This window comes from Janthinobacterium sp. HH104, from assembly GCF_001758715.1.
GTDB lineage: Bacteria > Pseudomonadota > Gammaproteobacteria > Burkholderiales > Burkholderiaceae_D > Janthinobacterium > Janthinobacterium aestuarii.
The window spans coordinates 56,496-170,047 of the sequence record NZ_LRIB01000033.1; the positions used below are offsets into that span (position 1 = coordinate 56,496).

The following is a 113,552-nucleotide window of genomic DNA, read 5'->3' on the forward strand; positions in this document are numbered from 1 at the left end:
GCGCACATGCCGCATCTGTTCAAGCCGCAGCGCCGCATCCTCGACGCCGACATGCCCGACAGCGCCACCAAGCTGGCCATGCTGGGCCTGTGCATCGCGCGCCTGACGGCCGCCGGCTACGTCTACATCGGCATGGACCATTTCGCCAAGCCAACGGACGACCTGGCCGTGGCGCAGCGCCAGGGCCGCTTGCACCGCAACTTCCAGGGCTATTCCACGCGCGCGGAAGCGGACCTGATCGCCTGCGGCGTGTCGGCCATCAGCTCCGTCGGCGCCGTCTACAGCCAGAATGAAAAGACGCTCGACGCGTACTATGAAAAGCTCGACGAAGGCGTGCTGCCGATCGCGCGCGGCATCAAGCTCGACACGGACGATTTGTTGCGCCGTATCATCATCCAGATGCTGATGTGCAATTTCGAATTGTCGATCGCCAGCATCGAGCAGGCACACCCCGTGCAATTTCGCAGCTACTTTGCCAGCGAGCTGGACAAGCTGCGCGAACTGGCGCGCGACGGCTTGCTCGTCATCGAGGAAGACTGGCTGACGGTGACGCCGAAAGGGCGCTTGTTGATCCGCAATATCTGCATGGTCTTCGACCGCTACCTGACCATGGCGCGCGCCAATACGGCACCGGACGCGGTGCAGCCGCTGCGCTACTCGAAAACGGTGTAGCGCCACGCGATGAACGCCCTCAGCCTCGTGCCCATGTTCCTCGTCGGCCTGGCCGGCAGCGTGCACTGCATCGGCATGTGCGGCGGCATCGTGGGCGCGTTGTCGCTGGGCGGCGGCGCACCGGCCCCAACACGTCCCGTGATCGCCATCGCCGTGGCACGGCCGGCATTGCAGACAACCTTGCAATCGAACGTGCTGCGCGTGCTGGCCTACAACGGCGGGCGCATCGGCAGTTACATATTGGCCGGCGCCCTGGCCGGCAGCCTGGCGGGCGCGGGCATGCTGCACCTGGCGTCACTACAAGTGGCCGGCTACTGGCTGGCCAACCTGATGCTCGTCGCTTTGGGCCTGTACCTGATGGATGCCTGGCGCGGCCTGGCCCATCTGGAAGCGGCCGGCAACGTCGTCTGGCGCCGCGTGCGGCCCCTGCTGAAACCGCTGATGCCGATGGATACGCCGTTCAAGGCGCTGGCTGTGGGCGGGCTGTGGGGATGGCTGCCGTGCGGCATGGTCTACAGCGCGCTGCTGACGGCCATGATGCAGGGCTCGGCCCTGAACGGCGCGGCCACGATGGCCGCCTTCGGCCTGGGCACCCTGCCCACTTTGCTGGGCATGGGTTTGCTGGGCACGCGCTTGCGCACGCAGATGCAGCGCCGTCCCGTGCGCATCGCCAGCGGCTTGCTGGTGCTGGGCTTTGGCTTGCTGGGCCTGCTGCGCGCCGCGAATGGCGTCTCGCTGGGCTGGCTCGACGCCCTGTGCGTCACGGGCCATCCATGAAAAGACGCTTGAAAACAAACCTATGAATGCTGTTTTACAACCCTCCGCCTGCTTCCATTGCGGCTTGCCCGTGCCCGCAGGCTCCAGCTGGAACGTCACCATCGACGACGTGCCGCGCGCCATGTGCTGCCCCGGCTGCGAAGCCGTGGCGCAAACCATCGTCGACATCGGCCAGAGCGCGTACTACCGCGACCGCGACGAATATGCCGTCAATGCGGCCGATGCGAACATGGTGCCGCCCGAACTGCGCCTGTACAGCAATGACGACGCGCAATTCGCGCGCGACGCCAGCAGCTGCGAAGCGACCCTGTCCGTCGAAGGCATCCGCTGCGCCGCCTGCGTCTGGCTGATCGAGCGCCAGCTGACGCGCCTGCCAGGCGTGCAGGCGGCCAGCCTGAACGTCGCCACGGAGCGCCTGTACGTGCGCTGGAGCCGCGCCCAGTGCGAACCGGGCGACATCCTGCAAGCCGTGCGGCAAGTCGGCTACACGGCCTATCCGTATGACGCCGTGCGCCATGGCGAACGCCTGCAAAAAGCCAGCAAGACCCTGGGCCGCCAGCTGTTCGTGGCCGGCCTGTCGATGATGCAGGTGATGATGTACGTGGCGCCCGCCTACCTGGCCGAGGATGGCACCTTGGACGACAATATGGCCAGCCTGATGCGCTGGGCCAGTCTGCTGCTGACCCTGCCCGCCATCTGTTACTCCGCCATGCCATTCTTCCAGGGCGCCTGGGCCAGCTTGCGCGCGCGCACCCTGGGCATGGACGTGCCCGTCGCGCTGGGCATCCTGGCGGCCTTCTTCGGCAGCGTGGTGGCGACCTTTACGGGCCGCGGCGAGGTGTATTACGACTCGGCCACGATGTTCATCTTCCTGCTGCTGTGCAGCCGCTATTTCGAGCTGCAGGCACGCCGCAAGGCCGCTTCCGCGCTCGAGCGCCTGCAGCACGCCTTGCCTGCCTCTGCCTCGCTGATGGCGGGCTTTCCCGACAACCGCGCCACCACCCTGGTGCCGGCCGGTAGCCTGGCCGTGGGCGACATCCTCCTGGTCAAGCCGGGCGAAGCGATCGCCGCCGACAGCGTCATCATCGAGGGGAGCAGTGCGCTGGACCTGTCGCTGCTGACGGGCGAAAGCGCGGCCCAGCGACGCAAGACAGGTGAACAGGTGCCGGGCGGGGCGATCAACGCCAGCGCGGCGCTGATCCTGCGCGTGCTGAAACCGGCACGCGAAAGCACCCTTTCCGATTTATTGAAACTGATCGAGCGGGCCGGCAGCGGCAAGCCGCAGATCGCGCAGTGGGCCGACAAGGTCGCCGCCTGGTTCGTCCTGGGCCTGCTGCTGTTCGCCGTCGCCGTGTTCGCCTTCTGGAGCTGGCATGACCCGGCACAGGCCTGGCCCGTGGCGATTGCCGTGCTGGTCGTGTCTTGCCCGTGCGCGCTGTCGCTGGCCACGCCGACGGCGCTGGCGGCCGCCACCGACAGCCTGCTGCGGCGCGGCGTGCTGATCGTCCAGCCCCACGTCCTGGAAACCCTGCACCGCGCCACCCACATCGTCTTCGACAAGACGGGCACCTTGACCCTGGGCCGGCCCGTGCTGCGGCAAATCGAGGGACTCGGCAGCCTGAGCGAGGACGATTGCCTGCAGGTGGCCGCCGCGCTGGAAGCGGGCAGCGCCCATCCGCTGGCGCAGGCGATCCTGGCAGCAGCGGATGAGTTGCCAGGACAGCAACTTCGCATGCATGCGCAACAGTTGCAGGAAGTGCAAGGCCAGGGCCTGGAAGGCATCGTCGACGGCGTGCGCTACCGCCTGGGCAATGCGGCCTTTGTCGCCGCCATCGCCGGGCCGCCGCTGGGCGACACGGCCATCGGCATGCAGGGCATGACGCCGCTGTATCTGGGCACGCAGGGCCGCTGGCTCACGCGTTTCCTACTCAGCGACGCGCTGCGCCCGGAAGCGCGCGACGTGGTCGCGTATTTCCACCGGCGCGGCAAGCAGGTCGTACTGCTCAGCGGCGACCAGGAAGCGCTGACGCAAAGCGTAGCGACGGAACTGGGCATCAACACGGCATGCGGCGAATGCCTGCCCGATGAAAAGCTCGATTTCGTGCAGCAACTGCAGGCAACGGGCGCCGTCGTGGCGATGGTGGGCGATGGCATCAACGACGCGGCCGTGCTGAGCGGCGCCGACGTGTCCTTCGCCATGGGTTCCGGCGCCGCGCTGGCGCAGGCGCATGCGGACACGGTGCTGCTGTCGAGCCAACTGGTGTCCGTGCTCGACACGGCGAAGACGGCCGCGCGCAGCATGCGCATCATCCGCGAGAACCTGGGCTGGGCCACCCTGTACAATCTGACGGCCATCCCGGCCGCCGCGCTGGGTTTCTTGAACCCCTGGCTGTCCGGCGTCGGCATGGCTGCCAGTTCGGCCGTCGTCATCGCCAACGCCCTGCGCCTGCGGAAAGCCTGAACATGGAAGCACTGTATCTCCTCATCCCCTTGAGCGTCGTGGTCGTCTTCATCGCCCTGTGGGTGTATTTCACGGCCTCGGACGGCGGCCAGTTCGACGATCTCGTCGGACCTGGCCTGCGCGTGCTGCAGGACGACGACACGCCGCCCCAGCCGGCGCCCGGCGAACCGCATCCCTGACCGCACCATCCCGGCCGGCGCGTCTGCCCCCAATCCGCCCGGATTGCAGGGATCTTGTATGGCTTTTTTGAGCGGAATTTGACCGAAATACCGCTTTATTTCGATGCCAGTTCGCTACGCTTATTTCATCCGGGGAATTTTGATCCACATCAAAGTTTTTTCACGGTCAAACACTTACTCTCTGGCCACCATCATAAATAGTAATTCCAGGGAGAGTCTTTGTGGATCAATCGCTGAACTATAACTACAAGATCGTGAAGCAATTCGCGGTCGCTACTGTGGTATGGGGCATCATAGGCATGCTGGTTGGCGTTATCATCGCCGCTCAGCTGGCCTGGCCTGCCCTGAACCTCGACATACCATGGCTGACATACGGACGCCTGCGTCCGCTGCACACGAATGCGGTGATTTTCGCCTTCGGCATCTGCGGCCTGTTCGCTACCTCGTACTACGTCGTGCAACGCACCTGCCAGGTGCGCCTGTTTTCCGACAAGCTGGCCGCCTTCACCTTCTGGGGCTGGCAAGCCGTGATCCTGTGCGCCGTCGTTACCCTGCCCATGGGCATGACACGCGGCAAGGAATACGCGGAACTGGAATGGCCTATCGCCATCCTCATCGCCATCGTCTGGATCGCCTACGCCATCGTGTTCTTCGGCACGCTGATCAAGCGCAAGGTCAAGCACATCTACGTGGCCAACTGGTTCTTCGGCGCCTACATCCTGGCCGTGACGATTTTGCACGTGGTCAATGGCGCCGTCATGCCAGCCTCGTTCACGAAATCGTATTCCGCCTATGCGGGCGTGCAGGACGCCATGATCCAGTGGTGGTACGGCCATAACGCGGTGGGTTTCATCCTGACCGCCGGCTACCTGGGCATGGTCTACTACTTCATCCCGAAACAGGCCGAGCGCCCCGTGTACTCGTACCGTCTGTCGATCGTCCACTTCTGGGCACTGATCTTCACCTACATGTGGGCGGGCCCGCATCACCTGCACTACACGGCATTGCCTGACTGGACGCAATCGATCGGCATGGTCTTCTCGCTGGTCCTGCTGGCGCCAAGCTGGGGCGGCATGATCAACGGCATCATGACCCTGTCGGGCGCCTGGCACAAGCTGCGCACCGACCCGATCCTGAAATTCATGATCGTCTCGCTGTCGTTCTACGGCATCGCCACCTTCGAAGGTCCGATGATGTCGATCAAGACCATCAACTCGCTGTCGCACTACACCGACTGGACCGTTGCCCACGTGCATGCGGGCGCTCTGGGTTGGGTGGGCTTCATCACCATGGGTTCGATCTACTACCTGCTGCCGCGCCTGGCTGGCCGCACGCAGATGCACAGCACGCGCCTGGTCGACGTGCACTTCTGGGTGGCCACCATCGGCATCGTGCTGTACATCGCCGCCATGTGGATCGCCGGCGTGATGCAGGGCCTGATGTGGCGCGCGGTCAATCCGGACGGCACCCTGACCTACACCTTTGTCGAGAGCGTGAAAGCGACGTATCCGTACTACGTGGTGCGCGTGGCCGGTGGCCTGCTGTACCTGTCGGGTATGTGCATCATGGGCTACAACACCTGGATGACCCTGCGCGGCAGCAAACTCCCCGTCGCCCGCATTCCGGAACTGAACGCGGCGCACGCCTGATAGGAGCGAAAGCAAATGAAATTTTCACATGCATGGATTGAGAAAAACCCCTGGCTGCTGATCGCCCTGGTCACGGTGGTGATCAGCATCGGCGGCGCCGTCGAGATCGTCCCCCTGTTCTTCCAGAAGAGCACGACGGAACCGGTCGCCGGCCTGAAACCGTATTCGCCGCTGCGCCTGGCGGGCCGCGACATTTACGTGCGCGAAGGCTGCTACAACTGCCACTCGCAGATGGTGCGTCCGCTGCGCGCGGAAACGGAACGCTATGGCCACTATTCGGTCGCCGGCGAGTTCGTCTATGACCGTCCGTTCCAGTGGGGTTCCAAGCGCACGGGGCCCGACCTGGCCCGCGTGGGCGCCCGCTACAGCGACGAATGGCACCGCACGCACTTGAACAACCCGCGCGACGTGGTGCCCGAGTCGAACATGCCGTCCTACCCCTGGCTGGCGAAGACCAAGCTGGTGCCTGACGAAATCGTGCCGAAGATGCGCGCCCTGAAACGCCTGGGCCAGCCGTACAGCGAGGAAGAAATCGCCGCCGGCCCCGCGCAGCTGCAGGACAAGACGGAAGAAGACGCCCTGGTCGCCTATCTGCAAGGCCTCGGTACATTAATCAAAACAAGGAATTAGCATGGCAATCGAAAACCTGTTTGACAGCGCCAGCAGCGTCATGACGGTGGTTTCCTTTACGACGTTCGTGGGCATCCTGTGGTGGACGTTCAGCCGCAGCAACAGCGACTTCGACGCGGCGGCACGCCTGCCGTTCGCCGACGACGCGCTCGACTATCCGGCCGAGGCCGAGATGAACCTGGCGAAGGAGCATAACCATGGCTGACTTTACCAATGGCTTCTGGAATATCTACATCATCGTGCTGTCCCTGCTGGGCATCATCGGCTGCGGCGTGCTGCTGTACTCGCAGTCGAAAGTGAAAGTGGTCGCCGGCGCCCCCGCCGACGGCACCACGGGCCACGTCTGGGACGAGGACTTGAAGGAACTCAATACGCCGATGCCGCGCTGGTGGATGTGGCTGTTCTACATCACCATCGTCTTCGCGCTGGCCTACCTGTTCCTGTATCCGGGCCTGGGCAACTATGCCGGCAGCCTGGGCTGGAAATCGACGGGCCAGTACGAGGAAGAGCTGAAGAAGGCGGAAGCCGACTACGGCCCCCTGTTCAACAAGTACCTGAGCCAGGACTTGAAGACGGTGGCCGCCGACCCGCAGGCGCAAGCCATCGGCCAGCGCCTGTTCCTGACCTACTGCGCGCAATGCCACGGTTCGGATGCGCGCGGCAACAAGGGCTTCCCCAACCTGACGGACAAGGACTGGCTGTATGGCGGCGAACCCGACATCATCAAGACCACCATCCTGCACGGCCGCAATGGACAGATGCCACCGATGGGCGCCGCCCTCGGTTCCGAAAAGGATGTCGAGAACGTGGCCCATTATGTGCTCAGCCTGTCCGGTTCGACCTCGGATCCCGTCAAGTCCGTGCTGGGCAAAGCCAAGTTTGGCGCCTGCATGGCCTGTCATGGCGCCGATGCGAAGGGCAACCAGATGCTGGGTGCGCCGAATCTGACGGACAAGGTCTGGCTGTACGGCGGCAGCGCCGATACCATCATGGAAACCGTACGCAAGGGACGCAGCAACACCATGCCGGCCTTCAGCGATTTCCTCGGCGAGTCCAAGGTACACGTGCTGTCGGCGTATGTCTGGAGCCTGTCGAATCCTCAGACGCCCGTGAAATGATGTAATGGAACCTCAAGTCATCAAGATGTATGCGGCCCGCGAGCAGATCTACCCTCGCGAGGCCAAAGGACGCTACGCTACCTGGCGATGGGTATGCGTATGGCTTACCCAGCTCGCGTTCTACGGCTTGCCGTGGTTGACCTGGAATGGCAGGCAAGCCCTGCTGTTCGACTTGACCACGCGCAAGTTCTACATTTTCGGCGTCGTGCTGTGGCCCCAGGATTTCATCTATCTGGCGGCCCTGCTGATCATCTGTGCGTATTTGTTGTTCCTCGTCACGGCCATTGCCGGGCGGGTGTGGTGCGGGTTCTCTTGCCCGCAAACGGTATACACGGAAATCTTCCTGTGGGTCGAACGCCGCATCGAGGGCACGCGCAGCGCGCGCATGGCCCTCGACAAGCAGGGCCCGTCCGTGCGCAAGGCATTCAAGAAGACGGCCAAGCATGTGGTATGGGGCGCCATCGCCCTGTGGACGGGCTTTACCTTTGTCGGCTACTTCACGCCGATCAAGGAACTGGCGCGCGAGGTGACCACCCTCAATTTCGGTCCCTGGGAATGGTTCTGGGTCTTGTTCTACAGCCTGGCAACCTACGGCAACGCGGGCTGGCTGCGCGAGCAGGTGTGCAAATACATGTGCCCCTACGCGCGCTTCCAGAGCGCCATGTTCGACCAGGACACCCTGATCATCACCTACGATGCCAAGCGCGGCGAACCACGCGGCGCCATGAGCAAGAAGGCCGGCAACAACGACAAGCTGGGCGATTGCATCGACTGCACCCTGTGCGTGCAGGTGTGTCCGACCGGCATCGATATCCGCAACGGCCTGCAGTATGAATGCATCGGCTGCGCCGCCTGCGTCGATGCCTGCAACAGCGTGATGGACAAGGTCGAGCGGCCGCGTGGCCTGATACGCTACAGCACCGACCATGCGATGGAAAACAACTTCAATTCGAAGCAGATACGCCAGCGCGCCATGCGCCCGCGCGTCCTGATCTACACTTCCATCCTGGCCCTGATCATCATCGCCGTATGTACCTCGCTGGCCCTGCGCACGCCCCTGAAAATGGACGTGATCCGCGACCGCGGTTCGATGGGACGCGAAGTGGAAGACGGCATGATCGAAAACGTCTACCGCCTGCAGATCATGAACACGTCCGAGCAAAGCCAGCATTTTAAAATCAGCGCTTCCGGCTTGCCGGGCCTGACCTTGCTGACGCGCGAAGAAGTGACCTTGCAGCCGACGGAAACGCTGGGCTGGCCGATCCGCCTGCGCGTGCCGCACGGCGTGGGCGAGAAGGGCTCGAACAAGATTGCGATCGAATTGCAATCGCTGGACGACCCGTCGCTGCATGTGCGTGAAAGCGCGGTCTTCATCGTGCCGCGTTAATGCAGGAAGGCCGGTCCCCGCATGGGGGCTGGCCGTTTACACAGGAGAAATACCATGTCCGACAGTCTGAAACTGCAGCCTCCCGTTGCACCGTGGTACAAGCACCGCTGGCCATGGCTGCTGATGATCGGTCCCGGCCTGTCCGTGGTCGTCGGCAGCTTCATGGGCTATATCGCGTTTACGCAGCCCGACGCGCTGGTGGTGGGCGATTATTACAAGCAGGGCAAGGCGATCAACCAGGATTTGAAGCGCGACACGATCGCCAGCGACCTGGCGATGGATACGAGCCTGGCGTACGACGTGGCGTCAGCGCGCCTGACCGGTTCCGTGCACAGCTTCGGCAAGGCCTATCAGGGGCCGTTGCAGCTGCACCTGGCGCATGCGACTTTGCCGGAAAAGGATATCAAGCTGCTGGTGCAGCCCGATGCGGCCGGCAATTTCTCGGTCGCGCTGCCGATGCTCGAGCGCAGCCGCTGGCAGGTGCTGGTGGAAAACGACAAGCGCGAGTGGCGCCTGTCCGGCATCTGGACCTGGCCCGTGCAGCGCAGCATCGCGCTGCATGCGGACGAAGAGTTATAAGCCTTACTTGCAGACGTCGGTACCGGCCGTAATGGCTTTCAGCTTGGCTGGTTGCAGGATCTCGATCTCGCGGTTCGAGACGCGCAGCCAGCCTTCCTTCTTGAATTTCGACAATAAACGGCTGACGCTCTCGATGGTCAGGCCCAGGTAGTTGCCGATTTCCTCGCGCGACATGCGCAGCTGGAATTTGCTGCTCGAATAGCCGCGCGCTTCGTAGCGCGACGCCAGGTTGACGATGAAGGCGGCAAAACGCTGCGTCGCCTGCATATTGCCCAGCAACAGCATCACGCTTTGCTCGCGCGTGATTTCCTGGCTCATCATGCGGTGGAAATGCCGCAGCAGGGTCGGCATATTGCCCAGCAATTGTTCCAGGCTGGAAAACGGGATTTCACACACTTCGCTGTCTTCCAGCGCCACCGCATTACAGTGGTGGCGGTCGGCGCTGATGGCGTCCATGCCCAGCAGTTCGCCGGCCATCTGGAAACCCGTCACCTGCTCCTCGCCGCCCGGATTGATCTGGTACGTCTTGAAGTGCCCCAGCCGGATCGCGTACAGGTTCTGGAACGAGTCGCCGATGCGGAACAGCGAGGCGCCGCGCACGATCTTGCGGCGGCGGCCGATGATCTGGTCCAGCCTGTCCATGTCGCCCATATCGAGGCCCATCGGCAGGCACAATTGATGCATGCTGCAGGTCGAGCATCGCGCACGCAACGCTTCCACGGTCACTGTGGGCAAGGTTGGAGTGAGTAGCGCTTCAGTCATGTCGGTACCTTTTAGAAAATGCAACAACAAGTTTACTGCATACAGGGTTGCCGTGTGCCAATTTCACCGCAATTTCGGCGAATAAACGACGTTCCGACTTTAATTATATGGCAACATCGTCAAAAGCCCATGCGGGGAGGGCCATTTGCGCGGCGCCGCTTGCCAACTTGATGTATTGATAGGAAAATTCCTAACAGCATTATCTGCCGCCTGTGCCGCCCGGTACTGAAAAGGAAATCATGAAGCCTCTCGGCATCAAAGCAAAAGTCGCGCTGGCCACCAGCCTGACCTCGATCGCCATGATCGCGCTGGTCACCATGATCCAGGTGCAGCATATGCGCGACGACTTCACGCGAGTACTGCTGAGCCAGCAGTCGTCCCTGATCAGCCGCACCGCTGCCGAGCTCGACGACAAGCTGGGCATGCTGCTGCAGATCGTCACCCTGACGGCCAGGCAGCAGCCGCCGGAATTGATGGCCCAGCCGGCCCAATTGCGCGAATACTATTCGCGCCGCTCGATGCTGGTGCTGTTCGACGACGTGCTGGTGCTCGATGCACATGGCGCCGTCGTGGCCGACATGCCGGAAGTGGCGGGGCGCGCCGGCATCAACGTTGCCGAGCGCGAGTATTTCCAGACCGTGCTGCGCACGCGCCAGCCCATGATCACCGAGCCGATGCTCGGCAAGTCGAGCGGCATGCCCATCGTGCAGATGGTGGCGCCCGTGCTGGCCGCCGATGGCCAGGTGGCCGGCGTGGTGATCGGCGTGCTGCGCCTGTACAAGGACAACCTGCTGGGGCGTCTGCGCTCGGAAAAGATCGGCAAGAGCGGCTATTACTTCATCCTCACGCGCGGCGCCGTGCCGCGCTACGTGCTGCATCCCGATACCAGCCGCTTGCTGCAGCCGCGCCAGCCGAACGCCAACCTGACGACGACCCAGCTGCTGAAGGAAGATGGCGAAGGCAGCATGGTCAGCACGAACAGCCGCGGCATCACGGCCGTCAACAGCTTCAAGCGTTTGAAATCGGTGAACTGGCTGCTGGCTACCTCGCTGCCCGTCGCGGACGCCTTCGAACCGTTCGATGGCGTGCTGTACCGGCTGGTGCTGTGGAGCATCCTCGCTTCGCTGCTAGCCGCATTTGTTCTGGGCTGGGTCACCGTGCGCCTGCTGTCGCCGCTGGTGCGCCTGCGCGACACCCTGCTGGCCCTGCGTACCAGCGGCAGCCGTTTCACCCCCGTGCCGGTGCAGCAGCGCGACGAGATCGGCGAACTGACGGAGGCGTTCAACGGCCTGATGAGCGAGCGCGACCGCCTGCAGCAGGAACTCGAATCGCGCGCGGCGGAACTGGAGCAGGAACGCGACCGGGCCGAGGCCGCCAACCGCGCGAAGAGCGATTTCGTGGCCAACATGAGCCATGAAATCCGCACGCCCCTCAATGCCGTGCTGGGCATGGTGTATTTGCTGGGCAATACCAAGCTCGATACGGAACAGCGCAAGTATCTGACCATGGTGCGCGTGGCGGGCCAGTCGCTGCTGGGCATCCTCAACGACGTGCTCGATTATTCGAAGATCGAGGCGCGCCGCATGGAACTGTCGCCCGTCGAATTCGACCTCGACGAAGTCATGAATACCCTGGCCACGACGATGACGATGAATGCGGGCGAAAAGGAGCTGGAACTGGCCATCGCCGTCGAGCCCGACGTGCCGCGGCGCCTCGTGGGCGACGCCCAGCGCCTGCAGCAAATCCTCGTCAACCTGGCCGGCAACGCCATCAAGTTCACGGAGAACGGCGAAGTGGTGGTGGCCGTCAGCCTGGCCGAGAGCAGGAGCGAGAGCGGCCGCGCCTGGCTGCGCTTCGAAGTGCGCGACACGGGCATCGGCATGACGGAACTGCAGCAACAGCAGCTGTTTGCCGCGTTTTCGCAGGGCGACCAGAGCATCACGCGCCGCTTCGGCGGCACGGGCCTGGGCCTGGCCATCAGCAAGCAGCTGATCCACATGATGGGCGGCGACATCGCTGTCGCCAGCAGCGAAGGCAAGGGCAGCCGCTTCTGGTTCAGCGTGCCGTTCGAGATGCTGGCGCAGCCGGCCGAAACGCGGCGCACGCCGGCCCTGGGCCAGCTGCGCCTGCTGGTGGCCGACGATAACCGCACCACGCGCGAACTGATCGTCAAGCTGATCGAGGCATGGGGCTGGCTGGCCGACGAAGTCGATTCCGGCTTTGCCGCCATCGAACTGTACCGCGAGCGCCTGGCGCAGCAGCAACCGTACGACGTGGTGCTGGCCGACTGGCACATGCCCGTCATGGACGGCCTGGCCACGGCCAAGGCCATCCGCCAGGCGGCCAGCGGCCAGCGCCAGCCCATCGTGGTGATGGTCAACGCCTTCGCCCGCAACCACCTCGAGGAAATCTCCAGCGCGGCCGAGGCCGACGTCGTGCTGATGAAGCCGATCACGGGATCGAGCCTGTTCGATGCCCTGCATCAGGCCCTGATCACGAAGAACGACGGCGGCGAGCAGCGCATCCTGCACCAGCCGCTGGGCACGGAACTGGCCGGCGTGCATTTCCTGCTGGTGGAAGACAATCATTTGAACCAGGCCGTGGCGCGCGGCATCCTCGAACACATGGGCGCCACCCTCGACGTGGTAGGCGACGGCTTGCAGGCCGTGGAACGGCTGCGCACGGAAGCGCTGCGCTACGACATCGTGCTGATGGACATGCAGATGCCCGTCATGGACGGTTTCAGCGCCACCCACATCATCCGTACGGAACTGCGCCTGAGCCTGCCCGTGATCGCCATGACGGCCGGCGTGCTGGCGTCCGAGCGCGAGCGCTGCATGACGGCCGGCATCAGCGACTTCATCGCCAAGCCCGTGGTGGTGGAAGAGATGATGGAAGTCATCCTGCGCCACCTGCCCAAGCGCCCGCAAGTGCAGACGGCCGAGCCCGTACGCGTCGCCGATGAAGAAGTGTTTTCCATGGCGCCGCTGATGCGCGTGATGGGACGCGACGCGAAGGGGCGCGGCGTGCTGCGGCGCATGGTCGAAGACGCGCTGAACAAGGGCATGACGCCCGTGCGCGACGCGGAAACAGCATTGCAGGCGGGCCGCCACAGCGACGTGGCGCGCATCCTGCACAGCGTGCGCGGCTCCGTCGGCACCCTGGGCACGAAACGCCTGATCCGCGCCGCGTTCGCCACAGAGGAAGCCATCGACGCTGGCCGCCTGGACGAAGTCCCAAGCCTGCTGGCGCACACGGCGCAGGAGCTGGAACTGGCGCTGGCGGCGGCGGCGGATTGGTTGTCGCGGTTGAAAGATTAGGCCTGCAACGTAAAGCTGGGGTCAGACCCGCCGGGTCTGACCCCGGAACTTTGCTCAGCGCCGCCGTTTACGCCGGTACACCGAGGATCACACTAGATGCTTTAAACATCGCCGTCACGCTGCTGCCGATGGCGATGCCCAGGTCCGTGCTGCTCTGATTGGTAATGATGGCGGCGATCGTGCCGCCGCGCGGCAAGTCCAGCACCACTTCCGTGTTGACGGCGCCCGTCTGCACACGCGTGACCGTGCCGGCCAGCTGGTTGCGGGCGGAAAAGCGTGCGCCTTCGCTGTCGGCCACGAGGATGATGGACGAAGCCTTGATCAGCGCAAACGCTTCCGCGCCCGGCACCAGGCCCAGGCTTGCGCTGCTGCCCTGCGTGACGATGGCAACGATGTGCTGGCCGCCGGGCAATTCCAGGGTGACTTCGTCGTTGACGGCGCCCTGTTTCAGTTCGGCCACCTTGCCCAGGAATTGATTACGTGCCGTCGTTTTCATGGCCATTCTCCGTATGAGTAAAAGATCGTCGGCGATGCCTTCGGCCTGGCTGCCCAGCTGGCGCAGGTAGCGCGCATGCTCGCGCTCGATGATGCGGAAATTGTCGACCAGCTGGCGCCCCCGTTGCGTCAGCCGCGTGCCGCCGCCGCCCTTGCCGCCCGTCAGGCGCTCGACCAGCGGTTCGCCGGCCAGATTGTTCATCGCGTCGATGGCGTCCCAGGCCGCCTTGTAGCTCATCTTGACGAGCTTGGCCGCCTGCGTGATAGAACCGCATTCGGCGATGGCGCCCAGCAATTCCACCCTGCCGGCGCCGCCCAGGTTTTCTCCGCCCACCGTCATCCATAGCGAGCCTTGCAAGCCGATTTTATCCAATGCGTTCACCCAATGCCATGTGGTCTTCCCTGTTATCGATCTGTCCGTCGCGCAAGTACAGCACGTGCTCGCCCAGGATGCGCGCATCTTCCGGATCGTGCGTGATCAGGATCATGGGCACGTCCAGGCGCTGTTGCCACTGGCTCAGTTCCAGGCGCATTTTGACACGCAGGGCCGGGTCGAGGGCGGCAAACGGCTCGTCGAGCAGCAGCGCGGACGGCTCGGCCACGAGCGCCCTCGCCAGCGCCACCCGTTGGCGCTGGCCTCCGGACAACTCGTCGGGGAACTGGTGCGCCAGTTCCTGCAAGTGGAAGGCGTCGAGCCAATGCTCGACCTTGGCCAACTTTTCGCGCGCGCGCGGATTGAACCAGCCGCGGCTCAGGCCAAAGCCCACGTTCTGGCGCACCGTCAGGTGCGGGAACAGCGCGTAATCCTGGAACAGGTAGGCGACATTGCGCTGCTGCGGCGGCAAATTGATGCCGGCGGCCGAGTCGAACAAGGTGCGCCCGTTCAGGCGGATATGGCCTTCGTCCGGCGTGAAGAGTCCGGCAATGGCTTTCAGGGTCATGCTCTTGCCGGCGCCGGACGGGCCATACATGGCGATGCGCTGGCTGCCGGACGTACATTGCACCTGCAGGTAGAAGCGGCGTTTGCCGGAGCGCAAGGTGGCGCGGATGTCGAGGTCGAGTTGCATGGGCGTCATCCTCAGCGTCCTTTGTGCGCGACGCGCCCGGGCGCCAGGCGGCCAGCCAACAGCAGCACCACGATGCAGACCACCGAGATGATCACGACCAGCGTATTGGCCACGTCGTCCTGGCCCGCCTGCACGGCTTCATACACGGCCACCGACAGGGTCTGTGTCTTGCCGGGAATGCTGCCGGCCACCATCAGGGTGGCGCCAAACTCGCCCAGCGCGCGCACGAATCCCAGCAGCACGCCGGCGAGGATGCCGCGCCAGGCCAGCGGTAACGTGACGCGAAAGAAAATCGCCATTTCCGAAATGCCCAGCACGCGGGCCGCCTGCTCGAGCTGGCCGTCGACGGCCTCGAAGGCGGCGCGCGTCGGCTTGAAGACGAGAGGGAAAGCGACCACGGTGGAAGCGATCACCGCGCCCTGCCACGTAAAAATCAGGTTGATGCCGAAGTTGTCCTGCAGCCAGATGCCCAAGGTACCGCGCCGGCCCAGCAATACCAGCAGGTAGTAGCCGAGTACGGTCGGCGGCATCACCATCGGCAGGGTCAACAGGGCGTCGAGCAGCTCGCGCCCGGGAAAACGCGTGCGCGCCAGCAGATAGCCCGTGCCGATGCCGAGCAACAAATTGAGCGCCGTGGCCCACGCCGCCACTTTGAGCGACAGGGCCAGCGCGGTCCAGCCGATATCCATGCGCGTTCGTTTGCTTTATGGCTTTTTAAAGCCGTACTTGGCCAGGATGGCTTGCGCCGGCGTCGTCTGCAAATAGCTGACGAAGCGCTTCGCTTCGGCCGCATTGCCGCTGCCCTTGATGGTGGCGATCGGGTACAGCACGGGCGCGTCCAGCGGCACCTCCATCGCCACGTTGACCTTGTCCTTCATGATGGCCGCGTCGGTGGCGTAGACAAAGCCCGCGTCGACTTCGCCGCGCGCCACGTAGTCGAGCGACTGGCGCACGTTCTGCGTGCCGATGGCTTTAGATTGCACGGCGTCCCACAGCTTCGCCTTCTTCAGTGCGCCTTCGGAATAACGGCCGACGGGCACGCTGGCCGGATTGGCGATGGCCACGCGGGTCACGCCCTTGTGCGTCAGGTCAGCCAGTCTCTTGATGCCCAGCTTGCTATCGTGCGGCACGATCAGCACCAGGCTGTTGCCGACGAAGTCCATGCGCTCGGCCGGCAAGACGAGGCCCTGCTTTTGCGCCGCATCCATGGTTTCCTGGTCGGCCGAGGCAAACACGTCCACGGGTGCGCCCTTGACGATCTGCTGCAGCAGCACGCCCGAAGCGGCGAAGTTCAGGGATACCTTGCTGCCCGGATACTGCGCCTCGTAGCTTTGCGCCGCCTCCTTGAATGCATTCGTCAGGCTGGCCGCGGCCGACACGACCACTTCACCGGCAAGGGCGGACGAGGCGGCGGTGGCGAAGAGGGCGGCGCCGAGCAGTGTGGCGAGGGAGGTGAGGCGCATGATCGTATCCTTGATGAGAAGAGAACCAGGTCCGTAATATACACCGATATATAGCGATCTGCCATCGCACAGGTCAAGCCAGCGCAAGCTGCATTCCCTGATATACTGTATATAAACACAGTATATTGAGGTGAGCCATGGAATTGACGGACAAGCTGGAAATCCTGGCCGACGCGGCCAAGTACGACGCGTCCTGCGCCAGCAGCGGCGCGCCCAAGCGCGATTCCATCGGCAAGGATGGCTTTGGTGCCACCTCGGGCATGGGCATTTGCCACAGCTACACGCCGGACGGGCGCTGCGTCTCGCTGCTGAAAGTGCTGCTGACGAATTACTGCCTGTACGACTGCCAGTACTGCGTCAACCGCCGCACGTCGAACGTGCCGCGCGCGCGCTTTACCGTGGCCGAAGTGGTGAAACTGACGAGCGACTTTTACCTGCGCAACTACATTGACGGCCTGTTCCTCAGTTCCGGCATCATCCAGTCGGCCGACTACACGATGGAGCAGCTGGTGCAGGTGGCGCGCGAGCTGCGCGAGGTGCACCAGTTCCGCGGCTACATCCATCTGAAAACCATTCCCGACGCCGATCCGGCCCTGATCGCGCAGGCGGGCCGCTATGCCGACCGGCTCAGCGTCAACATCGAACTGCCGACACAGGACAGCGTGCAAAAGCTGGCGCCGGAAAAGAGCGTGCATACGATCAAGCTGGCGATGGGGTCGATACGCCGCAAGCTCGACGAGAAAGCGGAAGAACCGCGCGCCCCCCGTTTCGCGCCGGCCGGGCAAAGCACGCAGATGATCGTCGGCGCCGATGCCAGCGACGACCAGCAGATCCTCTCCACGGCCGAGACCCTGTACGGCAGTTATAAACTCAAGCGCGTGTACTACTCGGCCTTCAGCCCGATCCCCGACAGTCCGAAAAGCGTGCCGCTGGCGCCGCCGCCGATGCTGCGCGAACACAGGTTGTACCAGGCCGATTTCCTGCTGCGCAGCTATGGTTTCCAGGCCAGCGAATTGCTGCCCGCCACGGGCGGCAACCTGGCGCTCGATATCGATCCGAAACTGGCGTGGGCGCTGGCGCACCGCGAACATTTTCCGCTGGACTTGAACCGCGCGGCGCAGCACATGATCGCCCGCGTGCCCGGCATCGGCCTGCGCAATGCCCAGCGCATCGTCGACCTGCGAAGGCTGCGGCAGGTGCGCTACGCCGATCTGTCGCGCCTGCGCTGCAGCATGAAGAAAATCGCTCCCTTCATCATCACGGCCGACTACTTTCCCGCGCGCGACACCACCGCCTCGGAACACCTGCGGCGTGCCATGGCGGAGGCGCCGCAGCAAATGAATCTGTGGCCGGAGCTGCAGGCCGCATGAGTACGGTGGTGCGGCTGGCGCAGTCGTTCGACGAGTGGCGCGCGGCGGCACGCGAACTGATCGCGCGTGGCGTGCCACCTGCCGACGTTGCCTGGCAGTGTCAACACGGTGAGGGCGACCTGTTTTCCGCCGCGCCGGATGCGACGGATACCAGTGCGCCACGGCTGCGCCTGCCCCGTCCCCTGGTGGAGCTGCTGCAGGCCGCCGCCTGCTTCAATGTGCCTGACCGTTGGGCCTTTTTGTACCAGGTGCTGTGGTGCTGGCAGCAGGGCCAGCACGACGTGATGTCGCCGGCCGACGCGGACGGCGCGCGCCTGCACGCCATGGTCAAGGCCGTGCACCGCGAGGAGCACGACATGCATGCGTATGTGCGCTTCCGCGAGCGGCCAGAATGCGAGGGCGCGCCCCGTTTTGTTGCCTGGTTCGAACCCGTGCACGAGGTGCTGCCGCAGGTGGCGCGCCACTTTGCCCGCCGCATGGGAGCTACCAGCTGGATGATCGCCACGCCCGCCGCCAGCATGCTGTGGGATGGCACGACCTTGCACGCGGGCCCCGCACTGATGCAAGGCGCGGCCGACATCGACGATGCGGGCGAAGCGCTATGGCTGACCTACTACCGCAGCATCTTCAATCCCGCGCGCGTGAATGCGGATTTGCTGCACAGCCATATCCCCTCGCGTTTCTGGAAAAACCTGCCGGAAGGCGCCATCGTGCCCGCCATGCTCAGCGGCGCCGCCAACGGCGAACGCCGCACGGGCCAGACGGCCAGCGTGGGCCAGCGCAGCGGCGCGGCCATGATCCCGATTGCCGCCGAGCGCGCCCAGCCGGCGCGCGAGGTAGCGACAAGCCTGGACCAGTGCCGCCGCTGCGAACTGTGGAAAAGCGCCACGCAAGCCGTGCCCGGCATTGGCCCGGCACAGGCGCGCATCATGCTTGTGGGCGAGCAGCCGGGCGACCAGGAAGACCTGGCGGGACTGCCGTTCGTGGGCCCGGCCGGCGCGCTGCTCGAGCAAGCCATGCAGGAAGCGGGCATGGCGCGTGACAGCATCTACCTGACCAATGCCGTCAAACATTTCAAGTGGGAACCACGCGGCAAGCGCCGCCTGCACAAGACCCCAGCCCAACGCGAGATCCTCGCCTGTCATGGCTGGCTGGAAGAAGAGATTGAGCGTGTCCAGCCACAGGTGATCGTGGCGCTGGGCAGCACGGCATTAAAATCCGTGCTGCAAGATGGCGCGGCGAGCATGACACCGCTGATCGGCACGCTGATCGAGCATGCGGGACGCTCGGTGATTACCGTATATCACCCGGCGTATGTGCTGCGCGCACCCGATGCGGCCAGCAGGCAACAGGCTTACGCGGTCATAGTGGCGGGGCTGCGGCAGGCGCTGCGGCTAGAGCAGGATAACCATCACAGCGTTGTCGCCGGCACATCCTGCCCCTCATCGCGCCGCGCATAACGCTGCGCGATCACGGCACAGATCATCAGCTGAATCTGGTGAAACAGCATCAACGGCAGGATCACCATGCCCAGCGAACGCGTGGAAAACAGCACCTTGGCCATCGGTACGCCGCTGGCCAGGCTTTTCTTCGAGGCGCAAAAGACGATGGCGATTTCGTCTTCCTTGTTGAAGCCCAGACGGCGGCTGACGAAGGTCGAGATGCCCAGCACCAGCGCCAGCAGCAAGGTGCTGATCAGGCCCAGGGCGACCAGGGTTTCCACGGAAATCGTATGCCACAAGCCTTCGCTGACGGCTTCACTGAAGGCTGTGTAGACCACCAGCAAGATCGAACCCTGGTCGACGTATTTCAAGGTGGCTTTATGGCGGTCGACCCAGCGGCCGATCCAGCGGCGCAGGAACTGGCCGGCCAAAAACGGCAGCAGCAGCTGCATGACGATGGACAGCACGGCGTCCACGGACGACTTGCTTTCCGCGCCCTTGGCCACCAGCAAGCCGACGAGGATAGGGGCGAGGAAGATGCCGATGAAGTTCGAGGCCGAGGCGCTGCAGATGGCGGCCGGCACGTTGCCGCGCGCCATGGCCGTCATGGCGATCGAGGATTGCACGGTGGACGGCAGCGCGCACAGGAACAAGATGCCCATGTACAGGTCGGGCGTGAGAAAGGTCAGCGCCAGCGGGCGCAGGGCCAGGCCCAAGAGCGGAAACAGGACAAAGGTGCTGGCCAGCACCAGCAAGTGCAAACGCCAGTGCATGGCGCCGGCCACCACGGCTTCGCGCGACAGCTTGGCGCCATGCAGGAAGAACAGGGCGCCGATGGCGACGGTGGTGATGTTGCCGAAGACCACGGCCGTCTGGCCCGTGCAGGGCAGGAAGGTGGCCAGCGCCACGGTGACGAGCAGGGCGATGGTGAAATTATCGGGTTTCAGATTGCGCAGCAGGGCAGCGGGAGAAAAAGAAGACATGCGGTAGCCTGGTAACGGCGCAGCCTTGCACGCTGTGCCGGGGATGACAAACGGCGCCGGAAGCGGCGCCAGTGCCAGCCATTCTACCTGCTTCCAGGCGGCTTGCCCGGAAGCAGCAATGCGCCAACTCGCTACCGCGCCTTATACGATGCCGCTGCTGCTGGCGCCCGCCTTGGGTGGGCGCGCCACGCCGCGCTGCTCCCGGTAGCCGCTGCCGCGGTAGCAGGCCACAGGGTCGATGGCGGCGCCCGAGCGCTGGCGTGCCATCGCCAGGATGGCGCTGACATCGGTGCGGAACGCCTGTTTCAGTGCTTGCGCCGAGGCGTGCACGTCGTTGGCTTCCTGGTAGTGGCGCAGGGCGGCGCGGTCGACCAGCGCGGACTGGATGAAGGCGCGCTGCACTTCGACGGCACTGCTCATCAGGCTTTCGATAGGGTCCGTCACATTGTGCGACTGGTCCAGCATGTAGGCGGGTTTGAAGGCGGCGCCCTCGCGCTCGGCGGCGTCAGCCAGTTCGTTGAACACGAGGAACAGCTGGAAAGGGTTGATGCTGCCCGAATCGAGGTCGTCGTCGCCGTACTTGCTGTCATTGAAATGGAAGCCGCCCAGTTTGCCGAACTGCGCCAGGCGCGCGACGATCATTTCGATATTCGTGTTCGGCGCATGGTGGCCCAGGTCGACCAGGCATTTGGCCTTCGGTCCCAGCGCGCTGGCGCAGGCGAAGCTGGTACCCCAGTCGGCGATCGTGGTGGCGTAGAAGGCCGGCTCGAACAGCTTGTGTTCGATAAATAACTGCCAGTCGGCGGGCAGGGCGCCGTAGATGTCGCGCATGCTGTCGAGGTAGCGCTCGAGCGCGCCGCGCAGATTGTGCTGGCCCGGAAAATTCGCGCCATCGCCCACCCACACCGTCAGCGCTGTCGAGCCCAGCGCACGCCCCAGTTCGATGCAGTCGATATTGTGCTCGACGGCCTGCGCGCGCACGGCCGCGCTGTGCGACGTCAGGCTGCCGTATTTGTACGACTGCGCCTGTCCGGCCTGGTCCTGGAAGGTATTCGAATTGACGGCGTCAAAGCCCAGGCCGTAAGCCTGGGCGGTCTCGCGCAGGGCGGCCGTGTCGCTGACCTTGTCCCATGGAAAATGCAGCGAGACGGCGGGCGTCGCTTGCGTCAGCTGGTTGATGACGGCGCAATCTTCGAGCTTTTCAAACACGTTGCGCGGTTCGCCCAGGCCCGGGAAACGGGCAAAGCGCGTGCCGCCCGTGCCGGTGCCCCAGCTGGGTACGGCCACGGCAAAGGTTTGCGCCAGCGCCGTCAGTTTTTCAATGTCCTGGCCGCGGCGGGCAAGCACGCCGCCCAGGGCCGCATAGTCGGCTTCCAGGTTCGCTTGCAGCTTGGCATTGTGGTCGGCCACCAGGCCGCTATCGATCATGGTATGCATCTTGTCTCCTTGCGCGCAGCGGCGCCATGGCCGGCTGCGTCGTTTTTTTAGATTAACGTGTAAATGCAGCCGCGTTGCCCGCGTCGACATTGATGATATTGCCCGTGCTCTTGGCGGCCTTGTCGCTGGAGAGGAAATACACGGCTTCGGCAATATCTTCCGGCAGCACGCTACGCTTGAGCATGCTGCGCTGGCGATAGAATTCCTCGATGTCGCCCGTCTCGATCTTGTTCGAGGCGGCCCGCTCTTCCTTCCACTTGCCATCCCAGATACGCGAACCGCGAATGACGGCATCGGGGTTGACCACGTTGACGCGGATGCCGTGCGGCGCCCCTTCGAGCGCGATGCAGCGGGCCAGATGGATTTCCGCCGCCTTGGCGGTGCAATAGGCCGAGGCGCCGGCCGATGCCACCAGGCCGTTCTTGCTGGCGACAAACACCATGCTGCCACCGAGCTTCTGCTGCTGCATGATGCGGAAAGCGGCGCGGCTGACGAGAAAGTAGCCGGTCACCAAAATCGACTGGTTGCGTTCCCACATCTCCAGGGTCGTTTCTTCCAGCGGCGCCGAGGAGGCGATGCCGGCGTTCGACACCAGCAGGTCGATGCCGCCAAAGCGCAGCGCGGCCGCGTTCAGGATGGCCTCGACGTCGTTTTCGGCCGTGATATTCGCCCGCACCGTGGCGATATTGTCGCGTCCCGCCACCTTCAGCAGGCTCTGCTCGGCCTCTTCCAGCGCGGCGCCGTCGATATCGGTCAGCATCACGCAAGCGCCTTCCTGCAGCAGCTGGCGCGCCACGGCCTGGCCGATGCCGCCGCCGCCGCCCGTCACCAGCGCAATGCGTCCGGCCAGGCTTTTGGGTTTGGGCATGCGCTGCAGCTTGGCTTCTTCCAGCAGCCAGTATTCGATGTCGAACGCTTCCTGTTCCGGCAAGCCCACATAGGTGTCGACGCCATTGGCGCCGCGCATCACATTGATGGCATTGACATAGAACTCGCCGGCGATGCGCGCCGTGGCCTTGTCCTTGGCGAACGACAACATGCCCACGCCGGGGATCAGATAAATGATGGGGTTGGCGTCGCGCACGGCGGGGCTGTTGTCGTGCTTGCAGCGCGTGTAATAGGCGAGGTAGTCGGCGCGGTAGGCGGCCAGCGCCTCGTCCAGGCCGGCGACCAAACGGTCAAAATCAGGATAGGCCGGATCGAAGTCGATGACGAAGGGGCGGATCTTGGTGCGCAGGAAGTGGTCGGGGCACGAGGTACCGAGCGCGGCCAGCGGCAGCAGGTCGGCGCTGCAAACGAATTCGAGCACGTTGGCGCTGTCGTCGAAGTGGCCCAGCTTGTACTCGTCCTGGCTGATCTTGCCGCGCAGCACAGGCATCAAACGCTGCGCCAGGGCCGCGCGCTCGTGCGCCGGCAAGGGTGCGGACTTGGCGCCGCCGAACGCCGGCTGCTTGGTGTTGGCGGCCAGCCAGTCTTCCGCGCGCTTGATGATGGCCAAGGTGGTTTCGTAGCAGGACTTGGCCGTGTCGCCCCAGGTAAACAGGCCATGGCCTTCGAGGATGATGCCTTTCAAATGCGGCTGCGACTGCGACAGCGCTTCGAGTTTGAGGCCCAGGTCGTAGCCGGGACGCTGCCACGGCAGCCAGCCCAGTTCGCCTTCGAAAATCTTGTGCGTCAATGCCTGGCTATTGGCGCAGGCGGCAATCGCGATCACGGCGTCCGGGTGCATATGGTCGACATGCTTGCGCGCGATATACGCATGCAGGGGCGTGTCGATGCTGGCCGCGCGCGGGTTCAGATTGAAAGTGCAATGGGGCAGGTAGGCAACCATTTCATCTTCCAGCGCCAGGCCACGGTAGCGGCCCTTCAGCGCGCGCAGCTTGTCCATGTACAGGGTGGAAAAGCCATCGAGCTTGATGCTGCCCAGGTCGCCGCCGGAGCCTTTCACCCACAGCACCTCGACCTCGTCGCCGGTCAGGTGATCCGTCATGCGGATCTTGGCCGAGGTATTGCCGCCGCCGAAATTGGTGATGCGCATGTCGGAACCGAGCAGGTTGGAACGGTACAGCAAAAGCTCCGGTTCGCTCAAGGTCGCGGCGTGCGCATCGTCCCATAGCGAGGCCATGGGCGCAGGTGGTGTGGTATCCATCGTGGCGGTCATACAGTGTCTCCATTCTTGGTTATGCGTGCGGATCGCCATGGCCGCATCTGTGTGCGGGACGCCATGACGGCAGCACTCAGTAGAAGCCAGCGTGCCAATCATGTCAATCAACAAGCAATCAAAAACGTGAGGGAAACGCAAATAATCACCAGGTTGATTGGAACTCCGATCACGCATTTGCGCGCTATCCAAATAATCACGATGTTGATTGATTGATTGTTGACATGCACTGCTCAACTGCTTAGGCTGGCTCACCGATAAAGAAGTCGTCCCCGGGCAGCTGGTACGGGAGAGGACTCAAAAAGGAGACAACGTGGTTAATCACAAACGCCGCAAAGGCTTGCTGAAACTACTCGCCGAGCATAGCGTGGCGAGCGTCGACCAATTGGTCGGCTGGCTCAATTCCTCGCCGGCGACGGTGCGGCGCGATATCGCCTGGCTGGCCGAGCGCAATTTGCTGACCCGCACCCGCGGCGGCGCCGAGAGCCTGCCGCAAAAAAAACAGCGCACGTTTGCGCTGTCGGGCGAAACCTTTCAAAACAACCTGGACCGCTGCGCCGCGCAAAAGCGCGCCATCGCCCGCCACGCCTGCGGCCTGTGCGCCGATGGCGACACCATCATCATCAATGGCGGCACCACCACCTATCGCATGGTCGAGTTCCTGGTCGACAAGCGGCTGAAAATCCTCACCAATTCATTCCTGATGGCCGAGCGCCTGCTGATGTCCAGCGAGAATGAAATCATCCTGCCCGGCGGCAAGGTGTATCGCGAGCAAAACGTCATCCTGAGTCCCTTCGACAACGACATCAGCCAGCATCATTACGCGGGAAAAATGTTCATGGGCGTGTACGGCCTGTCGATGCTGGGCTTGATGGAAGCGGATCCCTTGCTGATCCAGGCCGAGAAACGCCTGATCAGCCAGGCCGAGGAGTTGATTGTCCTGGCCGACAGTTCCAAGTTTGCCAGGAAGGCAGGCCTGATCCTGTGCGGCCTGAACCGCGTGTCCTGCGTCATCACGGACACGGGCGCTTCGGACGCGGCCGTGCAGATGCTGGAGCAGTCGGGCGTCAAGGTACTGGCTGTCGCCCCCGAGGCGATGACGGCGCCGCTGTCGCCGGCGGAGCAGGCATGGCAAGAGCAATAGGCAATACCTAGTCAGTGGAAAAAACAGAGGGCTGGAGACATGGTGTCTACCGCCCCGGCAGCAACAATAAAAAGGAGACGCGGCATGAAATTGAACAAAATGATGGTGACGGCATTGAGCATGTGCATGATCGGCTGCCTGGCCGCCAGTGCCCAGGCGGCGGAAAAAATCAAGATCGCCATGGTCGTCAAGAGCCTGGGCAACGGCTTCTTCGACGCCGCCCACGAAGGGGCGAACGAGGCGGCCAAGCAGCTGGGCGACGTGGAAGTCATTTACACGGGCCCCACCACGGCGACGGCGGAAGGGCAGATCGAGATCATCAGCTCGCTGATCAGCCAGAAGGTCAGCGCCATCGTCATTTCCGCCAACGACGCCAATGCGCTCGTGCCGATCACCAGGAAAGCCATGCAGCGCGGCATCAAGGTCATTTCCTTCGACAGCGGCCTGGCCAAGGAGGGGCGTTTGATGCAGCTGAATCCATCCAGCCCCGCGCTGATCGGCCAGAAGCAGATTGAAATGGCGGCCGACGCCATCGGCGGCACGGGCGACATCGCCATCCTGTCGGCCACGGCGCAGGCGACGAATCAGAACATCTGGATCGGCGAAATGAAAAAGACCCTGGCCCAGCCCGCGTATGCGAAGATCAAGCTGGTGGCCACCGTGTATGGCGACGACCAGTCCGACAAGAGCTACCGCGAAGCCATCGGCTTGTTGCGCAGCAACCCGAACCTGAAAGCCATCATCGCGCCAACCACGGTGGGCATCAATGCGGCCGGCAAGGCCGTGGTCGACGAGAAACTCGTGGGCAAGGTGTATGTGACGGGCCTGGGCTTGCCGTCGGAAATGGCCGGCCACGTGAAGAGCGGCGCCGTGAAAAGCTTTGCCATCTGGAACCCGATCGACCTCGGCTACGCCGCCACGTATGCCGCCCATCAATTCGTCACCGGCAAGGCCAGTGGCAAGCCGGGCGAAAGCATCGCCGTCGGCCGCATGGGCAAGCTGACTTTGGATGCCAGCGGCGAAGCGGCGCTGGCGCCGCCGTTCACCTACAACAAGGATAACGTCGACAAGTTCTCGAAGATATTCTGATTTGTTTGTGTACCGACGGCCGTAGGTCGGATCAGGCGCGAAGCGCCGTAATCCGACATCACCGGTAAAGCCAACAATGTTGTCGGGTTACGCGCTGCGCGCTAACCCGACGTGCGAATATCTCTCAAGTGTGAATGGCTATGTCACAGAATCCCCCTATTGCGCAGAACGCGGCGCCGGTGTTGCGCCTGCACGGCATCTGCAAGCACTTCCATGGCGTCACCGCGCTGAAAGACGTGGCGCTGACCGTACGCGCCGGTGAAGTCATGGCGCTGATCGGCGAAAACGGCGCCGGCAAGTCGACCCTGGTCAAGACCCTGACGGGCATTTATCAACCGGATGCGGGCAGCTTGGAACTGGGCGGCAAGGCTGTGCTGTTTTCCAACCCGCAAGATGCGATGGATGCCGGCATTACCGCCGTGCACCAGGAAACCATGATGTTCGACGAACTGACGGTGGCCGAAAACATCTATATCGGGCGCCAGCCGCAAACGGGTTTCCCGCCGCGCATAGACTGGCCACGCATGGCGGCCGAGGCCGAGCAGATCTTCGCGCGCCTGGAAGTGCAGCTGCCCGTGCTGGCCAAGGTGAAGGAACTGAGCGTGGCGCAACGCCACTTCGTGGAAATCGCGCGCGCCCTGTCGCAAGAGGCGCGCGTGGTGATCATGGACGAGCCCACCGCCTCGCTGTCGCAGCGCGAAATCCATGAGCTGTACCGCATCATCGCCCAGCTGCGCGCGGCAGGCACGGCGGTGATTTTCATTTCGCACAAATTCGATGAAATCTTTACCGTCGCCGACACCTATACGGTGCTGCGCGACGGCCATTTCGTCGCCGCCGGCGCACTGGCAGACATCAGCGAGCCGCAGCTCGTGTCGCTGATGGTCGGGCGCACCATTCAGCAAGTGTTTCCCAAGGTCGATGTCCCCCTGGGGCCAACCTTGCTGAAAGTGTCGCAACTGTGCCATGCAACGGAATTTCACGACGTCAGTTTCTCCGTGCGGCAAGGCGAAATTGTCGGCTTCTACGGCCTGGTCGGCGCGGGCCGCTCGGAAGTGATGCAAGCGCTGTTCGGCCTGACCGAGGGCGTGCGCGGCACGATCACCATCGCCGGCGAGGAAGTGCGCATCGGCTGCGCCAGCGACGCCATCCGGCACGGCATCGCGTATGTGCCCGAAGACCGCCAGCACCAGGGCGCGCACCTGTCGATGTCCATCGTGCAAAACATCACCTTGCCGATTCTGGACAGCATCGGCTTTTTCCTGCGGCCACGGCGCGCGCAGGAGACGGCCATCGCGCGCCACCTGAGCGAGCAGCTGGAATTGAAGGCCAGCCACTTTACGCAGATGGTGTCGGAACTATCGGGCGGCAATCAGCAAAAAGTCGTGCTGGCCAAGTGGCTGGCCACCAGGCCCCGCGTGATCATTCTCGATGAACCCACGAAGGGCATCGATATCGGTTCCAAGGCGGCCGTGCACCGCTTCATCAGCGAGCTCGTCACGCAAGGCCTGTCGGTGATCCTCGTCTCGTCCGAGTTGCCGGAAGTGCTGGGCATGGCGGACCGCATCGTGGTCATGCACCAGGGCCATATCCACCGCGTCTTTCCGCGCGCCCAGGCGACCCCGGAAAACGTCGTCGCCGCCGCGTCCGGCAGCGGCCATCCGATCGAGGAATTGACATGCGTTATCTGAAGCAACGTGAAATCCAGCTGGCACTGCTGATCGTGCTGCTGGTGCTGCTGGTGGGCCTGCGTTCGCCCGTTTTCCTGACCCCCGGCAGCCTGGCCAACCTGCTCACCGACAGCACCTTGCTGATCATGCTGGCGCTGACGCAGATGTTCGTCATCATCACGCGCGGCATCGACCTGTCGGTGGCGTCCAACCTGGCGCTGTCGGGCATGCTGTCAGCCTTGCTGGCCGTGCAGTATCCGCACTTGCCGCTGCCGCTGGTGGTGCTGGCGGCGCTGGGCATCGGCCTGCTGCTGGGCCTGATCAACGGTTACCTGATCGGCTACCTGGACCTGCCGCCCATTGTCGTGACCCTGGGCACCATGAGCGTGTACCGGGGCCTGGTATTCGTGCTGTCGGGCGGCGCCTGGGTGTCGTCGCACCAGATGCCGGCCGCCTTCATCGACTTTCCGCTGGCGCGCCTGCTGGGCGTGACGCACCTCGTGTGGATCGCGCTGGCGGCCATCCTGGCAACCTGTTTCCTGGCCCGCTACACGCGCTTCGGCCGCGACCTGTATGCGATCGGCAACCAGCCGCAGGCGGCCCGCTATGTCGGTATCGCCACGGCGCGCCGGCTGCTGTGGACGTATGGCCTGTCGGGCCTGATGGCCGGCCTGTGCGGCTATCTGTGGGTGGCGCGCTACGCCGTGGCGTATTCGGAAATCGCGTATGGCTTTGAATTTACCGTGATCGCCGCCTGCGTGATCGGCGGCATCAGCATCGCCGGCGGCGCCGGCACGGTGGGCGGCGCGGTGCTCGGCTCGCTGTTTTTGGCCGTCATCAACAATGCCTTGCCCATCGTCAAGGTCTCGCCCTTCTGGCAAAGCGCGCTGACAGGGATCGTGATCCTCACGGCCGTGCTGCTCAATGCGCGCGGCACCCGGAACATGGGCCGCCAGATCTTGCCGCTCACGCTGCAAGCCCCCTCGACCCGCAGGAGCGCCGCATGAACGCCACCTCACACACCTTGCACAGCGAAGCGCCGGACAGCGTACCCGTGCGCTCGCGCTACACCATCCTCGACCGCAAGGCGCACCGCATCGGCCAGTATTTCGCCCATTGGGAAGCGTTATTGGCGCTGCTGCTGATCGCCGTCTTCGCGGCCAACAGCGTGCTGCTGCCGAATTTCCTCGACGCCTACAATCTGGCCGACAGCACCTTCAACTTCAGCGAAAAGGCCCTGATCGCGCTGCCGATGGCCTTGCTGATCATTTGCCGCGAGATCGACATTTCCGTCTCCGGCATCCTGGCGCTTTCCTCGGTGGCGATGGGGTTTGCGCATCACCACGGCGTGCCGCCGCAAGGCTTGCTGTTCGTCGCGCTGGCCATGGGCGCCCTCTGCGGCTGCCTGAACGGCGTGCTGGTGACGTGCTTCGCCCTGCCGTCGATCGTCGTGACGATCGGCACCGTGGCCCTGTTCCGCGGCCTGGCCAGCGTGATCCTGGGCGATCAGGCCTACACCGGCTATCCGCAACTGCTGATCGACTGGGGGCAAGGCTATTTCTTCGACATCGTGCCGCGCCCCTTCGTCATCTTGCTGGTGTTTTGCGCGCTGTTTGCCGTGCTGCTGCATGCGACCAGCTGGGGCCGGCGCATCTTTGCCATCGGCTGCAATCCGGGCGCGGCGCGCTTTTCCGGCGTGGCCGTGGACCGCTACCGCTTCGCCCTGTTCGTGGCCACCGGCGCCATGGCGGGCCTGGCCGCCTGGCTGCTGACGGGACGCATCGGCAGCACGCGCCCGAACATCGCCATGGGCTGGGAACTCGAAGTGATCACCATGGTCATCCTGGGCGGCGTGAGCATCGCCGGCGGCAAGGGTAGCATCGGCGGCGTGCTGCTGGCCGTGCTGCTGCTGGGCATGGTGACATATGGCCTGGCGCTGCTCAATATTCCTGGCGTCATCATGACGATTGTCGTCGGCATCTTGCTGCTGATCACGATTGCACTGCCGCGCCTGTTGAACCGCAAGCACACACGGAAATAAACCATGCAACAGATCGCTTTCAAGATGCAGTTGAAACCCGGCCATGCCGCCGAATACCAGCGCCGCCACGACGCCATCTGGCCCGAGCTGGCCAGCCTGTTGCAGGAGTCCGGCGTGCGCGACTACAGCATCTTTCTCGATGAGGAGACGGGCGCGCTGTTCGCCGTGCTGCGCCGCATGGACGGCCACACGATGGAAGCGCTGCCGCAGCATCCCGTGATGCGCCGCTGGTGGGCGCACATGGCCGACCTGATGGAAACGCAAGCCGATGCCTCGCCCGTCGCCGTGCCTTTAACCCCCATATTTCACCTCGCGTAAGGACGGCCGTGACCATCGACGCCACCGTAGTACTCGATATCGGCAAGACGAATGCCAAGCTGACCCTGCTCGACGCCGCCGGCGCCATCCTGGCCGAAGAGCGCCGCCCGAACCGCATCGTGCACGCAGGGCCGTATCCGCACCACGATACGGAGCGCTTGTGGGACTGGCTGCAAACGGGCCTGGCCGCCTTTGCGCGCCTGGCCCACGTCACCGCCATCGTGCCCGTCACGCACGGCGCCACGGCGGCGCTGGTCGACGATGCCGGCCTGGTGCTGCCCATCCTCGACTATGAATCGACCTTGCCCCAATCGCTGGCGGCCGAGTATGCCAGCTTGCGGCCCGCGTTCGGCGACAGCCTGTCGCCGCAATTGCCCTGCGGCCTGAACCTGGGATTGCAACTGTTCTGGCTCGCCAGGACTTACCCACAAGAATTTGCCCGCGCGCGCCATATCCTGACCTATCCGCAATACTGGGCCTGGCGGCTATCGGGCGTGGCCGCCAGCGAAGTGACTTCGCTCGGTTGCCATACGGATTTATGGCGGCCGCAGCAAGGGGCCTATTCGTCGCTGGTGGAGACGATGGATTGGGCGCCGTTGTTTCCCCCACTGCAAGCGGCATGGACGGCGCTGGGACCCGTGCTGCCGCAGTGGCGCGAGAGCAATGGCTTGCTGCCCGATTGCCAGGTGCTGTGCGGCATCCATGACAGCAATGCCTCGCTGCTGCGCTATCTCGATGCGCAAGAGCAAGCCCAGCCGCGCACGGTCTTGTCGACCGGCACCTGGGCCATTGCCGCCGCCTTCGGCGCGCCCCTCGGCCGGCTCGATGAAACGGCCGACATGCTGGCCAACGTGCATGCGCTGGGCCAACCCGTGGCCTGCATGCGCTTCATGGGCGGGCGCGAATTTGCCGTGCTGGCGGGCAGCGAACCTCAAGTGTGCGGCGTGGACGATATCGCCCGCCTGGTCAGCCAGGGTACGCTGGCGCTGCCCTGCTTTGCGGAATCGGGCGGCCCCTTCGTCGGGCAGGCGGGGCGCATCGTCGGGCCGGCACCACGTACGGCCCAGGAACGCTATGCGCTGGCCACCCTGTATTGCGCGCTGATGAGCGACTATTGCCTCGATGCCCTCGGCGCACAGGGACCCGTGACGGTGGAAGGCAGCTTCACGGACAACCCGCATTTCGCCGCCCTGCTGGCGGCCTTGCGGCCAAGGCAGGAAGTGAGCGTATCGCAAGACGCCAGCGGCACGACGTGCGGCGGCTGGATGCTGCATCGCTGGGGCCAGGTACCGGCAATGGAGGCGACGGTGGAGCCCATGATGGAAGTGGATGGTTTGGCCGCGTACCGTGCGCAATGGAGGGCGATTTGCAGGTCGGATTAGGTCCGCAGGACCGTCATCCGACAACACCACCGGCACCGGCCAACAATGTTGTCGGGTTACGCGCTGTGCGCTAACCCGACCTACGCACTGCTGGTGTAAACGAAAAATGCCCTGTCCGCAGACAGGGCAACCCGGAGTAAAGTACAGCGCGAGGGGATTAACCGGCGGCTTTGACTTTCAGCTCGTTCTTGATTTCTTTCACGCCGCTCACGGAAGCGACGATCTGCACGACGCGGTCACCCGCTTCGGCGCTCGGCACGTCGCCCGACAGGACGACCACACCTTGCTGGGTTGCTACCTTGACTGGCAGGGCGGCGGCTTGCGCATCGGCGCTCAGGGCGGCCTTGGCCGAGGAAGTGATGGTTTCATCAGGGACGGCTGCGGCAGCGTTGGCGGCCACGACGGTGTCAGCAGGAGCTTGTGCTTTTGGTGCGGAGTCAGCGGCATGCGAAGCGGTGATCGAGGCGCCCGACAGAACGATAGCGGCAACCAGGGTATTGAACAGTTTCGAAGTTTGCATGGTAGTTCCTCTCAATGAAGTTAAAAGCTTCTTACTTGGATAAAGCAACACTTTGAAGCGTCACATCTACCCATACAGCAAGCGCCGTGCCAGCTTTTAAATTTCATTAAAAATCAATGACTTACATTCGATCTCAATTTTTCCAGCCCGTTTCGCGGCGATCTGGCCCGGAAAACGGGGCTTTTTGTCGCCTGGCAGCGACAGCTTGTGGCAAGAACGTCAATGTTTTACGCCAAGCCCCTGATTTTTAACGTTTTATTTTTGTCGCTATTCAGCGACAGGGTCGCCATCGGCCCGGAACAGGGCCGGCGTCAGCTCGTATTTCTGCAATAAGCGGTAGAACTCCGTGCGGTTGCGGTCGGCCAGGCGGGCCGCATCGGCCACGTTGCCGTCCGTCAGGCGCAGCAGCTGAATCAGGTAGTCGCGCTCGAAGCGCTGCTTGGCTTCGTTGTAGCTGAGCGCTTCCAGCGACGGCACGCGCAGCGCACGCTGCACCAGGGACAAGGGCACCAGCGGCGCCGTAGCCAGCGCGCACACTTGCTCGACGACATTGACCAGCTGGCGCACGTTGCCGGGCCATGGCGCCGCCACCAGGGCCGTCAAGGCATCGGGCGCGAAGCCGTTCAACGGTTTTTGATACTTGGCCGCCAGTTTCTGCAGGAAATGATTCGCCAGCAAGGCGATGTCTTCGCGGCGCTCGGCCAGCGGCGGCAAGGTCAAGGTCACGACATTGAGCCGGTAATACAGGTCTTCGCGGAATTGCCCCTCGGTCATCGCCACGTCGAGGTCGCGGTGCGTGGCCGACAAGAGCCGCACGTCCACCGGACGCGTCTGGTCGGCGCCCACGGGGCGCACGGCCCGCTCCTGCAGCACGCGCAGCAGTTTCACCTGCAGCGGCAAGGGCATGTCGCCGATCTCATCCAAAAACAGGGTGCCGCCATCGGCCGCCTGGAACAAGCCTTCGCGGTTGCCGACGGCGCCCGTAAACGATCCCTTCACGTGGCCAAACAATTCCGATTCCAGCAGCTGCTCGGGAATGGCGCCGCAGTTGACGGCGATGAATGGCGCCTTGGCGCGGCGGCTGGCGTTGTGCAGCGCGCGCGCCAGCAATTCCTTACCCGTGCCGCTGGGACCGCGTATCAGGATGCTGGCGTCGGAGCCCGCCACCAGCTTGGCTTCGGCCAGCAGCTCGGCCATCTGTGAACTACGACTGATCAGCTCGGCACGCCAGCTCTCGTCGCCGGACGCTTGCGCCGGCATGACGGTGGACAAGTTGATGGCATACGCCACTTTTTCCATCAGCAGCTTGCCGTCGAACGGTTTCGTCAGGTAGGCAAACGCGCCACGCGCCGTCGCGTCGACGGCGTCGGGAATGGTGCCGTGGGCCGTCAGCAGAATGACGGGCAGGGCCGAATGCTGGCGGCGGATTTCATCGAACAGGGCCAGGCCGTCGCGGCCCGGCAATTGCACGTCGGTAATGACCAGGGCCGGCAATTCCACGGCCAGGCGCGCCAGCGCCGCTTCCGCGCTGCCCACGGCCGTGACCCGATAATTGCCCGCCTTCAGGCGGATGGTCAGCAGGCGCAGCAGGTCGGGATCGTCGTCGACCAACAAGATGTGGGCATGCTCGCTCATTTCGGCGCTCCCGCGGCAGGGCGCACGGACAGGCTGCGCTCGATGTTTTTCAGCGCCTCGAGTTTTTCATTGAGCAAGTCGATGCGGCGCTGGGCGTCGCGCAACTGCGTGTTGAGCTTGTCGATGCTCTCTTCCTGACGGCGCAGCTCCGCATATTGGCTGCCCAGCAATTGCGCCAGCGGCGCCAGCAGTTGCGCATCCTTGCCCGTGGCCGTGGCCAGCGGTTCCAGCGAGGCTTGCGCGCGGGCCAGGTCGCCAGGGCCGCGCAAGGCCGCTTGCAGCATGGCACGGCGTATGGTGTTGTGCGGCGCATGGTCGGCTTTTGCCAGGTCCAGTTGCGCTTTTACCAGTTCCGACGGCGTCATCAGGCGCAGGGCGCTTTGATACGCGAGCAGTTCGGTCAGCTGGGGATCGGCCACCACCACGACGCGCGGCGGCGTTTGCACGAGCACGGGCGTCTGGACGGGGGGCTTGGCGGCGCAAGCGCCCAACAGCAATACGCAGGCGGCCATGGCGGCCAGGGAAATTCTCGTCATCATAAGGGCAGTTCTATCCGAAAATGCGCGCCGGCGGGGCGCGGTAAAAGAGTGACGCTGCCATCGTGGGCGGCGATATATTCGCGCACGATGGACAGGCCGATGCCATTGCCGTTACGCGCGCCGGCCGCCTGGCGCACTCCCTGGTAAAACGGTTCAAAAATACGCGCGGCATCCTCGGGCGCCACGCCGGCGCCCTCGTCGATGCAATCGATGCGCACGCGGCCGCCTGCGCAAGACAGGGCAAACCGCACGGTGCCGCCTTCCGGGCTGAAGCGCACGGCGTTCGACAGCAAATTGGCCAGGGCTGTCGCCAGCTTGTCGCGGTCGGCTTGCACGATCAGGGATACACCCTGCACCTCGACCGTCAACCGGCGCGCCAGCCATTGCAGGCGCTGCCCGGCCACCACATCTTGCAGCAAGACCAGCAAATCGACCTTGCTGTGCGCCAAGTGCTGGGCGTCAAAAGCGGCGGTATTGTAGCGCAGCAAGTCCTCGATCTGGGTTTGCAGGGACGCCGTGTTTTGCTGCAGGATGCCGGCGATTTCGCGCTGGCTATCGCTGAGCTTGCCTGCCACCTCGTCTTCCAGCAAGGCCACGCCTTCGCGCAGGGCCGCCAGCGGGGTTTTCAGCTCATGCGAAATATGGCGCAGAAAACGTTCCTTGTCGGCATCGAGGTCGGCCAGGCGCTGGCGCAGCCAGTCCAGCTGCTGGCCCAGGCGGCGCGTGTCGGCCGGGCCGCCGACGACGATGGGTTGATCGTAGCGCTTGTCACCGAGGCGCTCGATGGCCGTCTCGATGCGGCGCAGCGGACGCGACAACAGAAAGCCGAAGCAGGTGGCCAGCACGGCCGCCAGCAGCACGGCGCCGCCCACCAGCACGCCCAGCAGGCGGCGCTGGCGTTCCAGCTCGGCCAGCAGGGCATCGTTGCGGCTGCCGATTTCCGTCTTGCTTTCGCGCGCCAGGCTGTCATTGATCTGCGTCATGCGGGCAAACGCGCGGTACACGACGGCGTGGCCATCGCGCTTGCGGCGCTTGCCCGCCTGTAACACTTCCCAGGCCGATTGCGCCTGCACCGTCCATTCGTCGGCCAACTGGGGAGCGAACTCGGGCGTGGCCCGGTTCAGCACTTGCAGCGCCGCCGTCGCTTCGTCGCGGGCCGCCGCGAAACGCTCGCGGAACACGGGATCGTCCAGCACGAGGAACTGACGCGCGCTACGCTCCATGGCCAGCGTGCGCTCGGACAAGCGCTGCGACTGTTCCGTCAGGGCAATCGCCTGCGCCGCCGTCTCGCGCCCCAGCCGCGCCAGGTGCTCGAGGGTCAGCAGGGCTTGCACGGAGGTGGCCGTCAAAATGCCCGTCGTCAAAATGAAGGCGGCAAATAACAGTTGGCGAAAGGAAAGTCGGGACAAGGTAGGCGCCTTCGGTTCAGTCTGGAATGCAAAAGGCGCATGGTACGCTAAGCCTCCATTGCGGGGCGCCAGCTGTCAAAAATAGCCGATTTGACAACCTTGTTGCTTTTGCGCCCGACAAGCAAGCGTCGGCGGCGGCGCGCAGATACTCCTAGTACAATAGGGAAAAACTTCATACAGGCATCAAAGTGGCCCCCAGCCCTGGCATTGCGCCACTTTGCCCCCACATGTGATGCAGCCCCACCGACACTCCGAATCACCTACCGCAGAGATCCCATACCGCATGAGCACATTTGAAAAAGTCAGCAGCAACTTCATTCCAGTCTTGCAGGCAACCATCGAGCAATATGTCGAGCCAGCAACGGGCATGCGCCATATCCATATGCATACCGAGCAGGCTGAGATGGTGTTCCTGGTGGCCTTTCCCACTGTGCCCGAAGTGAGCGACGGACGCGCCCACATCCTGGAACACCTGGCCTTGTGCGGCTCGTCGCGCTACCCGGTGCGCGACCCGTTCTTCTCGATGCTGCGCCGCTCGACGGCCACGTTCATGAATGCGATGACCTATGCGGACCGCACCGTGTACCCTTTCGCCAGCACCGACCGCAAGGATTTCTTCAACCTGCTCGACGTCTACCTCGATGCGGCCTTCTTCCCGAACCTCGATTACCTGAATTTCCGCCAGGAAGGCTGGCGCCATGCATTCGAAGGCGACAAGCTCGTGTATCAAGGCATCGTCTTCAATGAAATGAAGGGCGCTTTCAACAGCCCCATGCGCGCGCTCGACAGCGGCATCGCCAGTGCCTTGCTCAAAGGAACGACGTATGAAGTGGAATCGGGCGGCGATCCGCTCGACATCCCCGAACTGACGCATGACATGCTGAAAGCATTCCACGCCAGCCACTATCACCCTTCGCAAGCCGTGATCATGACCGCCGGCAATATCGAAGCGTCGGCCGTGCAGGAACAAGTCGCCGAGCGCGTGCTGTCCAAGCTCAGCGGTTTCTCCGAACGCCGCCTGCCGCAGCTGGCGCCCGCGTGGACGGCGCCGCAGGAAAACATCGTCAAGATTCCGTCGCAGGAAGCGCGCGACGATGAGTTCGGTCTGCAATTCGCCTGGCTGATGGGCGAGTCGAGCGACCCCATCGCCTACTACCACGCACATCTGCTGTCGCACGGCTTGCTCGGCGAATCGTCGGCGCCCGTCATGCGGGCCATGGAATCGGCCGGCTATGGCCGCCCATCGGACATGAATGGCCGCGACGCGGGCATCCGCCAGATGGTGTTCCACATCGGCATGGAAGGGTTGACCAAAGAACAGATCGCCGATGCGCACCAGCGCATCTGGACGGCCCTGGAAGAGACGGCGGAAGAGGGCATTCCCGCCGCCGTGCTGCACGCGGCCTTGCGCGACATCAAGTACAGCCAGCGCGAAATCAGCAGCGGCCGCATGCCTTACGGCCTGGGACGCCTGCTGCACGCCTTGCCGCTGGCCATGTATGGCGGCGACGTGATGGACGCGTTCGACAATGCGGCCATCCTGGAAACCCTGGAACAGCAGATCGACGACCCGGCCTTCTTCAAGCAGCTGGTGCGCGAGCTGATCGCCAATCCGACCCGCCTGACGACGCACGTGGTGCCTGACAGCGCCTACTTCACGGACCGCGCCGCGCAGGAAGACGCCAAGCTGGCGGCCCTGCAAGCCACGCTGACGGATGCCGAGCGCGAGCACATCGTGGCCGAGTCCGCCGCGCTGGAAGCGCATCAGCAACTGCCATCGAATTCCGAAGTCTTGCCGCGCATTCGCCCTGGCGACGTCAGCGCCTTGCCGCGCCCGGCCTTGCCGATTCCGGCCGCCGTCGATGGCGCCGTGGCATTCAGCATTGCTTCCAACGGCATCAGCTATGCCAACGTGCTGTACGACGTGTCGAACTTGCCGGAAGCGTCGTGGCCATGGCTGCGTTTGTACACGGACCTGGCGCCGGAACTGGGCGTGGGCGACATGTCGTTCGACGACGCCAGCGCCTGGCGCCAGAGCATGGTGCCCTCGTTCCACATCGGCCTGGAAGCCATTCCCCGTCCGCAGCAAGCGATGCGCGTGGAACTGTCGTTCTCGGCCAGCGGCTTGCGCGAAGAACACGCGGCGATTGCCGCCGTGCTGTCGGCCTGGATCGCCAAGCCCCGCTTCGATGAAGAAGAGCGCCTGGCTTTCCTGATCGAAAGCCTGGTGCAAGACAAACTCTCCAGCCTGGCCGAATCGGGCAACCGCTACGCCATGCTGGCCTCGGCAGCTCCCCTGTCGCCCACGCGCCGCTTCGACGACATCGTCGGCGGCCCGGCAGCCTTGCCGTTCTACCGCCGTTTGCAGCAGCTGAGCAAGACGTCGGCAGGCTTGCAGGAAATCGCGCGCGAACTCGACACCTTGCACGCGCACATCATCGCCCAGCAGCCAACCGTGCTGTGCGCCGGCCTGGAACAGGATGGCATCACCCTGGCCCGTTTGCTGGAATTGCCGGCAGCGAGCACAGATGCCATCGCACCGGCGGAAACCGTCGCACCGGCCGCTTTGCCGCTGGCCAACACGGCCCTGCATGCGACAAGCCAGATCAACCATTGCTTCGTTTCCTGGGCCGTGCCGGGCGTGCACAATCCGGACGCTTCGGCCCTGGCCGTCGCCGCCGAACTGATGACCAACCAGGTGCTGCATACGGCCCTGCGCGAAAAAGGCGGCGCCTATGGCGGCAGCGCCAGCTATGCGGCCGGCGCCGGCACGTTTACATTGAGCTCCTACCGCGATCCGCGCCTGGCCGGCACGTTCGCCGACTTCGGCACGACGCTCGATCAAATCCTCGACGGCGATTTCTCGCAAGAACAAGTGGAAGAGGCCATCATCTGCGTCATCAAGGGCCTAGACAAGCCGCACTCGCCGTACGCGGAAGCGCTGACGGCGTGGAACATGCAGCAGCGTGGCACGACGGAAGCCGTGCGCCAGCAATTCCGCACCGGCGTGCTCAATTGCACCCTGGCGCAGATCAAGGAAGTCACGCGCACCTGGCTGAAAAACGGCCAGCCGAGCCGCGCCGCGTTTGCGGGCAATACGACGCAAGACCTGGCCGGGCTGGAAGTGGTCGATCTGCTGGCGCTGGCTTCTTAAGCTGGGCAGGCGGATCGTGTCGGATTACGCGGCGTGCCGCCGCTAATCCGACCTACGATGCTATTGGGGGACAGAATTAGGTTCCATGAACATCAGTTCCCACTGATGCCCATCAGGATCCTGGAAACTATGTCCATACATGAAGCCGAAATCCATCGGCTCCTTGTAGATGCTGCCGCCCGCCTGGACGGCCTTCGCCACCAGCTCATCGACTTCACCGCGGCTCTCTGCCGACAAACACACGAGCACTTCCGTCGCCACGGTGGTGTCGCACAGCTGCTTGGGCGTAAATTGCTTGAATTTGTCGTGCGTCAACAGCATGACGAAAATGTCGTCGGCAACGATCATGCACGTCGCCGTTTCATCGGTGAAATGGGCATTGAAACTGAAGCCCAGCGCCGTGAAAAACGCGACGGAACGTTCCAGCGACTGGACGGGCAGATTGACAAAGATTTTGCGGGCCATCATGTCTCCTTGTGGGTCGTATGAGTATGTGCTGCCCGCCGATTCTACACCGGCTATTCAGCCCTTCGCACGCGCCACGGTCTTCGGCGCGTAGCCGAAATAGCGGCTGAAGGCGGCGCTGAAATTGGCCGGGTGGCGATAGCCGGTTTGCCAGCCCGCCTGCGCCACCTGGCAACCATTTTCCAGCAGTAATTTTGCCCGCTGCATGCGTAGCGCCAGCAGGGTGCGCTGGGGGCTGTCGTTGTAGCGGTAGCGCCATCCCTGCTTGAGCTTGAACAAGCTCAGCCCCGCTTGCGCGCACAGGTAATCGAGCGTCAGTTCCTGCGCCATCTGTTCCTGCATCAGCGCGTGCACGCGTTCCAGTCTGGCGATATCGGTCTCGGACCAGCGCGGCACGGCAAAGGGCACCGGCCGCAGTGCCCGCAGTTGCTCCGCCAGCAGGCTGAGCACGCCGATATGCACGGCCAGCGGGTCCGTCGCGCTCAGCAGCGAGCGCGCGTGCAGGGCGCAGGCCGCCGTGGTGGCCGCATGCGCCAGCTGGCGCGCGCCGCCGTCGGGCAGCAAAGACGCCAAACCTTCCGGCCAGTAGCGCGCCAGCGCCTCTTCACCCACCAGCACGCGCAATTGCGCCGCCCGCTGATTCGCCTCGAAACGGCGCTCGCCGCTCGTGTGGCGAAACGCCGTCACCGTCGTATGGCCGCCCCGGAAACGCAATGATTCGCCATCGCGCGTGACGTAGGCGGACGCGCCTTCCAGGCCGATGGTGATCACCATGCCGCCCCCGTCGTCATGCTTCGATTGCTCGACGAGCGCCAGCCGCGGGCGGTAATCGGAATGCACAAGCAGCAAGCCCTGATCGACCTGGCGCTGGTCGGCGCGGCACTCGCCCATCCCCGGGTCCAGCTGGCGCCGCGTCCAGCCTGCCGCTTCCCTGTCCTGTTCCATCATCGCTCCTCCCTGTCCTTGCGCGCCGTCGCGCATACGAAATGCGCCGTGCCGCATACAAATGCAAATGATAATTATTCTCATTGTTGCATAAAATAGCTTCCATGCCCATCTCGCCGAAAGGAAGCACCATGCCGTTCACGTCGCAACACACTTTGCAACCGTACTGGGACCTGGCCGTCGCGCCTGTGCAGGCGGACGGGCTGGCCGCCGCCCTGGAACTGGGCATTTTCGATGTACTGGCCACACCGCACACGCCGGCGCAGCTGGCCGACACCCTGTCGCTGCATGCGCCGCACACGGCCCTGCTGCTGGAACTGCTCTGGAGCATGCAGCTGCTGGAGCGCGACGGGGCCGACGCAGATGCCCAGCGCTACCGCTGCACGGCCGCCACCTTGCAGTATTTCTGCCGCAACTCCGTGGCCTTTTGCGGCGACGCCTGGCTGTACCGGCTGCATGCGCTGCGCCACTTCGCCACGCAGCTCAGTACGCTGGTGCGCGACGGCGGCAAAGCAGCGCCGTACAGCACGGCCAATGGCATCAACTGGGCCGCCGCCGCGCAGCAGCAAATTGGCCAGGAACAACGCGCCGTCACCATGCGCGCGGCCCTGTCCGTGATGCAACGGATCGCCCCGTTTGCGGACGGCAGCACGCCCTTGCGCCTGCTCGATGTGGGCGGCGGGCCGGGCTGGGTGGCCATTGCGCTGGCGCAAGCCCATGCGGGCTTGCACGGCTGCGTTTTCGACTGGCCGGAAACGGTGGCCGTGGCGGCCGCCAACATCGCCCATGCGCAACTATCCGACCGCCTGAAAACGGTGGGCGGCGATCTGGGCTGCGACGATATCGGCAGCGGCTACGACCTGATCTGGTGCTCGTCCGTGCTGCATTTCGTGCCCGACATGGCGGCTGCCTTGCGCAAGATGCAGGCAGCGTTAAAACCCGGTGGCGTACTCGTCTGCGTGCAGGCGGAAATCGCCCCGGCGCCGGGCGATGCGGCGCGCGTGCTGCCGTATTACTTGCCGATGCGCATGCTGGGCCGCACGGTGACACGGCACGGAGAATTGGCGCAGCTGCTGCGCGACACGGGCTGGAAGCAAGTGGAGCAATACGGCGCCAGCGATTTTCCCATGGCGCCCGTGCAAGTGCTGATTGCTCGTACCTAACAATTACCATTTGGTAATTATCTTTTTTATAGCAAAAAGGGATGCAAATGCGCTAAGCTGTGCCAGCATTGATCGATGTCATCCGCAGCACTCCGCTGCCTCCACAGGGAATCCATCATGAGTCTACATATCGCAGGGAAAGTCGTTGTCATCACCGGCGCCAGCAGCGGCCTGGGCGAAGCCACGGCGCGCCATCTGGCTGCGCTGGGCGCTTCTGTCGTGCTCGGTGCGCGCCGCATGGACTTGCTCACCACCATCGCCGAGGAAATCACGGCGGCCGGTGGTCAGGCCGCCATCGCCCAGACCGACGTCACGGTGCCTGCCGACGTCAAGAATCTGATCGACACGGCCCTGGCCGTGTTCGGCAAGGTCGACGTGCTGATCAACAATGCGGGCCTGATGGCCATCGCACCGATGAGCGCCTTGCAAGTCGACGAGTGGAACAACATGATCGATATCAACATCAAAGGCGTGTTGAACGGCATCGCCGCCGTCCTGCCGCATTTCCAGGCGCAAAACAGCGGCCATTTCATCAATATCTCGTCGGTGGCAGGACAAAAAGTCTTCAGCCCGGGCGGCACCGTCTACAGCGGCACCAAGTTTGCCGTCAGCGCCATTTCGGAAGGCTTGCGCCATGAGCTGGCGGCCAGCGGCGGCACCATCCGCACCACCACCATCTTGCCGGGCGCCGTGGACACGCCATTGAGCGAGGGCAGCAGCCACGCCGAGAGCGCCAAGGCCGTCAAGGAGTTCTACGAGATTGCCATTCCCGCCGATGCCGTGGCGCGCGCCATCGCGTATGCGATCGAGCAGCCGGACGACGTGAGCATCAATGAAATCGTGCTGCGCCCGACGGCGCAGGCGTTTTAAGAGACATCTTGCTGCAGCGACTCGATGATCAGGCTGGCCAGGCGCTCGACGGGCGGCCTGGACACGCTTGAAGCACGCAGCAGTTCCAGCGACAGCGGGGGCAGGGCGGGCAAGCCCGCCGCCACGTGATCGAGCGCGCGTACGGTCGAGGGCAAGCCCAGACCCGTACGCACCGTCACGCCCAGCCCCGCTGCGGCCGCCGCCCACAGTCCGGCCAGGCTGGGACTGGTAAACGCCGTGCGCCAGGCGATGCCGGCCCGGTCCAGCGCCTGCGTGGCGCAGCGCTGGAACAGGCATTCGCGGTCGAACGCAATGAGCGGCAAAGGCTCGCCCGATTCGGGCCGCCAGGCCAGGCTGGACGAGGCGATCCAGCGCATGGCCGGTTCGGCGATATGCTGGCGCTGCTGCGGCGGATACTCGGCCACGTCGGCGATGCACGCGCCGCCCCACAGCAGGGCCAGGTCCAGCTGCCCCATGGCCAGGCCTTCCATCAAGGCCGTGTTGCGCGCCACGTGCGCCTCGATGCGCACTTTCGGATGCGCGCGGGCAAAACGCCCCAGCACGTCAGGCAGCAAGGCTTCGCCAAAATCCTCCTGCAAGCCCAGCCTGATCCAGCCTTCCAGTTCCGCGCCGCACAAGGCGACGGCCGCCTCGTCATTGAGTTCCAGCAGGCGGCGCGCATAGCCAAGCAAGACTTCGCCGGCCGGCGTCAGCGCCAGCCCCCGCCCATCCTTGCGGAACAGGGGCATGCCCGCCTGCTCCTCGAGTTTTTTCAGCTGGGCGCTGACGGCCGAGGTGGAACGCCCCACCTTGTCCGCCGCGCGGGCAAAGCTGCCCAGCTCGATGCCAGCCACATAGCTGCGCAGAAAGGCGATGTCGAAATTAAGCAAGCTCATGGCATCAATACAATCGTCCGGTTTTATGGGATGGTTTAACGTAAATTATCTGATATTCAGAATGATCGTACTGCGCAACACTGTCAGGGTCAACCACTTTCCTGTCCCGCCATGAGCACCAATTGCCAAGCTGTTCCTGTTCCTGTCTCCGCCACCGTGCCCGCGCCGGGCGACGCCCACCGCTGGAAAGTGCTGGCCGTCGGCGTGGCGGCCAATGCCAGCTTTTCCGCCGCCGCCAATGGCATGCCGACCACAGCCATCTGGCTGCGCAGCGGCTATCACCTGAGCAATACGGAACTGGGGGTGGCGCTGGGCGCCATGGGCTTGGGTGTGGCCTTGACCGAATTGCCGTGGGGCATGGCCACCGACCGATGGGGCGACCGCCCCGTGCTGCTGACCGGCTTGCTGGGCACCATGCTGGCGCTGTTGACCTTGCTGCTGTGGATCACGCCCGCTGACGGCGCCGTGCCGCCCCTGTGGGCGCTGGCGGCCGGGCTGGCGCTGGTGGGCGTGCTGGGCGGCAGCGTGAATGGCGCCAGTGGCCGCGCCGTGATGCGCTGGTTCGGCGCCGGCGAACGGGGTTTCGCCATGAGTATCCGCCAGACGGCCGTGCCGTTCGGCGGTGGCCTCGGCGCCCTCGTCCTGCCCAGCCTGGCATCGCGTTATGGCTTCATGCCCGTATTTGGCGCCCTGGCCCTCGTATGCGGCCTGTCGGCGTTTTTTACGTGGCGCTGGATGCATGAGCCCGATTTCTCTGCCGAGGCCGCCACGGGGCCGCACAACGCACCCACGGGCCTGATGAAAGACCAGGCAACATCGCCCCTGAAAAACCGCAAGGTCTGGCGCATGGTGGCCGCCATCGGCTTGCTGTGCGTGCCGCAGTTTGCCGTGCTCAGCTATGCCACCGTGTTCCTGCACGATGACGGCCACCTGGGCCTGGCGGGAATCACGGCCGTGATGGTGGCCTTGCAAGTGGGCGCCATGGTGATGCGCATCTGGAGCGGACGCCACACGGACCGCCACGCGAACCGGCCCGCCTACCTGCGCGGCTCGGCCCTGGTGGCGCTGGCCACGTTCATGCTGCTGGGCATGGCCGCCGCGTGCGATGCGCCGGGCTGGGTCTTGATGAGCGCCGTGGTGCTGGCCGGCATCGCCGTGTCCGCCTGGCATGGCGTGGCCTACACGGAGCTGGCCACGGAAGCGGGCGGCGCCAACGCGGGCACGGCGCTGGGCATGGCAAACACGGCCGTCTACGTGGGCTTGTTCCTCACGCCGATTGCCATCCCGCATTTGCTGGCGGCCAGCAACTGGCCCGTCGTGTGGTGGCTGGCGGGGCTGGTGGCGCTGCTGGCCCGCCCGCTGTTTCCGAAAGCCTAGGACAGCGCCCGGATCCGGTACACGCAGCGCATGGCATTGGCCAGCACGTGCTGCTCGCGCACGATGCTGGCGTTCGGCCCCACCACTTCCTGGAACAGCTGCAATTCGGAGCGGCAAAAGCCCTGGCAGGTGCGCGCGGCGGCGCAGATGGGGCAGTGGTCTTCGATCAACAGCCAGTCGCCGCCGTCCGCTTCCACGCGCGCCATATAACCCTCTTCGTCGCGCACGGCCGCCAGCTGCTGCAGCCGCGTGGGCAAGTCCGGCGCCGAGCACGCCAGCGCATATGCGCCGCGGCTTTCCTCTTCGCGCTGCGTGATGAGTTTATCCAGACCCGCTTCGCCGAACAGCTGGCGCACGGAACCGATCAGCTTGATCGTCAGCTGCGCATGCGTGTCGGGAAAGCGCGCATTGCCCGCTTCCGTCAAGACCCAGTTCTGGCGCGGCCGGCCGGCGCCCGCTTGCGCTTCCTGCCGTCCTTCAATGAGACCCGCCGCCACCAGCTTTTGCACTTGCTGGCGCGCCGCCTCGCCCGTCATATCCAGGGTCTTGGCCAGGATCGCCGTGGAGACGGGTCCCTTGGTCTTGATGAAATACAGGATGCGCTCCGTCGTTTGCGGTGCCTCGCTATTATCCAAACGTTTACTTGTGTAATTCATTTCACTCAACTATCATGGGGCCAGTTAACCAACTAATTGCTTGCATAATAGGCCGGTAGCTCCCCGCTGTCGAGGAGTTTCCACGTACGTATGCCAGCAAGACACTCTTTGGACGGGAATCCCATGCAGCTGCAGCACTCGATCTGGCTGTTTCACGCCATCCTCGCTACCGGCCTGGCCATCTGGCTCACCCTGGCCGCCATCAACAACCTGCACGCCTTCCACGGCTCCGTCTGGGCCATCGGCAACACCATGCGCATGGACCCGCTGCGCCAGGACCCGACCATCCAGACGCCGCTGCTGCGCCGCGCGCTCACGTCCTTGACCTTGCACCGGCTGTCGCTGGGCGTGGTGCTGACCTTGCAACTGCTGGCCGCCATCGCCGCCTGGACGGGCGTGGCGCTGTTCTTCGGCGCCTCGCTGACGCAGGCGCTGCCCTGGCTGAACCTGGCCCTGTGCGCCATGGCCGCCTTTTTGCTGCTGATGCACCTGGGCGGCCTGTGGTTCGGCTACTGGATCGCACAGGAAGGCTTGCAGACGACGCACCTGGTGCTGCTGCTGTGGACCATCGGCCTGTTCTTTCTTTTCAACGCGCAGCGGACCTGATCAGCCTCCGCTGCGCCTCTTCTTCCCAGTTGTAAAGGACTTCATCATGAATACGAAAATCGTCGGCGCCTGCGCGCTGGCCATCGCCCTGGCCGTCGCGGGCGCCGCGCTGACCCCGCGCGCGGACTCGCATGCGGCCGATGCCGCCGCCTACCCCGCCACCAAGGTGGCGCTGGTGCCCGTCGTGCTGGGCACGCAGGAGCGCTACTTCGCTGGCGTAGGCGAACTGGAAGCGGCGCGCCAGGTGCAGGTGGCGGCCGAAACGGGCGGGCGCATCACGCAGATCCGCTTCGCATCGGGGCAAAGCGTGGCGGCCGGCGCCGTGCTGGTCCAGCTCAATGATGCGCCGGAACAGGCGGCCCTGCTGCGCCAGCGCGCGCAACTGAAAAACGCGGAGAGCAGCCATGCGCGCACCGCGCAGATGGTGAAGGAAAAGGCGGCCACGCAGGAACAGCTCGATAGTGCGCTGGCCGCGCGCGATGCGGCGCTGGGCGACGTGCGCCAGACGGAGGCGCTGATCGCGCAAAAGACCATCCGCGCGCCGTTCGCCGGACAGCTGGGCATCCGCAAGGTGCACGCGGGCCAGTACCTGAACGCGGCCGACACGGTGGCCAGCCTGATCGACACGCAGTCGCTGATGGTGAACTTCGCCCTCGATGAACAGAGCAGCGCGAAGCTGGCGCCAGGCCAGGCCGTGCAAGTGCTGGTGGACGCCTATCCCGATGACATCTTCACGGCCAAGATCAACGCCATCGACCCGCTGATCGCCCGTTCGCGCATGGTGCAGGTGCAGGCGGTGCTCGCCAATCCGCGCGGCGCGCTCAGAGCGGGGATGTACGCGAACGTGCGCGTGGCGCGCGAGGCGGGCCAGCAGCTGACGGTGCCGGAAACGGCCGTGACCTACAGCGCGTATGGCGACACGGTCTTCGTCGCGCAGCAGGAAGGAAAACAGCCGCTCACCGTCAAGCGCGTGGGCGTGAAACTGGGCGAGCGGGCAGGGGGCCGGATCGCCATCCTCGACGGCTTGCGCGAAGGCCAGCGCGTGGTCGCTTCGGGCCAGCTGAAACTGGCCGACGGCATGGCCGTGCAAGCGGTGGCCAATACCCTGGACGAAGTAAAACGCGCCGCGCCCAAGGCCGGCTCGTAAAGGAAAGACATCACCATGAAATTTACCGATTTATTCGTACGCCGCCCCGTGCTGGCGCTGGTGATCAGCACCTTGATACTGATGCTGGGCGTGGTCGCCATCCTGCAGCTGCCGATCCGCCAATACCCGATGCTCGAATCGTCGACCATCACGGTGAAAACCACGTATCCGGGCGCTTCGGCGGAACTGATGCAGGGCTTTGTCACGCAGCCGATCGCGCAAGCCGTATCGTCGGTGGAAGGCATCGATTACCTCACTTCGTCGTCGGTGCAGGGCAGCAGCACGGTGACCGTGCGCATGGAACTGAACCGCGATTCCACGCAGGCGTTGACGGAAGTGATGGCCAAGGTCAACCAGGTGCGCTACAAGCTGCCCGAAGGCGCTTTTGACCCCGTCATCGAGCGCTCGGCCGGCGATTCCTCGGCCGTCGCCTATGTCGGCTTTGCCAGCGAGAGCGTGTCCGCGCCCGCGCTGACGGATTACCTGGCGCGCGTCGTGCAACCGATGTTCGCCACCATCGACGGGGTGGCCAAGGTCGACGTGTATGGCGGCCAGCAACTGGCCATGCGTTTGTGGATCGACCCGGCGAAACTGGCGGCGCGCGGATTGACGGCGGCCGATGTGGCCGACGCCGTGCGGCGCAATAACTACCAGGCGGCGCCCGGCAAAGTCAAAGGACAATTCGTCGTCTCGAACATCAGCGTCAACACGGATCTGACCAGCGTGGCGGAGTTCCGCGACATGGTCATACGCAAGGGCGGCGATGACAGCGCGTCGCTCGTGCGTCTGAAAGACGTGGGCACGGTGGAACTGGGCGCGGCGGCCACGGAGACGAGCGGCATCATGGATGGCGTGCCGGCCGTGTACCTGGGCCTGTCGCCCACACCGGGCGGCAACCCTTTGGTGATCGTCGACGGCATCAAAAAACTGCTGCCCGAAATCCAGAAAACCCTGCCACCGGGCGTGAAAGTCGAACTGGCGTTCGAGACGGCGCGCTTCATCCAGTCGTCCATCGACGAGGTGGCGCATACCCTGCTCGAAGCACTGCTGATCGTCGTCATCGTCATCTACCTGTGCATGGGTTCCTTGCGCTCCGTGCTGATACCCGTCGTGACGATCCCGTTGTCGATGCTGGGCGCGGCGGCGCTGATGCTGGCCTTCGGCTTCAGCATCAATTTATTGACCCTGCTGGCCATGGTGCTGGCCGTGGGCCTGGTGGTCGATGATGCCATCGTCGTGGTGGAAAACGTCCATAGGCATATCGAGGAAGGCAAGACGCCCGTGGCGGCCGCCCTCGTCGGCGCGCGCGAAGTGGCCGGCCCCGTGATCGCCATGACGATCACCCTGGCCGCCGTGTATGCGCCGATCGGCATGATGGGGGGACTCACGGGTGCGCTGTTCAAGGAATTCGCGCTCACGCTGGCCGGCGCCGTGGTGGTGTCGGGCGTGGTGGCCTTGACCTTGTCGCCCGTGATGAGCTCATTGCTGCTGCAGCCCAAACAATCGGAAGGACGCATGGCGCGCGCCGCCGAGCATTTCTTCGAAGGTCTCACCAGCCGCTATGCGCGCCTGCTGGACCGCTCGCTGCACCACCGCTGGCTCAGTGCCGGTTTCGCCGCGCTGGTGATGGTCAGTTTGCCGTTTTTATACCTGCTGCCGCAGCGCGAACTGGCGCCGGCGGAAGACCAGGCCAGCGTGCTGACGGCGATCAAGGCGCCGCAGCACGCCAACCTCGATTACGTCGAGCGCTTTTCGTACAAGCTCGATGCCATCTACAAAAATATCCCGGAAACGGACTCGCGCTGGATCATCAACGGCGGCGAAGGGCCGGCATCGAGCATCGGCGGCATCAACCTGACGCCGTGGGCCGAACGCGCGCGCAATGCGGCCGTCATCCAGGCCGAATTGCAGCACGCCGTGGGCGACGTGGAAGGCACGAGCATCTTCGCCTTCCAGCTGGCGCCCTTGCCGGGATCGAGCGGCGGCTTGCCCGTGCAGATGGTACTGCGCAGCGCGCAGGATTACGCCACCCTGTTCCGCACCATGGAAGACGTCAAGCAGCGCGCGCGCGATAGCGGCCTGTTTGCCGTCGTCGACAGCGACCTCGATTACAACAACCCGGTGGTCAAAGTGCGCGTCGACCGCTCCAAGGCGAACAGCCTGGGCATCCGCATGCAGGATATCGGCGAGTCGCTGGCCGTGCTGGTGGGTGAAAATTACCTGAACCGCTTCGGCATGGATGGCCGCGCGTATGACGTCATCGCGCAAAGCCCGCGCGAACAGCGGCTCACGGCGCAAGCCCTGACGCAGCAGTACGTGCGCTCCGACGATGGCAGCCTGCTGCCCCTGTCCGCCGTTGTCTCGGTGACGGAACAGATCGAGCCGAACATGCTGACGCAGTTCAACCAGCAAAATGCGGCCACCTTCCAGGGCGTGCCGGCGCCGGGCGTGACCCTCGGCGACGCCGTCGCCTTCCTCGATGGCGTGGCCAAGACCCTGCCGCCGGGCTTCAGCTACGACTGGCAGTCCGATGCGCGCCAGTTCGCCACGGAAGGCAATGCCCTGCTGCTGGCCTTCCTCGCGGCCGTCGTCGTCATCTACCTGGTGCTGGCGGCGCAGTATGAAAGCCTGACGGACCCGTTGATCATCCTGATCACCGTGCCGCTGTCGATCTGCGGCGCGCTGATTCCGCTGGCCCTCGGCTACGCCACCGTCAACATCTACACACAGATCGGCCTCGTGACCCTGATCGGATTGATCAGCAAACACGGCATCCTGATGGTGGAATTTGCCAACGAATTGCAGGTGCATGAACGGCTGGACCGCATCACGGCCATCCGCAAGGCGGCGCAGATCCGCTTGCGCCCGATTTTGATGACGACGGCCGCCATGGTGGTGGGCCTGGTGCCGCTGCTGTTCGCCTCGGGCGCGGGCGCCAACAGCCGCTTCGGCCTCGGTGTGGTGATCGTCTCGGGCATGTTGATCGGCACCTTCTTTACCCTGTTCGTGCTGCCCACCGTGTACACCTTTCTGGCCCGCCGCCACACGGCCGACCATGCCACGCCGCGTGCGCGCGATTTGTCGCAGGCGCTGAAGGAATCCGTATGAAAAATTACCGCTATCTAGCCTCCCTTTTTGTCGCCCTCTTCCCCGTGCTGGCCGGCTGCGCCGTCAGCCCCGCCTATGTTACGCCGGGCACGCCCGCCATCCATTTGGCCAGTCCGCAGCAAGCGCAATTCGCACCCGGCGCGAGTGCCGTCAGCGAGGCCGCCTGGTGGACGTTTTTCGACGATGCGCGCCTGTCGCGGCTGATCACCAGCGCGCTCGAACACAACCTCGATATCGCCCAGGCGCAGGCGAATCTGCTGGCAGCGCGCGCCATTTTCGACGAACGCCGGCTCGATGAACTGCCCACCGTCACGGGCCAGGCGGGCTGGCAGCGCCAAGTGCGGCAAGACACGCCAGACAGCCGCGCCGCCAGCGCCAGCACGCGCGTAGGGTTCGATGCGCAATGGGAGATCGACCTGTTCGGCCGCCTCGCGCACATGAGCCGCTCGGCGCAGGCGCGCGCCGACGCGGCGCAGGCGGACTTGCGGCAGGTGCAGCTGACGATCGCCGCCGAAGTGGCCCGCAATTACTATGAGGCGCTGGGCTACCAGCAAAACCTGGCGCTGACGCAGGCGCAGGTGCAAAGCTGGCGCGATACGGTGGCATTGACCGATGCGCGCATCCGCGCCGGCAGCGGCTTGCCGGAAGAGCGCCACAATGCGCTGGCCAACCTGGCGCGCAGCGAAGCGATGCTGCCGCCCTTGCAAGCGGGTTTACTCCAGGCGCAGTACCGGCTCGACGTGTTGAGCGGTCAAACCCCGGGGGCCATCGCGCTGGCCACCACGCCGCGGCAACAGGCGCCGCTGGCGGGCCAGCTGCCGCTCGGCGACGTGAACCGCCTGATCAAGCAGCGTCCCGACGTGGTGCGCGCCCAGCGCCTGCTGGCCGCCTCCAGCGAAGACGTGGGGGCCGCCACGGCCGACCTGTATCCGCGCCTGAGCCTGGGCGGTTTCCTCGGCTTTTTTGCGCTGCGCGGCAGCGGTGTATTCGACGGCGGCGCGCGCGCGTTCGAGGTGGCGCCATCGGTCAGCTATCCGGCCTTCCGCCTGGGCAGCGTCAAGGCACGCTTGCGCGGCATGCAGGCAGAAGCGCAGGGCGCGCTGGCGCGCTATGAGCAGACGATATTGTTGGCGCAGGAAGACGTGGAAAACGCCGTCACGCAACTGGCGGAAAACCAGACGCGACTGGCGTCCCTGCTGCAGTCGGCGCGCCATGGCAACGCGGCCCTCGGTATTGCCAGCACGCGCTATCACGGCGGTTCCGGCAGCTACCAGGCCGTGCTGGAAAACCAGCGCGCCTTGTACGATATCCGGCGCGAAGCGCTGCTGGCGGAAACGGCGTCCTACATCGATGCGATTGCCCTGTACAAGGCGCTGGGATGGGGGCAAACTATGTAGTATTTTCGATCAAAAGGAGAGACGATGTTCACGCAAGGCAGCTGGCTCAATGCACCGGAAAACTGGTCCGCCGACGGTGCGCAATTGCGCGTGACGACGGACGCCAACACGGATTTCTGGCGCAAGACCTCGTATGGTTTTATCCGCGACAGCGGCCACTTTTTCGGCACCGGCATCGAGGGCGATTTCACGGCGCAGCTGCATGTGGCGGCGCAGTACGCAGCGCTGTACGACCAGGCGGGCCTGATGGTGCGCATCGATGCGGAAAACTGGATCAAGTGCGGCGTCGAATTTTCCGACGGCCAGCTGCTATTGAGCACCGTGCTGACGGTGGACACATCCGATTGGGCCGTCAGCCTGGCGCCCGCCATGCCGGACGGTTTCTGGCTGCGCGTGACGGTGGAAAAAGGCGCCATCCGCGTGCAGTATTCGACCGATGGCAAGCTGTGGCCGCTGCTGCGCCTGGCGCCGTTTCCCGTGGCATCGCGCTACCTCGTCGGCCCCATGTGCTGCACGCCGGAACGCGCTGGACTTGAAGTCGTGTTTTCGCAGTTTTCCACCGGCCCGGCGCTGCAAAAAGACTTGCACGATCTCAGTTGAGTGGCCGTGTGTGCGTGGTTGATCAGGCGGCGGAATCGAGCCACTGATTCTCGACACACCATTGCCGCACGTCGGCGGTCAATTGTGCTGAAACCGGCTGGAGTCCCGGGAGTTTTTTCTCGTATTTCCGGATGCTGGCTGCAAAAAAAGTGAAGAAAGCGGCGCCGATCAATTTGCGTTGTCCCGGCGTGTCTTTTTTCACCGGCACGAAGTCTTCCTCGTCCATGGCGATATCGAGGCCGAACATGTTGTCGCTGGCGTAGTAACGGCAAAAGGTTTTTCTCTGCAAGTCTTTCGGCACGCAGCGCAGGCACACAAACAATTCCCAGTCGAGGGCAGGATATTTTTCTTCCATCAAGGGACCAAGCTGCCGCAGTTCATGACCAATGTCAAAGACCTTGGTCCAGCTTGGCGAGTCCGATGTCGTGTCTATGCGCATCTTTGTTTTCTCCGAATGCAGGAACCGCATGATACGCACATCGTGCTTCCGGCAGCGCACACGCACAGCGCCATCAGCTCAAGGCCGTATCGAGCACCATCATCAGGAGAAAACCAAACACCAGCGCGATACTGGAAAAACCGCCATTGCCGCTGCGCTGCGCCTCGGGAATGGCGTCGTGCACGATGACGAACAGCATGGCGCCGGCGGCCGCCGCCAGTCCCCACGGCAGCAGGGCGGACGAGAGGCCGATCAGGGCCAGGCCCGCCAGCGCCGCCACGGGTTCAACCAGGCCGGAGGCGGCGCCCATGGCCACCGACAGACGCCGGCTGTAACCCACGCTGCGCAGCGCCAGCGCCACGACCAGGCCTTCGGGTACATCCTGGATGGCGATGCCGGCCGCCAGCGCATTGGCGCGTTCCAACTCCACGCCGGCATAGCCGACGCCGATCGCCAGTCCCTCGGGCAGGTTGTGCAAAGTGACGGCCAGCACAAAAATCCACACTCTTTTCAGGCTGCTGGCGGCGACGGGCGCGCCGTGCTGCACGCGTTCGCGCACCACCAGGTTGAGCGCCACGATCAGCAGCATGCCCAGGCCCATGGCAAAGGCCACCAGCAGGCTGGCGTGCATGGGCGTTGCCACGCGCTGCCTGGCCGCCGCCAGCGCCGGCAGCACCAGTGAAAACGCGGTGGCCGCCAGCATCACGCCGGCGCCAAAACCGAGGAAGCAGTCGTAGTTGCGCTGCGAAAATTTGTGCGACAGCAGCACCGGCACGGTCCCCAACGCCGTGGCGGCTGCCGCCATGCTGCCGCCGATCAGGGCCGGCTCCAGATGGGCATGGCGCAGCGCCAGCTCGGTCGCCAGCGCGTACAGCAACCACAGCGCGCCACCGCCGCACAAGGCAAAGCCCAGTGCCTGGGGCCAGGACCAGTGTCTGGCCAGGGCCTGCAGCGCGCGCGGCGTATTCACGCTGGTGGTGCCCGGCCAGCTGCGCTACAAGGGCATGGACGAGGTGCCGCCATCGCGCCCGTTGGGCCGCATCCCCAGCTCCGCGCCCGTCAGCGGGTCGGCATCGGGATTCGACGCCGTGCGCGCAGCCATCTGCTGCACGGTGGCCAGTTCGTCCTGCGGCAATTTCACTTCTGCTTCGCCAGTGCCGCCATCGACGGCCATCTGCTGGCGCGGGTCGGAAATGTACTGCCACTTGCCGCCCTGGTTCCACGGTCCCCGTTCCTCGCCCGGCCCCTGCGACATATTGAAATACACGTCCGCGTACTGCGGGTCGCCCGGCAGTTTGCCCGGCGGGAAATTGGGCTCGATCGAATACAGGGCTTTTTCAAACGACTTCTGGTGCGCCACTTCGCGCGTCATCAGGAAACCCAGCGCTTCCTTCACGCCCGGGTCGTCCGTCAGGTTGATCAGGCGCTCGTAGACGATCTTGGCGCGCGCCTCGGCGGCGATATTCGAGCGCAGGTCGGCCGTCGGTTCGCCGATGGTGTCGATGTAGGCGGCCGTCCACGGCACGCCGGCCGAGTTGACCAGAGGCGCGCCGCCGCCGTACAGCACCTGCGTCACATGGCTGTCGTTGCCCGCGCCCGTGATATTGCGGTACAGCTCCGCCGCCTGGTCGACGCCCTCGGCCAGCCGCCCCTTGGCGCCCTTGTTGAGCATGACGACGATATTGCCGATCACTTCCAGGTGGCTCAGTTCTTCCGTGGCGATATCGAACAGCATGTCCTTGCGGCCCGGATCGTCCTCGGACAAGGCTTGCGTGAAATAGCGGCAGGCGGCGGCCAGCTCGCCCTGCGGGCCGCCGAATTGTTCCAGCATCAGGTTGGCCAGCCCGGGATTGGGCTGCTCCACCCTGACCGTGTATTGCAGTCGCTTGTTGTGTGCAAACATGGTGCTCTCCTCGTTCGCAGCACGCCGGCCTACTCGTGCTGATTCAGTGATCTGTGGATGTCTTTCGACTCGTTGCGGCCCGGCCGGTCGTCGGCCAGCTTGCCCGCTTCGCTTTGCGGCCGCTGCGCCGCGCCCTTGACGTGGGCGTTGCCATCGGGCTGCGTCAGGGTGGGCAGGTTTTCCTGCTCCACCGGGTCAAGCCCGCCCTGCGGCGTGATGACGTCGTTGGCCCAGTGGCCGCTGTTGGCATTGCCGCTGGCCAGCTTGCCGCCGCCCTGGTTCGCATACGCATCGCCCTTGGCCTTATCGGCATCGGTCTTGTCGATGCGCGTGTTGCGGCCCTGGTCGGTGGGGTGCTGGGGCGTATTACCGTGTTTTTCCTGCATGCGCTTCTCCTCGGGTAGTGGATGAAGTTCCATGCTACTGGCGCGCAGCGGCCGGCAAGATAGGCGCGCGGCGGGCCGGCGTGTAGGAAAGTGACTCGCGCAGCGCCTCAGCGCCGCCGCAGCCACAGCGCGCCGGCGGCCAGGCCGATGCCGAAAGCGCCGTACACCAACAGCAGCGAGGGGCGCGACAGGCGCATCTCGTAGCCGGGCTGCAAACGGTGCGGCGTCAGCTGGTAATCCGTGAAACAGGCCACGGCCGTGGCGCCGGCCGCCGCCGCGACGGTGGACGCCACGCGGCGCCGGTCGAGGATGCGCGCCGCATAACGCTCGAACAGCACGCCCCAGAACATGGCGCTGCAATGGTGGATGACATAGCCGACCAGGGTGTGCCTGAGCGAGGCGTCGTCGCGGCGCGCCGCCTGGTCGCCCCACAGCCAGTGGCTGACGGCGTTGACGGTGGCGAACACGCTGCCCGTTTCGCGCCGCCCGCACAGGGCCAGGGCGGCGGCGGACAGGAGGGAGGCAAGGCTGCCCGACAGGGCGCCATGACGCAGGGTGGCAGGCAAGGATGGCATGGTGATCTCCTATGGTGATGCGGCAATGAACTGAAACGCAAAAGACGAATCCAACTCCCATCAGGAAAGGGCATCGATGCGCATACTGCTGACGGGGGCGAGCGGTTTCATTGGAACGCATGTTTCGACCGCGCTGCTGGCCGAAGGTTTCCAGCTCGCGTGCACGACACGCCGCGCGCCGCCCCGCGCGCGCAGCGGCGATGGGCAGCGCGTGCGCCTGATCGAGGCTGATTTTGCGCGCGACACGGCCAAGGCCGCGTGGCTGCCGCGCCTGGACGGTATCGACGTCGTCATCAACTGCGTCGGCATCATCGCCGAGCATGGCGCGCAGACGTTTGCGGCCCTGCACACGCAGGCGCCGCGCGCCCTGTTCGCCGCCTGCGCCGAGAGCGAAGTACAACTGGTGATACAGCTGTCGGCCCTGGGCGCCGACGAAGGCGCCGTCTCGCCCTACCATCTGAGCAAGAAGGCGGCCGACGATTTTCTCGCCAGCCTGCCGCTGCGCGCCGTCATCGTGCAGCCTTCGCTCGTGTATGGCGACGATGGCGAAAGCTCGTGCCTGTTCCGCATGCTGGCCAGCCTGCCCGTGTATCCCCGCTTCGGCCGCGCGCCGCAGCTGGTGCAACCCGTGCACGTGGACGACTTAAGCGACCTTATCGTCGCGCTGGTGCGCGGCGCGGGCGCGCTGGGCGGCCAGAAGACGCGCCGCGTGCCTGTCGTGGGGCCGCAGGCGCTGCCGTTTGCGGCCTACCTGGCGGCCCTGCGCGCGGCCATGGGGCTGGGACGGCTGCGCGTCGTGCCGCTGCCCCGGTGGCTGATGCCGCCCGTGCTGCTGCTGGCCAGGCTGCTGGGCTTTGCCATGCCGGACCGCGCCACCCTGGGCATGCTCGAACGGGGCAATACAGCCGATGCGGGGCTCACGCGGCGTTTGCTGGGGCGCGCGCCGCGGCCCGTGGCGCAGTTCATCAGCGACGCGCGCGGCGCGGCCGTGCGCGCCCAGCTGGACTGGCTGCTGCCCGTGCTGCGCCTGTCGATTGCCATCGTATGGATCGCCACGGCCATCGTCTCGGCAGGCATCCATCCAGTCGAAGACAGCTATGACCTGCTCGAACGCAGCAGCGTGCCCCCAGCCTGGGCGCCGCCGCTGCTGGCCGGCGCCTGCCTGTTCGACCTGCTGCTGGGCATGGCCACCCTGGCGCTGCGCCCGCCGTGGCGGCGCTGGCTATGGCCGCTGCAAGCCGCGCTCATCGTGTTCTATACCGTCTGGATCGCCGTATTCCTGCCGGAATTCCTCTGGCATCCATACGGCCCCCTGACGAAAAACCTGCCCATGCTGGCGGCCCTGTGGCTGCTGTACCAACTGGAGGAACATCCATGGAATACCTGATCGTCAAATGGCTGCACATCGTCTCGTCGACCCTGCTGTTCGGCACCGGCATCGGCTCGGCCTTCTACCTGCTGTTCACGAGCCTGAGCCGCGACGTGCGCGCCATCGCCGTCATCAGCCGCCACGTGGTGCGCGCCGACTGGCTGTTTACGGCCACGACGGTGGTGTTCCAGCCGCTGAGCGGCTTTTACCTGGCCCACCTGGCCGGTTATCCCTTGGGCAGCCGCTGGATCGTCTGGTCCGTGGTGCTGTATCTGGTGGCGGGCGCCTGCTGGCTGCCCGTCGTGTGGCTGCAGATGCGCATGCGCGACATGGCGCAGGCCAGCGCGCGCGACGGGCTAGCCTTGCCGGCGCTGTACTGGCGCTACCTGCGCATCTGGACGACGCTGGGCGTGCCCGCCTTCTTCGCCCTCATCGTCGTGTTTTACCTGATGACGGCCAAGCCGGCTTGAACACGCATCACCGGGTTTGCGTCAGTGCTTGCGGCCCTGCTTCTTGCCGCCGCCGGCACCCTTGCCGGAACCGGCCTTCGTATGGCTGGCCGCATCCTTGCCGCGCTTGCCAACGTCATTGTCGCTACTGCTTTTGTCTTCCGTGGGGCCGGCCGATTGGCGGTTCTGGCCGGCCTGCGATTTTTGCTTGGTCATGAGGCGCTCCTGATGAACGAGGGAACCCTGTCAGCCTAGCCGCCATGGCGCCATTGTCCATCGGCGCGCCCGCCGCCACGTTGTAGGATCAATCCGCCCGCACCGCCCACGTTTCATGCAGGTGGCGCCACAGCAAGGCGCCATCGGGCGTTTTGTCATACACGACGGTGGACCAGCGCTCGGTGTTTTCCGCCCCCGGCAGCGACTGGAATTCGCGGTAGGAGACGGTGGCGCCGGCGGCGCTTTCCTGAATCAGCTGCAAGTCCGTGATGCGCATGGCAAGGCCCGGGCGGCTGCCGCCGGCGCCCTGGAAAAACCTGGTCAAGCCAAAGTGATCGAGCCGCATTCCACTCGGCGCCACCATCGTAAAGCCGGGCGAAAAACGCGCCAGCAATTGTGCGCAGCTTTCCGCCGCCGCCTCGCCAGAGAGCCATGCGCGGATCAGCACATGCGTGGATAAAACGTCGTCAAAATAGGGATTCGTTGCAGTCATTTTTTTGCTACTCCATGGTGATGTAAAAGGTCGAGAACGGCGCGGTTGTCGATGCGCAGGCACAGTGCCAAAGGCAGCACGCACGAGGCGGCGGCCAGCGCAAAGCACCAGTGGAACACCTGCGCCGCACGCAGATGCTGGGCGGGGTCGTCCAGCGATGCGATGCCCTGCGCCGCCAGCAAGCCATTGAGCAGTACGCTGAGCAGCGCCACGCCCAGGCAAAAGCCCAGCTGGCGGTTGATATTCCACACGGCGCTGGCCTGGCTCAGCTGCGCGTCCGGCGTGCGCAAGAAGGCCGTGCTTTGCGCCGTGCTGCTGCACAAGCCGCCGCCAAAGCCCATCACGGCATATGCGCCGGCCAGCCAGAACAGCTGATCGGCCGCATTCACGCGCAGCAGCATCAGCATGCCCGCCGCCTGCAACAGGGCGCCCGCGATGAACAGCGGTTGCGGACCCACGCGGCGGTAGCTTTTGCCGGTCAATGAAATGGCGGCAAACGAAGCCAGCGCCCACGGCAGCATCAGCGCGCCCGCCGTGGACGCCGGCATGCCGAGCACGCCCTGCAGATACAGCATGGCCAGCAGGCTCACGCCCATGAAGACGCCCGGCACCAGCAGATACATCAGCATGGCGATGCGCAGCAGCGGCTCACTGGCCAGGCGCAGGTTAAGCAGCGGCGTCGATTTGCGCAGGGCGCCGCGCACATAGCCCCAGGTGCAGGCGGCGCCCAGCGCCAGCACGCCGGCGCCGGCCAGCAGTTCGTCCGGCGTGCCCAGCATGGTCAAGCCCAGCAACAGCAGCAAAATCGCCGTGCTGCCCGCCAGCAGGCCGCTCACGTCGAGACGGGGCACGGCCCCGCGCGGCGGGTCGGGACGCAGCCAGCAGGCGGCCAGCAGCAGCGCCAGCGCGGCAAACGGCACGTTCAAATAAAAAATCCAGCGCCACGACAGGCTGTCGACGATGACGCCGCCCAGCGCGGGCGACAGGGCCGGCGCCAGCAAGCCCACGAGCATGATGACGGAGGATAGTCCCGGCCGCTCGGCAGGCTGGTACAGCTGGTAGGTCATGCTTTGCCCCAGCGGAATGAGCAAGCCGCCGCCGAGGCCCTGCACGCAGCGCCAGGCGATCAGCGCCTCGATCGATGGCGCCAGGCCGGCGCCGATGCTGGCGACTAAAAAAGTTAGCAACGATGCCATGAACACGGTTTTGCTGCCATAATAGGCAGCCAGCCAGGCGCTGGCAGGGATGACGATGGTCAGGCCGAGGATGTAGGCGGTGCTGATCCAGGCCAGCTGCGCCACCGAAGCGTGCAGGGCATGACCGATGTCGGGGTAGGCGACGCTGGTGATGAACATGTTGATCAGGTCAACGAAAAACCCCAGCAGATAGATGGCCGCGACCTTTTTGCGATAGTCCATGGTGCTCCGAATGGCAAACGGCCAGCTTAAGCGCCAACCGCCATTTGCGTAACGGGCCAGCCCCGATTACACTGTCAAACCTATTTTGACAAAGCCCTGTAACCCGCATCTCTTCTTATTTTTATCTATGATCAGTCTTGACCGCCTGGGTATTTTTATCGCCATCGTCGATGCCGGTTCGCTGACGGCGGCCGCCGCCGTGCTGGGCCAGAGCAAGGCCGTCGTCAGTTTTAATTTGAAACAGCTGGAGGCGGAGCTGGGCGTGTCTCTGCTCACACGCAGCACGCGCAGCCTGGCGCTGACCGACGTGGGGCGGCGCTTTTATGAAGATTGCCAGCGCGTGCTCAGCGAAGCGCAGGGCGCCATCGAAACAGCGCGGCAGGGCCACCAGGGCTTGCGCGGCACCCTGCGCCTGACCACCACCGTCGAATACGGCAGCCGCACGGTGATCCCCGCGCTGATCGCCTTTGCCGCCGCCCACCCGCAGCTGCAGATCCAGCACTCGTCGTCATCCTCGCACGAAGACCTGATCTCGGGTCGCTACGACCTGGCCATCCGCATGGGTTCCCTCAACGATTCGAGCTACCGCGCCGCGCTGATCGAACCGTACGCGATTTGGCCCGTCGCCTCGCCCGCCTACCTGGCCAGCCTGCCTGCGAAGGGCATCGCCACCTTGGACGACTTGCAGCGCGCGCGCTGGCTGGCGCACAGCCGCCTGGCCGCGCCGCTGCGCTGGGACGTGCAGACACAAGACGGCCCCGCCGCCTTCACGGCGCAGGACGACGCCGCCATCCATTCCGACTCCGCTTCGGCCCTGCTGGGCTTTGCCCTGGGCGGCTGCGGCGTGGCCCTGCTACCGCAGTGGCAGGTGGAGGGGGAAGTGCGCGCAGGACGCCTGCGCCGGCTGCTGCCCGACGTCGTCTTCCCGGAACAGGGCGTGTATGCCGTGTATCCGAACACCCAGCATATCGCGGAAAAAGTGCGCGCCTTTATCGACTTTTTGCGCGCCTTCGTGGGCACGCCGGACTGAGGTTTCACGTCGTCAATATTTGTTGAATACAACGATTTCCAAGGGGCAAACGGGCGCCACTTTCGTTTTTCCCGGCTTACACTGGAAGGACGTTGTTCACCGATTGGAGACCATCATGGCACATACATTGGCAGCAGTTTTCGCCGTGCGCGATATGGCCGAGCGCGCCCGGCACGACCTGATCACGGCTGGCTTCCCCGGCGCCAGCATCCGCCTGCATGATGCGGGCAGTGACGATTTTTCCGCCACCGAAAACATCCGCCGCGACGACAGCGACAGCCTGCTCGACAGCGTCAAGCATTTCTTCACCGACCTGTTCGGCAGCCACGCCGACCGCCACATCTATGCGGAAGCCGTGCGGCGCGGGCATGTCGTGCTGACCCTGGAAGAGGCCAGCGACGCCGATATCCAGCGCGCCACCGACATCGTCGAACGCTATGCGCCGCTCGACATCGATGCGCATGCCGACCACTGGCGCGCCGGCGGCTGGCAAGGCGCGCCGCAAGACGCCAGCGCAATGCGCCAGGGCGCCAGCATGCAGTCGGATACCTCATCGCAGCAGGGCAGCATGAACGAGGCGCCAGGGTCGCAGCAGTTTGCCAGCGACATGGCCCCGCCGCCGTCCAGCGCGGGCGCCAACGTGCGCCGCTATCCCAGCGCCGACAACCTGCCCGGCACCAACTACGACGACGAGCAGTACTACCGCAGCCACTGGAGCGCCACCTATATCGCCACCGGCGCGCGCTTCGAGGACTACGATCCCGCCTACCGCTATGGCCATTCAATGGCGAACAGCGACAGCTACCGGGGCCGCCCATGGGACGACGTGGAAGCGGACCTGCGTTCCACGTGGGAGCACACGTATCCGCAATCGGCGTGGGACAAGTTCAAGGCGGCCGTCAGGCATGGCTGGGAACGCGTAACGTCCTGACGCGCGGGGAGGGGGATGCCCCCTCTCAGCGCCCCTCGTGCGTGAGCTTGAGGAAGTGGTTCAGGATGTGGAAATGGTCTTCGAAGAATTGCTCTTCCATGGCCGGCAGCGCGGCCACGGGCACCCACTGCGCCAGCGCCGCATCGTCGGCCGCCGTCACGGCCGGCAGCTGGCGCGTCTTCAAATCGAAGTAATGCGCATGCGTGATGGTGCGCCCGCGCTGGCTGCGGTCCGGGTGGTCGAACACGGCCACCCCGACCAAGGCCTCGACGAGGGTGGGCGCCAGCACGCCCAGCTGGGTTTCCTCCGCCAGTTCGCGCAATGCGCCCTGCAGCAGGCGTTCGCGCGGCTCCAGGAAGCCGCCGGGCAGCGCCCACAAGTCCTTGCCCGGATAGCCGCCGCGGCGCACAAGCAGCACGTGGCCGCCCGTCTGCACCAGCGCGTCCACGGTGGTGAAGATGGGCGGATACGGCGCCGCGCGCCAGCGCGCTTTATACGCTTCGATGGCGCGGTATTCCTGCACCAGCGGCGCATACCACGGCAGCAAGGTCCACGCCTTTACATACTGGCCGATGGCCGCCGGCAGCAGCTGCGCCACGGCGCTCAGCGACACGTCCACGTCTTCCGCCTCGAACAGCACGTTGCGAATCGCCGTCGCGCCGATGGGCGCGCCAGGGTCGATCTCCAGGTTCAGCAGCTGCCAATGGGGGAAGTGGTGCAGGTAGTAACTGGTGGCGTCCTTGAAGCAAGCCACCAGCATCACGCGCTGCGCCTTCGGCACGGCGCCCGCCACGGCGTGCCGCACGGCGTCGGCCCACAGGCCATCGTCGTAGTAGTCGCGCACGGCCACGTAATGCACGCGAGCGCGCTGCGCCTCGGGCAAGGTCGCGGCGATCATGGCGGCCCGCTCCTGCCACGTAAACGGGTTCTTCGGACTGCGCGCATGGAAGGCCGAGCCGAGCACCACCACCACTTGCGCGGCCGTCGTCAGGGCCTTTTGCAGCAAGCCCGCATGGCCATTGTGAAAAGGCTGGAAGCGGCCGATCAGGATGGCCGCGTCGGCAGGGTAGGATGGGGTCATGCGTCGTCTCCGGTGGGGTAGTGGGCGGCGATCGGCAATTGACGCCCGCTGCCAAAGGCGCGCGAACGCACGCGGATGATGGGTGCCGCCTGGCGCCGCTTGTATTCATTGCGGGCGACCATGCCGAGGATGCGCGTCACGAGGGCGCGCCCTTCGTCCGTCTCGCGCAGCTGGTCGACCACGGTCAACGCCTGTGCGCTTTCGGCCGCAGGCAGGCGGCGTCCCTCGATATGCCATTTGAGAATTTCATCGAGTACGGGATACGGCGGCAAGCTGTCCGTGTCGCGCTGGCCCGGCGCCAGTTCCGCCGATGGCGGTTTATCGAGCACGGCGACGGGGATCAGTTCGCGCCCGGCGCTGGCGTTGATGTGGCGCGACAGGGCGAACACCTCCGTTTTATACAGGTCGCCGATCAGGCCCAGTCCCCCATTCGTGTCGCCGTACAGGGTGCAGTAGCCAACCGAGATTTCGCTCTTGTTGCCGGTGGTGAGCAGCAGGGCGCCAAACGCGTTCGAGTATTCCATCAGGATCGTGCCGCGCACGCGCGCCTGCAGGTTTTCCAGCGGCAGTCCCTGCAGCTTGCCGTCGAAGGCCTGGGCATAGCCGGTTTCATATTGCGCCACGATGTCGCGGATCGGATGCGTGTAGAGGGCGATGCCCAGGTTGGCGCACAGGGCGGCGGAGTCGGTGACGGAGCCGGCGCTGGAAAACACGGATGGCATGGTGATGCCCACGACGTTGTCGGCACCGAGCGCTTCGACGGCCAGGGCCAGGGTCAGCGCCGAATCGATGCCGCCCGAGCAGCCGACGACGACTTGCGTAAAGCGGCAGCGGCGCGCGTAGTCGCGCAAGCCGAGCACGATCTGGCGCCGCGCAAATTCCACGGCGGGGATACCGTCCGGGTCAGGCACGGGAAACGCGGCACCGTCGGTACGCGTAAAACGGCCGTCGGCAAAGCGCAGCAATGGAAAGTCTTCGACGAAGCGGGCCGCCTCGAATTGCACGCCCTGGCTCGGTGACATGGCGAACGAGGCGCCGTCGAACACGAGCTGGTCCTGGCCGCCCACCTGGTTGACGAAGAGCAGGGGCAAATTGACGCGCGCGCAGGCGGCGCCAAACACGGCGTGGCGCTGCGCGCGCTTGCCGATATCGGACGGGCTGGCGTTGATGCTGACGATCAGGTCGGGCCGCGCCGCGTGCAGGGCGTCGAAGGGGTTGACGGCGTAGGCGCGGCCATCGTCATTCCAGCCATCCTCGCAAATCATGAAGCCGACCTTGCAGCCGGCGATAGTCAAGGTGCAGGCGCCGGGCGGGCCCGGCTCGAAATGGCGGCCCTCGTCGAAGATGCCGTAGGTGGGCAGCAGCTGCTTGTAGTATTCGGCCACGATGCGCCCGTCGCGCATCGCCAGCAAGGCGTTGTACAGGGGCTTGCCGACGCCGGAGTTCGGCCGCGCCGTGCCGATGACGGTGACCAGCTCCGGCCAGCGCGTGGATGCTTGCAGCACGGTGTCGAGCGCCTGCTGCATGCCGCGCAGGAAGGCGGCATCTTCAAACAGGTCGCCCGGGTAATACGCACACAGCGACAGTTCGGGACAGACGAGCAGATCCGCGCCTTCCTCGCTGGCGCGCTGCATGCGCGCGATGATGGCGGCGACATTGGCGTCGAAGTCGCCCACGGTGGGATTCATCTGGGCGAGGGCGATGGTCAGCATGGCGATCCTTCAATTGGTTGCGCTTGAAACCACTATCCTGCCTGAAAAGTTTTCCGAGCGTACTGATGCAATCGTGCAAGCCTGCCGCTGCGGGTGCTACAAGGTCTTGAGCCAGGCCCGCAAGCGCGTGCGCGCGTTCGCATACGGCGACGCCGTGTTGAACTGGATCATGCGTCCCATCGTGTAATGCGTGTACCAGGGCCGGCCATACAATTGGGCGTCATCGTGCGCGTCGACCAGCGCCAGCAACTGGTTTTTCGCCAGCTCCAGGCGCTGCAGCAACTCGTCCATGCTCAGTTCAGCATAGTCGGCATAGAAGCGCTGCGCCAGTTTTCCCAGAGCGTTCCACGTGAAACCTTCGGCGGGAAAGGCGATGTCCTCGATGTGTTTGCCATCGCGCAGCTGCGCGTGCCAGTGCAAGACCAGCTCATTCCAGCCAACCAGGTAGGCGAGCAGATCGCACACGCTCATGCGCGTACCCGCCACTTGTCCTTCCAGCACGGGTGCACGCGCCAGCGCTGGCGGCACGCGCGCCAGCTCCTGCACCAGTTTCGCATACGTGGTGGTAATCGCTTCGATCAGTTCCGACTTGCTGTTGGGGACCGCCATCAGGCCGCCTTGACGACTGGCAAGCCAGCCGCCTGCCAATCGTCGTAACCGCTGCCGAGACGGCGCGCCTGCAAGCCGTACTGGCGCAGGGCCGCCACGGCCTGCACGGACAGCACGCAATACGGGCCGCGGCAGTAGGCGGCGATCTCTGCGTTCGCGGGCAATTCGTCGAGGCGGCGCTGCAAGTCATCAATAGGAATATTGACCGCACCGGGCAAGTGGCCGACGGCAAACTCCTGCGCGGGCCGCACGTCGAGCACGGTGATGCTGGCTTCGCGCATGCGCTCGAGCAGTTCGTCGCCCGTGATCGCTTCCACGTGGTCGCCCCGGCCCAGCGCCTGCAACTCGCTGCGCTGGTGCTGCGCATACACGTCCAACGCGGCCAGCAGTTGCACGATGGGTCCGCTGCCGAGCCGGTACAGCACGCGCTTGCCGTCGCGCCGTGCCTGCACGAAACCGGCGCGCCGCAACTGCTGCAGATGCTGGGACGTATTCGCCACGGACAAGCCCGTCAACTCCACCAGCTGCTCCACCGCGTACTCGCCATGCACGATCTGCTCGAGCAGGCGCAAACGCGGCGCGCTGCCTAAAATATGGGCAAACCCGGCGGAACCGGTGAGGAATTCGATATCGGCATTTTTCATTGACACGATGCTAGCACCCTTATAACATTCAAGCAATCAATTGAATGTTAGGAGCGGCAATGCAAATACTCTGGCTCGATGCGCTGGCAATCGGCGTGGGCGCGACGGCGGTGATGGATGTGTGGGCAGTGGCCTTGAAACGCTTCTGGTGCATTCCCTCGCTGAACTTTGCGATGGTGGGGCGCTGGCTCGGCCATCTGCCGCGCGGCACCGTGACGCACACCAATATCGCCCAGGCGGCGCCCGTGCGCGATGAAGCCATCCTGGGCTGGACGGCCCATTACCTGATCGGCGTGCTGTTTGCGGCCGTGCTGCTGGCGCTGGTGGGACAGGAGTGGGTCAGCCAGCCGACGTTCGCGCCGGCGCTGCTGGCGGGTCTCGTGAGCGTGGCCGCGCCATTTTGCATCTTGCAGCCGGGCATGGGCGCCGGCCTGGCCGCCAGCAAGACGCCGCACCCAAACGCCGCCCGCCTGCGCAGCCTGATGGCGCACACGGCGTTCGGCGTCGGCCTGTACCTGGCGGCCCTGCTGTGGTCGACCGTGCGCTGACTTGTGCCGACTAGCTCGTCAGCGGCGGTACCGGTGCGGGCGCCGGTGCAACGGCTGACATGGCCGGCGCCTCGGGCTGCGCCGGCACGGTGCTCAGCACCATCGTGCTGGGCTTGGCGATCGCGATATTCGCCTCGTCCAGGCGCTTAAGCAGTTCGAACAGCAGCGCGCTGCGGATGCCCGACGTCAGGCGCGGCGACGAGGCAAAGCCGGTGGCGTTGAACAACAACAGGCCATTGTCGATGCCGTCCAGCTGCACATTCGGCGCCGGTGTGTCGAGCACGTCGGGATTGTCGACAAAGACGGACAGGATCAGCGCGCGCGCCACCTGCGCATCCGTGCCCAGCGGCAGCGGCAGCTTGACCTGCACCAGGCCCAGCGGATTGGCCAGGGTCACGTTGCGCACCGTCTTGGTAATGAATTCCGAGTTCGGCACGATCACCGTGGAGCGGTCGCCCAGCTGAATTTCCGTGGCGCGCACATTGATGCGGCGAATGTCGCCCTCCACGCCGCCTAACGACACCCAGTCGCCCACTTTGACGGGACGCTCGGCCAGCAGGATCAGGCCGGAAACAAAGTTCTGCACCACAGCCTGCAAGCCAAAACCGATACCCACCGACAAGGCCGACGCCACCCACGCGATGCGCTCGAGGCCGATGCCGGCCGCCGACAGGGCCAGCGCCACGGCCAGCACGCCGCCGATGTAGCCGAACAGGGTGATGAACGACACTTGCATGCCGGTATCGAGATTGGTGGTCGGCAAATAACTGTTTTGCAGCCAGCGCTTGAACAGGCCCAGCGCGATAAAGCCGACGACCAGCACCAGCAGCGCCTGGATCATGGCGGCCGGGCGGATCGCCACCTCGCCAATGGCCAGGCCATCCTGCAGCTTGCCGACACGCTGGAACAGCTCGCCCGGACCTTCGCCAAACGGCGCCAGCAGCAGCATCAGAGCCAGCAGCACGACGATGGCGCGGCCGATGCCCGACAGCAGCACGGCCGCCTGGTCGCGCGCCTTGGGCGTGGCCAGCACGGGATGGGCCGCGTCGGGCGGCGGCGGGGTGGAGGCCAGCAGCATGCAGATATCGTCAACCAGCACCGTCAGCAGATACGTGCTGCACACCACGACGATGACCCAGGCGATTTGCTTGGCGACAAAGCTGCCGAACGCCACATAGCCGACCAGCAAGCTGATGACGCTGGACGCCAGCGCCAGCCACAGCAGCACCGTGACGCAGCGCAGCCACAGCGGCGTGACGAGGGTGGCGGGATCGGCCTCGCGCAACTGGCGCCAGCAGCGCTCGGCCCGCATCAGGCCGTAGGCGATGGTCGTGCTCATCACGAGGGCGACGATGCAGTTGACGGCCACGGCCGTCGACAGGCCCGCATTGATGACGATGGTGACCCGTTCCGTCGCCCACACGAGCACGACGATGAAGGAAAACATCGATGGAAAATTGCGCATGCGGTGCGCCAGCGCATCGGGCAGGGGCAGCAGACGCCACGACACGCGGCGCGGCGACAGCAGCGCGTGGCCCAGCCCTGCCGTAAAACCGGCAAAACAGATGATGCCGATCAAGCTGCTGAGGAAAGTCGAGGTTTTTTCGGACAGGCCGCCCTCCCAGCGCAAGCCCATGGCCAGCAATTCCGCCACCAGGCCCGGCGTGGCCAGCGCCAGCACCAGCACGGCCAGCGCATGCAGCGAACGGCGCAAACGGCCATGCGGCACGCGCGTGGACGTGACCACCAGCAAATAGCGCGAAATCCAGACGCTGGCGCCGATCACGGCCACGATGGCGGCCAACAAGCCACCCCAGGCCGACCACGGCGTGGCGCTTGCCGCGTTCGCCAATTCCAGCTCCAGCGCCCGCAAGCGCTGCAGGTTCTGCGGCAATTCCGCATGCAGCTGCTTCCAGAACGAGCCGGCCAGAATCGACGCCGTGCGTTCGCCCAGGCGCGCCTGCAACTGCGCGCGGCGCACCGTCGACACCTGCTCCGACGCCTGCGTCGCTTCCACGGCCAGCAAGCGCGCCAGTTTTACTTGCGCATCGAGCGCGCTGCTGGTGCGGTCCAGCTGGCTGCGCTGCGCCGCCACGTCGGGGGCATCTTTGATCCCCGCCGCCGGCTTGCCCAGCTCGGCCAGCCGCGCCTGCACGCTGGTGAGCGTAGGCGCGAGCGCATCGGCCACCTTGTCCGCCTCGGCGCTGGCCGCCAAGGCATCGGTGCGCATCTGCGACAGGGTCGCGTCATCGAGCTCCGCCTCGCCATCGAGCGCCTTCTGGATACCGGTAATCTGCTTGCGCAAGCCATCGAGACGCTGGTCGGCCGTGGCGGCGTCGTCGACGGGCTGCGACCAGGCGGGCGGCGGGGCCAGCGAGCAGGCCAGCAACAACGCCAGCAGGAAGGGGAAGAAACGGAGACGGAAAGAAGTCATGCGGACCTAAGGCTGAAAATGGGAAAAATTGCCGAATCGGCGGCGACGCCGGTCATGGCCTGCCGCCCGGCGGGTGCCTGCCAATATAGCTGAAAACACGCGCAAGCCGCAGAACAGGCGGAACCGGCGTGCATCCAAGGGGGCGACTAGGCATATTGCCCTATGGAAATATCACATAAAAAGGTCTAGGATCGTCCTCCGCTTGGCGGCGCGGCCCCCAATCCGCAGCCGCCGACCTTTTGACCATTCCCTCCGTATTGAGACCGCCATGAAGTTTTTATCCAACCTGACCATCGGCACCCGCCTCGCCGTGGGCTTTGGCGCCATCGGCGCCATGCTGATCATCATCTCCTGCCTGGGCATTGCCATGCTGGGCAAGATCAACCAGGGCACCGGCCATATCGTGCATGACAGCATGCCGAAGATCGAGCTCGCCAACAGCGTCTCGGCCAACATCAACGACATCGCCATTGCCCTGCGCAACATGATGCTCAGCGCCGATCCGGCCGACCAGCGCAAGCAAACGGACGCCATCCTGGCCGCGCGCCAGGCGGCGGCCAGCAATCTCGGCAAGCTCGCGGACATGCTCGATTCGGACCGTGAACGCGCGCTGCTGGCCAAGATGAACGATGCCAACACGCGCTACGCGCAGGGGCAGGAGGCCTTGCTTGAACTGATCAGGAGCGGCACGCCGGACGACAGCAGCGCCTATCTGTACGGCCAGCTGCGCCCCGTCTTACTCGTCTACAAGCAATTGATTGCTGAACAGATCAGCTTGCAAAACACCCTGGCCAACACGGCGGGCGACAATGCCAATGCCACGTATGCCAACACGCGCACCTTGCTGGTCGGCATGTCGCTGGCGGCCTTGGCCATCGCAGCGGCCTTGGCGTATGGCATCACACGCTCGATCACCGGCCCCGTCGCCACGGCGCTGCAGGTGGCCAACACAGTGGCCGCAGGCGATTTGCGCAGCCACATCACAGTGCAGTCGCGCGATGAAATGGGGCAACTGTTGCAGGCGCTCAAGCGCATGAACGACAACCTGGCGCAAACGGTGGGCACGGTGCGTGCCGGCACGGAAACGATCGCCTCGGCCTCGTCCGAAGTGGCGGCGGGCAGCTTGGACCTGTCTGCGCGCACGGAGCAACAAGCCAGCTCGCTGGAAGAGACGGCGTCATCCATGGAAGAGCTGACCTCGACCGTCAAGCAGAATGCCGACAATGCGCGTCAGGCGCATGTGCTGGCCGACACGGCCTCCGGCGTGGCGCAGCGCGGCGGCGCCGTCATCGCGCAAGTGGTGGCGACCATGCGGCAAATCGACGCCTCGTCGAACAAGATCGCCGACATCATCGGCGTCATCGATGGCATCGCCTTCCAGACCAACATTCTGGCCTTGAACGCGGCCGTGGAAGCGGCGCGCGCGGGCGAGCAGGGCCGCGGCTTTGCCGTCGTGGCCACGGAAGTGCGCAGCCTGGCGCACCGCTCGGCTGCCGCGGCCAAGGAAATCAAGACCCTGATCGACGACTCGACCCGGAGCGTGGCGGCCGGCAGCGAGCTCGTGCATCAAGCCGGCAACACCATGACCGACATGGTCGACAGCGTGCGCCGCGTTACCGACATCATGGAAGAAATCACCTCGGCCAGCGCGGAACAGACGGCCGGCATCGAGCAAATCAACCAGGCCATCAGCGAGATGGACAACGTCACCCAGCAAAACGCGGCCCTGGTGGAAGAGTCGGCGGCCGCCGCGGCGGCCATGCAGGAGCAGGCGGCGACCCTGGCGCAGGTGGTGAGCGCATTTAAACTGGGCGGCGTGCCAGCGGCGACCTTGCCAACACCTGCCGCGCGGCCAGCGGCCGGTACGGCAATGCGCGTGGCCGTGGCAGCGGCACCGCAACGCGCCTGCGCGCCGGCACAGTGGGAGGAATTCTAGAATAGCGCGACGACGGATCACATGAACATAAGATTGAATTTAATCGTATTAAATTCAGTTTTATGTTCACTTTAAAAATTAACTGCGGCGTTCATATTCTTCCAATTAAAAACCACAATCCGCCGGCCGCCGCGACATCACGCGCGACGCCATGCTGCTCGACGTAACCCGTTTCGGCTTCGCCACACGCCAACAGGCGGAAGATGATGTCGATGCCCTGCTGGCGCGCATCGACAAAGCTTTTGCGCAGGTGGCGCCGCTGCTGAACGCAGCCTTGCGGGCACGGATGGAGGAGCACTTGCGCCCGGCTTAAGCACGGGCGTAACTTCACCAGCCGGCTAGGAAAGCTCTCCCCGGATGATTGCCGCGCCTGCGCTGAGCGCATTCAACTTGCCTCTTGCGACCTGGCGAGCCAGGGGCGCCATGCCGCAGTTGGTGCTCGGGTAGAGTTTGTCGGCATCGACAAAGCGCAGCGCTTTGCGCAGGGTGTTGGCGACTTCCTCCGGTGTTTCAATCGTATTGCTGGCCACGTCGATGGCGCCGACCATCACCTTCTTGCCACGGATGAGTTCAATCAGGTCGATGGGCACACGCGAGTTGTGGCATTCGAGCGAGATGATGTCGATATTCGATTTCTGCAGCTTCGGGAAAGACTCTTCATATTGGCGCCACTCGGAGCCCAGCGTATTTTTCCAGTCCGTATTGGCCTTGATGCCGTAGCCGTAGCAAATATGGACGGCCGTTTCGCACTTGAGTCCTTCGATCGCCCTTTCCAGGGTGGCAATCCCCCAGTCATTGACCTCATCAAAGAAGACATTGAATGCAGGTTCGTCAAACTGGATGATGTCGACGCCGGCAGCCTCCAATTCCCTCGCTTCCTGATTGAGGATCTTGGCGAATTCCCAGGCCAGCTTTTCACGGCTCTTGTAGTGGCTGTCATACAGCGTATCGATCATCGTCATCGGACCTGGCAGGGCCCATTTGATCGGCTGCTTGGTTTGCTGGCGTAAGAACTTGGCGTCTTCCACGAAAACCGGCTTCGGGCGGCTCACCGCGCCCACGACGGTCGGCACGCTCGCATCGTAGCGGTCACGGATCCTGACAGTCTCGCGTTTGTCAAAATCCACGCCACTCAGATGCTCGATAAACGTGGTGACGAAATGCTGACGGGTCTGTTCGCCGTCACTGACGATATCGATGCCTGCGTGCTGCTGTTCCTGCAGTGACAAACGCAGAGCATCCTGTTTGCCCTCGATCAATTCCTCGTCCTGTAATTTCCACGGCGACCACAGTTTTTCAGGCTGTGCCAGCCAGGAAGGTTTGGGCAAGCTGCCGGCAGTGGAAGTAGGCAATAATTTTTTCATGTTGAATGCTTTCGTTTATTTTTTTAATCAGAGCGCGTAGTTGGCAGACCATTGTTCAAGAATATTCTTGTATGGTTTGATGAAGTGCTCTTCCGTATATTTGCCCTGCTTGACCGCCAGCTGGCTGCGCTCTTCCCGGTCATAGACAATCTGCGTCAAGGAGTAATCCTGGTTCTTCAGGCTGGGCTGATACAACTTCCCCGCTGCGGAATTGGCGTTGTAAATTTCGGGCCGGTAGATCTTTTGGAACGTTTCCATCGTGCTGATGGTGCCGATCAGTTCAAGATTGCTGTAGTCGGCCAGCAGGTCGCCGATAAAGTAGAAAGCCAGCGGCGCGGAGCTGTTCGGCGGCATGAAATAGCGCACCTGCATCCCCATCTTTTCGAAATATTCATCGGTCGACGAGAACTCATTTTGTTGGTACTCGACGCCCAAGATGGGGTGCTGGTTTTCAGTGCGCTGATAGGTCTTGCTGCTCGAGGCGCTGATGCAGATAACGGGCGGCTTGCTGAAGTGCGCTTTATAGGTGTCTGACCTGACAAAGTGCTTGAACAGCTTGCCATGGAAATCGCCGAAGTTGTCCGGCGTGCCAAACGTGGATTTATTATTGTTGTGCTCTGGCAGCAGCACGCTGAAGTCGTAATCGCGCACGTAGGAGGAGAAGTTATTCCCGGCGATGCCATCGATGCGCTCATTGGTTTTTTTATCGATGATGTTCGGCTTCAATATCTCGATCAATGGAATATTGTCGCCTTCGGCATCGATATTCAACGCGACGGAAATGATTTCAAGCTCGACGGAGTAGCGGTCTGCCTTCGGGTTGTCCCAGTGCGCCAGGCTGTTGAAGCGGCTGTCGATCATTTTCAAGGTATTGCGCAAGTTCTCCTGGCGACGCTCTCCTCTGGCCAGATTGGCAAAGTTGGTCGTCAATCGCGTGCTGTCCGATGGGTGATAGTTTTCATCGAAAACAATGCTCTTGATGCTGAATACAAAATCTTTGCTCATGGTGATCTGTCCTGATGTCTGCGAAAAGGTGAATATGTTGATTGACCGTGGTGATGCGTATCAGGCCGCGACCAGCTCTTCAGCGGTGGCGGATCTCGCATGGCGCGTCAAGCCGATCAAGGGCAAGGCCCGCTGCACCGCCAAGGTGGCGCGCTGGATCAGGGCCTCGTCTTGCAGACGGTAGTCGGTAAAGTCCTTGTCGGTCGCGTAGACGCCCAGCGGCAATGTGCGTGCCTGGAAGAAGCTGAACAGCGGCCGCAACTGGTGGTCGATCATCAAGGCATGGCGCTCGCTGCCGCCGGTAGCCGCCAGCAAGACGGGCTTGTCGATCAAGGCGTCCTGGTCAATGAAGTCGAAGAAATGCTTGAACAGGCCCGTGTACGAGCCACGATAGACCGGTGTCGCCACCACCAGGATGTCCGCTTGCTCGACCGCCGCGAGTTCCCGCTCCACCGCCTCGGGCAGATGGGAGCGCCAGGTTGCGCCGGCCAGCTGCGGCGCGAGCTGCCCCAGTTCGACCAGGCGTTGTTCGCACAGCACTTCCTCAGCGATCAGGTCCATCAGGTGCTCGGCCAGGGCGGCAGCCTTGGAAGGGCGTTGCAGCCCGCCGGAAACGGCGACTAAGCGAAGTGGACGTGTCATGTTTGCTTTCATAGGGAGTGATGCGCGAGGGCTAAGAATGCCAACAGCAAGAGGACGGATGATAACGGCGGGGATCGATGAAGTATAATGGTCTTATTTCATACATCCATGAATATGGCTCATTTCAATGCTTGAACGCATCCACCTCAGCATCGTCCAGCAAGTCGAGAAACAAGGGTCCTTGACGGCCGCCGCAGGCGTACTGAACCTGACCCAGTCGGCCTTGAGCCACAGCATGAAGAAGCTGGAGCAGCAACTGGGCACCGACGTCTGGCTGCGCGAAGGGCGCAACCTGCGCCTGACGCAGGCCGGCCAGTATTTGCTGGCGGTGGCGAACCGGGTGCTGCCGCAACTGGACCTGGCCGAAGAGCGCTTGGGGCAGTTCGCGCAGGGTGAGCGCGGCGCGTTGCGCATCGGCATGGAATGCCACCCTTGCTACCAGTGGCTGCTCAAAGTGGTGTCTCCTTATCTGGCCGCGTGGCCCGACGTGGATGTGGACGTCAAGCAGAAGTTCCAGTTCGGCGGGATCGGCGCGCTGTTCGGCTACGAGATCGACCTGCTGGTCACGCCCGACCCGCTGTACAAGCCGGGGCTGACATTCGAACCCGTGTTCGACTACGAGCAGGTGCTCGTCGTGGCCAAGGGTCATGCCCTGGCGTCGGCAGCCTATGTGAAGCCCCAGCAGCTGACACAGGAAGTGCTGATCAGTTACCCCGTGGACATCGAACGCCTGGACATCTACAACCAGTTCCTGTTGCCGGCCGGCGTCACGCCCAAGCGCCACAAAGCCATCGAAACGACCGACATCATGCTGCAGATGGTAGCCAGCGGCCGCGGCGTGGCCGCCCTGCCGCGCTGGCTGGTCGAGGAATACGCGGCCAAGATGGACGTGGTGCCTGTGCGGCTGGGTCCGCGCGGCATCGCCAAGCAGATCTTCCTGGGCGCACGCGAGACGGACACCGCCATCGACTACGTCAAGGCCTTCATCGCCATGGCGCAAGGAAGCTAAGGTAAAACCGTTGATGCATCGCGATAATCCCAGGCCCGCCGGCAACATCACGCACGCCTATTCCCTGGAAGCCAGTACGAAGGACATTGCTGCGCTGAGCGCGGCGGCGCCGCGGATATTGCTCGGGTCCACCATTGCCATTCCCTACCTGGCACGCGAGGATGACGACGCGCGGCTGGCCGCAGCGCGGGCCGTGCGCAGCCTCGGCTTTGAGCCCATGCCGCATTTGTCTGCGCGCCGTATCGCTTCGCTTGCCGGGTTTGAATTATTCGTCCAGCGCGCGGCCGCTGAAGCGGGCGTCGAGCGCTGCTTCGTCATCGCTGGCGATCCATCGATCCCGGTGGGGCCGTTTGCCGACAGTGCCGCGCTGATCGACACCGGCGTTTTCGAGCGCGCGGGCATGAAAGTGATCGGCGTGGGTGGCCACCCGGAAGGCCATCCGGTGATGAGCAAGGCCGAACAGTGGGAGGTGCTTGAACGCAAGTGCCACAGCATCGAGATGCGTGGCATGGCGCCCTTGATCGTCACGCAATTCGCCTTTGATGCCGACATCGTGTTGACGTGGCTGGAAGCGCTGCGCGCGCGTGGCATCAACCATCCCGTGCGCGTGGGCGTGCCGGGCCCCGCGAGCATCGCAGTGCTGGCGCGCTATGCCGCATTATGCGGCGTGGGCGCCTGCGCATCGATGTGGTCAAAGTACGGGGTCTCAATCGGCAAGCTGTTCGGCACGGCGGGACCCGATCTGTTTGTAGATCGCCTGGCCGCCGGCCTGACAGCAGCACATGGCGAGGTCAGCCTGCATTTCTTTCCATTTGGCGGCATCGTACAGTCGGTGAAGTGGATAGAGCAATACCGTGCTCGTACCGACCCAGGCCTTTGAGCATCCTGTGCGACGACCGCCGCTCTGGTGACATTGCGCCACCAGAGCAATACACCATCCGCCCTGCTTACTCCACCGTCACCGACTTGGCCAGATTGCGTGGCTTGTCCACGTCCGTACCGCGTGCCAGCGCCGTGTGATACGCCAGCAATTGCAGCGCCACCACGTGCAGGATCGGCGACAAATCGCCGTAGTGCTCAGGCAGGCGGATGACGTGCAGGCCTTCGCCGGAGCTGATGCGCGAATCGACGTCGGCGAAGACGTACAGTTGGCCGCCGCGGGCGCGCACTTCCTGCATGTTCGATTTCAGCTTTTCGATCAGGGCGTCGTTTGGCGCGATGGTGACGACCGGCATTTCATTTGTCACCAGGGCCAGCGGGCCGTGCTTCAATTCGCCGGCTGGATACGCTTCGGCGTGAATGTACGAGATTTCCTTCAGTTTCAACGCGCCTTCCAGGGCGATCGGGTAGTGCATGCCGCGACCGAGGAAGAGGGCGTTTTCCTTGCGCGCGAATTCTTCGGACCAGGCGATGATTTGCGGTTCCAGCGCCAGCACGGAAGCGATGGCGACAGGCAAGTGGCGCATGGCTTTCAGGTGCGCCGCTTCCTGCTCTTCGGACAGGTGGCCATTGACTTGCGCCAGGCACAAGGTCAGCAGGAACAGACCGGCCAGCTGCGTCGTGAACGCTTTGGTGGATGCCACGCCCACTTCCACGCCGGCGCGCGTGATGTAGGCCAGCGCGCATTCGCGCACCATGGCGCTGGTGGCCACGTTGCAGATGGTCAAGGTGTGCTGCATGCCCAGGCTGCGCGCATGTTTCAGCGCGGCCAGGGTGTCGGCCGTTTCGCCGCTTTGCGAAATGGTCACCACCAGCGTGTTCGGGTGCGGCACGCTGTCGCGGTAGCGGTATTCGCTGGCCACTTCCACGCTGACGGGTACCTTGGCGATCGACTCGATCCAGTATTTCGCCGTCATGCCCGCGTACGAGCTGGTGCCGCAGGCCAGGATCAGCACGCGGTCGATCTGCTTGAAGATTTTATAGGCGTCGTCGCCGAACAGTTCCGGCATGATGCCCGTCACGCCTTCCAAGGTGTCGCCGATGGCGCGCGGCTGCTCGAAGATTTCCTTCTGCATGTAGTGGCGGTAAGGACCCAGCTCGGCCGCGCCCGTGTGCGCGTGCACGGTTTTCACTTCGCGCTCGACGGGCTTGCCATCAACGTCGACGATCCAGCAGCGCGACAGTTGCAGGTCGACCACGTCGCCTTCTTCCAGGTAGATGATCTGGTCCGTCGTGCCGGCCAGGGCCATGGCGTCGGACGCGACAAAGTTTTCACCATTGCCCAGGCCGACGATCAGAGGCGAACCCTGGCGCGCGGCGACCACGCGGTGCGGTTCGTCGCGGCAGAACACGGCGATCGCATACGCGCCATCGAGGCGTTTGACGGCTTGCTGCACGGTCTCGAACAGGTCGCCGTTATACATGTGCTCGACCAGGTGGGCGATCACTTCCGTGTCCGTCTGGCTCTGGAAGACATAACCGAGGGCCGTCAGTTCTGCGCGCAGTTCGTCGTGGTTTTCGATGATGCCGTTATGCACTAGCGCCACCCGGGCGTTCTCTTCCGTTGGGGAAAAGTGCGGGTGGGCATTGAAGGAGACAGGGGCGCCATGCGTGGCCCAGCGCGTGTGGGCGATGCCCGTGAAACCGCTCAAGCCTTCTTCGGCGATCTGCTTTTCCAGCTCGGCCACGCGCGAGGTGGAGCGCGAGCGCTGCAAGCGGCCATCCGCATGCAGGGCGATGCCGCAGGAATCGTAGCCGCGGTATTCCAGGCGCTTCAAGCCCTCGACCAGGATGGGAGTGATATTACGTTGCGCTACTGCGCCGACGATGCCGCACATGGAAACCTCTGTCTAAAATTTAATCAATGCATGCATGCTAATGCAGAGCGCGTGAAATATGCTTTCTAAATCCGTGTATATTTGACTGAATATTTCACCTCTATTTTATGATGAAATATTATTTCATTTAAACTCGATATATTATCTAATTCATCAAGACCATGAGCGAAGACAACATTACCCTCGACGAAATCGATCGTCGCATCCTGAACGCCTTGCAAATTGATGCATCGCAAACCAACAGTGAACTGGCGCAAGCGGTGCACGTCTCGGCGCCCACGTGTTTGCGGCGGGTCAAGCATTTAAGGGAAAGCGGCGTCATCGAGCGGCAAGTGGCCATCGTCGCGCCGCAGCTGGTGGGCGCGCGCCTGACTGCCATCGTGGAAATCACGCTCGACGTACAGGCGGCGGAGCGCATGGCGGAATTCGAGCAACTGGTGGCGCAGGAAGCGGCCGTGCTGCAATGCTACCGCGTCTCGCCCGGGCCCGATTTCGTGCTGATGGTGCAAGTGGCCGACATGCCCGCCTACCACGCGCTGGCGCACCGGCTGTTTGCCGCGCACGCGAATGTGCGCAACGTGAAAAGCTATTTTTCCACGTTCCGCAGCAAGTTCGAGACGCGCATCGCTGTATGAAGCAAGCGGACAGAACAGTTATCCCTGCTTATCCCTCTCTTTTCACATGCTTATACACAAGTTTATCCACAGTGTAAAAATCGCGGATTTTCACGGCTGCCACATCCGGCCTCGCAGGAGGCCGTTCAATAAATGTGTAGCTACTGCCGTGTAAAAACTTATCCCGTCTTATCCATCGCTTGTCCATGCTTTAAGCACAGGCTTTTGCACAGCTTTACCCACAGCCCATACTTACGAATAACTCTTGAATATCCTTACAATACAATGACTTATAAGTTATTCATCACTTATCCGTAGATTGCACACAAGCTTATCCACAGTCCAGGCAAGCAAAAAATCGGCGATGCTTTTTCAGTCTGCCCGGACTGGCTTGTATGCTGGAGCGGCAAGCTGGGCCAAAAAACTTATCCCGTCTTTTCCACAGGTTCTTGACCGTTTATACGCAGCTTATACCGGGCTTATCCATCACTTGTCCGCATGCTTGTTCACATGTTTATCCACATACAACAATACGGAGAAAATACGGGATGGGAAAAATGGTCGGACTTATCCCGGGTTGTCAGCCAACTCTCCACAGGATTATCCACAGGCGTAAAAAAACGCCGTCAGCCCGGACAGGCTGACGGCGTCATGCGTACCGAGGGCGGTGCGCTTACTTCTTGATTTTCACGGGACGCGTCCAGCCGTCGATGGTCACTTGCCGCGCGCGCGAAACGGTCAGCTTGCCGGCCGGCGCATCTTTCGACAAGGTCGTGCCGGCGCCCAGAGTGGCGCCCTTGCCGACGGTGACGGGCGCGATCAGCTGGCTGTCGCTGCCAATGAAAGCGTCGTCTTCAATCACCGTGCGGAACTTGTTCACGCCATCGTAGTTGCAGGTAATCGTGCCGGCGCCGATGTTGACCTTCGAGCCGATGGTGGCGTCGCCGATGTAGGCCAGGTGGTTGGCCTTGCTGTGCGCGGCGATCTGGCTGTTTTTCACCTCGACGAAGTTACCGATGTGCACGTCTTCCGCCAGGACCGTGCCCGGGCGCAGGCGCGCGTACGGGCCGATGATGGAAGCGGCGCCGACGATGGCGTCCTCGATATGGCAGAAGGGCTTGATGTGCGCGCCGGGCGCCACCGTGGCGTTGATGAAGACGTTGTTGGCGCCCACGCGCACGCCGTCGCCCAGTTCGACTCTGCCTTCAAATACGCAGCCGACGTCGATGGTGACATCGCGGCCGCAAATGAGTTCGCCGCGCACGTCGATGCGGGCCGGGTCCAGCAGGGTCACACCACGCCCGAGCAGCGCTTGCGCGATATTGTTCTGGTGGATGCGTTCCAGCTGGGCCAGCTGCACCTTGCTGTTGACGCCCGCGACTTCCCACACGGCGGCAGGATGCGCCGAGGTGACGGCCACGCCGTCGGCGACGGCCTGGGCAACGATATCGGTCAAATAGTATTCCCCTTGCGCATTGTCATTCGACAAGGCCGACAGCCATTGCTTCAGTTGCACGGTGGGCGCGACCATGATGCCGCTGTTGATTTCCTTGATGGCGCGCTCTACTGGCGTGGCATCCTTTTCCTCGACGATGCGCACGATGGCGCCGTGCTCGCGCACGATGCGGCCCAGGCCGAAGGGATCGTCCTGTTCCACGGTCAAAATGGCCAGCTTATCGTTACCAGCCGCCTGCACCAGCTGTTGCAGGGAAGCGGTACTGGTCAGCGGCACGTCGCCGTACAGGATCAGGGTCGGCACGCTGTCGTCCAGCAAAGGCAGCGCTTGCTGCACGGCATGGCCGGTGCCCAGCTGCTGCGCCTGCTCAGCGGCATCGATCTGCAAGGCATGGTTCACCTTGTAGCCGTCGAGCAACTTCAGCACCGCTGCGCCCCCATGCCCGTAAATCACGCATAATCGGGACGGCGCCAGGCCGCGCGCCGTGTCGATGACGTGCGACAACAATGGCTTGCCCGCCAACGGGTGCAATACCTTGGGCAGTGCCGACTGCATGCGTTTGCCCATACCGGCAGCGAGAATGACAACGTTCATAGACCGTAATTTTATAAGTTAAGAATATGAAAAAGTTTAACACGCAGGCCCCGTTCTCCAGCCGCTTTCGTTACGCCGTGCTGGCCATGCTTTTCATTATCGTCGCAGGCTGCAGCGGCTTACGCCTGGCCTACAACAATGGCGATACCGTGCTGTACTGGTGGCTGAACGCGTATGTCGACCTCGACCGCGACCAGAAGGGCTGGGTGCGCGAGGATATCGACAAGCTGTTCGACTGGCACCGCAAGACGCAATTGAAGGATTACGTGGAAATCCTGCGCACGGGCCAGAAGCAGCTGCAAGGCAATATCACGCAGGCGGACCTGATGGCCGATTACAGCGAGATCAAGCAGCGCACCCAGGCGCTGCTGCTGAAAGCGGCGCCCGAACTGGCCGACCTGGCGCGCTCGCTCAAACCCGAGCAGATCGCGCAGATGGAAAAGAAGTTCAAGTCGAACAATGATGATTACCGCAAGAAATATCTGAGCGGCGACCAGGAGAAGCGCCAGCAACTGCGCTACAAGAAGGCCATGGAGCAATTCGAACTGTGGTTCGGCAGCTTCAGCAGCGAGCAGGAAGCCATCATCCGCAAGGCGTCCGACGCGCGTCCGCTGAACAATGAGATCTGGCTCGACGAACGCATGCGGCGCCAGCAGAATGTGTTGAACCTGGTCAAGAAGGTTCACCAGGAAAAACTCGGCAAGGACGCCACCGTGGGCTTGATCACGACCCTGATCAAGGACAGTTTCGAGCGCCTCGAACATTCGGAGCGCAAGGCCTTCTTCGATGCCTACGAAAGCAGCACGGCGCAGATGGTCTTGACGGTGATCAAAATCGCCACGCCGGCGCAAAAGGCCCACGCCGTCAAGCGCATGCAGGGCTGGATCGACGATTTCAATTCCCTGGCCACACAACCCAAATAGAGAGGCAGCGCCAGCAGGGGCGAGGGGGCCATATGCTATAGTGGCCGCCATCGAATTGAAGAAATCCCCATGCAAAAGAAGATTAAAAAACCCGCCAAAGTCCCTGTCCACCACGCGCCGCCACCGAACCAGGTGCGCATTATCGGCGGCCAGTGGAAACGCTCCGTGCTGCCTGTTTTGCAGGCACTCGGTTTGCGCCCGACACCGGACCGCGTGCGCGAAACCGTATTTAACTGGATCAATCACTTGCGCGACGGCGACTGGGCCAACGCCCAGGTGCTGGACCTGTTCGCCGGCAGCGGCGCGCTGGGTTTCGAAGCGGCCAGCCGCGGCGCCGCGTCCGTCACCATGGTCGACACGCACACGCCCGTGATCCGCCAGCTGGAAGAGAACAAGACGAAATTGCGCGCTGATAATGTCCAGCTGCTGCGCGGCGACGCCCTGCTGACGGCGCAGGGCCTGGGAGCGCGCGGCCAGCGCTTCGACCTGATCTTCCTCGATCCGCCTTACCAGCAGGATTTCCTCGCAAAAGTGCTGCCGCTGTGCGCCAATCTGCTCAAGGAAGGCGGCATGGTGTATGCCGAATCGGGCTTGCCGCTGGTCTTCGATGAAGCGAGCGCACTGGAAAAGCCGGAATGGATGGCGCCGTGGGAAGTCATCCGCGCCGACAAGGCGGGCACCGTTTATTATCATTTGCTAACTTACAACAAAGTGCCGGCAACTGCCTGAATCTGCCTATAAATGAGGCAAAAAGGCTCCCTGGCCCGAGGCGCAGCACCAATTTCAGGCATAATGCGCGTCTATATTGGTGCATCGTCAGGGAGCCGCAATGGTTGTAGCCGTTTATCCAGGAACATTCGATCCGCTCACGCGTGGTCATGAAGATTTGGTGCGCCGCGCATCGGGTCTGTTTGACAAGCTGATCGTCGGTGTGGCCGACAGCAAGAACAAGCAACCGTTTTTCTCGCTCGACGAACGCCTGGAAATCGCCAACGAAGTGCTTGGCCACTATCCGAATGTGCAAGTGGAAAGCTTTTCCGGCTTGCTCAAGGATTTCGTGCGCAAGCACGAGGCGCGTGTCATCGTGCGCGGCTTGCGCGCCGTTTCCGACTTCGAATACGAATTCCAGATGGCGGGCATGAACCGCTACCTGTTGCCCGATGTCGAAACCATGTTCCTGACGCCGTCCGACCAGTACCAGTTCATTTCGGGCACCATCGTGCGCGAAATCGCGGCACTGGGCGGCGACGTCTCCAAGTTTGTCTTCCCCTCGGTGAACCGCTGGCTGCAAAACAAGATTGCCGCCAATGCTGCCTCATCGCAATAAGTAAGAGTGAAATCATGGCATTACTGATCACCGACGAATGCATCAATTGCGACATTTGCGAGCCCGAGTGCCCGAATGACGCGATCTACATGGGCGCGGAAATCTACGAAATCGATCCCAACAAGTGCACCGAATGCGTGGGCCACTTTGACGAGCCGCAATGCCAGCAAGTGTGCCCCGTCAGCTGCATCCCCTTCAATCCCGCCTGGCGCGAAAGCCCGGAACAATTGATGGCCAAGTACGAACGCCTGCAGGCGGAACTGCCTGCCAAACCTTAAGCATTTCCCCCGCGCCACTTCTGGACCACTTCTGCGTGGCGCCAGCTTCTGCCAACTGTTCTACACTGTGTGCTGACTTATCCACAGCCCATGGTTTCCACGGAGGTAGAAGATGCAAATACGCACATCCCGTTTCGGCTGTTCCCTCACTGCCGCCTGCCTGTGCGCCTGCCTGGCACAAACGGCGCTTGCCGTCGAGGTGGGCGGCGTCAAGCTGGACGACACGGTACAGCTGGCCAGCCGCGAGTTGAAACTCAACGGCGCCGGCGTGCGCTACAAGGTCATCTTCAAGGTCTATACGATCGCGCTGTACCTGCCGGAAAAGAAAACCCAGCTGGCCGACATTTTGGCGCTGCCCGGACCGCGCCGCCTGGAAATCGTCATGCTGCGCGACATCACTTCCGACGAGCTGGGGCAAGCCTTCATGCAGGGCTTGAAGCGCAGTTCCGACCAGGCCGACCGCACGCGCCTGCTGAGCCAGACGATGCAGTTCGGCGCCATGTTCGAAATGGTACCGGGCCTGAAAAAGGGCGACATTCTCACCGTGGACTGGCTGCCGGAAGAGGGAACCTTGTGCAAACTGAACGGCAAGCAGGTGGGCGACATGGTGCCGGACCTGGCCTTTTACAATGCGCTGCTGAAAATCTGGATCGGCGCCCATCCTGCCGACACCTTGTTGCGCGCGCATTTGCTGGGCGATATGGCCTGAAGCAAAACGCGGGCGTAAAAAAAGCCGGCGCATGCCGGCTTGTCATCTGCAACAGCGAGCTTATGCGCGTGTCGACAGGGCGCGCAATTCGGCGGCGTTGCTTGGCGACACGCCATCCATCTTGCCCAAAGTGCGCTTCAAGGCTTGCGCTTCGCGCATCTGCTGGCGCGCCAGACGCTCTTCGCGGCTCAGCTTGGGACGCACCACCAGCATCATGGCGCGGGCGATCCCCACCAGCAAAGGCTTGAACAGCAGGGCGAACGCGCCCACGGCGACGATCACCAGCACGAGTTGCAGGGCGTTCAGCAGAGAAATCTCCAGCACGGGTGCGGATACTGCGTACAGGGCGGAGGCGAAGGTAGACATAGTGTTCCAGTGCATTATAGAATTTGCCAGTACTATAGTGCAGTGCAACATATAAATCTAATTCCATTTCTTGATACCAATTATATGAATCGTGAATGGAAAACTGTAATATTTTTTAACGAGTGAAAATATTCGCGCCCGGCGCGGTTTACACTCCTAAGTAATCAATTTTAAGTAATCAATTCAACTTTTATCTTGGGCTTTCCATGAGTTTTCTGACGCTGGATCTGAACTTGCTGCGTGTTTTCGACGCCGTCATGACGGAACAAAACCTGACGCGCGCAGCCGGCCACCTGGCGATGACGCAGCCGGCGGTATCAAACGCCATCAAACGCCTGCGCGAGAGCCTCGGTGACGAATTGCTGATCCGCACGGCGTATGGCGTAAAACCCACGCCCCGCGCCGAAGCACTATGGCCATCCGTGCGCTCGGCCCTGGCCAGCCTCGAAGCGGCCGTCACGCCGGAAACCTTCGACGTGTCGAAGACCCACGCCACTTTCCGCATGGCGATGGCCGATGCGACGGCCGCGTTCTGGCTGCCCTCGCTGATGCGCTCGATCGAACGGGAAGCACCGGGCGTCAACGTGCGCATGATGCCGCTGACGACGCGCGAACCGCGCCCCATGCTGCTACGCGGCGACATCGACCTGGCCGTGGGCTTCTTTCCCGGCGTGGCAGCGCAATTGTCGAGCGAAACGGGTTCGCCCATCCGCCACGAGCGCTTGTATTCCGGCAAGTATGTGTGCGTGATGCGGCGCGGCCATCCACTCGCCGACAAAGAATTGACCCTGGATAACTACTGCGCAGCCAACCATTTATTGGTGAGCTTTTCCGGCCGCGCGCATGGCTTGATCGACGAAGCCCTGTCGCAGATCCACCGCGAACGGCGCATCCTGTTGACGGTCAACCAGTTCTTCACGGCAGGCCGAGTGGTCGCCAATTCCGACCTGATCACGGTCTTGCCGCGCCATTTGATCGCCTCGACGGGCATGACGGAGTCCCTGCTGTACAAGGATTTGCCATTGACCTTGCCGGCCGTCCACCTGGACATGCTGTGGCACGAGCGCGACGCCCGCAGCCCCGCCCACAAATGGCTGCGTAATCATCTGGAAAGCATGAACACGCCCACCCTGCGCACGGCCACGGCGGCCGGCGGCGGCGTGGCGCCCAAGCCCCATATCGAATAAGCGTCGCCGGCACAAGAAAAAACGCCTGATGATCTCTCATCAGGCGTTTTGCTATGCATGATTGCTGGATCGGTAACCGATGCGAAAACCGCCCCAGTGCTTGCCTTCGACGTGGATGGGCACGGACAAATCGTGCATGACCTCGCCCGTGTCGCGTTTATACGTCTGCAGCAGGAAGGCCTTGGTGTTGCTGCCGCAGCGCTTGCCCGTGCGGTCGCTGAAGATGCGCTTGGTGCGGTTATTGACCATATCGGTGGCGTAGTCGCCCGTCAGCGGCTGGGAAAACTTTTTGTTGTGCGTCGGAAAATAGCCATTGTTGTCGACGGCGCCCGCATACGCCAGGTGGGGCAGGGCGGCCAGCACGCCTTCCTGCAGGTCGGGCAGCACCTTGTCTGTAAAAGCGTCGAACTTCGTGTTGTGCTTGGGCGGATTGGTGTTCGGAATCGGGCGGTAGTGGCGGTCGAACAGGGCTTCGCGCGTGATGCGGCCCGATGCGATCGCTTGCTCGAACAGTTTGCCCACCTCGCGCGCGGCGCGCTGGGCCGCCTCGCGGATCTCGTCGTGCGGCGTGGCCACGCTCGATTCACCGAGGGCGCCGGCGATCACTTCGGCCCGCTCGGCCAAGGCCATGGCCGATTGCGTGGCGCGCGGCAATTCGGCATTCGTCGACAGCATGCTGTCGCGGATTTGCAGGATGGCGTCGGCGATCACTTGCGTCGTGTCGACGTGTTCGCGCGAGGCGCGGGCGATTTGCCCGATCTCGTCTTCCGACTCGCCCGACGATTGCTCAATATGGCTGAGCGAGGCATGCACGCTTTCCACATTGCGCGCCGCTTCCGTGACACCGGCCGCCAGCGAACTCATGCCGCGCGCGGCCTTTTCCGACTGTTCATTGATTTCGCGCACCATCACGCTGATTTCATCGGAAGCTTCCTTGGTGCGCTGCGCCAATTGCCGCACTTCACCGGCCACGACGGCAAAACCGCGGCCATGTTCGCCGGCACGGGCCGCTTCGATGGCGGCGTTCAGCGCCAGCAAATTGGTACGCGCGGAAATATCGGAAATGGCTTCCGTGAAGCCCGTGATGCGTTTGGATTTTTCCTGCAGACTCAGCATCGTGCTGGACGCGCCTTGCGCTTCCTCGCGTGCCGTATTGATGCGGCGCAAGCCTTGGTCCACTTCGGCGCGCGCCGCCACGCTTTCCACGCGCACGCCGGCGGCCACCTTGGCGGCCCGTTCCGCATTGGCGGCGATCTTTTCCGTCATCGCGGCATTTTGTACGGAACTGTCGGCAATGTCGCTGGCCGTGCGGACATCAAGTTCCACCTTCTGTTTGACGGAATCGACAAAATACGAGGTTTCCGCAGCACCGATCATGATGGCATCGATGGCATTGCCCACCGTGTCGGCGAACTGGTGCAAGCCCGGTTCGCCGCGCGGACGGCCGGCAAACGCCAGCAGCGCGGCGCCGATGGCGGCGGCCACGCAGGCAATCAAATAAGGATGGTCGCCGCCCGACAGCAGCAGCAGATAGGCCAGGCAACAGGCGACGGCCATTGCCAGGATCGTGAATACAAAGAAACGCACCAGCTGATGCTGCAACTGCTTCATTTGTCCCCCGCTGCGCGAACCCGTCACGTCCCGGGAGGGACGTGCTGTGGCCGTATGCGGGTGGGCACGATTGCCCACCTTGCACCCTGAACACAACGTCTGCGCGTGTTTTCAGGCCGGCTACCGGATAGCAGAATTGTAGTTCTACCCTACAACATTTGTTCCGATAGCTCAATCAGAAAAACGGGACGGCTACACCAGGGTCACTTAATTGGCAATTTGGTGGTGTTTTTGACCTCTTCCATGACGGCATAAGTGTGGGTTTCCCGCACACCTTTCTGCAACAGCGTCTTGCCCAGGAATTCGCGGTAAGCGGCCATGTCCTTGACGCGCGCCTTGACCAGGTAATCGAAACCGCCAGCGACCATATGACATTCCAGTACCTCTGGAATGATTTGTACGCTATGCTTGAAGGCGTCGAACACTTCCGGTGTCGTGCGATCGAGCACCACTTCGATGAACACCAGCAGCGACACGTCGAGCAGCTGCGGGTTCAACTGGGCCGTATAGCCCATGATGTAACCGGATTCGTGCAGCTTGCGCACGCGCTCCAGGCAGGCGGCCGGCGACAGGTTCACGCGCGCGGCCAGCTCCACATTGCTGATGCGTCCATCGCTCTGCAATTCCATCAGGATTTTCTTACTGATCTTGTCCAGCATTCCCATCACCCCCAAATTAATATTATTTGGTTAAATTGTCGCATCAAAAACTATCTATTGCTAGTCCCCTGTATTACCAGAATTAATCCATAAGAATCCCCTTTACAATCGAATCATCTTAACGTCCGACTTTCTGTATTTTTTTGCACCAAAAAAGAGCAAGAATTACGTCAGTTTTCGTCCCCTTTTTCCTTGTAAAGAGCACTTATGCACCCTGCAGGCCCCTCGGCTTTTACCCCGATTCCTTTTGCTGCGTTCCAGGCAGAAATCCTGCCCGAAGCGACTCCACAACGCGCCGCCATCACCGCCGCCTATAGGCGCGACGAGGTTTCCGCGGTGCAGTGGCTGTTGCAACAAGTGCGCCCCAGCAGCACCGAAACGATGGCCGAAGGACAAGCGCTGGCGCACCGCCTGGTCTCGAACGTGCGCCAAAAACGCACACGCGCGTCCGGCGTCGATGCACTGATGCACGAGTTCTCGCTATCGTCGGAAGAGGGTGTTGCATTGATGTGTCTGGCTGAAGCGCTGTTGCGTATACCCGACAGTCAGACGGCCGACCGTTTGATCGCCGACAAAATCAGCAAGGGTGACTGGAAGAAACACCTGGGCGAATCGCCGTCGCTGTTCGTCAACGCGGCCACCTGGGGTTTGCTGATTACGGGCAAACTGGTCAGTACCAGCAGCGAATCGGGCCTCGGTTCGGCCATGACCAAGCTCATCGCCAAAGGCGGCGAACCGCTGATCCGCAAAGGCGTCGACCTGGCCATGCGCATGCTGGGCAACCAGTTCGTGACGGGTCAAACCATCGAGGAAGCGCTGAAAAACAGCCGCGAGAATGAAACGCGCGGCTACCGTTACTCGTACGACATGCTGGGCGAGGCTGCCCTGACGCAGCAGGACGCGGCCAACTACTACGCCTCGTACGAAACGGCAATCCACGCCATCGGCAAGGCGTCGAACGGCCGCGGCATCCGCAACGGTCCCGGCATTTCCGTGAAACTGTCGGCCCTGCATGCGCGCTACAGCCGCGCCCAGCGTACCCGCGTCATGGAAGAATTGCTGCCGAAAGTCAAAGCGCTGCTGTTGCTGGCCAAACAGTACAACATCGGCTTCAACATCGATGCGGAAGAAACGGACCGCCTGGAATTGTCGCTCGACCTGATGGAAGCACTGGCTTTCGATGCGGACCTCGCCGGCTTCGACGGCATCGGCTACGTGGTGCAGGCGTATCAAAAACGCTGCCCGTTTGCCATCGATTTCCTGATCGACCTGGCGCACCGCAGCGGCCGCAAGTTCATGGTGCGCCTGGTCAAGGGCGCGTATTGGGATGCGGAAGTCAAACGCGCGCAAGTCGACGGCCAGGAAGGCTATCCCGTCTACACGCGCAAGGTCTACACGGACGTCTCTTACCTCGTGTGCGCGCAAAAACTGCTGGCCGCCAGCAGCCTGATCTATCCACAATTTGCCACGCACAACGCGCAAACCCTGTCGACCATTTATACCTGGGCGAAACGCGACGGCATCACCGACTATGAATTCCAGTGCCTGCACGGCATGGGTGAAACCTTGTACGACCAGGTCGTCGGCCCCGAGAATCTCGACAAGCCGTGCCGCATCTACGCGCCCGTCGGCTCGCATGAAACCCTGCTGGCCTACCTGGTGCGCCGCCTGCTGGAAAACGGCGCCAACTCCTCGTTCGTCAACCAGATCGTCGACGAAAGCGTGGCCATCGATAGCCTGATCCGCGATCCGCTCGAGCAGGCGCGCCTGCAGGGCGGCTTGCCGCATCCGTCGATTCCGCTGCCGCTGGACATGTTTGGCAGCGAACGCAGGAACTCGGCCGGCCTGGACCTGTCGAATGAAGATACTTTGCGCACCTTGGCCACGGGCCTGGCGCAGCAGCAGACATGGCAGGCAGCGCCGCTGATCGATGGCGCCGTCAGCCTGAATGGCCCCACGCATATGCTGCACAATCCGGCCCAGCACGACGATGTCGTGGGCAAGGTCATGGAAGCCGGTCCGGCCGACGTGGAAACGGCCCTGGCCAGCGCCAGCGCGTACGCCATGGATTGGCAAACCACGGAGCCGTCGATTCGCGCACAAGCGTTGCTGCGCGCGGCCGACCTGTTCGAGGAACACCACATCGAGCTGATGGCCCTGGCCGTGCGCGAAGCGGGCAAGTCCCTGCCGAACGCGATCGCGGAAATCCGCGAAGCCGTCGACTTCCTGCGCTACTACGCGGCGCAGGTGGAACACGCGCCGAATACCCTGGCGCTCGGTCCCGTCACCTGCATCAGCCCGTGGAACTTCCCGCTGGCCATCTTTACGGGCCAGCTGGCCGCCGCCCTGGCCGCAGGCAACGTGGTGCTGGCCAAGCCGGCCGAGCAAACGCCGCTGATCGCCCACCGCGCCGTGCAATTGCTGCACATGGCAGGCGTACCGCGCGGCGCGCTGCAATTCTTGCCCGGCAGCGGCGAAGTCGTCGGCGCCGGCCTGTGCAATGACGCACGCGTGAAAGGCGTGATTTTCACGGGCTCGACGGAAGTGGCGCAATTGATCAACCGCAATCTGAGCGCGCGCGCCGTGGCCGAAGGCATCGACATTCCCCTGATCGCCGAAACGGGTGGCCAGAACGCCCTGATCGTCGATTCGTCCGCCTTGCCGGAGCAAGTGGTGCAAGATGTGATGTCGTCCGCTTTTGACAGCGCCGGCCAGCGCTGCTCGGCCTTGCGCGTGCTATTCCTGCAAACGGAAATCGCCGACAAGACCATCCATATGCTCAAGGGCGCCATGCAGGAATTACGCGTCGGTAATCCTGACCGCCTGGCCACCGATATCGGTCCCGTCATCGATGCGGAAGCGCAAGGTAACTTGCTGGCGCACATCAACAAGATGAAAACCATGGCCATCGACCATTATTCGCTCGATTTGCCGACCGTCAAAGGCACGTTTGTCGCCCCGACCGTGTTGGAAATCAAGTCGCTGGCGCAATTGACGCAGGAAGTCTTCGGCCCCGTGCTGCACGTGATCCGCTACAAGCGCTCCGAGCTGCCGCAACTGGTGCAATCGATCAACGACAGCGGTTACGGCCTGACCCTGGGCATCCATACACGCATCGATGAAACGATCGATTTCATTACCAAGCGCGCGCACGTAGGCAATATTTATGTGAACCGCAACATCGTCGGCGCCGTCGTCGGCGTGCAGCCGTTCGGCGGCGAAGGCAAATCAGGCACCGGCCCCAAGGCGGGCGGCCCCCTGTACCTGAAACGCCTGCAGCGCAATGCGCCGGCCGGCGCGCAGCATCAACGCCAGGCGCCGCCAGCACTCGACGCGCTGACCGTGTGGGCAAAGATGCATGGCCACGACAAGGTCGAACAACTGGCGCAGGAATACGCACGCACCACCTTGCTGGGCAGCACCACCGTCTTGCCAGGCCCGACAGGCGAGCGCAATACCCTGAGCTTTGCCGCGCGCGGCACGATTCTGTGCGCGGCAGCGACCTCGGGCACGCTGATGAACCAGCTGGCCGCCGTCCTGGCCACCGGTAACGAGGCCTTGGTGCTGGCACAATCGCCGGAACTAATCCCGGGCGACTTGCCGGCCGCGCTGAAGGACCGCATCCAGATCGTCAGCAACCTGGAGTCGGTCAAGCATGATTTCCAGATCGCCATGATCGAGCCTAGCCTCGATGGCCAGCTCAAACCGCTGCTGGCGGCACGGGAAGGGGCGCTGGTGGGCACCATCGCCACCACGCAAGAGGGTGCCATCCCCCTGTGGCGCCTGGTCGCTGAGCGGGCGCTGTGCGTGAATACGACGGCGGCGGGTGGGAATGCCAGCCTGATGATGCTCAGTGTCTAAAGGAACCTGAGAAAAAGTCCATGGCGTTGTTGCCTTGCCTGGCCGTACATTCGTACTGCCTGCGGCAAGGCGCCTAGCCCTGAACATTTTTCAGGCTCCTTTGTATCGAAATAAGAAGGGCAGAACCAGTGGTTCTGCCCTTTTTTTATGCACGCTGGATGAAAAATCAGCCAGCCAGGCGCTGGCACAATTGCTGGATCACCGTATACGCGTATGGCGAAGCGACGGTTTGCACGAAACGCATGAAGTCGACGGCCGCCTCTTCGTTGGCGTTGTCGGAAATGGTGCGCATGACCGTAAACGGCACGCCCAGTTCAAAACACACTTGCGCCACGGCGGCGCCTTCCATTTCGACGGCCAGCAAGTCGGGGATATCTACTTTGAGCTGGTTCAGATGCGCGGCACTGCTGATGAATTGGTCGCCGCTGGCGATCAGGCCGCGGTGCACTCGCGCGTGCTGCAAGCCAAATGCCGCGATATCGGCCGCCTTGAGCACGCTGGACACATCGTCACGCAGGAAATCTTCTGCGGCGCCAGCCAGTTGCGTGCTCAGTTCCAGGTCCGTGGCAAAACGCTGCAGGCCAGTCAATGGCACTTCAAAACGGGGAAACAAGGGGCGGGCGTCCATATCGTGCTGCAACAGCGCTTCGGCCACGACGATATCGCCCACTTTCACGCGTTTATCCCCACTGCCGGCCACGCCGGTGAAGACGATGTGGGTAACTCCGTACTTTTCCACAAGGATAGAAGCTGTCATGGCGGCGGCAACCTTGCCCAGACGCGACAGGACGCACACAGCGTCGATATTCCACAGGGTTCCCAGGGTGTAGTCGCGCATGCCGTGCGAATGCCTCTGGGGGCCTTGCATGGCTTCTACCAGCCCCTGCTGTTCTTCGTGCAAGGCACTGATGATGCCTAAACGCATTTTTTTATGTGTTTGCATGCTGCTTTTACAGTTTTTTTGAATGGCAAAACGGTTTACATGGTGAAAACAGCCGTTTCGGCGACTTTTCCACTGTTCGCGTTTGTCTCTGTGTTTTAAATAAAGATGTATACATAAAAATAGTAGTGATAGTAAACGGCCATTTTTTTGTGGATAAGTCGGTATACCATCGAAAAATCATCGACTTAGCGCACAAAAAAGTAGGCGCACAAGCATTGTATCCACGGAGGACTTGTTTGGGATAAAAATTGGCTTGTGGACAAAGATCGACTTTCCCCACATCTCATCCTGTGGATATGCAGGCACTTATCCACACCAGTACGCAAAAATCGTGTTTTTTCTTGCTGTAGTGGCATGTTTAACGTGTTTCGTTGGCATAGGCCCATGTCTGCCAATCAACAGTGAGCGGGCACGAGCGTTGTTCTTTCACCGACGTGAGCGTCCAGTTGATTCCTGGAAGACGGTTTGGTAGTGGGTCGCGATGTTGCCGTTGGCTTTTTTTTTGACGGTTTGGCGTACTTTTTGGAAATATCCCCGGATTTCCGCTTTTTTTGTCGGTTTACAATAGATCTATATATAAAAATAGTAGTAATAGTAAACGCGTTTTTTTCTGTGGATAAGTCGCTTTTTTTCAACAGGATCAATCGTTTACACGCAAAATAAAGCGTGCATAATCGCTGTATCACGCGAGGAGCAAAATTGTATAAAATGCGGGCCTGTGCAAAAGTTCGTGTTTACGCACAAGTCATCCTGTGGATATCAAATGACTTATCCACAATCGTTTCAAATTTCCCCTTTTTTCGACATCGAACCGCCTGCTGGCACTGTGCCTGCTCAGGTCTGTTGACATTTCCATTTTGCAAAACGGTTTGGCAGTGCTGTTTGCGTGATGCCGGCCGTGCCGGTTTTCGTCGCTCAGTTGTCGGCTCGATTTTTTTTGTCAGCCAACGCTGTTGCCCAGCTTTTTTTTGAAGACAGGCTTGCGGAGGTTCGCTAAGGCGTACGGCAGGCAAAGCGTGCGTTGTCGGGTTTACCTTAACAAGTTCGTATACAAGAATAGTAATAGTAGTTAACGGCGGCATCTTCTGTGGATAAGTCCCGATTTATCCTTGTAAACAATCGCTTGGCGTGCGGATAAGCGCTGAGTAAGGGTTGTATCTGCCTGGGACGGTTTCTGGACAAAAAAAAGCCGCTGAAAAAATTTTTCGTTTACACACATATCGTCCTTGTGGATATCCATACGGTTATCCACAGCTTGCCGCCCCTGGTTTGATGCTTTTTTACCTTGCCGTGACGCTTGTTCGTATCCCAGGCAACGATTAATGTCGCCCTGGTTCGGCACTGGTGGTAATCTCAAGGCGGCTCAGCAGCTATGCATGCATGAAGAAAGACAGACTCTGGTAGCGGAACGCGGCGGGGAGACACGCCGCGTGACAGCTTGATGGCATACCGAAAGGAGCTTCATTGGAATCGGCAGGCGAATACGACTACATCATCGTGGGCGGCGGTACGGCAGGTTGCGTGCTGGCCAACCGGCTCACACGCGACAAGGACGCCAATGTTTTGCTCGTGGAAGCGGGCGGCAAGGACGATTACGTGTGGATCCACATCCCCGTCGGCTATCTGCATTGCATCGGCAATCCCCGCACGGACTGGCTGTATTCCACGCAGGCGGACGCGGGACTGGGCGGGCGCAGCCTGATCTATCCACGCGGAAAGGTGCTCGGCGGCAGTTCTTCCATCAACGGCATGATCTATATGCGGGGCCAGGCCGGCGATTACGATCACTGGGCCGACCTGACGGACGACGCTTCCTGGCGCTGGGACAAGGTCTTGCCGCTATTTAAGCAAAGCGAGGATTATTACGGCGGCGCTTCGGAAAACCATGGTGTGGGCGGCGAGTGGCGCGTGGAAAAACAGCGGCTGTCATGGGATATCCTGAACGCGTTCCGCGATGCGGCGCAGCAAGTCGGCATCCCGAAAACCAGCGATTTCAATGGCGGCGACAATAGCGGCAGCGCGTATTTCGACGTCAACCAGCGCCGCGGCATCCGCTGGAATACCTCGAAAGCATTTTTGAAACCGGCATCGCGCCGCCCGAATCTGACCATCATGACGGGCTGCCACGTGGAACGCCTGTTGCTTGAGACTTCGGAGTCGGGCCCCCGTTGCACGGGCATCGTGTTTACGGGCGGCGGCACGCAGTGGCAGGCGACGGCCAAGCGGGAAACCTTGCTGACGGCGGGCGCCATCGGCTCGCCGCAATTGCTGCAATTGTCCGGCATCGGCCCGGCCGCCTTGCTGCAGCAGCATGGCATCGCGCCCGTGCTGGACGCTCCTGGCGTGGGCGGCAATTTGCAGGACCACCTGCAGCTGCGCATGGTCTTTAAAGTCCAGGGCGTGAAAACGCTGAACATCATGGCGGGCAATATGCTGGGCAAGATGCAGATCGGCTTGCAATATGCGCTGTTTCAGAGCGGGCCCATGTCGATGGCGCCATCGCAGCTGGGGGCGTTCGCCAAGTCCGATCCGCAGCAAGCCACGCCGAACCTGCAATACCACGTGCAGCCCTTGTCGCTCGACAAATTCGGCGAACCCTTGCACGCGTTTCCCGCGTTTACGGCCAGCGTCTGCAATCTGCGTCCCACGTCGCGTGGTCACGTGCAGATCGCATCGGCCGACAGCTATGCGGCGCCAAAGATTATGCCCAATTACCTCAGTACGGAGCAGGACCGCGCCGTGGCGGCCGACGCCTTGCGCCTGACGCGGACCATCGCCGCCGCACCAGCCCTGAAAAAATTTGCGCCGCAAGAATACAAGCCTGGCGTGCAATTCCAGAGCCAGGAAGAACTGGCGCAGGCGGCCAGCCAGATCGGCACCACCATTTTTCATCCTGTGGGCACTTGTCGCATGGGCCTGGCCAGCGAGGCCTCAAGCGTGGTCGACAGCCAGTTGCGCGTGATCGGCGTGGCCGGTTTGCGCGTCGTCGATGCCTCGATCATGCCGTACATTACTTCTGGTAACACGAACTCGCCCACGGTGATGATCGCGGAAAAAGCGGCGCAAATGATACATGCGGCCTGGAAATAGCGGGGCAAACGTGCGAGTTTGCGCCATTCGGGCCGGCGAAAAATCCCCGTAGTTATACTGTATTGTGCGTTAAATTTAAGTTGTGTATTATAAAAATGACTAAGTAGTACAAAAAGTACAACTAGGAGACACGATGTCAAACGTAATCTTGGAAACAAGAAATTTGACCAAGGAATTCAAGGGTTTCACCGCTGTGAGCGACGTGAACCTGAAGGTAGAGCGCGGCCATATCCACGCCTTGATCGGTCCGAACGGCGCCGGCAAGACCACGTGTTTTAACTTGCTCACCAAATTCCTGGTCCCCACTTCCGGACAGATCCTGTTCAATGGGAAAGATATCACGGCCGCCAAACCGGCCCAGATCGCGCGCATGGGCGTGATCCGTTCCTTCCAGATTTCCGCCGTCTTTCCCCATTTATCCGTGCTGCAGAATGTGCGTATCGGCTTGCAGCGCCAGCTCGGTACCTCGTTCCACTTCTGGCAAAGCGAACGCGCATTGAACCAGCTCAACGACCGTGCCATGGCCTTGCTGGCCGAAGTCGACCTGACGGAGTTTGCCGACACCATTACGGTCGACATGCCGTACGGGCGCAAGCGGGCGCTGGAAATTGCCACCACCCTGGCGATGGAGCCGGAAATGATGCTGCTCGACGAACCCACGCAAGGCATGGGCCACGAAGACGTGCACCGCGTGACGGAACTGATCAAAAAAGTGTCGGCTGGCCGCACGATTTTGATGGTGGAACACAATATGAGCGTGGTCTCTGGCATCTGCGACAAGATTTCCGTCCTGCAGCGTGGCGCCATGCTGGCCGAAGGCAGTTATGCGGAAGTGTCGCGCAATCCGCAAGTGATGGAAGCGTACATGGGCACCACCCACGCGGAACTGGAAGGGGCGCATTGATGGCGACACAAGTGAATGGCGGCGCACCCGCGCTGGAAATTACGCAACTGCACACTTGGTATGGCGAATCGCACATCCTGCACGACGTGAACCTGAAAGTGGCGCAGGGCGAAGTGGTCACTTTGCTGGGCCGCAACGGCGCCGGCCGTACGACGACCTTGCGCGCCATCATGGGGCTGACGGGCGCCCGTACAGGCTCCATCAAAGTCAACGGCGTCGAAGCGATAGGTTTGGCCACGCACAAAATCGCCCACCTGGGCATCGGGTATTGTCCCGAAGAGCGCGGTATTTTTTCCTCGCTGTCGACCGAGGAAAACCTGCTACTGCCGCCGACCCTGGCCAGCGGCGAGAAGGGCATGTCGGTGGAGGAAATCTACGCCATGTTCCCGAACTTGCAGGAACGCCGGCACAGCCAGGGAACGCGCCTGTCGGGCGGGGAACAGCAGATGCTGGCCGTGGCGCGCATCCTGCGCACGGGCGCGCGTTTGCTGCTGCTCGATGAAATTTCCGAAGGCCTGGCGCCCGTCATCGTGCAAGGGCTGGCGCGCATGATCACCACCCTGAAGGCGAAGGGCTACACCATTGTCATGGTGGAACAGAATTTCCGGTTTGCCGCGCCGCTGGCGGACCGGTTTTATGTGATGGAGCACGGTCAGATCGTCGAGACTTTTGCTGCATCCGAACTGGAGGCCAAGATGCCGGTATTGACCGAGCTGCTTGGCGTGTAGTCCCCTTGTAGTACGCGTATATCTTGTAAGCGTCCATCGTCAGCAATCGACTGAATAGCAAACAATAATCCCAACGGAGACACCATGAAACGTAACGCTATCGCCATTGCCACCGCCACTCTTTGTGCATTGGGCTTGTCCGCCGCCGCGCACGCCCAGGTATCGGGCGACACCATCAAGATCGGTTTTATTTCCGACATGTCGGGCGTGTATTCCGACGTCGACGGCCTCGGCGGCGCGGAAGCCATCAAGATGGCGATTGCCGATGCCGGCGTCGTACTGGCCGGCAAAAAGGTGGAATTCATTTCCGCCGACCATCAAAACAAGGCCGACATTGCCGCTTCGAAAGCGCGCGAATGGTTCGACCAGCAGGGCGTCGACATGCTGATCGGCGGCACCAATTCCGGCGCCAGCCTGGCCATGGCCAAGGTCGCGGCGGAAAAGAAAAAAATCTTCATCGCCATCGGCGCCGGCTCCTCGCGCCTGACGAATGAAGAGTGCACGCCGTACACCGTGCATTACGCCTACGACACGGTGGCGCTGGCGCGCGGTACGGGCGGCACCATCGTCAAGCAGGGCGGCAAGAACTGGTATTTCATGACGGCAGATTATGCGTTTGGCCACTCGCTGGAAAAAGACACGGCCGAGGTCGTCAAGGCGGCCGGCGGCAAGGTGCTGGGCAGCGTCAAGCATCCGCTGGGCGCTTCGGATTTCTCTTCCTTCCTGCTGCAGGCGCAATCGTCCAAGCCGCAAATCTTGGGCCTGGCGAATGCCGGTGGCGACGCCATCAACAGCATCAAGGCGGCCAACGAGTTCGGTTTGACGAAGTCCATGAAGTTGGCCGGCTTGCTGATCTTCATCAACGACATCCATTCGCTGGGCCTGAACCTGACGCAGGGCATGTACCTGACGGATGGCTGGTACTGGGACTTGAATGCGGACACGCGCGCCTGGTCGAAACGCTATTTCGCCAAGATGAAGAAGGAGCCATCGATGCTGCAGGCGGCCGACTATTCGGCGGCGGCCAACTACCTGAAAGCCGTCAAGGCGATCGGTACGGATGACACCGAGAAGGTCATGGCCTACCTGAAAAAGACCAAGATCAACGACATGTTCACGCAGAATGGCGAAGTGCGTCCCGATGGCCGCATGGTGCACGATATGTATTTGATGGAAGTGAAGAAACCGTCCGAGTCGAAATACCCATGGGATTACTACAAGGTGGTCGCCACCGTGCCCGGCGCGCAAGCGTATGTGACCAAGGCCGAGTCGAAGTGTTCGCTGTGGAAGTAATGCTGTAGCAACCTCCACAGAGTGCCCGCCTGCGCGCGGGCGCTCTGTCCTGCATGCTTCGCCCGCAGGGTTCGCCTTGCGCCGCCGCACCCGTTTGCGGCGACGCGTTTCCCTTGATACCACACCGCTATCCGGCGGTGCTTTTTATACTGTGATGCCATGGAAATTTTCGGCGTTCCAATACAAGCGATGATGAGCCAGCTGCTGCTGGGTCTCGTCAACGGCTCGTTCTATGCCATGTTGTCCCTCGGTCTGGCCGTCATCTTCGGCTTGCTTAACGTTATTAATTTCTCGCACGGCGCCATGTACATGATGGGCGCCTTCCTGGCCTGGATGGGCCTCAGCTATTTCGACATCAATTACTGGGCCATGCTCGTCATCGCCCCGATCCTCGTCGGCCTGGTCGGCATCCTGATCGAAAAGACCATGCTGCGCTGGCTGTATAAACTCGACCACCTGTATGGCTTGCTGCTGACCTTCGGCATCACCCTGATCATGGAAGGCGTGTTTCGCTCGTTCTATGGCGTCTCGGGCCAGCCGTATGCCGTGCCCGAAGCGCTGGCCGGCGCGACGGACCTCGGTTTCATGATCTTGCCGAACTACCGCGCCTGGGTGGTGATCGCATCGCTCTCCGTGTGCCTGGCCACCTGGTTCGTCATCGAGAAAACCAAATTAGGGGCCTACCTGCGGGCCGGCACGGAAAACCCGAAACTGGTGGAAGCGTTCGGCATCAACGTGCCGCTGATGGTGACGTTGACGTTCGGCTTCGGCGTGGCGCTGGCCGGTTTCGCCGGTGTGCTGGCGGCGCCCATCATCCAGGTTTCGCCGCTGATGGGCTCGAACCTGATCATCGTCGTGTTTGCCGTGGTGGTGATTGGCGGCATGGGTTCCATCATGGGTTCCATCCTGACGGGCCTGGGCCTGGGCGTGATCGAGGGCCTGACCCGCGTGTTCTACCCGGAAGGCTCGGCCACCGTGGTGTTCGTGGTGATGGTCATCGTGCTGCTGCTGCGTCCCGCCGGCCTGTTCGGCAAAGAAAAGTAATCCTCATCAGTCATGTATTGGAGCTACCACGATGAATAAGAATGTAGGCTACGCCATTGCCTTGCTGCTGGCGTTGGCGGCCCCGTTTTACGGCTATCCCGTCTTCCTGATGAAGTTGCTGTGCTTTGCCCTGTTTGCCTGCGCGTTCAACTTGCTGATTGGCTACACGGGCTTGCTGTCGTTCGGCCATGCGGCCTTCTTCGGCGGCGCCGGCTATGTCACCGGTTACGCGCTGCGCACCTGGGGCTGGCCAACGGAACTGGGCTTGCTGGCTGGCGTCGCCACGGGGGCCTTGCTGGGCCTGGTGATCGGCGGCCTTGCGATCCGCCGCCAGGGCATCTACTTTACGATGATCACCCTGGCGCTGGCGCAGATGGTGTACTTCCTGGCCTTGCGACTGCCGTTCACGGGTGGCGAGGATGGCTTGCAAGGTGTTCCACGTGGAACCTTGCTCGGCACGATAGACCTGGGCAACGACACCGTCTTGTACTACGTCGTGCTGGCCATCTTTGTCGCCGGCTTCGCCCTGATCGTGCGCACCATCCACTCGCCGTTCGGCCAGGTGCTCAAGGCGATCAAGGAAAACGAACCGCGCGCCATCTCGCTCGGCTACGACGTCAACAAGTACAAGCTGATGGCCATCGTGTTGTCCGCTTCCCTGGCCGCACTGGCCGGCGCCACCAAGACGCTGGTGCTGGGCTTTGAGACGCTGACCGACGTGTACTGGGGCATGTCGGGCCTGGTCGTGCTGATGACCCTGGTGGGCGGCATGGGCACCTTGTCCGGCCCCATCCTCGGCGCGGTGCTGATCATTGCGCTGGAAAACAAGCTGGGCGATGTCGGTACCTATTTGGCCACGCACACGGGCATCGAGTGGTTCGGCACCCTGGGCGAATCGGTGGGCATGGTGACGGGCGTGATCTTCGTCATCTGCGTGCTGATGTTCCGGCGTGGTATTGTCGGCGAAGCCATCGCGCGCTTCGGCGGCAGGGCTGCCAAAGCCGCGGTCTGATTTTCAAGCAACGCCGGACGGATCGTCCGGCGTTTTTCATTGTGCGTCCACTGTTACTTCAACGGAGAGTACCACCATGCAAATGACGATCATGCGCGCGGGGAGCAGTCTGTGCACCGTGCTGGCGTTGGCAGCCTGTGGCAGCAACCATGCGCCGGAAGAACTGAACCAGATGCCCGGCTACCTGGGCACCATCACGCGGGCCGACTACGACGGCAAGACGAACGATCTGCTGACGGCTGGCCTCGGCAAGACGGGGCTGGCGGGCGCCGCGCCCGCGTATGCGAACGTGGAACAGCCGACGCCGCTCGAACTGCGCCGCAATGCCATCTACGCCAATTACCGTGCCGTGCTCGACATTACCGCCAACAGCGGCTATGGCACCCTGTACGGACCGAACGTGGATGCGTCCGGGAACGTGGGTACGGGCGAGGGCCTGGTTGCGGGCAGTGAATACATCGCCTATGCCGACGATGGCACGGGCAAGAAGAACGTCACCTTGATGGTGCAGGTGCCGGCCAGCTTCGACCCCGACCATGCCTGCATCGTCACGGGCACGTCGAGCGGCTCGCGCGGCATCTACGGCGCCATCGGCAGCTCCGGTGAATGGGGCTTGAAAAAAGGCTGCGCCGTGGCGTATGCCGACAAGGGTTCCGGCACGGGCTTGTATGTGTTCGAGGACGACAGCGTCAACCTGCAGAACGGCCTGCGGGCAGGCAGGGTGGCCGCAGGCAAGAATGCGCTCTTCGCGCCGGACTTGAACGACGCCGAGCGGCTGGCCTGGGCTGGCACCAACCCGAACCGCATCGCTTTCAAGCATGCGCACTCGCAGCAAAATCCCGAGAAGGACTGGGGTAAGGTGACCTTGCAGGCCGTCGAGATGGCGTATTACGTATTGAACGAGCGCTATGGCGTGCTGGCCCGCGACGGCAGTTCGCGCATCGTGCGCCTGACGCCGAAGAACACCATCACGATCGCCTCGAGCATTTCCAACGGCGCCGGCTCGGCCTTGCTAGCGGCGGAGCAGGATAGCAAGGGCTTGATCAGCGGCGTGGCGGCCAGCGAGCCGCAAGTCCAGCCGGCGGCATCGAGCGCCTACACCGTGCGCCAGGGCGGGGCGGCGGTCGCCAATCCCGGCCGTGCGCTGTTCGACTACGCCACCTATGCTGCCCTGTATCAGCCGTGCATCGCTTCCGTGGCCGGCAATGCGGGACGCTGCACGGCGCTCGTCGCCAAGGGCTTATTGAACGGCACCGACCTGGCGGCGCAGCAGGCGGACGCCAAGCAGCGCTTGCGCGCGTATGGCTGGTTGCTTGATTCCGATCCGCTGCAGGCAGCGCACGCGGGCACGAACATCCTCGTGGCCGTCACGTATGCGTATGCCTATGGAAAATTCTCCGTGACCGATAGAGTGTGCGGTTTCACGTTTGCGCAGACGGACGGCAGCGGCAATCCGATCGCGTTCACGTCGGCACAAAAGGCGGCCAGCTTTGCCGCGCAAAACGGCATCCTCGGCAATGTCGTGTACGAGAACAGCGTGGGCGGCGCCAAGGTGTACACGGCTGGCGTGTCGCCGTCGAACAGCCTGGCGGACCAGTCGCTCGACGGCTTCCTGTGCCTGCGCAGCCTGGCGACGGGGCGCGACACCGTCAGCGGCGCCAACTTGCAAGGGACATTGGCCACGCAAAGCGTGCGCGTGCGGGCAGGCATGGCCGAGGTCGCGGCCAGCGGCAAATTGAACGGCAAGCCGGCCATCATCGTGCACGGCCGCAGCGATACCCTGATTCCCGTCAATCACGCGTCGCGTGCCTATCTGGGCCTGAACGCCGCCGTGGAAGGGGGTAATAGCAAGCTGCGCTATATCGAGGTGACCAATGCGAACCACTTCGATTCCTTCAGCAATGCCTTGCCGACCCTGGTCGTGCCGCTGCACGTGTACCTGAACCGGGCACTCGACGCCATGTATGCGCATCTGAATGCAAAGCAAGCTCTGCCGCCATCGCAGGTGGTGCGCACGGTGACGCGCGCCGATGCGTCGACCCTGATCACGAATGTCAACGTGCCAGCGATTGCCACGGCGCCGGCGCCCGGCAATGTCATCAGCGTGACGGGGACTGTCGTCGATATTCCCAACTAGGCTGTATCGTCTGTGGAACTTGCGGCCACGTTTCACGTGGCCGTTTTTATTCCCAGGCCGTATCGGCAATATCGCCCAGTCCCTGGAAGACGGGCTTGGAAAACCAGTAGCCCTGCATCAGGGAAATGCCGCAGCCGGAAAGAAAATCGCGCTCGGCGCGCGTCTCGATGCCTTCGGCCAGCACGCGGATACCGAGTTCATGGCACAGGCTGGCGATGGCCCGCACGATGGCCTGGCGCGGCGCATGCGTATCGATGCCGCGCACCAAATCCATGTCGATCTTGATGATGTCAGGCTGGTATTCGGCCAGCAAGTTCAAGCCCGCATAGCCGGCGCCGAAATCGTCGATGGCCGTCTGGAAGCCGAAGCGCCGGTAGGCGCGGAAGATCTCGACCAGATGCGGACGGTCTTGCACCCGTTCGCCCTCCGTCACTTCAAAGATGATTTTGTCGGTAGGGAAGCGATGGAGCTTGGCCGCTTCCAGGGTACTGCGGATGCACACTTCAGGACGGTAAACGGCGTTGGGCAGGAAGTTGATCGACAGAAATCCCTGCATGCCCAGCCTGGCAGCGCCGGCCACGGCCTTGACGCGGCACGCCTGGTCGAAGCGGTAGCGGTTGTCGTCGTTCACTTGCGCCAGCACGCTGGCCGCGCCTTCACCGTTGGGGCCGCGTACCAGCGCCTCGTGCGCATAGATGCTGCGCGTGGCCAGCTCGACGATGGGCTGATACGCATACTCGAAGGCGAACGGCAGCGGCGCGCTGTCGTGGCAGCCGGCACAGGCACCGTATGGAAAGCTGGTGCTGTCAGGATGGATGGGGATGTCGGGAGGCGTCATGGCGGCAGTGTAGCAGGGTGGGGTGGCGGACTCCGTCTGCTGGCTCACAGTGCGGCCGCATAGATGGCGCGCGCGTCGCCGCGGGTAACGGGCCGGGGATTGTTGCCCAGCAAGCGCGTCTGCAGCATGGCTTCATCGGCCAGGCGGTCCAAGTCACCGGCTGCGATGCCCACCTCGCGCAGGGTGCGCGCGATGCTGGTGGCCACGGCAATGTCCTGCATGGTCTCGATCAGGGCCACGGCCCTTGCCTCCTCGCTGCCCACGATGCCGGGCTGTAGGATGGCCGCCAGTTGCGCATACAGCGGGGCCGCATGGGACAAGTTAAAACGCAGCACGTGCGGCAGCACCAGCGCATTCGACAGGCCATGTGGCACGTGGAACAGTCCCCCGATGGGATAGGCGAGCGCATGCACGGCGGCGACGGGCGCGTTGGCAAACGCCTGGCCGGCCAGCATGGCGCCCAGCAGCATGGCTTGGCGCGCCGGCAAGTTGCTGCCATCGCGGCAGGCGGTGACCAGGTTGTTCGACAGCAGCGACAGCGCCTGGGTGGCCAGCATGTCGGACAAGGGATTTTTCAGCAGGCGGCTGGTGTACGCTTCGATCGCATGCACCATGGCGTCGATGCCGGTGGCGGCCGTCACGGCGGGCGGCAAACCCAGGGTCAGGCTGGCGTCGAGGATGGCCAGGTCCGCATACAGTTGCGGCGCGACCACGCCCATCTTGTTGGTGGCGCCCGTGGTGACGATGGCGATATGCGTCACTTCCGAGCCCGTGCCGGCCGTGGTCGGCAATTGCACGAGGGGCAGGCGCGGGCCGTGAACATTGCCGATGCCATACAGTTGCGCCAGTTCCTGGTGGCCTGGCGCCAGTACGGCGATCAGCTTGGCCACGTCCAGCGAGCTGCCGCCACCGAGGCCGATAATCAGTTCCACGTGAAACATCTGCGCCTGGGCCACACCGGCCAGCACGACGGCTTCGGGCGGATCGGCTTGCACGTCGGAAAAGACGTGGACTTCGATGCCGGCCGCCTGCAAGCTGTGCAGGGAGGCATCGGCCAGACCCGTGCGCAAAAAGCCCGCATCGGTGACGAGCAGGGCGCGGCGCACGCTGGGGAAGTGGTGGGCGATGTGCGTGCCCAGTTGGGCGGCGGCGCCCGGTTCAACGATCAGATGGGGCACGGTGCGAAACTGGAAGGCGGACATGCAGACTCCTGACAGTGAGGACAGAAGCCAAGCTTACTCCGCTTTCCAGTCCCGCGCCTGTTTCACGTGGAACCAGATCCGTCTCTTACTCCCAGTCCAGCGCGCCTTTTTTCCACTCGTACACTAGTCCGATGATCAGCACGGCGAGAAAGCCCATGACGGCCCAGAAACCGACCAGGCCCAGTTCGTTGACGTTGGCCGCCCACGGCATCAAGAAGATCACCTCGATATCGAACAGGATGAACAGGATGGCGACCAGATAGAAGCGGACGTCGAACTTCATGCGGGCGTCGCCGAATGCCTCGAAGCCGCATTCGTACGGCGACAGTTTTTGTGCATCCGGTTTGTGCGGACCGAGCGCGCGCCCCAGCAGCATGGGCACGATGCCGACGAGGATACCGATCAGAATGAACAGGACGACGGGAAAATAGTTTTCGAGGAGCATGGGAATTCCTCTCAGTGGCTCGACGATAGTTTCATCAGCACGATGCCGCACACGATGAGGACGGCGGCGCACACGCGCATGGTGTTGACTTGCTCGCCCAGAAAAACGATGCCGACGATAAAGGCGCCGACGGCGCCGATGCCCGTCCAGATCGTATAGGCCGTGCCCAGGGGCAGGGTGCGCATGGCCAGCGACAGCAAGCCGAAGCTGGCGATCATCATGACGATGGTAATGACGGAGGGAGCGAGTTTGGTGAAACCCTCGGAGAGTTTCATCGAATATGCCCACACGACTTCAAACATGCCGGCAATAAGTAACAGTATCCAGGCCATGGCGGCTCCTTATACAGAGCGGGCCGTCCCGGTGTGTTCCCATGATGGGGGAGGCCGTCCTCCTGGATGATCGTCACGATGGCCACAGGCGTGGCCACGGATGCGAACGATGCGGCAATTGTAGCAAACATTGCCGGCCGCTGCAGCCCCAGCGCGGGCCCTGTCCTGGCACCGCTGCGTGTTCCACGTGAAACAAAAATCACCGTTGACTTGCCCGTGCTGAGTAAAAATTAAGCAAAAATTGGCCCGTGCAAGGTTGCGCTTGCAAAAAGACTCTATAATCGGAGCTCTCTTCCCGCATTTTTACTTGCACTGTTACCTATTTATCATGTTATTTCCTACAGAATTCGACGTCATCGTTGTCGGCGGTGGTCACGCCGGTACCGAGGCGGCCCTCGCTTCCGCCCGCATGGGGCAGAAGACGCTATTGCTCACGCATAATATTGAGACACTGGGCCAGATGTCGTGCAACCCCTCCATCGGTGGCATCGGCAAGGGCCATCTGGTCAAGGAAGTCGATGCCATGGGCGGCGCGATGGCGATCGCCACCGACGAATCCGGCATCCAGTTTCGCATCCTGAACTCCTCGAAAGGCCCGGCAGTTCGCGCCACGCGCGCCCAGGCCGACCGTATTTTGTACAAGGCCGCCATCCGCACGCGCCTGGAAAACCAGCCGAATCTGTGGCTGTTCCAGCAAGCGGTCGATGATCTGATCGTCGAAGGCGACCGGGTCGTCGGCGCCGTGACGCAGATCGGCTTGAAGTTTCTTGCGCGCGCCGTCGTGCTGACGGCCGGTACTTTCCTCGACGGCAAGATCCACGTGGGCTTGAATAATTATTCGGCTGGCCGTGCCGGCGACCCGCCCGCCATCTCGCTGTCGGCCCGCCTGAAAGAGCTGAAGCTGCCGCAGGGCCGTTTGAAAACGGGGACGCCGCCGCGCATCGATGGCCGTACGATCGACTTTTCCGTCATGCAGGAACAGGCGGGCGACCTCGATCCCGTGCCTGTGTTCTCTGTGATGGGCAACACGGCCATGCACCCGCGCCAGGTGCCGTGCTGGGTCACGCACACGAATAGCCAGACGCATGACATCATCCGCGCCGGCCTGGACCGCAGCCCCATGTACACGGGCGTGATCGAAGGCGTCGGCCCCCGTTATTGCCCCTCGATCGAAGACAAGATCCACCGTTTCTCGGGCAAGGAATCGCACCAGATCTTCCTCGAGCCGGAAGGCTTGACGACGCATGAGTTCTATCCGAACGGTATCTCCACGAGCCTGCCGTTTGACGTGCAGATCGCCCTGGTGCAGTCGATGAAGGGCATGGAAAACGCCCATATCCTGCGTCCCGGCTACGCCATCGAATACGATTATTTCGACCCGCGCGGCTTGAAAGCGTCGCTGGAAACGAAGGCCGTCGCCGGCCTGTTCTTCGCCGGCCAGATCAACGGCACCACCGGCTACGAAGAAGCGGCCGCGCAAGGCATGCTGGCGGGCCTGAATGCGGCCTTGCTGACGCAGGACAAGGAAGCCTGGGTACCGGGCCGCTCCGAGGCCTATCTGGGCGTGCTGGTCGACGATCTGATCACCCAGGGCGTGCAGGAACCGTACCGCATGTTCACCAGCCGTGCCGAGTACCGTTTGAGCCTGCGCGAAGACAATGCCGACATGCGCCTGACGGAAATCGGCCGCGCTCTGGGCTGCGTCGGCGACGCCCAATGGCAAGCGTTCGAGACCAAGCGCGAAGCGGTGGCGCTGGAACTGCAGCGCCTGCGTTCCACGTGGGTCAATCCGCGCATCCTGGCGGCCGCCGAATCGGAACGTATCGTCGGCCAGGCCATCGAACGCGAGTACTCGCTGGCGGACCTGCTGTGCCGCCCGAACGTCGCCTACGACACCTTGATGAGCATGACGGGCATGGAGGGCCAGGCCCTGGCCGGCCCCGGCGTGGAGGATGCGGCCGTGCGCGAACAGGTGGAAATCCAGCTCAAATACGCGGGCTATATCGAGCGCCAGAGCAAGGAAATCGAGCGCCACGAACACTATGAAAACCTGGCCTTGCCAGAAGGTTTCAATTACCTGGATATCGGCGCGTTATCGGTCGAAGTGCGGCAAAAACTCGACAAGCAGCGCCCGGAAACCCTGGGCCAGGCTTCGCGCATTTCGGGCGTGACGCCGGCGGCCATTTCGCTGCTGCTGGTGCACCTGAAAAAGCGTGGCTTTGGCGCCGCGCAGACCACCACTTTAAAGGACGAGGTTGTTGAATGAAGCAGTTTGACCGGGCCGCATTGGCCCCCATTTTGAATGAAGGCATCGCCGCGCTGGGGCTGGACCTGAGCGTGGATCAGACGGAAAAACTGCTCGATTACCTGGCCTTGCTGGCCAAATGGAATAGCGTATACAACCTGACGTCGGTGCGCGATCCTATGCAGATGCTGACCCTGCACGTGCTCGATTCGCTGGCCGCCGTGCCGGCGTTTGCGGACGCGAAAAACGTGCTCGACGTGGGCGCCGGCGGTGGCTTGCCGGGCATGGTCCTGGCCATCGCGCGGCCCGATATCAAGGTGTCGATGATCGATACCGTGCATAAAAAGACGGCATTCTTGACGCAAGTGAAGGCCGAACTGGGCCTGAGCAACGTCACCGTGTACACGAAACGGGTGGAACAGCTGGAAGTGCAGCAGAAATTCGACGTGATCACCTCGCGCGCCTTTGCCGACCTGTCCGACTTCGTCAACTGGTCGAACCACGTGCTGGCCGAGGGCGGGCAATATATCGCCTTGAAAGGGGTGGCACCGCCAGACGAGAGAGAGCGATTGCCGGCAGACTGGAAAGTGAGGGAATTACGCGCTATCCAGGTGCCAGGGCTAAATGCAGAGCGTCATCTGGTCTTTATAGCAAGAATTTAAAAGTCGAAAATAAATGATATAAACAGTTTATACGGTATAAATTATATAAACCGTATAAACGATTTATATCGTATAAATGAAATAAACAGTATAAATCGTTTCGGCCAAATGCCGGGGCGCATGATGAAGTTTGCATCTCTTTACAACTAGAAGATACATGGCCAAAATTTTTTGTGTAGCAAATCAAAAGGGTGGTGTTGGTAAAACCACAACAAGCGTCAACCTCTCCGCCGGTCTGGCCAAGTTGAACCAGCGCGTGCTGCTGGTCGACCTCGACCCGCAGGGCAATGCGACCATGGGCGCCGGCATCAACAAGGCCGGCCTGAAGGCGTCGACCTATGAAGTCATGCTGGGCGAGTCCGATGTCAAGACGGCACGCCAGCGTTCGGAAGCGGGGCGCTTCGATGTCTTGCCGTCGAACCGCGAGCTGGCCGGCGCGGAAGTGGAGATGGTCGAACTGGACAACCGCGAACGCCGCCTCAAGGATGCGCTGGCCGAAGTGGACGGCGAATACGATTTCATCCTGGTAGATTGCCCACCGGCATTATCGATGCTGACCCTGAACGGCCTGTGCGCGGCGCATGGCGTGATCATCCCGATGCAGTGCGAGTACTACGCGCTGGAAGGCTTGTCCGACCTGGTCAACACCATCAAGAAGGTGCACGCCAATCTGAACCCGGACTTGAAGATCATCGGCCTGCTGCGCGTGATGTTCGATCCACGCATGACATTATCGCAACAAGTGTCGGCCCAGCTGGAACAGCACTTCGGCGACAAGGTGTTCAACACCATCATCCCGCGCAACGTCCGCCTGGCCGAAGCGCCGTCGTACGGCTTGCCCGGCGTGACCTTCGACCCGAGCTCGAAAGGTGCGCAGGCGTATATCGCCTTCGGCGCCGAGATGGTCGAACGCATCAAACATATGTAAACAAGGGGCGAGCGTCTGCACAATATGGTGTGAGCGCTTACTCTGAAAACACGATTAGGACAGCATGGCTACGAAAAAATTAAAAGGACTGGGTCGCGGACTCGACGCCCTGTTGGGCGGCGGTGGCGGCGACTTCGCCAGTCCGGACACAAATCAACCATCGAACTTGCCCGTGTCGCAAATGCAAGCGGGCAAATACCAGCCGCGCACGCGCATGGACGAGGGGGCCTTGAACGAACTGGCCGCCTCGATCAAGGCGCAAGGGCTGATGCAGCCGATCCTGGTGCGCCCGATCGGGCAAGACACCTTGAGCGGACTTGTCAAATATGAAATCATCGCCGGCGAACGCCGTTTCCGCGCCTCGCAACTGGCCGGCCTGACGGAAGTGCCGGTGCTGGTGCGCGATGTGGACGACCTGGCCGCCGCGGCCATGGCGCTGATCGAGAATATCCAGCGCGAAGACCTCAATCCATTGGAAGAAGCGCAGGGCATTCACCGCCTGATCGCCGACTTCAGTTTTACGCATGAGCAAGCGGCCACTGCGCTGGGACGCTCGCGCAGCGCCGTGTCGAACCTGTTGCGTTTGATGAACTTGGCCGCTCCCGTGCAAACCATGCTGATGGCCGGCGATATCGACATGGGCCATGCGCGCGCGCTGCTGGCCGTCGATGCGGCCAGCCAGATCACCCTGGCCAATCAGGTTGTGGCCAAGCGCCTGTCCGTGCGCGAAACGGAAAAGCTCGTTACCCGCACAGTCGAGGAAGCGGCCAACCCGGTCGAGCCGCGGCAAAAGGAAAAGTCGGGCGACATCGCGCGCCTGGAAGAAGAGCTGTCCGATGCGCTGGCCACGCCCGTGGTGTTCAAGATGGGCAACAAGGGCCGTGGCCAATTGGTGATTGATTTTGCCGATCTTGACGTACTGGATGGTTTGTTGACCCGCTTGCGTGGTTAAATAGCAAGCTGCAAAGACAGGGGCCATGCGGGTGTGGACAATCGGGCCATGCTTTCCGGATGCACCACGTGATTCCTTGATAACACGGCTGGGAGCGGCCAGACAAGCGGCTTTGCCATATAGTGGTGCAAATGGCGGCGAATAGTCGGTAAAGCGTCAGTTTCACGCAGCAATTGCCCTGCTGCGGTGCAGCAACGTTTGACTCTATAGATCAAAGCCAACTATAATCCCGTGTCTTTGCGTGTGTAGATTTTTCTGGGAACTTGGCAATTGAGTGATTCACAACAAAGTATTGCCAAGCCAGTCTACAAAGTAGTTGCCTTGCAGCTAGCAATCGCTATCAGTTTTGCCACGGTCACCCTGTTTTTCGGTGGCAGTGTCAGAGGCTGGTCCGCCGCATACGGCGGCGCTATCGCAGTCATCGGTAGCCTGGTGTATGCCCTGTTGGTAGTTCGCGGTTCTAGCGACGCCAATAAGGCATTCCGGGCGCATTTGCGCGCAGAAGTGGTGAAAATATTTATCACAGCGGTGCTGTTTATATTGGCACTGGTGTTGTTTCAGTCGGCCGCCTGGTTATGGCTGATCTTGGGTTTCGCGGTGGCAACCTTAGCATACTGGTTTTCATTGCTCGCTGTTTAATCATTGGTTTTGGGGCCTGTTGAGCTCTGAAACGACAAATCTAAATTCATTATGACCACAGAACACGCTATTGAAGCGGGCCATGCTGCCCCGGCCAACGCCACAGAATACATCAGTCACCATCTGGCCCACCTGAGAAGTGCCGACGGCATGATCAATCTGGATACGTTCTGGATTTCGGCCATTCTGGGCTTTGTTTTCCTGGCTGTTTTCTATATGGCGTCGCGCCGTGCGACGGCTGGTGTCCCCGGCAAGTTGCAAAACTTCGTCGAAATGGTCATGGAAATCGTCAATGACACTATTAATGGGGCCTTCCACGCGAAAAGCAAGGTCATCGCGCCGCTGGCCATCACAATTTTTGTGTGGGTCTGGTTGCTGAACGCGATGGACTTCCTGCCGGTTGACCTGTTGCCGAAGATTCTGAGCTGGTTTGGCGTGCATAAACTGCGCGCCGTGCCGACTGCCGACGTCAACCACACCTTCGCCATGTCGCTGTCGGTCGTGCTGTGCGTGATCGCCTTCTCGATCAAGGCCAAGGGCCTGGGCGGCTGGATCAAGGAACTGTTCACGGCACCGTTCCATGCGAGCGGCCTGATCGGCACGATCGCCCTGGCACCTGTCAATTTCTTGCTGCAAATGGTTGAGCTGGTTGCAAAACTGATCTCCCTGTCGCTGCGACTGTTCGGCAATATGTATGCCGGCGAACTGATTTTCATCTTGATCGCGTTGTTGCCTTGGTGGGCACAGTGGGCGTTGGGTGGTCCATGGGCAATTTTCCATATCTTGATTGTAACTTTGCAAGCTTTTGTGTTTATGGCGTTGACGGTTGTGTATCTGAGCCTTGCGGTTGAGAAACATTAATCATTAACTTTATATTTTGTTTTTTTAGTATCTTTCGTTTTTAAATTTAGGAGAATTTTATGCAAGCTCTGATCGCACAAGTACAAAGCATGACCGTTCTGGCAGCAGCAATCATCATCGGCCTGGCCGCAATCGGCACCGCTCTGGGCTTCGCTATCTTGGGTGGCAAATTCCTGGAAGCTTCGGCACGTCAACCAGAACTGATGCCACAACTGCAAACCAAACTGTTCGTTATCGCTGGTCTGCTGGATGCTATTTCGATGATCGGCGTTGGTGTTGCTCTGCTGTACACGTTCGCTAACCCGTTCCTGTCCGCTCTGACGGCTGTTGCTCAGTAATTCGCTCCAACCCTAGGAGAAACTTTTAGTTAGGAGCAAAGGTATGGACATCAATATGTCGCTCATCGGCCAGATGATCACCTTCGCGGTGTTGGTCTGGTTCTCGATGAAGTTCGTATTTCCAGCGCTGAACAATGCGCTGGATGAGCGTGCCAAACGAATCGCGGATGGATTGGCTGCGGCCGATCAAGGTCAAGCTTCGATGGCAGTCGCTGAAAAGCGTGCGCAAGAGGCATTGAACAGTGCACGTGAAGAAGCGTCGCAACGCGTTGCGGACGCTGAAAAGCGCGCGCAGCTGGTTGCTGAAGAGATCAAGCAAAATGCACAAGCTGAAGCTGCGCGTATCATTGCGCAAGCCCAGTCGGACGCCGAACAGCAACTGTCGAAAGCACGCGAACAATTGCGCGCTCAGGTGGCTGACCTGGCTGTCAAGGGTGCCGAGCAGATCTTGAAGCGTGAAGTTAACGCTACGGCTCACGCCGAAATGTTGCAGCGTCTTGCTGTCGAGCTGTAATCATGGCAGAACTCGCAACCGTCGCCCGTCCCTACGCGGAAGCTTTGTTCCGCGTAGCCCAAGCTGGTAAGGAGTCAAGCAACCTCGCGGCGTGGTCCGAGCTGGTGTCCGAACTGGCACAGATCGGTAGCCACCCCGAGGTACAGGCGTACGCGCGCAATCCGAAAGTTTCGGAAAGCGACGTCGCCGCCACCATCCTGTCGTTGTTGAAATCGCCGCTCAATGAGGAAGTGAAAAACTTCGTCACGATGTTGATCGAAAATGGCCGCATCAGCCTGCTGCCGGAAATCGGCGCGCAATTCCATGCCTTGAAAAATGGCCTGGAAGGTGCGGCTGACGCCGAGATCACGAGCGCTTTCGATCTGAGCGAAGGCCAAACGGCCGAGCTGGTCGCAACGCTGGAAAAGAAATTCAGTCGTAAGCTCAACCCTGCCGTCACAGTGGATCCATCGCTGCTCGGCGGCGTGCGCGTGGTCGTTGGCGACCAGGTGCTCGATACCTCGGTGCGCGCCAAGTTGCAGCAACTGCACGCTGCACTGGTGTCGTAAGACACGCGCTTCGGCAGGCCAGCTTAGACAGACCCTTACCCCTCGCGCAAGCTGAGAGAAACACTTTTAGGAGTTAGTATGCAACTCAACCCATCTGAAATCAGCGAGTTGATCAAGAGCCGGATCCAAGGTCTTGACGGCGGCGCTGAAGTGCGTAATCAAGGCACGGTTATTTCCGTCGCCGACGGTATCTGCCGCATCCACGGTTTGTCGGACGTGATGCAAGGCGAGATGCTGGAATTCCCAGGCAACACGTTTGGCCTGGCAATGAATCTGGAACGCGACTCCGTCGGTTCCGTGATTCTGGGTGCCTACGAGCACATCTCCGAAGGCGACACGGTGAAATGCACCGGCCGCATTCTGGAAGTGCCAGTCGGTCCTGAGCTGCTCGGCCGCGTTGTCAACGCGCTGGGTCAGCCGATCGACGGCAAAGGCGCCATCGAAACCAAATTGACGGCCGCGATTGAAAAAATCGCACCGGGCGTGATCGCCCGTGAATCCGTTTCGCAACCGATGCAAACCGGCCTGAAGTCGATCGATGCGATGGTTCCAGTTGGCCGCGGCCAGCGCGAACTGATCATCGGCGACCGTCAAACGGGTAAGTCGGCTGTGGCGATTGATGCGATCATCAATCAAAAAGGCCAAGGCATGAAATGTATCTACGTCGCGATTGGCCAAAAAGCCTCGTCGATCAAGAACATCGTGCGCTCGCTGGAACAGCACGGCGCGATGGAATACACCATCGTTGTCGCCGCTTCCGCTTCGGAATCGGCCGCCATGCAATACATCTCGCCGTACTCCGGTTGCGCCATGGGCGAATACTTCCGTGACCGCGGTGAAGATGCACTGATCGTCTACGATGATCTGTCCAAACAAGCTGTTGCATACCGTCAAATCTCGCTGCTGCTGCGCCGTCCACCAGGTCGCGAAGCGTACCCAGGCGACGTGTTCTACCTGCACAGCCGCCTGCTGGAACGCGCAGCACGCGTGAACGCCGACTACGTCGAGAAGTTCACCGACGGCGCCGTCAAAGGCAAGACCGGTTCCCTGACGGCACTGCCGATCATTGAAACGCAAGCTGGCGACGTGTCCGCATTCGTTCCAACCAACGTGATTTCGATTACCGACGGTCAGATCTTCCTGGAAACCTCGCTGTTCAATGCCGGTATCCGTCCTGCAATTAACGCCGGTATTTCCGTATCGCGCGTCGGTGGCGCCGCCCAGACCAAGGTCATCAAAAACCTGTCCGGCGGTATCCG

At 62.6% G+C, this 113,552-nt stretch carries 105 protein-coding genes (2 of these 105 cut by a window edge); 63 read left to right on the plus strand and 42 right to left on the minus strand.

Features of this window, described 5'->3' with window-relative positions:
- The 10 genes from hemN to JAB6_RS12975 all read left to right on the plus strand — a co-directional run.
- On the plus strand, positions 1–672 hold the 3' portion of the coding sequence (hemN, locus tag JAB6_RS12930) for an oxygen-independent coproporphyrinogen III oxidase (protein ID WP_058050068.1). It extends 777 nt beyond the left edge of the window; the window shows 672 of its 1,449 coding nt (coding positions 778–1,449); its start codon lies off the left edge, out of view; its stop codon occupies positions 670–672.
- A gap of 9 nt (positions 673–681) precedes the next feature.
- On the plus strand, positions 682–1,449 hold the full coding sequence (locus JAB6_RS12935; protein WP_070303168.1) for a sulfite exporter TauE/SafE family protein: 768 nt from the start codon (positions 682–684) through the stop codon (positions 1,447–1,449).
- A 22-nt stretch (positions 1,450–1,471) separates the two neighbouring features.
- Positions 1,472–3,910 (plus strand): heavy metal translocating P-type ATPase, encoded by a 2,439-nt coding sequence (locus JAB6_RS12940; RefSeq protein WP_070303169.1) that lies wholly within the window; start codon positions 1,472–1,474, stop codon positions 3,908–3,910.
- 2 nt (positions 3,911–3,912) lie between these two features.
- Positions 3,913–4,089, plus strand: a complete 177-nt coding sequence (gene ccoS / locus JAB6_RS12945) for a cbb3-type cytochrome oxidase assembly protein CcoS (RefSeq protein ID WP_034752510.1) — start codon at positions 3,913–3,915, stop codon at positions 4,087–4,089.
- Between the two features lie 221 nt (positions 4,090–4,310).
- A complete protein-coding gene (ccoN, locus tag JAB6_RS12950; RefSeq protein WP_035823294.1) occupies positions 4,311–5,738 on the plus strand; it encodes a cytochrome-c oxidase, cbb3-type subunit I in 1,428 nt (475 codons plus the stop codon).
- A 15-nt stretch (positions 5,739–5,753) separates the two neighbouring features.
- The gene (gene ccoO / locus JAB6_RS12955) at positions 5,754–6,368 is read left to right on the plus strand and encodes a cytochrome-c oxidase, cbb3-type subunit II (RefSeq protein ID WP_034752513.1); all 615 of its coding nucleotides are present in this window, start codon (positions 5,754–5,756) and stop codon (positions 6,366–6,368) included.
- Between the two features lies 1 nt (position 6,369).
- Positions 6,370–6,573: a cbb3-type cytochrome c oxidase subunit 3 gene (locus JAB6_RS12960; RefSeq protein ID WP_034752515.1), complete on the plus strand. Its 204-nt coding sequence runs from the start codon at positions 6,370–6,372 to the stop codon at positions 6,571–6,573.
- Entirely contained in the window at positions 6,566–7,486 is a 921-nt protein-coding gene (gene ccoP, locus JAB6_RS12965) for a cytochrome-c oxidase, cbb3-type subunit III (protein ID WP_034752517.1), read from the plus strand. Before JAB6_RS12960 ends, ccoP begins: the two co-directional genes overlap by 8 nt.
- Positions 7,487–7,490: 4 nt before the next feature.
- Positions 7,491–8,873 (plus strand): cytochrome c oxidase accessory protein CcoG, encoded by a 1,383-nt coding sequence (gene ccoG / locus JAB6_RS12970; RefSeq protein ID WP_139143377.1) that lies wholly within the window; start codon positions 7,491–7,493, stop codon positions 8,871–8,873.
- Positions 8,874–8,927: 54 nt separating this feature from the next.
- The gene (locus JAB6_RS12975; protein ID WP_070303170.1) at positions 8,928–9,452 is read left to right on the plus strand and encodes a FixH family protein; all 525 of its coding nucleotides are present in this window, start codon (positions 8,928–8,930) and stop codon (positions 9,450–9,452) included.
- Between the two features lie 3 nt (positions 9,453–9,455).
- Here the strand turns inward: JAB6_RS12975 and fnr are convergent, their stop codons facing one another.
- Positions 9,456–10,214, minus strand: a complete 759-nt coding sequence (gene fnr, locus JAB6_RS12980; RefSeq protein ID WP_034752524.1) for a fumarate/nitrate reduction transcriptional regulator Fnr — start codon at positions 10,212–10,214, stop codon at positions 9,456–9,458.
- A gap of 239 nt (positions 10,215–10,453) precedes the next feature.
- Between fnr and JAB6_RS12985 the strand changes: the two genes are divergently transcribed.
- Complete coding sequence (locus JAB6_RS12985; RefSeq protein ID WP_070303258.1) at positions 10,454–13,534, plus strand: response regulator; 3,081 nt, start codon at positions 10,454–10,456, stop codon at positions 13,532–13,534.
- Between the two features lie 67 nt (positions 13,535–13,601).
- Here the strand turns inward: JAB6_RS12985 and JAB6_RS12990 are convergent, their stop codons facing one another.
- The 4 genes from JAB6_RS12990 to modA are packed head-to-tail and all read right to left on the minus strand — an operon-like array spanning position 13,602 to position 16,559.
- Positions 13,602–14,411 (minus strand): TOBE domain-containing protein, encoded by an 810-nt coding sequence (locus JAB6_RS12990; RefSeq protein WP_070303171.1) that lies wholly within the window; start codon positions 14,409–14,411, stop codon positions 13,602–13,604.
- Positions 14,395–15,096, minus strand: a complete 702-nt coding sequence (locus JAB6_RS12995; protein ID WP_070303259.1) for a sulfate/molybdate ABC transporter ATP-binding protein — start codon at positions 15,094–15,096, stop codon at positions 14,395–14,397. Before JAB6_RS12995 ends, JAB6_RS12990 begins: the two co-directional genes overlap by 17 nt.
- A gap of 11 nt (positions 15,097–15,107) precedes the next feature.
- Entirely contained in the window at positions 15,108–15,785 is a 678-nt protein-coding gene (modB, locus tag JAB6_RS13000; protein WP_070303172.1) for a molybdate ABC transporter permease subunit, read from the minus strand.
- 15 nt (positions 15,786–15,800) lie between these two features.
- A complete protein-coding gene (modA, locus tag JAB6_RS13005) occupies positions 15,801–16,559 on the minus strand; it encodes a molybdate ABC transporter substrate-binding protein (protein ID WP_070303173.1) in 759 nt (252 codons plus the stop codon).
- A 137-nt stretch (positions 16,560–16,696) separates the two neighbouring features.
- On the opposite strand from modA, the gene JAB6_RS13010 reads away from it, so the two are divergent.
- Both JAB6_RS13010 and JAB6_RS13015 read left to right on the plus strand, forming a co-directional pair.
- Positions 16,697–17,929, plus strand: coding sequence for a putative DNA modification/repair radical SAM protein (locus JAB6_RS13010; RefSeq protein WP_070303174.1), 1,233 nt, complete (start codon positions 16,697–16,699; stop codon positions 17,927–17,929).
- On the plus strand, positions 17,926–19,389 hold the full coding sequence (locus JAB6_RS13015) for a UdgX family uracil-DNA binding protein (RefSeq protein WP_070303175.1): 1,464 nt from the start codon (positions 17,926–17,928) through the stop codon (positions 19,387–19,389). Before JAB6_RS13010 ends, JAB6_RS13015 begins: the two co-directional genes overlap by 4 nt.
- Here the strand turns inward: JAB6_RS13015 and JAB6_RS13020 are convergent.
- The 3 genes from JAB6_RS13020 to JAB6_RS13030 form a co-directional block, all read right to left on the minus strand.
- A complete protein-coding gene (locus JAB6_RS13020) occupies positions 19,341–20,354 on the minus strand; it encodes a bile acid:sodium symporter family protein (protein ID WP_051991317.1) in 1,014 nt (337 codons plus the stop codon). The genes JAB6_RS13015 and JAB6_RS13020 overlap by 49 nt on opposite strands.
- Before the next feature lie 141 nt (positions 20,355–20,495).
- Complete coding sequence (gene rhaI / locus JAB6_RS13025; RefSeq protein WP_083292708.1) at positions 20,496–21,791, minus strand: L-rhamnose catabolism isomerase; 1,296 nt, start codon at positions 21,789–21,791, stop codon at positions 20,496–20,498.
- Between the two features lie 52 nt (positions 21,792–21,843).
- On the minus strand, positions 21,844–23,952 hold the full coding sequence (locus JAB6_RS13030) for a bifunctional rhamnulose-1-phosphate aldolase/short-chain dehydrogenase (protein WP_083292709.1): 2,109 nt from the start codon (positions 23,950–23,952) through the stop codon (positions 21,844–21,846).
- A 313-nt stretch (positions 23,953–24,265) separates the two neighbouring features.
- Between JAB6_RS13030 and JAB6_RS13035 the strand changes: the two genes are divergently transcribed.
- The 7 genes from JAB6_RS13035 (at position 24,266) to JAB6_RS13065 (ending at position 31,596) form a co-directional block, all read left to right on the plus strand.
- Positions 24,266–25,096, plus strand: a complete 831-nt coding sequence (locus JAB6_RS13035; RefSeq protein ID WP_070303176.1) for a DeoR/GlpR family DNA-binding transcription regulator — start codon at positions 24,266–24,268, stop codon at positions 25,094–25,096.
- Between the two features lie 84 nt (positions 25,097–25,180).
- Positions 25,181–26,185: a rhamnose ABC transporter substrate-binding protein gene (gene rhaS, locus JAB6_RS13040; protein ID WP_070303177.1), complete on the plus strand. Its 1,005-nt coding sequence runs from the start codon at positions 25,181–25,183 to the stop codon at positions 26,183–26,185.
- Positions 26,186–26,325: 140 nt separating this feature from the next.
- Positions 26,326–27,876, plus strand: coding sequence for a sugar ABC transporter ATP-binding protein (locus tag JAB6_RS13045; protein ID WP_070303178.1), 1,551 nt, complete (start codon positions 26,326–26,328; stop codon positions 27,874–27,876).
- The gene (locus tag JAB6_RS13050; protein ID WP_070303179.1) at positions 27,864–28,862 is read left to right on the plus strand and encodes an ABC transporter permease; all 999 of its coding nucleotides are present in this window, start codon (positions 27,864–27,866) and stop codon (positions 28,860–28,862) included. The genes JAB6_RS13045 and JAB6_RS13050 overlap by 13 nt, the downstream gene beginning before the upstream one ends.
- Entirely contained in the window at positions 28,859–29,896 is a 1,038-nt protein-coding gene (locus tag JAB6_RS13055) for an ABC transporter permease (protein ID WP_070303180.1), read from the plus strand. The genes JAB6_RS13050 and JAB6_RS13055 overlap by 4 nt, the downstream gene beginning before the upstream one ends.
- 3 nt (positions 29,897–29,899) lie before the next feature.
- The gene (rhaM, locus tag JAB6_RS13060) at positions 29,900–30,214 is read left to right on the plus strand and encodes an L-rhamnose mutarotase (protein WP_070303181.1); all 315 of its coding nucleotides are present in this window, start codon (positions 29,900–29,902) and stop codon (positions 30,212–30,214) included.
- An 8-nt stretch (positions 30,215–30,222) separates the two neighbouring features.
- Entirely contained in the window at positions 30,223–31,596 is a 1,374-nt protein-coding gene (locus JAB6_RS13065; RefSeq protein ID WP_139143378.1) for an FGGY-family carbohydrate kinase, read from the plus strand.
- A 157-nt stretch (positions 31,597–31,753) separates the two neighbouring features.
- Here the strand turns inward: JAB6_RS13065 and JAB6_RS13070 are convergent, their stop codons facing one another.
- The 4 genes from JAB6_RS13070 to JAB6_RS13085 form a co-directional block, all read right to left on the minus strand.
- The gene (locus tag JAB6_RS13070) at positions 31,754–32,116 is read right to left on the minus strand and encodes a BON domain-containing protein (protein ID WP_034752546.1); all 363 of its coding nucleotides are present in this window, start codon (positions 32,114–32,116) and stop codon (positions 31,754–31,756) included.
- Between the two features lie 267 nt (positions 32,117–32,383).
- Positions 32,384–33,751 (minus strand): sigma 54-interacting transcriptional regulator, encoded by a 1,368-nt coding sequence (locus JAB6_RS13075; protein WP_070303182.1) that lies wholly within the window; start codon positions 33,749–33,751, stop codon positions 32,384–32,386.
- A complete protein-coding gene (locus JAB6_RS13080; protein ID WP_070303183.1) occupies positions 33,748–34,290 on the minus strand; it encodes a hypothetical protein in 543 nt (180 codons plus the stop codon). Before JAB6_RS13080 ends, JAB6_RS13075 begins: the two co-directional genes overlap by 4 nt.
- Entirely contained in the window at positions 34,287–35,699 is a 1,413-nt protein-coding gene (locus JAB6_RS13085) for an ATP-binding protein (RefSeq protein WP_070303184.1), read from the minus strand. Before JAB6_RS13085 ends, JAB6_RS13080 begins: the two co-directional genes overlap by 4 nt.
- Positions 35,700–35,982: 283 nt before the next feature.
- On the opposite strand from JAB6_RS13085, the gene JAB6_RS13090 reads away from it, so the two are divergent.
- Entirely contained in the window at positions 35,983–38,853 is a 2,871-nt protein-coding gene (locus tag JAB6_RS13090; RefSeq protein WP_070303185.1) for an insulinase family protein, read from the plus strand.
- 60 nt (positions 38,854–38,913) lie between these two features.
- Here the strand turns inward: JAB6_RS13090 and JAB6_RS13095 are convergent, their stop codons facing one another.
- Both JAB6_RS13095 and JAB6_RS13100 read right to left on the minus strand, forming a co-directional pair.
- Positions 38,914–39,318, minus strand: a complete 405-nt coding sequence (locus JAB6_RS13095; protein ID WP_070303186.1) for a VOC family protein — start codon at positions 39,316–39,318, stop codon at positions 38,914–38,916.
- Positions 39,319–39,375: 57 nt separating this feature from the next.
- On the minus strand, positions 39,376–40,299 hold the full coding sequence (locus JAB6_RS13100; protein ID WP_254671608.1) for an AraC family transcriptional regulator: 924 nt from the start codon (positions 40,297–40,299) through the stop codon (positions 39,376–39,378).
- A 95-nt stretch (positions 40,300–40,394) separates the two neighbouring features.
- On the opposite strand from JAB6_RS13100, the gene JAB6_RS13105 reads away from it, so the two are divergent.
- Positions 40,395–41,426, plus strand: coding sequence for a methyltransferase domain-containing protein (locus JAB6_RS13105; RefSeq protein WP_070303188.1), 1,032 nt, complete (start codon positions 40,395–40,397; stop codon positions 41,424–41,426).
- A gap of 117 nt (positions 41,427–41,543) precedes the next feature.
- Positions 41,544–42,296: an SDR family oxidoreductase gene (locus JAB6_RS13110; protein ID WP_070303189.1), complete on the plus strand. Its 753-nt coding sequence runs from the start codon at positions 41,544–41,546 to the stop codon at positions 42,294–42,296.
- Here JAB6_RS13110 and JAB6_RS13115 read toward each other — a convergent pair.
- Positions 42,293–43,192 carry a LysR substrate-binding domain-containing protein gene (locus tag JAB6_RS13115; protein ID WP_070303190.1) on the minus strand — a complete coding sequence of 300 codons (900 nt, stop codon included), beginning with the start codon at positions 43,190–43,192 and terminating at the stop codon, positions 42,293–42,295. The two genes, JAB6_RS13110 and JAB6_RS13115, sit on opposite strands and share 4 nt — an antisense overlap.
- A 111-nt stretch (positions 43,193–43,303) precedes the next feature.
- Between JAB6_RS13115 and JAB6_RS13120 the strand changes: the two genes are divergently transcribed.
- The gene (locus tag JAB6_RS13120; protein ID WP_070303191.1) at positions 43,304–44,569 is read left to right on the plus strand and encodes an MFS transporter; all 1,266 of its coding nucleotides are present in this window, start codon (positions 43,304–43,306) and stop codon (positions 44,567–44,569) included.
- On the opposite strand, the gene JAB6_RS13125 is transcribed toward JAB6_RS13120, so the two are convergent.
- Positions 44,566–45,225, minus strand: coding sequence for a metalloregulator ArsR/SmtB family transcription factor (locus tag JAB6_RS13125; RefSeq protein WP_070303192.1), 660 nt, complete (start codon positions 45,223–45,225; stop codon positions 44,566–44,568). The genes JAB6_RS13120 and JAB6_RS13125 overlap by 4 nt on opposite strands.
- 123 nt (positions 45,226–45,348) lie before the next feature.
- Here JAB6_RS13125 and JAB6_RS13130 point away from each other — a divergent pair, with 123 nt between their 5' ends.
- The 5 genes from JAB6_RS13130 to JAB6_RS13150 are packed head-to-tail and all read left to right on the plus strand — an operon-like array spanning position 45,349 to position 52,083.
- The gene (locus JAB6_RS13130) at positions 45,349–45,831 is read left to right on the plus strand and encodes a DUF2165 family protein (RefSeq protein ID WP_070303193.1); all 483 of its coding nucleotides are present in this window, start codon (positions 45,349–45,351) and stop codon (positions 45,829–45,831) included.
- Between the two features lie 46 nt (positions 45,832–45,877).
- Entirely contained in the window at positions 45,878–46,978 is a 1,101-nt protein-coding gene (locus tag JAB6_RS13135) for an efflux RND transporter periplasmic adaptor subunit (protein WP_070303194.1), read from the plus strand.
- Positions 46,979–46,993: 15 nt separating this feature from the next.
- Positions 46,994–50,086 (plus strand): MexW/MexI family multidrug efflux RND transporter permease subunit, encoded by a 3,093-nt coding sequence (locus tag JAB6_RS13140; protein ID WP_070303195.1) that lies wholly within the window; start codon positions 46,994–46,996, stop codon positions 50,084–50,086.
- Positions 50,083–51,483 (plus strand): efflux transporter outer membrane subunit, encoded by a 1,401-nt coding sequence (locus JAB6_RS13145; RefSeq protein WP_070303196.1) that lies wholly within the window; start codon positions 50,083–50,085, stop codon positions 51,481–51,483. Before JAB6_RS13140 ends, JAB6_RS13145 begins: the two co-directional genes overlap by 4 nt.
- A gap of 24 nt (positions 51,484–51,507) precedes the next feature.
- Entirely contained in the window at positions 51,508–52,083 is a 576-nt protein-coding gene (locus JAB6_RS13150; protein WP_070303197.1) for a DUF1349 domain-containing protein, read from the plus strand.
- 22 nt (positions 52,084–52,105) lie between these two features.
- On the opposite strand, the gene JAB6_RS13155 is transcribed toward JAB6_RS13150, so the two are convergent.
- From JAB6_RS13155 to JAB6_RS13175, 5 genes are all read right to left on the minus strand, one after another.
- Positions 52,106–52,522, minus strand: a complete 417-nt coding sequence (locus JAB6_RS13155) for a hypothetical protein (RefSeq protein WP_034752584.1) — start codon at positions 52,520–52,522, stop codon at positions 52,106–52,108.
- A 73-nt stretch (positions 52,523–52,595) separates the two neighbouring features.
- On the minus strand, positions 52,596–53,492 hold the full coding sequence (locus JAB6_RS13160) for a ZIP family metal transporter (protein WP_051991321.1): 897 nt from the start codon (positions 53,490–53,492) through the stop codon (positions 52,596–52,598).
- Between the two features lie 24 nt (positions 53,493–53,516).
- Complete coding sequence (locus tag JAB6_RS13165; RefSeq protein ID WP_034752585.1) at positions 53,517–54,425, minus strand: manganese catalase family protein; 909 nt, start codon at positions 54,423–54,425, stop codon at positions 53,517–53,519.
- A gap of 29 nt (positions 54,426–54,454) precedes the next feature.
- Positions 54,455–54,811, minus strand: coding sequence for a hypothetical protein (locus tag JAB6_RS13170; protein WP_070303198.1), 357 nt, complete (start codon positions 54,809–54,811; stop codon positions 54,455–54,457).
- 107 nt (positions 54,812–54,918) lie between these two features.
- On the minus strand, positions 54,919–55,386 hold the full coding sequence (locus JAB6_RS13175) for a hypothetical protein (RefSeq protein ID WP_070303199.1): 468 nt from the start codon (positions 55,384–55,386) through the stop codon (positions 54,919–54,921).
- 76 nt (positions 55,387–55,462) lie between these two features.
- Between JAB6_RS13175 and JAB6_RS13180 the strand changes: the two genes are divergently transcribed.
- Both JAB6_RS13180 and JAB6_RS13185 read left to right on the plus strand, forming a co-directional pair.
- Positions 55,463–56,773: an SDR family oxidoreductase gene (locus JAB6_RS13180; RefSeq protein WP_070303200.1), complete on the plus strand. Its 1,311-nt coding sequence runs from the start codon at positions 55,463–55,465 to the stop codon at positions 56,771–56,773.
- Positions 56,761–57,225 (plus strand): DUF2269 domain-containing protein, encoded by a 465-nt coding sequence (locus JAB6_RS13185; protein ID WP_070303201.1) that lies wholly within the window; start codon positions 56,761–56,763, stop codon positions 57,223–57,225. The genes JAB6_RS13180 and JAB6_RS13185 overlap by 13 nt, the downstream gene beginning before the upstream one ends.
- A 21-nt stretch (positions 57,226–57,246) precedes the next feature.
- Here the strand turns inward: JAB6_RS13185 and JAB6_RS29320 are convergent, their stop codons facing one another.
- From JAB6_RS29320 to JAB6_RS13195, 3 genes are all read right to left on the minus strand, one after another.
- Positions 57,247–57,420: a hypothetical protein gene (locus JAB6_RS29320; RefSeq protein ID WP_175444540.1), complete on the minus strand. Its 174-nt coding sequence runs from the start codon at positions 57,418–57,420 to the stop codon at positions 57,247–57,249.
- A gap of 88 nt (positions 57,421–57,508) precedes the next feature.
- Complete coding sequence (locus tag JAB6_RS13190; RefSeq protein WP_034752591.1) at positions 57,509–57,913, minus strand: hypothetical protein; 405 nt, start codon at positions 57,911–57,913, stop codon at positions 57,509–57,511.
- The gene (locus JAB6_RS13195; protein WP_070303202.1) at positions 57,910–59,331 is read right to left on the minus strand and encodes an MFS transporter; all 1,422 of its coding nucleotides are present in this window, start codon (positions 59,329–59,331) and stop codon (positions 57,910–57,912) included. Before JAB6_RS13195 ends, JAB6_RS13190 begins: the two co-directional genes overlap by 4 nt.
- Positions 59,332–59,458: 127 nt before the next feature.
- On the opposite strand from JAB6_RS13195, the gene JAB6_RS13200 reads away from it, so the two are divergent.
- On the plus strand, positions 59,459–60,361 hold the full coding sequence (locus JAB6_RS13200; protein WP_070303203.1) for a LysR family transcriptional regulator: 903 nt from the start codon (positions 59,459–59,461) through the stop codon (positions 60,359–60,361).
- 115 nt (positions 60,362–60,476) lie between these two features.
- The gene (locus JAB6_RS13205) at positions 60,477–61,292 is read left to right on the plus strand and encodes a hypothetical protein (RefSeq protein WP_034752595.1); all 816 of its coding nucleotides are present in this window, start codon (positions 60,477–60,479) and stop codon (positions 61,290–61,292) included.
- Between the two features lie 25 nt (positions 61,293–61,317).
- Here JAB6_RS13205 and JAB6_RS13210 read toward each other — a convergent pair whose 3' ends face one another.
- The 4 genes from JAB6_RS13210 to JAB6_RS13225 all read right to left on the minus strand — a co-directional run bounded on the left by JAB6_RS13210 (position 61,318) and on the right by JAB6_RS13225 (position 65,338).
- Positions 61,318–62,373 carry a bifunctional nicotinamide-nucleotide adenylyltransferase/Nudix hydroxylase gene (locus tag JAB6_RS13210; protein ID WP_070303204.1) on the minus strand — a complete coding sequence of 352 codons (1,056 nt, stop codon included), beginning with the start codon at positions 62,371–62,373 and terminating at the stop codon, positions 61,318–61,320.
- Positions 62,370–64,085, minus strand: coding sequence for an NAD+ synthase (locus JAB6_RS13215; RefSeq protein WP_070303205.1), 1,716 nt, complete (start codon positions 64,083–64,085; stop codon positions 62,370–62,372). The genes JAB6_RS13210 and JAB6_RS13215 overlap by 4 nt, the downstream gene beginning before the upstream one ends.
- A gap of 96 nt (positions 64,086–64,181) precedes the next feature.
- Positions 64,182–64,694, minus strand: a complete 513-nt coding sequence (locus tag JAB6_RS13220) for a ClbS/DfsB family four-helix bundle protein (protein WP_070303206.1) — start codon at positions 64,692–64,694, stop codon at positions 64,182–64,184.
- Entirely contained in the window at positions 64,694–65,338 is a 645-nt protein-coding gene (locus JAB6_RS13225) for a metalloregulator ArsR/SmtB family transcription factor (protein WP_070303207.1), read from the minus strand. The genes JAB6_RS13220 and JAB6_RS13225 overlap by 1 nt, the downstream gene beginning before the upstream one ends.
- Positions 65,339–65,397: 59 nt before the next feature.
- On the opposite strand from JAB6_RS13225, the gene JAB6_RS13230 reads away from it, so the two are divergent.
- Positions 65,398–65,886 carry a DUF2938 domain-containing protein gene (locus JAB6_RS13230; RefSeq protein ID WP_217494629.1) on the plus strand — a complete coding sequence of 163 codons (489 nt, stop codon included), beginning with the start codon at positions 65,398–65,400 and terminating at the stop codon, positions 65,884–65,886.
- Between the two features lie 10 nt (positions 65,887–65,896).
- Here JAB6_RS13230 and JAB6_RS13235 read toward each other — a convergent pair whose 3' ends face one another.
- Complete coding sequence (locus JAB6_RS13235; protein ID WP_070303209.1) at positions 65,897–68,320, minus strand: DUF3772 domain-containing protein; 2,424 nt, start codon at positions 68,318–68,320, stop codon at positions 65,897–65,899.
- A gap of 268 nt (positions 68,321–68,588) precedes the next feature.
- Here JAB6_RS13235 and JAB6_RS13240 point away from each other — a divergent pair, with 268 nt between their 5' ends.
- Both JAB6_RS13240 and JAB6_RS29325 read left to right on the plus strand, forming a co-directional pair.
- Complete coding sequence (locus JAB6_RS13240; RefSeq protein ID WP_070303210.1) at positions 68,589–70,256, plus strand: methyl-accepting chemotaxis protein; 1,668 nt, start codon at positions 68,589–68,591, stop codon at positions 70,254–70,256.
- Positions 70,257–70,407: 151 nt separating this feature from the next.
- Positions 70,408–70,569: a hypothetical protein gene (locus JAB6_RS29325; RefSeq protein WP_175444541.1), complete on the plus strand. Its 162-nt coding sequence runs from the start codon at positions 70,408–70,410 to the stop codon at positions 70,567–70,569.
- A gap of 25 nt (positions 70,570–70,594) precedes the next feature.
- Here the strand turns inward: JAB6_RS29325 and JAB6_RS13245 are convergent, their stop codons facing one another.
- From JAB6_RS13245 to msuE, 3 genes are read right to left on the minus strand one after another with little or no spacing between them, the layout of a single operon-like run.
- Complete coding sequence (locus JAB6_RS13245; protein WP_034752611.1) at positions 70,595–71,620, minus strand: methionine synthase; 1,026 nt, start codon at positions 71,618–71,620, stop codon at positions 70,595–70,597.
- A gap of 27 nt (positions 71,621–71,647) precedes the next feature.
- Positions 71,648–72,625, minus strand: coding sequence for a DUF1852 domain-containing protein (locus JAB6_RS13250; RefSeq protein WP_070303211.1), 978 nt, complete (start codon positions 72,623–72,625; stop codon positions 71,648–71,650).
- 60 nt (positions 72,626–72,685) lie between these two features.
- Positions 72,686–73,267, minus strand: coding sequence for an FMN reductase (gene msuE / locus JAB6_RS13255; RefSeq protein ID WP_070303212.1), 582 nt, complete (start codon positions 73,265–73,267; stop codon positions 72,686–72,688).
- A gap of 127 nt (positions 73,268–73,394) precedes the next feature.
- On the opposite strand from msuE, the gene JAB6_RS13260 reads away from it, so the two are divergent.
- Both JAB6_RS13260 and JAB6_RS13265 read left to right on the plus strand, forming a co-directional pair.
- Entirely contained in the window at positions 73,395–74,276 is an 882-nt protein-coding gene (locus JAB6_RS13260) for a LysR family transcriptional regulator (protein ID WP_070303213.1), read from the plus strand.
- A gap of 13 nt (positions 74,277–74,289) precedes the next feature.
- Positions 74,290–75,156, plus strand: a complete 867-nt coding sequence (locus tag JAB6_RS13265; protein ID WP_070303214.1) for a methylenetetrahydrofolate reductase — start codon at positions 74,290–74,292, stop codon at positions 75,154–75,156.
- A 67-nt stretch (positions 75,157–75,223) separates the two neighbouring features.
- Here JAB6_RS13265 and glmS read toward each other — a convergent pair whose 3' ends face one another.
- The gene (glmS, locus tag JAB6_RS13270) at positions 75,224–77,053 is read right to left on the minus strand and encodes a glutamine--fructose-6-phosphate transaminase (isomerizing) (protein ID WP_034782627.1); all 1,830 of its coding nucleotides are present in this window, start codon (positions 77,051–77,053) and stop codon (positions 75,224–75,226) included.
- 161 nt (positions 77,054–77,214) lie between these two features.
- Between glmS and JAB6_RS13275 the strand changes: the two genes are divergently transcribed.
- A complete protein-coding gene (locus JAB6_RS13275) occupies positions 77,215–77,688 on the plus strand; it encodes an Lrp/AsnC family transcriptional regulator (RefSeq protein WP_034752625.1) in 474 nt (157 codons plus the stop codon).
- A 652-nt stretch (positions 77,689–78,340) separates the two neighbouring features.
- Here the strand turns inward: JAB6_RS13275 and glmU are convergent.
- Positions 78,341–79,717, minus strand: a complete 1,377-nt coding sequence (glmU, locus tag JAB6_RS13280) for a bifunctional UDP-N-acetylglucosamine diphosphorylase/glucosamine-1-phosphate N-acetyltransferase GlmU (protein ID WP_070303215.1) — start codon at positions 79,715–79,717, stop codon at positions 78,341–78,343.
- Positions 79,718–79,743: 26 nt separating this feature from the next.
- On the opposite strand from glmU, the gene JAB6_RS13285 reads away from it, so the two are divergent.
- The 5 genes from JAB6_RS13285 to JAB6_RS13305 all read left to right on the plus strand — a co-directional run bounded on the left by JAB6_RS13285 (position 79,744) and on the right by JAB6_RS13305 (position 82,954).
- Complete coding sequence (locus tag JAB6_RS13285; RefSeq protein WP_034752628.1) at positions 79,744–80,640, plus strand: DUF6279 family lipoprotein; 897 nt, start codon at positions 79,744–79,746, stop codon at positions 80,638–80,640.
- Positions 80,641–80,709: 69 nt separating this feature from the next.
- Complete coding sequence (gene rsmD, locus JAB6_RS13290) at positions 80,710–81,369, plus strand: 16S rRNA (guanine(966)-N(2))-methyltransferase RsmD (protein ID WP_139143379.1); 660 nt, start codon at positions 80,710–80,712, stop codon at positions 81,367–81,369.
- Between the two features lie 100 nt (positions 81,370–81,469).
- Entirely contained in the window at positions 81,470–81,967 is a 498-nt protein-coding gene (gene coaD / locus JAB6_RS13295; protein ID WP_034752633.1) for a pantetheine-phosphate adenylyltransferase, read from the plus strand.
- A gap of 14 nt (positions 81,968–81,981) precedes the next feature.
- Positions 81,982–82,245 (plus strand): YfhL family 4Fe-4S dicluster ferredoxin, encoded by a 264-nt coding sequence (locus JAB6_RS13300; protein ID WP_070303217.1) that lies wholly within the window; start codon positions 81,982–81,984, stop codon positions 82,243–82,245.
- 112 nt (positions 82,246–82,357) lie between these two features.
- On the plus strand, positions 82,358–82,954 hold the full coding sequence (locus JAB6_RS13305; RefSeq protein ID WP_070303218.1) for a chalcone isomerase family protein: 597 nt from the start codon (positions 82,358–82,360) through the stop codon (positions 82,952–82,954).
- Positions 82,955–83,014: 60 nt separating this feature from the next.
- Here the strand turns inward: JAB6_RS13305 and JAB6_RS13310 are convergent, their stop codons facing one another.
- Positions 83,015–83,320: a hypothetical protein gene (locus JAB6_RS13310; protein ID WP_034752641.1), complete on the minus strand. Its 306-nt coding sequence runs from the start codon at positions 83,318–83,320 to the stop codon at positions 83,015–83,017.
- 206 nt (positions 83,321–83,526) lie between these two features.
- On the opposite strand from JAB6_RS13310, the gene JAB6_RS13315 reads away from it, so the two are divergent.
- Positions 83,527–84,507 (plus strand): LysR family transcriptional regulator, encoded by a 981-nt coding sequence (locus JAB6_RS13315; protein WP_034752642.1) that lies wholly within the window; start codon positions 83,527–83,529, stop codon positions 84,505–84,507.
- Between the two features lie 51 nt (positions 84,508–84,558).
- Here JAB6_RS13315 and JAB6_RS13320 read toward each other — a convergent pair whose 3' ends face one another.
- On the minus strand, positions 84,559–86,118 hold the full coding sequence (locus JAB6_RS13320; RefSeq protein WP_070303219.1) for a methyl-accepting chemotaxis protein: 1,560 nt from the start codon (positions 86,116–86,118) through the stop codon (positions 84,559–84,561).
- 203 nt (positions 86,119–86,321) lie between these two features.
- On the minus strand, positions 86,322–86,777 hold the full coding sequence (locus tag JAB6_RS13325; RefSeq protein WP_010393827.1) for an Lrp/AsnC ligand binding domain-containing protein: 456 nt from the start codon (positions 86,775–86,777) through the stop codon (positions 86,322–86,324).
- Positions 86,778–86,984: 207 nt separating this feature from the next.
- Here JAB6_RS13325 and putA point away from each other — a divergent pair, with 207 nt between their 5' ends.
- Positions 86,985–90,638 (plus strand): trifunctional transcriptional regulator/proline dehydrogenase/L-glutamate gamma-semialdehyde dehydrogenase, encoded by a 3,654-nt coding sequence (gene putA / locus JAB6_RS13330; protein WP_070303220.1) that lies wholly within the window; start codon positions 86,985–86,987, stop codon positions 90,636–90,638.
- A gap of 166 nt (positions 90,639–90,804) precedes the next feature.
- Here the strand turns inward: putA and JAB6_RS13335 are convergent, their stop codons facing one another.
- Positions 90,805–91,581: a 5'-methylthioadenosine/adenosylhomocysteine nucleosidase gene (locus JAB6_RS13335; protein WP_083292711.1), complete on the minus strand. Its 777-nt coding sequence runs from the start codon at positions 91,579–91,581 to the stop codon at positions 90,805–90,807.
- A 1,464-nt stretch (positions 91,582–93,045) separates the two neighbouring features.
- Here JAB6_RS13335 and JAB6_RS13340 point away from each other — a divergent pair.
- From JAB6_RS13340 to JAB6_RS13370, 7 genes are all read left to right on the plus strand, one after another.
- A complete protein-coding gene (locus JAB6_RS13340) occupies positions 93,046–94,671 on the plus strand; it encodes a GMC family oxidoreductase (protein ID WP_070303222.1) in 1,626 nt (541 codons plus the stop codon).
- Between the two features lie 133 nt (positions 94,672–94,804).
- The gene (locus JAB6_RS13345) at positions 94,805–95,575 is read left to right on the plus strand and encodes an ABC transporter ATP-binding protein (RefSeq protein ID WP_034752653.1); all 771 of its coding nucleotides are present in this window, start codon (positions 94,805–94,807) and stop codon (positions 95,573–95,575) included.
- Positions 95,575–96,303, plus strand: a complete 729-nt coding sequence (locus tag JAB6_RS13350; protein ID WP_034752656.1) for an ABC transporter ATP-binding protein — start codon at positions 95,575–95,577, stop codon at positions 96,301–96,303. The genes JAB6_RS13345 and JAB6_RS13350 overlap by 1 nt, the downstream gene beginning before the upstream one ends.
- Before the next feature lie 84 nt (positions 96,304–96,387).
- Complete coding sequence (locus JAB6_RS13355; RefSeq protein WP_070303223.1) at positions 96,388–97,596, plus strand: ABC transporter substrate-binding protein; 1,209 nt, start codon at positions 96,388–96,390, stop codon at positions 97,594–97,596.
- Between the two features lie 159 nt (positions 97,597–97,755).
- Positions 97,756–98,640, plus strand: a complete 885-nt coding sequence (locus JAB6_RS13360; protein WP_034752662.1) for a branched-chain amino acid ABC transporter permease — start codon at positions 97,756–97,758, stop codon at positions 98,638–98,640.
- A gap of 31 nt (positions 98,641–98,671) precedes the next feature.
- Positions 98,672–99,652, plus strand: coding sequence for a branched-chain amino acid ABC transporter permease (locus JAB6_RS13365; protein WP_034752665.1), 981 nt, complete (start codon positions 98,672–98,674; stop codon positions 99,650–99,652).
- Between the two features lie 76 nt (positions 99,653–99,728).
- On the plus strand, positions 99,729–101,789 hold the full coding sequence (locus tag JAB6_RS13370) for a 3-hydroxybutyrate oligomer hydrolase family protein (RefSeq protein WP_083292712.1): 2,061 nt from the start codon (positions 99,729–99,731) through the stop codon (positions 101,787–101,789).
- 46 nt (positions 101,790–101,835) lie between these two features.
- Here JAB6_RS13370 and JAB6_RS13375 read toward each other — a convergent pair whose 3' ends face one another.
- From JAB6_RS13375 to sugE, 4 genes are all read right to left on the minus strand, one after another.
- Entirely contained in the window at positions 101,836–102,627 is a 792-nt protein-coding gene (locus tag JAB6_RS13375) for an EAL domain-containing protein (RefSeq protein ID WP_070303225.1), read from the minus strand.
- Positions 102,628–102,671: 44 nt separating this feature from the next.
- On the minus strand, positions 102,672–103,829 hold the full coding sequence (locus JAB6_RS13380) for an iron-containing alcohol dehydrogenase (RefSeq protein ID WP_070303226.1): 1,158 nt from the start codon (positions 103,827–103,829) through the stop codon (positions 102,672–102,674).
- A gap of 85 nt (positions 103,830–103,914) precedes the next feature.
- Complete coding sequence (locus JAB6_RS13385; protein WP_070303227.1) at positions 103,915–104,274, minus strand: NADH-quinone oxidoreductase subunit A; 360 nt, start codon at positions 104,272–104,274, stop codon at positions 103,915–103,917.
- Between the two features lie 11 nt (positions 104,275–104,285).
- Positions 104,286–104,606, minus strand: coding sequence for a quaternary ammonium compound efflux SMR transporter SugE (sugE, locus tag JAB6_RS13390; RefSeq protein ID WP_070303228.1), 321 nt, complete (start codon positions 104,604–104,606; stop codon positions 104,286–104,288).
- A gap of 328 nt (positions 104,607–104,934) precedes the next feature.
- Here sugE and mnmG point away from each other — a divergent pair, with 328 nt between their 5' ends.
- The 10 genes from mnmG to atpA form a co-directional block, all read left to right on the plus strand.
- The gene (gene mnmG, locus JAB6_RS13395; protein WP_070303229.1) at positions 104,935–106,872 is read left to right on the plus strand and encodes a tRNA uridine-5-carboxymethylaminomethyl(34) synthesis enzyme MnmG; all 1,938 of its coding nucleotides are present in this window, start codon (positions 104,935–104,937) and stop codon (positions 106,870–106,872) included.
- On the plus strand, positions 106,869–107,513 hold the full coding sequence (rsmG, locus tag JAB6_RS13400) for a 16S rRNA (guanine(527)-N(7))-methyltransferase RsmG (RefSeq protein ID WP_070303230.1): 645 nt from the start codon (positions 106,869–106,871) through the stop codon (positions 107,511–107,513). The genes mnmG and rsmG overlap by 4 nt, the downstream gene beginning before the upstream one ends.
- A 157-nt stretch (positions 107,514–107,670) precedes the next feature.
- Positions 107,671–108,441 (plus strand): ParA family protein, encoded by a 771-nt coding sequence (locus tag JAB6_RS13405; protein ID WP_034752687.1) that lies wholly within the window; start codon positions 107,671–107,673, stop codon positions 108,439–108,441.
- 64 nt (positions 108,442–108,505) lie between these two features.
- Positions 108,506–109,393 carry a ParB/RepB/Spo0J family partition protein gene (locus tag JAB6_RS13410; protein WP_034752690.1) on the plus strand — a complete coding sequence of 296 codons (888 nt, stop codon included), beginning with the start codon at positions 108,506–108,508 and terminating at the stop codon, positions 109,391–109,393.
- Between the two features lie 270 nt (positions 109,394–109,663).
- Positions 109,664–110,032 carry an ATP synthase subunit I gene (locus JAB6_RS13415; RefSeq protein WP_034752692.1) on the plus strand — a complete coding sequence of 123 codons (369 nt, stop codon included), beginning with the start codon at positions 109,664–109,666 and terminating at the stop codon, positions 110,030–110,032.
- Between the two features lie 51 nt (positions 110,033–110,083).
- Positions 110,084–110,893, plus strand: coding sequence for a F0F1 ATP synthase subunit A (gene atpB / locus JAB6_RS13420; protein WP_046681851.1), 810 nt, complete (start codon positions 110,084–110,086; stop codon positions 110,891–110,893).
- Positions 110,894–110,952: 59 nt separating this feature from the next.
- The gene (gene atpE / locus JAB6_RS13425) at positions 110,953–111,231 is read left to right on the plus strand and encodes a F0F1 ATP synthase subunit C (protein WP_034752695.1); all 279 of its coding nucleotides are present in this window, start codon (positions 110,953–110,955) and stop codon (positions 111,229–111,231) included.
- Between the two features lie 43 nt (positions 111,232–111,274).
- Complete coding sequence (locus JAB6_RS13430; RefSeq protein WP_034752697.1) at positions 111,275–111,745, plus strand: F0F1 ATP synthase subunit B; 471 nt, start codon at positions 111,275–111,277, stop codon at positions 111,743–111,745.
- 2 nt (positions 111,746–111,747) lie between these two features.
- Positions 111,748–112,293 carry a F0F1 ATP synthase subunit delta gene (locus JAB6_RS13435; protein WP_034752699.1) on the plus strand — a complete coding sequence of 182 codons (546 nt, stop codon included), beginning with the start codon at positions 111,748–111,750 and terminating at the stop codon, positions 112,291–112,293.
- 78 nt (positions 112,294–112,371) lie between these two features.
- Positions 112,372–113,552: the 5' portion of a F0F1 ATP synthase subunit alpha gene (gene atpA, locus JAB6_RS13440; protein WP_034752701.1), read on the plus strand. The gene runs 361 nt beyond the window's last position; 1,181 of the gene's 1,542 nt are visible here — the first part of the coding sequence; the start codon lies at positions 112,372–112,374; the stop codon falls past the right edge of the window.

Bases quoted from the DNA above. Each gene is read 5' to 3' on its own strand.
- JAB6_RS12935 (WP_070303168.1), top strand. From the start codon at position 682: ATGAACGCCCTCAGCCTCGTGCCCATGTTCCTCGTCGGCCTGGCCGGC.
- JAB6_RS12940 (WP_070303169.1), top strand. From the start codon at position 1,472: ATGAATGCTGTTTTACAACCCTCCGCCTGCTTCCATTGCGGCTTGCCC.
- ccoS (WP_034752510.1), top strand. From the start codon at position 3,913: ATGGAAGCACTGTATCTCCTCATCCCCTTGAGCGTCGTGGTCGTCTTC.
- ccoO (WP_034752513.1), top strand. From the start codon at position 5,754: ATGAAATTTTCACATGCATGGATTGAGAAAAACCCCTGGCTGCTGATC.
- JAB6_RS12960 (WP_034752515.1), top strand. From the start codon at position 6,370: ATGGCAATCGAAAACCTGTTTGACAGCGCCAGCAGCGTCATGACGGTG.
- ccoP (WP_034752517.1), top strand. From the start codon at position 6,566: ATGGCTGACTTTACCAATGGCTTCTGGAATATCTACATCATCGTGCTG.
- ccoG (WP_139143377.1), top strand. From the start codon at position 7,491: ATGGAACCTCAAGTCATCAAGATGTATGCGGCCCGCGAGCAGATCTAC.
- JAB6_RS12975 (WP_070303170.1), top strand. From the start codon at position 8,928: ATGTCCGACAGTCTGAAACTGCAGCCTCCCGTTGCACCGTGGTACAAG.
- fnr (WP_034752524.1), bottom strand. From the start codon at position 10,214: ATGACTGAAGCGCTACTCACTCCAACCTTGCCCACAGTGACCGTGGAA.
- JAB6_RS12985 (WP_070303258.1), top strand. From the start codon at position 10,454: ATGAAGCCTCTCGGCATCAAAGCAAAAGTCGCGCTGGCCACCAGCCTG.
- JAB6_RS12995 (WP_070303259.1), bottom strand. From the start codon at position 15,096: ATGCAACTCGACCTCGACATCCGCGCCACCTTGCGCTCCGGCAAACGC.
- modB (WP_070303172.1), bottom strand. From the start codon at position 15,785: ATGGATATCGGCTGGACCGCGCTGGCCCTGTCGCTCAAAGTGGCGGCG.
- modA (WP_070303173.1), bottom strand. From the start codon at position 16,559: ATGCGCCTCACCTCCCTCGCCACACTGCTCGGCGCCGCCCTCTTCGCC.
- JAB6_RS13010 (WP_070303174.1), top strand. From the start codon at position 16,697: ATGGAATTGACGGACAAGCTGGAAATCCTGGCCGACGCGGCCAAGTAC.
- JAB6_RS13015 (WP_070303175.1), top strand. From the start codon at position 17,926: ATGAGTACGGTGGTGCGGCTGGCGCAGTCGTTCGACGAGTGGCGCGCG.
- JAB6_RS13020 (WP_051991317.1), bottom strand. From the start codon at position 20,354: ATGTCTTCTTTTTCTCCCGCTGCCCTGCTGCGCAATCTGAAACCCGAT.
- rhaI (WP_083292708.1), bottom strand. From the start codon at position 21,791: ATGCATACCATGATCGATAGCGGCCTGGTGGCCGACCACAATGCCAAG.
- JAB6_RS13030 (WP_083292709.1), bottom strand. From the start codon at position 23,952: ATGACCGCCACGATGGATACCACACCACCTGCGCCCATGGCCTCGCTA.
- rhaS (WP_070303177.1), top strand. From the start codon at position 25,181: ATGAAATTGAACAAAATGATGGTGACGGCATTGAGCATGTGCATGATC.
- JAB6_RS13045 (WP_070303178.1), top strand. From the start codon at position 26,326: ATGTCACAGAATCCCCCTATTGCGCAGAACGCGGCGCCGGTGTTGCGC.
- JAB6_RS13050 (WP_070303179.1), top strand. From the start codon at position 27,864: ATGCGTTATCTGAAGCAACGTGAAATCCAGCTGGCACTGCTGATCGTG.
- JAB6_RS13055 (WP_070303180.1), top strand. From the start codon at position 28,859: ATGAACGCCACCTCACACACCTTGCACAGCGAAGCGCCGGACAGCGTA.
- rhaM (WP_070303181.1), top strand. From the start codon at position 29,900: ATGCAACAGATCGCTTTCAAGATGCAGTTGAAACCCGGCCATGCCGCC.
- JAB6_RS13070 (WP_034752546.1), bottom strand. From the start codon at position 32,116: ATGCAAACTTCGAAACTGTTCAATACCCTGGTTGCCGCTATCGTTCTG.
- JAB6_RS13075 (WP_070303182.1), bottom strand. From the start codon at position 33,751: ATGAGCGAGCATGCCCACATCTTGTTGGTCGACGACGATCCCGACCTG.
- JAB6_RS13080 (WP_070303183.1), bottom strand. From the start codon at position 34,290: ATGATGACGAGAATTTCCCTGGCCGCCATGGCCGCCTGCGTATTGCTG.
- JAB6_RS13090 (WP_070303185.1), top strand. From the start codon at position 35,983: ATGAGCACATTTGAAAAAGTCAGCAGCAACTTCATTCCAGTCTTGCAG.
- JAB6_RS13095 (WP_070303186.1), bottom strand. From the start codon at position 39,318: ATGGCCCGCAAAATCTTTGTCAATCTGCCCGTCCAGTCGCTGGAACGT.
- JAB6_RS13100 (WP_254671608.1), bottom strand. From the start codon at position 40,299: ATGCGCGACGGCGCGCAAGGACAGGGAGGAGCGATGATGGAACAGGAC.
- JAB6_RS13105 (WP_070303188.1), top strand. From the start codon at position 40,395: ATGCCGTTCACGTCGCAACACACTTTGCAACCGTACTGGGACCTGGCC.
- JAB6_RS13110 (WP_070303189.1), top strand. From the start codon at position 41,544: ATGAGTCTACATATCGCAGGGAAAGTCGTTGTCATCACCGGCGCCAGC.
- JAB6_RS13115 (WP_070303190.1), bottom strand. From the start codon at position 43,192: ATGAGCTTGCTTAATTTCGACATCGCCTTTCTGCGCAGCTATGTGGCT.
- JAB6_RS13120 (WP_070303191.1), top strand. From the start codon at position 43,304: ATGAGCACCAATTGCCAAGCTGTTCCTGTTCCTGTCTCCGCCACCGTG.
- JAB6_RS13125 (WP_070303192.1), bottom strand. From the start codon at position 45,225: ATGAATTACACAAGTAAACGTTTGGATAATAGCGAGGCACCGCAAACG.
- JAB6_RS13130 (WP_070303193.1), top strand. From the start codon at position 45,349: ATGCAGCTGCAGCACTCGATCTGGCTGTTTCACGCCATCCTCGCTACC.
- JAB6_RS13135 (WP_070303194.1), top strand. From the start codon at position 45,878: ATGAATACGAAAATCGTCGGCGCCTGCGCGCTGGCCATCGCCCTGGCC.
- JAB6_RS13140 (WP_070303195.1), top strand. From the start codon at position 46,994: ATGAAATTTACCGATTTATTCGTACGCCGCCCCGTGCTGGCGCTGGTG.
- JAB6_RS13145 (WP_070303196.1), top strand. From the start codon at position 50,083: ATGAAAAATTACCGCTATCTAGCCTCCCTTTTTGTCGCCCTCTTCCCC.
- JAB6_RS13150 (WP_070303197.1), top strand. From the start codon at position 51,508: ATGTTCACGCAAGGCAGCTGGCTCAATGCACCGGAAAACTGGTCCGCC.
- JAB6_RS13155 (WP_034752584.1), bottom strand. From the start codon at position 52,522: ATGCGCATAGACACGACATCGGACTCGCCAAGCTGGACCAAGGTCTTT.
- JAB6_RS13165 (WP_034752585.1), bottom strand. From the start codon at position 54,425: ATGTTTGCACACAACAAGCGACTGCAATACACGGTCAGGGTGGAGCAG.
- JAB6_RS13170 (WP_070303198.1), bottom strand. From the start codon at position 54,811: ATGCAGGAAAAACACGGTAATACGCCCCAGCACCCCACCGACCAGGGC.
- JAB6_RS13175 (WP_070303199.1), bottom strand. From the start codon at position 55,386: ATGCCATCCTTGCCTGCCACCCTGCGTCATGGCGCCCTGTCGGGCAGC.
- JAB6_RS13180 (WP_070303200.1), top strand. From the start codon at position 55,463: ATGCGCATACTGCTGACGGGGGCGAGCGGTTTCATTGGAACGCATGTT.
- JAB6_RS13185 (WP_070303201.1), top strand. From the start codon at position 56,761: ATGGAATACCTGATCGTCAAATGGCTGCACATCGTCTCGTCGACCCTG.
- JAB6_RS29320 (WP_175444540.1), bottom strand. From the start codon at position 57,420: ATGACCAAGCAAAAATCGCAGGCCGGCCAGAACCGCCAATCGGCCGGC.
- JAB6_RS13190 (WP_034752591.1), bottom strand. From the start codon at position 57,913: ATGACTGCAACGAATCCCTATTTTGACGACGTTTTATCCACGCATGTG.
- JAB6_RS13195 (WP_070303202.1), bottom strand. From the start codon at position 59,331: ATGGACTATCGCAAAAAGGTCGCGGCCATCTATCTGCTGGGGTTTTTC.
- JAB6_RS13200 (WP_070303203.1), top strand. From the start codon at position 59,459: ATGATCAGTCTTGACCGCCTGGGTATTTTTATCGCCATCGTCGATGCC.
- JAB6_RS13205 (WP_034752595.1), top strand. From the start codon at position 60,477: ATGGCACATACATTGGCAGCAGTTTTCGCCGTGCGCGATATGGCCGAG.
- JAB6_RS13210 (WP_070303204.1), bottom strand. From the start codon at position 62,373: ATGACCCCATCCTACCCTGCCGACGCGGCCATCCTGATCGGCCGCTTC.
- JAB6_RS13215 (WP_070303205.1), bottom strand. From the start codon at position 64,085: ATGCTGACCATCGCCCTCGCCCAGATGAATCCCACCGTGGGCGACTTC.
- JAB6_RS13220 (WP_070303206.1), bottom strand. From the start codon at position 64,694: ATGGCGGTCCCCAACAGCAAGTCGGAACTGATCGAAGCGATTACCACC.
- JAB6_RS13225 (WP_070303207.1), bottom strand. From the start codon at position 65,338: ATGAAAAATGCCGATATCGAATTCCTCACCGGTTCCGCCGGGTTTGCC.
- JAB6_RS13230 (WP_217494629.1), top strand. From the start codon at position 65,398: ATGCAAATACTCTGGCTCGATGCGCTGGCAATCGGCGTGGGCGCGACG.
- JAB6_RS13235 (WP_070303209.1), bottom strand. From the start codon at position 68,320: ATGACTTCTTTCCGTCTCCGTTTCTTCCCCTTCCTGCTGGCGTTGTTG.
- JAB6_RS13240 (WP_070303210.1), top strand. From the start codon at position 68,589: ATGAAGTTTTTATCCAACCTGACCATCGGCACCCGCCTCGCCGTGGGC.
- JAB6_RS29325 (WP_175444541.1), top strand. From the start codon at position 70,408: ATGCTGCTCGACGTAACCCGTTTCGGCTTCGCCACACGCCAACAGGCG.
- JAB6_RS13245 (WP_034752611.1), bottom strand. From the start codon at position 71,620: ATGAAAAAATTATTGCCTACTTCCACTGCCGGCAGCTTGCCCAAACCT.
- JAB6_RS13250 (WP_070303211.1), bottom strand. From the start codon at position 72,625: ATGAGCAAAGATTTTGTATTCAGCATCAAGAGCATTGTTTTCGATGAA.
- msuE (WP_070303212.1), bottom strand. From the start codon at position 73,267: ATGACACGTCCACTTCGCTTAGTCGCCGTTTCCGGCGGGCTGCAACGC.
- JAB6_RS13260 (WP_070303213.1), top strand. From the start codon at position 73,395: ATGCTTGAACGCATCCACCTCAGCATCGTCCAGCAAGTCGAGAAACAA.
- JAB6_RS13265 (WP_070303214.1), top strand. From the start codon at position 74,290: ATGCATCGCGATAATCCCAGGCCCGCCGGCAACATCACGCACGCCTAT.
- glmS (WP_034782627.1), bottom strand. From the start codon at position 77,053: ATGTGCGGCATCGTCGGCGCAGTAGCGCAACGTAATATCACTCCCATC.
- JAB6_RS13275 (WP_034752625.1), top strand. From the start codon at position 77,215: ATGAGCGAAGACAACATTACCCTCGACGAAATCGATCGTCGCATCCTG.
- glmU (WP_070303215.1), bottom strand. From the start codon at position 79,717: ATGAACGTTGTCATTCTCGCTGCCGGTATGGGCAAACGCATGCAGTCG.
- JAB6_RS13285 (WP_034752628.1), top strand. From the start codon at position 79,744: ATGAAAAAGTTTAACACGCAGGCCCCGTTCTCCAGCCGCTTTCGTTAC.
- rsmD (WP_139143379.1), top strand. From the start codon at position 80,710: ATGCAAAAGAAGATTAAAAAACCCGCCAAAGTCCCTGTCCACCACGCG.
- coaD (WP_034752633.1), top strand. From the start codon at position 81,470: ATGGTTGTAGCCGTTTATCCAGGAACATTCGATCCGCTCACGCGTGGT.
- JAB6_RS13300 (WP_070303217.1), top strand. From the start codon at position 81,982: ATGGCATTACTGATCACCGACGAATGCATCAATTGCGACATTTGCGAG.
- JAB6_RS13305 (WP_070303218.1), top strand. From the start codon at position 82,358: ATGCAAATACGCACATCCCGTTTCGGCTGTTCCCTCACTGCCGCCTGC.
- JAB6_RS13310 (WP_034752641.1), bottom strand. From the start codon at position 83,320: ATGTCTACCTTCGCCTCCGCCCTGTACGCAGTATCCGCACCCGTGCTG.
- JAB6_RS13315 (WP_034752642.1), top strand. From the start codon at position 83,527: ATGAGTTTTCTGACGCTGGATCTGAACTTGCTGCGTGTTTTCGACGCC.
- JAB6_RS13320 (WP_070303219.1), bottom strand. From the start codon at position 86,118: ATGAAGCAGTTGCAGCATCAGCTGGTGCGTTTCTTTGTATTCACGATC.
- JAB6_RS13325 (WP_010393827.1), bottom strand. From the start codon at position 86,777: ATGCTGGACAAGATCAGTAAGAAAATCCTGATGGAATTGCAGAGCGAT.
- putA (WP_070303220.1), top strand. From the start codon at position 86,985: ATGCACCCTGCAGGCCCCTCGGCTTTTACCCCGATTCCTTTTGCTGCG.
- JAB6_RS13335 (WP_083292711.1), bottom strand. From the start codon at position 91,581: ATGCAAACACATAAAAAAATGCGTTTAGGCATCATCAGTGCCTTGCAC.
- JAB6_RS13345 (WP_034752653.1), top strand. From the start codon at position 94,805: ATGTCAAACGTAATCTTGGAAACAAGAAATTTGACCAAGGAATTCAAG.
- JAB6_RS13350 (WP_034752656.1), top strand. From the start codon at position 95,575: ATGGCGACACAAGTGAATGGCGGCGCACCCGCGCTGGAAATTACGCAA.
- JAB6_RS13355 (WP_070303223.1), top strand. From the start codon at position 96,388: ATGAAACGTAACGCTATCGCCATTGCCACCGCCACTCTTTGTGCATTG.
- JAB6_RS13360 (WP_034752662.1), top strand. From the start codon at position 97,756: ATGGAAATTTTCGGCGTTCCAATACAAGCGATGATGAGCCAGCTGCTG.
- JAB6_RS13365 (WP_034752665.1), top strand. From the start codon at position 98,672: ATGAATAAGAATGTAGGCTACGCCATTGCCTTGCTGCTGGCGTTGGCG.
- JAB6_RS13370 (WP_083292712.1), top strand. From the start codon at position 99,729: ATGCAAATGACGATCATGCGCGCGGGGAGCAGTCTGTGCACCGTGCTG.
- JAB6_RS13375 (WP_070303225.1), bottom strand. From the start codon at position 102,627: ATGACGCCTCCCGACATCCCCATCCATCCTGACAGCACCAGCTTTCCA.
- JAB6_RS13380 (WP_070303226.1), bottom strand. From the start codon at position 103,829: ATGTCCGCCTTCCAGTTTCGCACCGTGCCCCATCTGATCGTTGAACCG.
- JAB6_RS13385 (WP_070303227.1), bottom strand. From the start codon at position 104,274: ATGCTCCTCGAAAACTATTTTCCCGTCGTCCTGTTCATTCTGATCGGT.
- sugE (WP_070303228.1), bottom strand. From the start codon at position 104,606: ATGGCCTGGATACTGTTACTTATTGCCGGCATGTTTGAAGTCGTGTGG.
- mnmG (WP_070303229.1), top strand. From the start codon at position 104,935: ATGTTATTTCCTACAGAATTCGACGTCATCGTTGTCGGCGGTGGTCAC.
- rsmG (WP_070303230.1), top strand. From the start codon at position 106,869: ATGAAGCAGTTTGACCGGGCCGCATTGGCCCCCATTTTGAATGAAGGC.
- JAB6_RS13405 (WP_034752687.1), top strand. From the start codon at position 107,671: ATGGCCAAAATTTTTTGTGTAGCAAATCAAAAGGGTGGTGTTGGTAAA.
- JAB6_RS13410 (WP_034752690.1), top strand. From the start codon at position 108,506: ATGGCTACGAAAAAATTAAAAGGACTGGGTCGCGGACTCGACGCCCTG.
- atpB (WP_046681851.1), top strand. From the start codon at position 110,084: ATGACCACAGAACACGCTATTGAAGCGGGCCATGCTGCCCCGGCCAAC.
- atpE (WP_034752695.1), top strand. From the start codon at position 110,953: ATGCAAGCTCTGATCGCACAAGTACAAAGCATGACCGTTCTGGCAGCA.
- JAB6_RS13430 (WP_034752697.1), top strand. From the start codon at position 111,275: ATGGACATCAATATGTCGCTCATCGGCCAGATGATCACCTTCGCGGTG.
- JAB6_RS13435 (WP_034752699.1), top strand. From the start codon at position 111,748: ATGGCAGAACTCGCAACCGTCGCCCGTCCCTACGCGGAAGCTTTGTTC.